Genomic DNA, 110,758 nt, shown 5'->3' with positions numbered 1-110,758 from the left:
AACACGCCAGCTGCCGAAGCGACGATCGCGATGTTCTTGTTGGAGATATAGGGCGCCACATAGGGGAGCAGCGGCTTGTACAGATAGAAGGCTGCAGCCGCCGCGATCGCCCAGGAGGCGACGGACAGAACCTCGCGCACGAAGCCTCGCACCATGGCGAGCATCGCCGAAAGGAGCACGACGACCAGAACAACGCCGTCGAGTACGGTCACCGACATGTCTCCTGCGACCCCCAAAACGGCCCGGGCAGTTCCCGGTCCAGAACCGTAGCCAGCCGTCAGGAAAGCACGGCTTCATCCGCTTCGTCGATGCGCGGCTTGGCCGTCGCACCATCCGGTCGGCCTTTGCGCGGTCCCGAAGCCGCAATTGCGGCTACGAGTGACGCCAATTGGTCGACTCCCGTCTGTCCGGCGCCTGAGCCGGCTTCCTTGTCGAGCGAGGCCGCCGGCAGCATGGCGCGCCCAAAGCCCAGCTTTTGCGCCTCCTTGAGACGCTGCACCGCATGTGCAACCGGCCTCACGGCGCCCGAAAGGCTCACCTCGCCGAAATAGACGCAATCCGGCGGCAGAGCAATACCGGCGAGTGAGGAGACGAGCGCCGCCGCGACGGCGAGATCGGCCGCCGGCTCGACGATCTTCAGCCCGCCGGCGACGGCGAGATAGATGTCGTTCTGGCCGAGCTTCACGCCGCAATGCGATTCGAGCACGGCGAGCACCATGGCGAGCCGTCCACTATCCCATCCGACCACGGCCCGGCGGGGCGTCCCGAGCGGGGAGGGGGCGACGAGGGCCTGGATCTCGACCAGCACCGGCCGCGTTCCCTCCATGCCGGCGAAGACGGCGGCGCCAGGCGAGGCGGCATTGCGCTCGCCGAGGAAAAGCTCGGATGGGTTCGGCACTTCGCGCAGGCCCGAGCCCGTCATCTCGAAGACGCCGATCTCGTCCGTGGCGCCGAAGCGGTTTTTCACGGCCCGCAGGATGCGGAAATGATGTCCGCCTTCGCCCTCGAAATAGAGCACGGCATCGACCATATGCTCGACGACGCGCGGGCCGGCGATCTGGCCGTCCTTCGTCACATGGCCGACAAGAATCACCGTCGCGCCGGACTGCTTGGCGTAGCGGATCATCGCCTGCGCGGCGGCGCGGACCTGCGTGACCGTGCCGGGAGCGGAATCGACGGTGGCGGTCCAGAGAGTCTGGATCGAATCGAGGATCACGAGCGCCGGAGCCGGGCCGGATTCGAGCGTCGCCAGAATGTCCTCGACGCTGGTCTCGGCCGCGAGCGCGACCGGTGCATTGGCCACACCCATGCGGGTGGCACGCAGCCGCACCTGCGCGATGGCTTCTTCGCCGGAAATATAGACGACGCGCTTGCCGAGCCGCGCCAAGGCTGCGGAGGCTTGCAGGAGCAGCGTCGACTTGCCGATGCCCGGATCGCCGCCGACCAGGAGAGCCGAGCCGCGCACGAAGCCGCCGCCGGTGACGCGGTCGAGCTCGGCGATGCCGGAGGCAATGCGCGGCGCCTCGCCGCTTTCGCCGGACAAAGGCTGCAATTCGACGACGCGGCCCTTGCCGAGCCCGCGTCCTGGGCCGCCGCCGACGCCGCCCGCCGTGTTCTCCTCGACGATGGTGTTCCACTCGCCGCAGGCTTCGCAGCGACCCTGCCAACGCGCACTGACGGCTCCGCAATTCTGGCAGATGAACTGGACTCGGGCCTTCGCCATCAGGCGGCTCCGACATAGCGGCGCTCATAGCGCCCGCCGAGGCTGGTCAGGAGTTCATAGCCGATGGTGCCGGCGATACTGGCGACTTCGTCTACAGGGATGTTGGCACCCAGCAATTCGGCCCAGTCGCCGCGCTTCACATTCGGGACATCGGTCACGTCGACGGCCATCAGATCCATGGAGAGGCGGCCGGCGAGGGGGGCGCGGCGCCCGTTCAGGAAGACGCTGGCGCCCGGCTGCTCGTCGGTCGATCCGGCAATGCGCGGATAGCCGTCAGCATAGCCCGCCGAGAGGATCGCGATCCGGCTGTCGCGGCGCAGCGTCTGCGAGGCGCCATAGCCGATGCTCTCACCCGCCGGGACGTCGCGGACCTGGAGCACCAGCGCTTCGGCCTTGGCGACGACGTCGAGGGACGGCATCCCCGCCTGGAAGGCGCCGCCATAGAGCGCGATGCCCGGCCGCACGAGGTCGAAGCCATAATGGGCACCGAGATGGATCCCCGCCGAATTGGCGAGCGAGGCCGGCAGTCCCTCGAACAGGGCGGCGCCGGCGCGGAACCGCTTCAGCTGCGTCTCGTTCAGCGGATGGCCCGGTGTATCGGCGCAGGCGAGATGGCTGATGACCAGCGTCAAGCCCTGGCGGCGCCAATCGCCGGTGGAGACATCGCGTGCCTCGTCGAGGCTGAGCCCGAGGCGGTTCATGCCGGTATCGATATGGAGCGCTGCCTCGCCGCGCCCGCCACCGGCGCGATAGGCCGACCATTCGCGCCATTCCTCGATCGAGCCCAGCACGGGACGCAGCGACGCGGCGGCGAGGGCGGGCGCGTTGCCGGCCGTCAGCCCGCTCAGCACATAGATCGCCGCGCGCGGCAGGATGCGGCGCAGCCGCAGGCCTTCCGAGGGCAGGGCGACGAAGAACGAGCGGCATCCCGCCCGCTCCAGCGCGGTTCCCGTCGGCTCCAGCCCCATGCCATAGGCGTCGCCCTTCACGGCGGCCGCCGTCTCGGCCTGCCCGGCGAGGCGGGCGAGATGGCGCCAATTGCCGACCAACGCGCCGAGATCGATGGTCAGGCGACTGGAATCAGCGGGACCGGCGGCTTCGGCTTGAGCGATGGGATTCATGAACCTTTGATGCGGTGCGACCATGGCTGCGACACTAACCGATTCCTGCATGACATTGCTCGTGATCGACGATAGCTCTTCGCATGGAAGAAGGGCGATTGCGGGGCACCGCCGCCCTATTTCATGCACAGGGAACCCGCTGATGGCCGGCAGCCGCCTCGCACATGTGACCTTCCTCGTCGATGACTACGACCGGGCGATCACATTCTTCACAAACGTGCTCGATTTCGAGCTTCTTACCGACACGCCGCTCGGGCCCGGCAGGCGCTGGGTGCTGGTGGCGCCAAAGGGGACGGGTGGCGCGGCGCTGCTCCTGGCGAAGGCAGAGGGCGCCGAGCAGACGGCGCGGATCGGCGACCAGACTGGCGGGCGCGTTGGCTTCTTCCTGGAGACGGAGGATTTCGCTCGCGACTACGCGGCCTTCAGTGCGCGAGGGCTCGTTTTTCGCGAGACCCCGCGGCATGAATCCTACGCGACGGTCGCCGTATTCGAGGATCTCTACGGCAATCTGTGGGATCTGCTTCAGCCGGCGAATATCTGAGCTGCCCGGTCCGCAGCGAGAGCGACGCGATCGCGTCGGCTTGCGGCGACACGAACTGGCGTTTCCAAGGTCTTTTGAATTGCCCGTGGGGGGCTGATGCGTCTGGCTTTTTCGGGGCTGCGCGACCGTGTCATGCCGGCGCGGATCGCCAGGTGGCGGGAAATCATCGACGACACGCGTGCGCTATATCGCCGTGAGGAGGGTCGTGAACTCGCCCTGTTTCGCCCACGGCACTTCAGCGAGAAGATGCAATGGCGGAAGCTGTTCGACCTCAACCCCGACTTCGCCATCTTCAGCGACAAACACGCGACGCGGCGATTCGTGGCGGAGCGGCTCGGGGCTGGGTATCTGCCTGAGCTTCTGTGGTTCGGCCGGGACCCGGATCAGATCCCCTTCGACAGTCTGCCGACACCGTTCGTCCTCAAGAGCACGCACGGCTATGGTCACGTCGAGATCGTCGAGGCTGGAGCGGAGCCGGATACGGCGCGTATGCGTGCGTCAGCGCGGCAATGGCTGGCCTATAATCACGGAACGACGATGGGAGAGCCCGGCTATGAACATTTACAGCCCGGACTGATCGTCGAGAGACTGCTCTTCCACGATTCCGGTGAGCCGCCCCCCGAACGCAAGATCTTCGTCTTCAACGGCAAAGCGCGCGTCATAGAGACGATTTTGGTCGCGTCCGGCAACCGCGACCGCACGACGGGATTTCATACGCCCGACTGGACGCGCTTGCCCTGGCGCTCGTCGCGCGAACCGCATCCGGGAAACCTGCCGCGCCCCAAACGCCTGATCGAAATGCTGGCGGCGGCCGAGCGTCTTGCGGCCGGACTGGATCACCTCCGGGTCGATATCTATGACTGCGGCCAGACGTTCAGGATTGGCGAGCTTACCGTCTATTCGTGGTCCGGGCTGCCGCATTTCCAGCCGGACCGCGCCGACGAGATCATAGGCGACTACTGGCGCATTCCATTCCCGATGCTGCGCGCGATCATGACTGTCCTGTTCCGGCGGCACGAAATTCGTCCGCGGATGCAGAAGCCGCCGCAACGCGCCCCGGCCATGGTGGAGCCGGCCTCGGAGATTTCCTGAAGGGCGGGGTTTCCCGGCGAAGATGCCGGGCGCGACCTCACTCGTAGGAATCGGGCAGGTGGTCGCGCCGGACGAGGTTGGAGAAGCGCGTCACCTCGGCCTCGAACTGGAGCTGGACGGTTCCGGTCGGCCCGTGGCGCTGCTTGCCGATGATGACTTCGGCGACGCCGGCGACCTGCTCCATCTCGGCCTGCCATTTGAAAAACTCTTCGGTGCCTTCCTTGGGCATCTTGCCCTTCAGGTAATATTCGTCGCGATAGACGAACATCACCACGTCGGCGTCCTGCTCGATCGAACCGGATTCGCGCAGATCCGAGAGCTGCGGGCGCTTGTCGTCGCGCGATTCGACCTGACGCGACAGCTGCGACAGCGCGATGATCGGGACAGCGAGTTCCTTGCACAGCGCCTTGAGACCCGTGGTGATCTCGGTGATCTCCTGCACGCGGTTCTCGGAACGCTTGCCCGAGCCCGAAAGCAGCTGGAGATAGTCGATCACCAGAACGTCGAGGCCGCGCTGGCGCTTCAGCCGGCGGGCTCTGGCCGTGAGCTGGGCTATCGAGAGGCCGCCGGTTTGGTCGATATAGAGCGGAATGCGTGCCATTTCGCGCGACGCCGTGACGACACGGGCGAATTGGTTCTCGTCGATCGAGCCGCGGCGAATATGCGATGACGAGACGCCGGACTGCTCGGCGATGACGCGGGTCGCGAGCTGCTCGGCCGACATTTCCAGCGAGAAGAAGCCGACGATCCCGCCATTCACCGTCTTGATAGTGCCATCGGGCTGCAATTCGCCGCGATAGGCCTTGGCGATGTTGTAGGCGATGTTGGTGGCGAGCGAGGTCTTGCCCATGGCGGGGCGCCCGGCAAGGATGATCAGATCCGAGGGCTGCAACCCGCCCATCTTCTGGTCGAGATCATCGAGACCGGTGGCTATACCCGAGAGGCCTCCATCTCGCTGATAGGCGGCGCTCGCCATGTCGATGGCGGATTTGAGCGCTTCCTCGAACGCATGGAAACCGCCATCATAGCGCCCGGTCTCGGCAAGGGCGAAAAGCCGGCGCTCGGCGTCCTCGATCTGGGCCCGCGGCGGCATGTCGACCGGCGCATCATAGGCGATGTTGACCACATCCTCGCCGATGCCGATCAGCGAACGGCGGAGCGCGAGGTCGTAGATCGCCCGGCCATAATCCTCGGCATTGATGATCGTCGTCGCCTCGGCGGCCAGGCGGGCGAGATATTGCGCGAGATTGAGCTCTCCGATGGCGAGGTCGGCCGGGAGGAAGGTCTTCATCGTGACCGGAGTCGCGACCTTGTTCGAGCGGATGATCTGCGAGGTGATTTCGTAGATCTGCTGGTGCACCGGCTCGAAGAAGTGCGTCGGCTCCAGGAAGTCCGACACGCGGTAGAACGCTTCGTTGTTGACCAGCACCGCGCCGAGCAGCGCCTGCTCCGCTTCGATGTTGTGCGGCGCCTGGCGATAGAACTCGCTGGTCGGCACGTTCAGGCCAAGGGCAGGAAGGTTCATCGTCCTCGTTCTCGTGTTTTCCAAAGGTCGAAACGACACGGAGACACTCGGGCTCGCAACCCTGGGCCGCGTCCACGCCTCGTCACGCCGCTTCGGATGGCGAGCCTCCTCCGACGCTCACTTAGCCGCCAGCTTCCGTTCAAATCGAATCGATTGCCAGTCTAGTACCGCTATTAACAGCCATGTGAATTCTCCGCCTGCGAAGGGCCGAGACCGCATTTGAAGCTTGCAAGTTGCGGCGTTGAGACAATCCGATTCGCGATGCCGACAATTTAGCCCAGAGCCGCAATTTTCGCTTAACCGCGTAGGAGCCTGCCGCTCGAGCCGTCATGGCTATCGGCTGGGGCAAGCCGAAGGAGCGCATGCATGTCAGTGGAAGAGGCCGCCTTGGCCTTGAAACGATTCGGCCTCGGCCCGAGGCCTGGCGATATCGGCCGGATCGCCGCCGATCCGAAAGCCGCCGTCCTGGCGGAACTGGATGCGGCGGATATCGTCCGTCTCGACGATGCGGGGTTGCCGGGTGCCGAAGAGGCCTATCTCGCCATCCGCCGCGACCAGATCGCCCGCCAGACGACGCGGCGTGCCGCGCCCGAGGTGAAAGTGCCCGACATGGCGGCCGCCGAGTCGGCCGGTGGAATGGCCTCCACGGCAGCGGGCGACGCATCGAAGGCAGCGCCGGTTGCAGTACCGGTGGTCGGGGCGGCCATGATGGCGCCCGGCGGCAAGGCGCTCGACGATACGGCGCCGCGCCGCTCCATGGTGTTCTACCGGTCGGAGATCGCGGCCCGTGCGTCCCGCCGGCTCTCCGCCGATATTGGCTATGTCGAGCGCCTCGTCGATTTCTGGGCGAATCATTTCGCTCTGCAATCCGACAAGGACGAGCGGATCCGAGGTCTTGCCGGTGCCTTCGAGCGCGAGGCGATCCGTCCGCATGTGCTCGGCCGCTTCGAGGACATGCTGGTCGCCGCAACCCGCCACCCGGCCATGCTGCTCTCGCTGGACAATGTCGATTCCACCGGCCCCAATTCCCCGGCCGGCCTCAAGAGCGGCAATGGCCTCAACGAGAATCATGCGCGCGAAATCCTCGAACTGCATACGGTCGGCGTCGATGGCGGCTACAGCCAGCAGGATGTGACGGAATTCGCGCGCGTCCTGACCGGTTGGACCTTTGTCCGGGATGTACGGCGATCCGACATCGGCAGCTTTTTCTTCGCGGCCAACCGACATGAGCCAGGCGGCCATGTCGTGATGGGCAAGACCTATTCGGTCGATCCCGATCATCCCAAGGGCAATGAGCGGCAGGGGCTGGACGTGCTGCAGGACCTAGCCGCCCACCCCGCCACCGCCCATCACATAGCCACCAAGCTCGCCCGCCATTTCGTCGACGACCATCCGCCGGAGGAAATCGTTGCTGCGCTCGCCGGTACGTTCCGGAAGACCGACGGCGACCTGAAGGCCGTGTCGCGCGCTCTGATCGAAGCCCCCGCAGCCTGGGGCAAGGGGCAGAAATTCGCGACACCGCAGCAATTCGTCAACGCGTCGCTGCGGGCGACCGGCGTAACGTTGGACACGCCGCGTATGCAGGGCGTCCTCCGCTCGCTCGGTCAGATGACTTGGGCGCCAGTCTCGCCGGAGGGATTCCACGACGACGCCGCGACGTGGCTGTCACCCGACGGTATGACCACGCGACTTGATGTCGCCGACCGCATCGCTCAGCAGGCGACGCTGTCCCGCCCGCCGGAGCAACTCGCCGAAGACCTGCTCGGTCCGGACCTATCTGCCGATACAAGGCAAACCATCCGCCGTGCGGAGACCGGCCGCCAGGCCGTTGCGCTGCTGCTCATGAGCCCCGAATTCCAGTGGAGATGAAGATGACCAATCACGCTTCCGCCTCCGGCAGCTTCCGTCCGACCCGGCGTCTCTTCCTGGCTTCGGCCGGATCTTTCGTCGCCTGGGCCCAGATGCCGCGCTTCGCCTTTGCAGGCACCCGCGATCCGCGTTTCGTCCTCGTAATCCTGCGCGGGGCCGTTGACGGATTGGCTGTCGTCCCGCCGATCGGCGATCCGGCCTATACGGCGCTTCGCGGCGACATCGCCGTTGGCGCCAAGGGTGTCGGCGGCGCCAGCCCGCTGCATGGCATATTCGCGCTTAACGATGCCATGCCGAACTTCCGCCGCCGCTTCCAGTCGGGAGAGGCTCTCGTCGTGCATGCCGCGGCGACTCCCTATCGGGATCGTTCGCATTTCGACGGCCAGGATGTCCTGGAGAACGGCACCAACGGCCCCCGGCTTGCCGAGACAGGCTGGCTGAACCGCGCCGTGGCGGCGCTGCCGAAGGGCGATGCGGTGCGGCCCCTCCACGGCCTTGCCGTCAGCCCCGTCGTGCCGCTGGTGCTGCGCGGCGCGGCCCCGGTCTTCACCTGGATGCCTACCGATTTGCAGGCGACCGGCCCCGATACGGCGCAGCGGTTGATGGACCTCTATTCGCAGACGGATTCAAAACTGGCCCAAGCCTTTTCCGCTGGTCGCGAGATCGATCGCATGGCAGGCGGCGGCGGACGCCCGGGCGGCGACATCAACAACCAGTTCCGGACGATCGCCGTCGGCGCCGGCCGGCTGCTGGCCCAGGAGGACGGTCCGCGCATCGCGGCGCTCTCCTATGACGGCTGGGACACCCACGCCAAAGAAGGGCCGATGGATGGCAATCTCGACAAGCTTCTCGGTGCGCTGGACGGGGCGCTGGAGGGTCTCGCGGTGGAACTCGGCCCGGTCTGGAAGGATACGGTCGTTGCCGTGGTGACGGAGTTCGGCCGGACCGCCCATGTCAACGGTACGGACGGAACCGACCATGGCACGGCGACGATGGCGCTTCTGGCCGGCGGCGCGGTTCGTGGCGGGCGCGTTGTCGCCGACTGGCCCGGTCTTGCGCCGAACCAGCTCTACCAGGCGCGTGACCTGAGGCCGACCACCGATCTGCGCGCCGTGCTGAAGGGGGTGCTGCGCGACCATCTCGGCCTCAGCGAACGGGTGCTTTCCACCGAGGTCTTCCCCGGAAGTCTGCCTGTCCGTCCCCTGAACGGTCTGGTCGCCTGATCCTTATTCGCCCGCGATCTTGAGCGAGGGGCGCGAGCCGGCGTTATCGCGCCGTCGCAGCGCCTCCTCGGCCTGCCAGATATAGTCGCGCGTCAGCGGCAGCGCGTTCTGGTCGCGGACGATCTGGATCTGGAAGTTCATCATGTCCTGGAAGCGGAACGCCGTTTCCGAGGCCGCCAGGTAGAACTCCCACATCCGGCAGAAGCGTTCGTCATAGAGCGCCTTCGCCTCTTCGCGCCGGGCGAGGAAGCGCTCGCGCCAGGCCTTCAACGTCTCCGCGTAATGAAGGCGAAGGATCTCGACATCCGTTACCTTGAGCCCGGCCCGTTCGATCGCGGGCAACACCTCGGAAAGCGAGGGAATGTAGCCGCCGGGGAAGATGTATTTGTGGATCCAGGAATTCGTCTCGCCCGGCCCGTCGAACCGGCCGATCGAGTGCAGCACCATGACGCCGTCATCGGTCAGCAATTCGCGGACCTTTTGGAAGAACTGGTCATAGTGGCCGACGCCGACATGCTCGAACATGCCGACCGAGACGATACGGTCGAAGCGGCTCGTCAGCGAGCGGTAGTCCTGCAGCAGGAAACGGGCGCGATGGGCGAGGTCGCGTTCCTCGGCGCGCGAATTCGAAACCTTGTGCTGTTCTTGCGAGAGCGTCACGCCGGTGACGTCGACATCGGCGTGACCAGCGAGATAGAGGCCGAGCCCGCCCCAGCCGGAGCCGATATCCAGAACACGCTGGGTGGGAGCGAGCGCAAGCTTCGCCGCCAGATGCCGCTTCTTGGCATGCTGTGCGTCTTCCAGCGTCGTTTCGGGCGTCTCGAAATAAGCGCAGGAATATTGCTGGTCGCTGTCGAGGAACAGCGAATAGAGACGCCCGTCGAGATCGTAATGGTGCGCGACGTTGCGCCGGGCGCGGAATGGCGTGTTCCATTGCCGGAAGCGCCTTGTCCAAACCCTCAGGCGGTAAATGACGCGCGCCCACCAGGCGCGGCCCCCGCCGCCGATGTTCTGGAGCACGGTGGCCAGGAAATCGTAGATCGAGCCCTGCTCGACGACGAACCCCCCATTCATGAAGGTTTCGCCGAGCTTCAGTTCCGGATTGAGCATCACCGCGCGTTCGGCGGCGGCGGAGGTAAACCGCGCGCGGACGAGACTGCCGCTGCCATCGCCGAAGCGATGCGCGACGCCCTTCGCATCGACGATCTCCAGCGAGCCCTTCAACATGATTCGCGAGAGATACTTCACGAGCAACCGGTTCATGTGAACGCTGCCCCTTCCTCTGAAACCTCGTTTCACCGAGCGTAGGCTTCAATTTTCCGGTGTTACCCAGCTGTCATACAAATGTTAGTCCTGATTTCGCCATGATTTCAAGGGCCTCAGCGTGACCCGAAAGCCACGCCGGCCAAAATGAAAACGGAGCGCGCCGAGGGATCGGCGCGCTCCGTTGAAAAGTAAGGCGTCCTTTGGGTTTCGAGTGGGCTTACGCCTGCTCGGAAAGGTCCTCGTCTTCGCCCTCGAGGCCTTCTTCCTCATCTTCCAGAGGCTCAAGCTCGAAGACTTCGCGTACCGTCAGGTCTTCGCCGCGCGACTGGCGAGTCGCCTCATCGACGCTTCGCGCGACGTTGATGGTGACGGTCGATTCGACTTCGGGGTGAAGCGCGATCGCGACAGTGTGCAGGCCGATGGTCTTGATCGGATGATCGAGCACGACCTGGTTGCGCGCAACGGCGAAACCGCCTTCCGAGATGATGTCGGCGATGTCGCGGCTCGAGACGGAGCCATAGAGCTGGCCGGTCTCGCCCGCCTGGCGGATGACGATGAACTTCTGTCCGTCGAGCTTCTCGGCAACGGCGCTGGCTTCCTGCTTGCGCTCGAGGTTGCGCGCCTCGAGGTGGACCTTCTCGGTCTCGAAGCGCTTCTTGTTGCCTTCGGTCGCGCGCAGAGCCTTGCCCTGCGGAAGCAGGAAGTTGCGGGCGAAGCCGTCCTTGACGTGCACGATCTCGCCCATCTGGCCGAGCTTGGCGACGCGTTCCAGCAGAATGACGTCCATGATCTATCTCCTTGTTGGTGTCATTGGATGAAATTGAGAAATCACTTGGGTCCGTCCGCGCCGCCGAGGCGGCGCGAGCGCAAATCGAAAAGGCTGTCGGCAACGCCAACGACGCACATCACGACGAGCGTCGGGCTGAACAGAAAGGTCAGTACGTAGAGCAGCCACAACAGCACGCCCCGGGCGGGACGGCCCAGCAGGGATGCGTGGACGAGGCCGTAGCCGGTGAGCGCGAAAATGGCGGCGAAAGCGCCGGCAAAGGCTCCGCCGACTTCACCGATCGACCCGCCGATAAACGTCGCTGCCAGGGTCAGACCGAAGAAGAGGACGAGGATCCGCTGCGGGCGTACGCGCCAAAGCGGGGTCCAGGGGCGCTGCAATAGTCCCGACCTCTGGACGATGCGGGCGCCGACATAGACATTGAACACGACGATGACGAGCACGGAAAACGCGAAGAGGACCGGCATCAGCGTGACAATCGCGCCGACGATCGGCTCTAGCTGACCGCGCGCGACTTCGGATCCGCCGTCTGCCATGATCGTCGTCAGGGCATCGAGCAGGCCGGCGGCAAGAGTTGCAGAATCATACCCGCGCAGCGCCGTCCAGGCGACGACCGACAGCGCGGTTGCCAGGCCGGCCCGAAGCAATACGGTGTCGAGCGGAAACCATTCCTGCGCGTCCGGCGTGGCCTCCGAGGGGCGCGATAGCCCGACGAGATGGGCGACCCAGGCCACCGGCGCGGCATAGTTGATCAGATAGAGGACGCCGAGGACCGGATCGAGGGCGATAGCGATCAGCGCCGATGCCATCGCCGCGGCCAGTGCGCCCGAGAGCGTGCCGAAGCCCAGACCAGCGATCGCGATGGGGAGCGGGGAAATGAGGAAGAGCGGGACGGCGACGAGATTGCTCGTCAGCAGGCCGGCATAGAGCAGGGCCGCCGCGAGTCCGGCGCCGAGGCCGATGAGGACATTGCGTATCATCATGTGCTGTCCCGCTTGATCAGCGGTTAGAGGCGCGCGGCGACTGCCCGCACCCCAACCCGGATAGATCGGCGCTTGAAACGCCGAGGAGAACGCGCCGGCCGATCCGTGCGGCCGGCGCGATACGCCTTACTTGATGACGTAGGGCAAGAGGCCGAGGAAGCGCGAACGCTTGATGGCCTGGGCCAGCTCGCGCTGCTTCTTGGCCGAGACGGCCGTGATGCGCGAGGGAACGATCTTGCCGCGCTCGGAAATATAGCGCTGCAGCAGCCGCACGTCCTTGTAGTCGATCTTCGGCGCGTTGGGGCCGGAGAACGGGCAGGTCTTGCGACGACGGAAGAAGGGACGACGCTGGCCGCCCGAGCTGGTGGTGGTGGTGCTGGAAGTGCCGAACTCAGCCATTATTCTGCTCCACCTTCGCTCTCTTCGGACCGGGGACGACGCTCGCTGCGGAAGCCGCCGCCACCGCCATCACGATCGCCACCACGGAAGCCGCCGCTGCGCGGACGGTCGCCGCGATCACCGAAACGGCCGCCGCGATCATCGCGGTCTTCGCGGTCACGCTTCTGCAGCATGGCCGACTGGCCTTCCTCATGCGCCTCGACCTTGATCGTCAGGATGCGCAGAACGTCTTCGTTCATGCGCTGCTGACGCTCGAGCTCGGCGACGGCCGCGGACGGCGCGTCGATGTTCATGAGCGTGTAGTGCGCCTTGCGGTTCTTGCGGATCCGGAAAGCGACGGACTTGAGGCCCCACTGCTCGATCTTGGCGACGGAGCCGCCATTGGCTTCAAGGATGCCCTTGAAGGTCTCGGTCAGCGTCTCGACCTGCTGCGCCGACACATCCTGTCGGGACAGAAATACGTGTTCGTAAAGTGGCATAGTGCCCTTCCTTCATGCTGCCCGGCGCCAAGCCTCACCGAAGCCTTCGAGAAAGGCTTGATCGGTATAACTTCGAGAGCGGAGACACGGGAAGACGGGATCCTGCGATCCCTGCGGCAAGCCGCCTTCCGTTCAACCCCCGGCCGGGTGTCATTGCGACGGGCGGTGCATATCTGAAATGCCGTACGGAGGCAAGTATCGACGCCCCGGTCGCGACGTCAGCGCTTCCATGCGACGCGGAAGCCGACATCGAAGGCATTGCCGATGCCGATGCTCAGCGGCCTCACGATAGCTGAGCCAAGTAAGAGAAGAAACGGCGGACGGCACGCGTCTTCACCGCGCCTTGAAGGAATTCGACGCCGAGCCATTCGGTGATGTGGAGCAACTGGACCGTGAGGCCGGCGAACAGCTGAGGCGCGGCGGCGGACGATTTCTGCCTGGTCAACGCGCTCCGGCAATCATTATAAGAATTCGTGATCGAAGCATCGAATCGCTATGCTTCCCTTCCGGTTGGACCGGAGGCATATTGGCCTCCCCTCAAGATCAGCGGAAGCCGGCCCCGGCCTGCTCTTCCTCGGTCATTTCCCATTCGAGGACTTCGAAAAAAGTGAGCCAGAGCGCAGAAGCCCTGCCGGGCGCCGCGGGACGTAGCCTTGCCCAGAAGACCGCCTTCGGCATCCTCGTCGCCATCAGCATGTCGCATCTGCTGAACGACCTGATGCAGTCGGTGATTTCGGCGATCTACCCGATCCTCAAGAACGAATTCGCGCTCGATTTCGGCCAGATCGGCATCATCCAGCTCGTCTTCCAGCTCACCGCCTCGATCCTGCAGCCTCTTGTCGGCATCTATACCGACAAACGCCCGCTGCCATTCTCGCTGCCGGTCGGGATGGGCTTCACGCTCATCGGTCTACTGTTGCTGGCGACGGCCGGCAGCTATGTCATGATCCTCGTATCGGTAGCGATGATCGGGCTCGGTTCCTCGATCTTCCATCCTGAATCCTCGCGGGTCGCCCGCATGGCATCGGGCGGGCGCCATGGCCTCGCCCAGTCGCTGTTCCAGGTCGGCGGCAATTTCGGTTCGGCCATCGGGCCACTGCTCGCCGCGCTCATCATCCTGCCGCGCGGGCAGGGGGCTGTGGCCTGGTTCGCCCTTGCCGCCTTGATCGGCATCCTGCTCCTGTCGCGCGTCGGCCTCTGGTATCGCGCGCAGCACCGGGCAGCCGGCGGGAAGAAGGCGGTGCAAGCGGTCGTCTCGACCCTGCCGCGCAAGGTCGTCGTGCGTTCGCTGGTGATCCTGGCGCTGCTGATTTTCTCCAAGTTCTTCTATATGGCGGCGCTGACCAGCTACTACACGTTCTTCCTGATCGACGAATTCGGCGTCTCGGTCCGCGATTCCCAGCTCTATCTGTTCGTCTTCCTCGGCGCCGTGGCGGTCGGCACCGTCGCCGGCGGCCCCATTGGCGACCGCTTCGGGCGGAAGTTCGTCATCTGGTTCTCGATCCTGGGAGTGCTGCCCTTCACGCTGCTGCTGCCGCATGCCTCCCTGTTCTGGACGGTCGTGCTCTCGATCATCATCGGGCTTGTCCTTTCCTCGGCGTTCTCGGCGATCATCGTCTATGCGCAGGAACTGATGCCCGGGAAGGTCGGCATGGTCTCGGGGCTCTTCTTCGGCTTCGCATTCGGTATGGGCGGCATCGGTGCGGCGGCGCTGGGCGAACTCGCAGACATGACGTCGATCAAGTTCGTGTTCCAGGTCTGCGCCTTCCTGCCGGTGATCGGCCTTCTGACCGCCTTTCTTCCAAACCTCGCCCCGCCGCGCCGGCACTGAGGCGGATGGAGGCAACGCGGCCTTTCACCGCGTTGCCATGGAACCCGCTGCCTTGATGCCGCCGTCTTGGGGATGTGGAACGGCGCCATGATGAAACATGCCGCCCTGCTTGCCGCTTTTTTCCTGGTGCCGACGCTCGCGCTGGCCGACCCTCCCGCCGCCTGCTTTTCTCCGGGCGAACTCGCGGCGGTGGAAGGCGAGAACCTGTCGCGCCGTGCTACCGCCGCGGACCATTTGGTCGTTCCGACGGCGACGCCCGCGCTCTTGTCGGGTGCGGCCGAAGACGCTTCGGGCGTCGTGCGGCGCGTCAAGCTGCCGGCGGGTCAGAAGCTGGTGGCGTTGACCTTTGACCTTTGCGAGGCGGGCCGGGAAGTCGCCGGTTATGACGCGGCGGTGGTCGATGCGCTGCGTGCGCAAAAAGCGCCGGCGACGTTCTTCATGGGCGGACGCTGGGCGCAGAGCCACGAGGCGCGGGCGATGCAGCTTCTGGCCGATCCGCTGTTCGAGATAGGCAACCACACCTATGACCACGCCAATCTCGATCACGCCGATGCCGCCAAGGTCGCGGAAGAAATCGGCCGCACCGAAACGGTGTTGCAGGGGCTGCGCGAACGGATCGCGGCGGTCTGCCCGGCGGTCGGTGCGTTGCCGGCGAGCGGCGTCTTCCGCTTCCCCTACGGTTCCTGTTCACCGGAGAGCCTTGCCGCCGTCTCGGCCATGGGCGAGACGGCGATCCAGTGGGATGTCGTCTCCGGCGATCCGTCGGGCATCGGCGCCGCGCCGATGGCGAAGGCCGTTCTCGCCGAGGTGAAGCCCGGTTCGATCATCGTCATGCATGCCAATGGGCGCGGCAAGCACACCGGGGCAGCTCTAAAGACGATCATCCCGAAGCTGAGGGCTGCCGGCTATCGCTTCGTCACGGTGTCGGAACTGTTGAAGGCCGGCGCTCCTCAGCGGAGCGCCGCCTGCTATATCGAACGGCCCGGAGATACGGCGCGCTACGATCATCCCACCCACAAGATGGAACCGGCAACGGGGGGCGGTGCGAAACCGACCCCCGGCTGACGAGATCGGCTAGGGCGCGGGGCTCGAGGCGCTCTCGAACTGCGCCGGATCGTCGGTGAAGCCAACGGCCGTCTTGCCCTGATACGTCACGATCACCTGCTCGCCCGGCATGACGCCGAGAAGCTGCGACGGATGCTGCAGCGTATATTGGCGGCCATTGTCGAGCGTGACCGTCGCGGTCTGGGAATTGACGCCCGTCAGCTTGCCGGTGTCGACGTCCATGGCGAAGGCCGGGGCGGCGGCCATGAGGACGACAACCGGAGCGAGGATTGCGAGAGTTTTCATCGGATAACTCCAACTTTGAGATCGTCTCCCCTTCGATGTTGCATGGCACCGAAACGAGACAAATTGGACATGGAGCGCGTCCGTTGGCCGGCAACGTCCCGAGAGCGACATGAACGGAATTTAATAAGGCGGCCATGTTTTATCGCTGCCTGCCGGAACCAGGGAAGTCGGGTCCAAGGCCGCGCCGGGCTTGACTTCGGGCGGCGGAGAGGCGATTAGCCGCCGCCAATAGAGCCCATCTTTCCGGGCCAAAATTCAGATCAAGGGGCGCGATCGCATGACGGCGGCGCTGACATTTCCAGGGCAGGGCAGCCAGGCTGTCGGTATGGGCAAGGCAATCGCCGAGGCCTTTCCGGCGGCGGCTGCCGTCTTCGAGGAAGTAAACGATGCTCTCGGCGAAAATCTGTCGGGACTGATCTTCGAAGGGCCTCTCGACACCTTGACCCTGACCGCCAACGCCCAGCCGGCGCTGATGGCGGTGAGCCTTGCCGCGATGCGGGCGCTGGAGGCCGAAGGTCTCGTGCTCGATCGGGCGGCTGCCTATGTGGCCGGTCATTCGCTCGGCGAATATTCGGCGCTGGCTGCCGCCGGAAGCCTTTCCATTGCCGACGCGGCCCGCCTGCTGCGAATTCGCGGCAAGGCGATGCAGGCGGCGGTTCCCGTGGGCGAAGGGGCGATGGCGGCCCTGCTCGGGCTCGATTTCGAGACGGCGAAGGCCGTCGCGGCGGAAGCCGCTGGCGATGACGTATGCGAGGCCGCCAACGACAACGGACCGGGCCAGGTCGTGATTTCGGGCAGCCGCGCGGCGATCGAGCGCGCGCTGGAGATCGCCCGGACCAAAGGTGCCAAACGGGCGATCCTGCTGCCCGTCAGCGCTCCGTTCCATTGCCGCCTGATGCAGCCCGCCGCCGACGAGATGGCCGAGGCGCTCGCGGGTGTCACGATCGCCGTGCCTCGGGTGCCGATCGTGGCCAATGTACTGGCCGCTCCGATCCAGGATCCCGACGCGATCCGTGCCCGGCTTGTCGAGCAAGTGACGGGCATGGTGCGCTGGCGCGAATCGGTCGAATGGTTGGCGGCGAATGGCGTCGACCGCCTCGTCGAAGTCGGTGCCGGCAAGGTGCTGAGCGGGCTGGCGAAGCGCATAGCGCCCGGCGTGGCAACGCTTGCCGTCGGCCAACCAGAAGACGTGCCGGCCGCTATCGCGGCTCTCGCCTGATAGAGAAGAGGGGACTTCCATGTTCGATCTGACGGGCAAGCGCGCCCTCGTAACCGGCGCCAGCGGTGGCATCGGCAAGGCGATCGCGACGGCGCTGCACGGCCAGGGCGCAATCGTCGCGCTCTCCGGAACGCGGCGCGATGCGCTGGAAGCGCTCGCCGGCGAACTCGGCGCGAATGCTCATGTGCTGCCGGCCAATCTCGGGTCTCCGGAAGAAGTCGAAGGGCTAATGCCGCGGGTTGAAGAGGCGCTTGGCGGTCTCGATATCCTCGTCAACAATGCCGGCATTACGCGCGACATGCTGTTCGCCCGCCTCTCCGACGAGGCCTGGGCCGACGTGCTCGACGTCAATCTGACGGCGCCTTTCCGTCTCGCCCGCGCAGCGCTGCGCGGCATGATGCGCCAGCGCTACGGCCGCATCATCAACATCTCCTCCGTCGTCGCGGTCACGGGAAATCCGGGGCAGGGCAACTACACCGCCGCCAAGGCCGGCCTCATCGGCATGTCGAAATCGCTGGCGGGCGAAGTGGCGGGTCGCAACATCACCGTCAACTGCGTCGCACCCGGCTTCATCGAAACGGCGATGACCGACGTGCTCAACGAAAAGATCCGTGCCACGATCCTGGAACGCGTCCCGGCCAAGCGACTCGGCACAGGCGAAGAGATCGCCTCCGCCGTCGTCTATCTGGCGTCGGCGGAGGCCGCTTACGTGACGGGCCAGACGCTGCACGTCAATGGCGGTATGGCTATGATCTAAAAAGGGAATTTTCTTCTCTTGCGATCGGCGTGTTCCGCGCCTCGCATGGGGCTGCCGGTGCTGGTCAAGGTTTGGAAACTGTGTTAGGACCGCCCATCATTCCGGCTTCTCTTCGCCGCACAGTGCAGCGAAGAACAGACGGATTGACGATGACATCGGACTAGTGACGATATCGCGTGACGATTTCGGGAATTGCTGAAGCCGACGCTTTCCCGTGTGCGAAAGGTCGCACAGAGTTTTAGTGACACAATCAAGTCGAGGTTTGAGAAATGAGCGATATCGCTGACCGGGTTAAGAAGATCGTGATCGAACACCTCGGCGTCGAAGCCGACAAGGTGACCGAGGGCGCGAGCTTCATCGACGACCTCGGCGCGGACAGCCTCGACACGGTCGAGCTCGTCATGGCGTTCGAAGAAGAATTCGGCGTCGAGATTCCGGACGACGCTGCCGAGACGATCCTGACGGTCGGCGACGCCGTGAGCTTCCTCGAAAAGAACGCCGGCTGAGCTGGCCTAACGGCCGCCGGTTCAACGATAAAATCGGCAACCGGACCCGTCTCGGGGTCCGGTCCGGGAGAAACGCATGAGACGTGTCGTCGTCACCGGGATGGGAATGGTATCGCCGCTCGGTTGCGGTGTCGAACCTTCCTGGCAGAACCTGATCGCCGGCCGCAGCGGCGCGGCACGGATCACGGAATTCGAGGTCGACGACCTCCCTTGCCAGATTGCCTGCCTCATTCCGCGCGGATCGAAGGCGGATGGCAAGTACGACCCCGACGATTGGATGGAGCCGAAGGAACAGCGCAAGGTCGATGATTTTATCGCCTATGCAATGGCCGCGGCTGACCAGGCTGTTCACGATTCCGGCTGGCTGCCGACCGATTATGAAGATCAGATCCGGACCGGTGTCCTGATCGGTTCGGGTATCGGCGGCATTCAGGGGATCGTCGAGGCGGGCCATGTCCTGCGCGACAAGGGCCCGCGCCGCATCAGCCCGTTCTTCATTACGGGCCGTCTGATCAACCTCGCTTCCGGTCAGGTATCGATCCGTTTCGGCTTCAAGGGACCGAACCATTCGGTCGTTACCGCCTGCTCCACCGGCGCGCATGCGATCGGCGACGCCGCTCGGCTGATCGCGCTGGACGATGCGGATGTCATGGTCGCCGGCGGTACGGAAAGCCCGATCTCGCGTATCGCTATGGCCGGCTTCGCCGCGTGCAAGGCGTTGTCGACCGGCTATAACGACCGGCCGGAAAAGGCCTCCCGGCCCTATGACCGCGACCGTGACGGCTTCGTCATGGGCGAGGGCGCCGGCATCGTCGTGCTGGAAGAGCGGGAGCATGCTCTGGCCCGCGGCGCGAAGATCTATGGCGAGGTCATCGGCTACGGACTTTCCGGCGACGCCTATCACATCACGGCGCCTTCTCCGGATGGTGACGGTGCCTATCGCTGTGTCCAGGCCGCTCTGAAGCGCGCCGGCATCTCGGCCTCGGATGTCGACTACGTCAACGCGCACGGCACATCGACCATGGCTGACGGCATCGAGCTGGCGGCTGTCGAGCGTGTTCTGGGCAATGCGGCGTCGACGGTCTCGATGTCATCGACCAAATCATCGACGGGCCATCTTCTGGGTGCCGCCGGTGCGGTCGAGGCGATCTTCTCTCTGCTGGCGATTCGCGACCAGATCGCGCCGCCGACGATCAATCTCGACAATCCTGCGGTGGAGACGGCGGTGGATCTCGTTCCGAACGTCGCCCGGCCGCGCAAGATCGACGTTGCCGTGTCGAATTCCTTTGGTTTTGGAGGAACGAACGCTTCCCTGGTGCTCCGCCGCCATCAGGTCTGATCGCGGGTCTGGCGTCGGCAGCTTCGCGCTTTCGCCATAATCCTCCATACAGTCGCCAGACGGCTTCCGGCCGTAACGCCGGATGTAGCTGGGTCCGAAAAGTAGGGTGTGATGAACGATCCGAGCATGCCAGGCGGAGCTCAGGAGAAGACGGTCGTCGAGGACCTTCGGCTTCCCGACGTCGGACAGCGCATCAATCCGCGCAGTCCCGGCGATGCGCTCCGGCCCGAGCGTCCGCCGGCGCCTCCCGTGCGCTCGCAGCAAGCGCGCCACCCCCTCGTCATCGTCATGAATTTCGCCATGACCATTTTGGTCGTCGGCGTGCTTGGCGCGGCAGGTGTGTTCTTCTTCGGCAAGATGCGCTTCGAGGAGCGCAGCCATTTCGATCAGCCGCGCACCGTCACGGTCGACCGCGGCCTGGGCGTTGCCGGCATTGCCGATCAATTGGTCGATCGCGGCCTCATCTCTTCGAAATGGATCTTCGTCGCCGGCGTTCGCTTCTCGCATCTGCAGGATGAGCTGAAGGCCGGCGAGTATCTGATCCCCGCCCATGCCAGCATGCGCGAGATCATGAACGAACTGGTGAGCGGCAAGTCGATCGTCTATTCGGTTACGGTTCCCGAGGGCCTCACGAGCCAGCAGATCGTCGACAGGCTCAATGCCGATCCCATTCTCGTCGGCCCGATAGAAACGGTGCCGCCGGAAGGAGCGCTTCTCCCGGACACCTATCGCTATACGCGTGGCGATTCGCGCCAGAACATCATCGACCGTATGATCCGCGAGCGTGACCGCCTCCTTACGGCAGTCTGGAACAGCCGGGACAAGGACCTGCCGATCGCGTCGCAGGACCAATTGGTGACGCTTGCCTCGATCGTCGAGAAAGAGACCGGCATGGCGGATGAGCGCAGCCGCGTCGCCGCTGTCTTCATCAACCGGCTGAAGCAGAATATGCGCCTCCAGTCCGATCCAACGGTGATCTACGGCGTCTATGGCGGCGCCGGGCTGCCGAGCGGCGCATCGATCACGAAGTCGGATCTCGACGCGGAGAACGACTACAACACCTACAAGATCACAGGACTTCCCAAGGGGCCAATCGCCAATCCGGGCAAGGCGTCGCTCGCTGCCGTCGCCAACCCCTCGCGCACCAAGGATGTATATTTCGTCGCCGACGGCACGGGCGGCCACGCTTTTGCCGATACCTACCAGGAACACCGGAAGAATGTCGCGCGCTACCGCCAGATGATCGCCAAACAGAAGGCGGACGGGACGGCAGCGGTCGCCGCTTCGGCCGGCCCTGGCGATGCGCTCGACGATACACCGGATGCCGACGCCGATGCGGCACCCGGCGCGGCGGCTCCAGCTCCGGCTGCCGATGCCACTTCCGATGCCGACACCTCCGGCTACGATATCCCCGCCAAGCCCGAGCCGACGCCGGGTATGCCGGCCCCCAAGCGCAAGCCCGCCACCTGACAGCCAGCGCCTTGAGCCGGGCGGAGCGGCGGACTACTGTCGCTTTTCTTTCGGCGGAGCCGGGAACCATTGATGACGCTGATGAGCATGACGGGCTTCGCCCGTGCCGCCGGAGCCGGATTCGGCTATCGCTGGACCTGGGAGCTGCGCAGCGTCAACGGTAAGGGCCTCGACGTTCGGCTGCGGCTGCCACCTGGACACGATCACCTCGACCAGCCGGCGCGCGAGCGCATCGCTAGCCGTCTGCATCGTGGCAGCCTCCAGGCGGGATTGTCGCTGCAGCGCGAGGCGAGCGCGACCACCCTCAAGGTCAATGAGGAACTGCTCGCGTCGCTGCTCGATCTGATGCGCCGCGTCGGTAGCGAGATCGCCGCCGCGCCGCCGACGCTGGACGGCATCCTCAGTATCCGCGGCGTCATCGAGACCGTCGAGGCAGAAGACGACCCGGCGACGGCCTCCGCTCTCGCGACGCGCATCCTGGACGACCTCGACACAGCGCTCGCGGAACTTGCCGTGGCGCGGGCCCGTGAAGGGGCGGCGCTTGGGGCGATCCTGACGGCGCGCATGGACGAGATCGAGCGGCTTCGGCTCGCGGCCGAAACCGCGCCGGCCCGCACGCCCGAAGCCATCCGCGCGCGGCTCACCGAGCAGGTTGCCGCGCTTCTCGGCGCGTCCCCCGCGCTGGATCCGGGCCGATTGCACCAGGAGGCCGTCCTGCTAGCGACCCGGGCCGACATCCGCGAGGAACTCGACCGCCTCGAGGCGCATGTCGCGGCAGCGCGCGATATCTTGGCCGAAGGCGGTGCGGTCGGGCGCAAGCTCGATTTCCTCGCCCAGGAATTCAACCGCGAGACCAACACGCTGTGCTCGAAGGCGAACGACCGTTCGCTGACGTCGATCGGCCTCGAACTCAAGGCCGCCGTCGACCAGCTTCGAGAGCAGGTTCAGAACCTCGAATAGGAAGCGCTTCTCTGATGATGACGAGTGAGATGTCGAGCGGTCCGCCAGGGGAAAAATCGCCGCGTCGCGGTCTGATGCTGGTTCTTTCCTCACCATCGGGCGCCGGCAAGTCGACCATCGCTCGTCACCTGATGGAGCAGGACAAGGACATCGTCCTGTCCGTCTCGGTGACGACCCGAGGCCGCCGGCCAAGCGAGATCGACGGGGTGCACTATCACTTCATCGACCAGCCGGCCTATGACCGGATGCGCGAGCATGGTGACCTGCTGGAGTGGGCGGAGGTGCATGGCAACTGCTACGGGACACCCAAGGCGCCCGTCGAGAAGGCGCTCGCCGAGGGTCTTGATGTCCTGTTCGACATCGACTGGCAGGGTGCCGACCAGGTGGCGAAAGCGATGCCGCAGGATCTGGTGCGCATCTTCGTGCTGCCGCCGACGATGAAGGAACTCGCCGCCCGGCTGGAGCGCCGTGCCGAGGACAGACCGGACGTCATCGCCCGCCGTCTCGCCAATGCCCGGGCCGAGATCCTGCATTGGCGCGATTATGACTACGTCCTCATCAACAAGGACCTGCAAACCTCGCTCGAGAAGGCGCAGGCGATCCTCTATGCCGAGCGGATGAAGCGCGCCCGCACCACTTGGCTGGAGAGTTTCGTCGAAGAGCTCCTGACGGAAGCCTGATCCCTCATTCGGGCCGTTTCGCCAATGCATTGGCGAGGCGCACGAAGCCGGCGACATCGATTTCTTCCGCCCGCGCCGTCTCCGCCAGCCCGGCTTCGCCCAGCAGAGGAAGCGGGTCCACGCCAAGGCTCTTCAGGCTCTGGCGCAGCATCTTGCGCCGCTGGCCGAAGGCAGCGGCCGTGACCCGCTCTAGCAGCGCCCGGTCGCAGGGCAGGGGAGATTGCCGTGGCACGAGCTCAATGACGGACGACACGACCTTCGGGGGCGGCGTGAAGGCGCGAGGCGAGATGTCGAACAGGATCCGCGCCTCGCAGCGCCAGCCCGCGAGCACGGCGAGACGGCCATAGGCGTCGTCGACGGGTGTCGCGACGATTCGCTCAGCCACCTCGCGCTGAAACATCAGCGTCATCGATTCATAAAAGGGCGGCCATGGCTCGCTCTGCAGCCAGCCGATCAGCAACGGTGTCGCGATATTGTAGGGCAGGTTGGCGATGATCCGCGTGCGTCCCGACGCGAGAGCCGCATAATCCGCCTTCAGCGCGTCGCCTTCGATCACCTCAAGCTGGCCGGGATAATGCGCCGAAATCTCGGCGAGCGCATCCAGGCAGCGAGCATCGCGTTCGATCGCCACGACACGGGCTGCGCCCGCACTGAGCAAGGCCCGCGTCAGCCCGCCGGGGCCGGGGCCAACCTCGATGACGGTGACGCCGTCCAGCGGTCCGGTTGCACGCGCGATCCGGCCGGTCAGGTTCAGATCCAGCAGAAAGTTCTGGCCGAGCGCCTTCACGGCACGAAGGCCGTGCTGCTCGATGACATCGCGCAGCGGCGGCAGCCCGTCGATAGCGGTCACGCCATATGCCTGGCAGCGGCGTGCTCGGCGACATAGCCCGCTTCGTTGCGGGCCAATTCGTCCGCAAGGCGGAGCGCGGCGGCGAGGCTGGAGAAATCGGCCTGACCGGTTCCGGCGATATCGAAGGCCGTGCCATGGTCCGGCGATGTGCGGACGAAGGGCAGGCCAAGCGTCACATTGACGGTCTCGGCGAAAGCGATGGTCTTGGCCGGGATCAGAGCCTGGTCGTGATACATGCAGAGCGCCACGTCGTAGCGCGCCCGGGCGACGGGATGGAACATAGTGTCCGGCGCGAGCGGCCCGACCGCATCGATACCTTCCTGCCGCAGCCGCGCCACGGCGGGACGCAGGACGGCATCGTCCTCCGTTCCCATGACGCCGCCCTCGCCGGCATGCGGATTGAGGCCAGCGACAGCGATCCGCGGATTGGCGATTCCGAAGCGCCGGCGCATCTCCTGATCGACGGTGCGCGCTGTATGCAGGATCAATTGCTCGGTCAGCAGGCCCGGAACTGCGGCGATCGGAACGTGGATCGTCGCCGGAACGGCGCGCAATCCGGGTCCCGCCAGCATCATGATGGGCCGCGCCGCCGTGCCGCTCCAGGCTGCCGAGAGCATGCCGAGGAATTCGGTGTGGCCCGGATGCTGAAAGCCCGCGTCTACCAGCACCTTTTTGTTGATCGGGTTAGTGACGATGGCCGAGGCGAGGCCGGCCCGGACGTCACCGACAGACCGCGCGATCGCCTCTATCACGCCGATCGCCGCCGACCGCTCCGGCTGGCCCGGCTCGGCAAAAGCCTTCGATTCGAGCGGAACGACCGGCAGAGCATGCGCGAATACGCGGGTGGCGTCAGCCGCCGACACGATCTCGATGGGCACGGCAAGGCCCAGCCGAGCGGCACGCGCTTTCAACAGATTCGGGTCGGCCAGACAATAGAAGGCAGGGAGGGATCGATCGTATCGAGCCATCCAGGCCGACAGGGTCACGTCGGGCCCGATGCCAGCTGGCTCGCCCATGGTGAGGACGAGAGGGAGAGGGGATTCGGAGTACGCCATCGTCTGTCAATTATAGACGATGTTGGCGTCCTTTCGAAGCTCGGCTTTCACCGTCTTGTCGAGATCCTTGGTCTGTTCGGCGCTGAGCTTCTTCTCGACCTCGGCGCGGATGCCAGCCGTGCTCTGGATCTCCTTGACGTCGCAAACCGCGATGACCTCGACGCCGCGGCCCGTGACTTCCGGCTTCATCGTGCTACCGGCTGACGTCTTGGCCAGCGCTTCCGCGAAATCGCCATCGATCTGGCTCGTATCACGGCGGCCGGCATCCACGACGACGACGCCCTTCATCGACTGGGCTAGCGCAAGGCTGCCATCGCAGCCGTTGAAGCGCTTGCGAAAGGACTCCGCATCCCGCTGGCGCTGCGGCACGAGACCCGGCGACGAGCCTCTCGGAATGACGAAGACGATCTGCTGGAGCCTGTATTCCCGCATGGTCGCCGACGACGGATTGAGGCCTTCCTTGGCAAGTTCCGCCTGGATGTCGGCTTCCGTGACATCGGCCTGCAGAGAGCGTGCCTTCGCGCGCATCACAAGGCCGAACATGATCTGCGCACGAAGCAGTTTGCGCAGCGTATCGGGCTCCACACCAGCCTTCTTCAGCGCCGAAGAAAACGCATCCGGCGTGAGCTTGACCTGCTTGGCGAGGCCGTTGAAGCGTTCCTGGACCTGCGCGTCCGGCACCGTCAGATTGCGCTTGGCAGCGGCTTGGGCCACGACGGTCTCGTCAACCAGATCGTCCAGCGCGAGCTTCGGGCTTGTCTTCTGATGGAAGAGTTCGAGCAGGCGCACGCGCTGGCTGACATCATAGCTGGTGATGGGCTGGCCGTCGACAGTTGCCTTGACCGTCGATTGCGCTGCGGCCGGCAATTGCGCCAGCGGGGCTGCGGCGAGTAGGAGGGCCGCCAGGAAGGCCGCCTTTCGAAGTGCACTATGCATGGCCGAAATCTTCGGTTCCGTTCATCGCGAGCCTGCCCTCGGACAAGGAAAATAGCAGGAACTGGGTTCTAGACAGGAGAAATCCGGCAAAACGATGAAGGACGCAAACCGTTTTCCATGGATCGTTGGCAAAGGTCAGTGCACCCACGAACCGACGCCAAATTAGACGGACCGCCCGCCTCAGCCTAGTGTTGGAGGGTCAACCCATTTCGCGTCAGAGGTGGCAACCATATCCACTGACGCGAAGCGGGAAGTGTTCGCACGGTCTTCAGACGCCGCCGATCAGTTGCTGCTGCTGCTGCCGAGCTGCGTCGAGAATCCGGTGGCACCGAGCGTCCGCAATTGCAGGCTGACCATCAGCGTCTTCGACGTCTCCAGGTCCGTATAGTTGCTCGTCGTCTCGCTATAGGAGATCGAGAAGGTCGTGCACTCGTCGTCATAGGCGAAGCCGAAGCTGTTGCCGGCCATTTCCTTTTGGTAGAGGTCCCAGGCGAGCGAACCGAAAACGCGCCACGATTCCGTGAACTGCCAAGAGGCCTTGCCGCTGATCGTGTCCGACTCTTCGCCGGCATCGGTGCTGGCAATCGCCGGCGTCTCGCGGAGGTAAAGATAGGAAGCCGACGCAGTGACGTCGCCGGCCTTTCCAGTCGCCGTGACTTGCGCCTGATTCACGTCCAGGGTGTCTGCATCGAAGCGTGCGTTCGCGGTCAGGAAATAGCCGGCGCCGCCGTCTACGGTGACGCTGCCGACATAGTCCGAGACGTTCGATTCGAGGCCGGATACGGCGCCGGTCTGGGTCGGATTGGTTACGCTGAAGGAATTAAGCCCGGCGAGCTGGTAGGACTGCCCAAGAACGCCGCGAAGGGTGGCAATCTCCCCGAGCTCGGCGACATAGCGGAACCCGACATTGGCGCGGGTGCCGCCTTCGACGCGGTCATATCCCGAGAACTTGTCCCAGGCGAACAGGGTCGAATCGTCAAAAACGAGGCTCTGGGCGTCTTCGTTCGGCAACCGGCCGGCAAGCTGCTCATCCGGTCTGGCGATGATCTGCGCGATCGGCTCAACCACCAGGCTACTGGATCCAGCGGCCATCAGGATCGGCCAGCTCCACTCACCGCCGAGCGCCGGCATGATGCGGGTATAGGTGCCCTGATCGTCCAGCCCGGAGAGGATCTGCTGCTGGTCCAGATAGAACGCATCGGCTTTCAGATAGGCGAAGGGCTTGAATACCATGCCGAGCGGCAGGATCTGGCTGCTCTGCCAGGTCCAGTCCGTGCTGGCGCGGTTGAAATTGCCCTCAAGTCCCAGAATCGCATCGCCAGGCACATAGTGGCCGACGCCGTTCTTGTCGACATAGTCCGTTTCGCCGCGGGTCAGGCTGACGACATTGTTCTTCATAGATAGCTGGCCGCCCAGGATCGGATCCTGGAAGATGTAGCTCTGGTCGGCAACGGGCGCGACGATCGGTTGGCGATCTTGGTCATATTGCGCGCCGGTATCGTTGTTAAGTACGCGGAAATAATAGCCGCGAATGTCGAAATAGTTCGTCGCACTCTGTCCGGTGAGATGCAGATTGGAAACTGCGACGTCGTTGGCGCCGGTCAGAACGCTGTAGTCGCGGCTGAAGGTCCGGTCGCTGAGCCAGATGCCGTCCCAGCCGACGGTCCACTGCTTGTTCAGATAAAACTCGCCCGTTGTGCGCACGCCGCCGCGCAGATCCGTGTCGCCCGAATTACGCGTACCGCTCGATATGAATGCACTTGGATCGAGTTGGTCGATACCCGCAGCCTGGATCGTGTACTGGCCATAGTCGAGGCGATGGCGCCACTCGAAATCGAGCAACACGCCTTGGCGCGTATAGGCCGATGGAGTGAAGGTCAGGTCGTAATTCGGGCCAAGCGCGAAGAAATAGGGAACCTTCACGAAGGCACCGAGCGCCGACTTATAGCCGGCCGCCGGGAACAGAAAGCCGCTCTTGCGCTTGACTGTCGGGTCTGGCGCCGAGAAGGCCGGGAAATAGGCGACCGGGATCCCTAGGAATTCGAGGCTCGCCGACCGGAAATAGATCATGTGCTCGTTGTGGTCGGCGATGATGCGCGCGGCCTTCACCTGCCACACCGGGGCTTTCTTCGGGTTTTCCCGGCAAGGTTCGCAGGCAGTATAGACGCCGCGATAGAACGTTGTCGTCTTGCCCTGATCTCGAAGAGCTTTCTCGGCCGCGAAGTGCGTCTGCGACGGCGTGTCGAGCCGCAAAGCCGTGATGAAGCCAGTTGCAAAGTCGTCGGTGATATCGATCGTATCCGCCTGGATGATCGCACCCGTACGATCGACGATCTTCACGCCGCCCTCGGCGATCATCTTCTTGTTCTTCTGGTCGTAGGTGACCTTCTGCGCCTCTAATGTGTAGCCATCGTAATAAATCTTGACTGCACCGAGCGCCGATACTGTGGAATGATCGTAATCATAGACGATCTGGTCCGACTCCAGCATCATCTGCGCGCCGGGAGTGCCCTTCGGCATTGTGTCGGTGGCGAAACCAAGGGATCCGGCGGGAGCTTGCGCGGCAGCCGGCGAAACCGTCAGGCACAGGGAAGCGGCAGCCAGCATAGCTCCACCACAAAGCGCACGACGCATCGCGCGCACGAGGCAAACTCCGCCTGCCGACAGAACGGAAACGCGTATCATCCGTCCTCCCGATGCAACAATACGGTGACGCTCGCCAAGGTCGCGACGATAGGTGGAGCCCAGGCTGCAATCGCCGGATTCACGACGCCGCTTCTCCCCAAGCCTATTGCCAGTTCCGAGACAACATAAAGCACGAAGCCCACGATCACGCCAGTCAGAATCACCTGCCCGAGATCGCGCGAACGGGAGAAGCGGAGCGAGACGGTGGCGGCTACCAGCACCATGGCGAGGAAGAGCAGCGGCTGGGCGAGAAGCGACTGGTAGCGCATCTCGTAGCCGGTGCTGGGAACGCCGGATCGCGACGATATTTCAATGAATTGCGGCAGAGACCAGAACGAGATTGTCTCCGGATTGGCGAGCTGCTGGCTGACCTGGTCGGCCCTCAGATCGGTCGGCAGCACGACCTCGTCGACATGCACGGGACGCTCCGCCTGGCGCGCAACCATGGTGTCACGGAGCAGCCATTTGCCGTCCTGGTATTCGGCCGTGCGAGCGTCGATTCGGCGGGAGAGTCCGTTGTTCAGATCGAAGACGAAGGCGGTCACCCCGGTCAGGGACAGGCCGCGATTGAAGCTGTTCTTCGCTCCCATGATGGAGCTGCCTTCGAGTCCGGACTGGCGGATCCAGATCGGCTTGTTCTGCTGATTCTCACCCTGGCCGACGGCATCCGCCGTGAGGCTGTTGAGGATGCGGATCGATTCTTCCTTGAGCGCCGTCGCACCTGGATTGAACACGGTCGTTGCAAATATGCCGAAGGCGAGTGCCACCGTGCCGGCGGGAAGGATGAACTGCCATGCCGAGAGCCCTGAAGCGCGGGCCACGACCAGCTCGAGCTGCCGGTTGGCCATCACGAAGCTGGCCATCGAGGCGAACAGCACCGTGAAGGGCAGGGCGCGCTCGATCACCGTCGGAACGCGGGTCAGCGATATGACGAGGTACCAGAATGCGTCGAAGTTCTCCCGCTGCACCGAACGCCGGGCGAGCTCGAGATAGTCGACGAAGGCGATCAGCACGAACACGACGAGGAAGATCACAAACGTCATGCGGGCGAACCGCCTGGCGAAATAGAAGCTGATGGTCGGGTGGCGCAGCATGGATCAGGCTCCGCCCGCCGCGCCGCGCCGCGGCATGAGCCGCTGAACTGCCTCCAGCACCATCGAACCGATGCCTTCGGAGCTTGAGAACCGATAGCCGCGAAGAATGGCAATGAGGGAGACGATGATGAAGGCCAGCGGCAGGCCGTAAAGGGCAGGAATGAGGATCGGATTGTTCGCGGCGAGACCGGCAAGGATCAGTCCGGCGACGCGAAGTCCCGTCGCGGCCAGCACCGTGCCGAGGATAACGACGCCGCGGCCGTGCCGCGTGGTCTGGGCTTGGCCGAGCGCCAGCACCGGCAGGATGGCGAAGAGCATCGTGTAGAGCGGGTTCGAGAGGCGATCATGCAGTTCCGCCGGAAACGAAGCGGGACGTTTCTGAAATTCGGTGTCGTTCGGATCGGGTGCCAGAAGATAGGTCGTGTCGCGCTCCGCCGGCTTCATCGATGGCAGCGAGGCCGCACTGGTGAACGTCGAGAGATCGAACGCATAAGACTCGAACTGGATCACCGACATCGAGTCCTTCGCCACCGAGCGCTGCTGGATCGTTCCGTCCTGCATCACCAGAAAGGTGCCGAGTGGGTTCTTCAGCACGATGCCCTTGTTGGCGATGTAGACGTTGCTCTGCCCGGCTTCGCGCTCGTCCTGAATGAAGATGCCCTCCATCGTGCCATCAGGCTTGCGCTCGCGAATATGGAAAACCAGCTGGTCGCCGATCGGCGTGAACGAGCCCTCGTCGACGAAGGTCGAGATCAAGTCAGCGTTCACATTGGTGATCAGATCGCGGAACGATTGCAGCGAGCGCGGCACGAGATAGAGCGACATCGCTGCGACGACGACCATGCCAAGCGTGCCCAGCAGGAGAGCTGGCTTCAGCAGCGTGGTCGGCGGGGCGCCGCTCGCATTAATGATGACGAGTTCCGAATCGGCGTTCAGCTGGTTCAGCGTGTAGATGACGCCGATCAGGATGGCGACCGGGCAGACGATGAGCAGGAGTCCCGGAAAGATCAGGCCGGAAACGTGCAAGAAGGTGAAGAGGCTCTGCCCCTTGGATGTGATGAGGTTCAGTTCGCGCAGCGCCTGGCTGAGCCAGACGGTGCCCGAAAGGCCGCCAAGGCTGAGCAGGCAGGCACCCAGCATGCGCTTGAAGACGTACCATCCGATCAGCTTCATGCGTTGGTCCGTAGATCGCGCATGCCGCTTTGGCAAGCCGGGCCGTCGATGTGCCCAGCCGGCCGATGGCGACTGCTGTTCGTCGGACGTGCCCCGCGTCCGCAGTGTCCTGATGGGTGAACCATTTAGGTGAACGAGCCGCCAACAAACATGATGAACGATCGGTAAATTTCTAGCCTGATATGCCGGGCCTTGCCAGAGGCGGCCTCGCGGCGTCACTCTGGTTGTCCACGGCCTCCACCCCGTAGCCGCCTTCCTGCCGAAAGCTCCCTATGACTGAAATCTCCACCGTCTCCTTCCGCAAGTCGGCCACTGCCGAAAAAGGATCCGCAGTCTTCCTGGTCGACGATAGCCTGAAGATGCCGCCGGCGGCAGAGGTGATCGGCATCGCAGCGCTGCTTTCGCGCGCCGCCGCCACCGCCGCTTTCAAGGCGGGTAAATTCTCTGTGCTCGACGTTCTGGTTCCGGCCGGAACGGAGTACGATCGCGCGATACTTGTCGGTATTGGCAAGCCGGCCGAGCTGGTCGAGGCGGATTGGGCCCGAATCGGCGGCTCGCTGCTGGGCGCGCTCCGCAAGGGCGATGCGGCCGTTCTCTACGCCGAACGCGCCGATGGCGAGGCCATCTCGCCGGATCAACTCGCGGAGATCGGGCTTGGCGCCGTGCTGCGCTCTTATTCCTTCGACCGCTACAAGAGCCGAGGGAAGGGCAATGGCGAGGACAGCAAGAAGTCGGCCGCCTCGCTGGAGATCGTCCATCCCGAGGCCGGCAAGGCCAAGAAGGCGTGGGTGAGCCGGCAGGCGGTCGCGGAAGGTGCAATTCTGGCGCGCGAACTTGTGAACGAGCCGGCCAATGTGCTCGGCACTGTCGAGTTCGCCGAGAAGGCGGAGAGCCTGGAGCGGCTCGGCGTCACGATCGAGGTGCTGACCGAGAAGCAGATGAAGAAGCTCGGCATGCGTGCCCTGCTCGGCGTCAACCAGGGCTCCGTCCGTCCGCCGCGACTTGTCGCCATGCACTGGAACGGCAGCGATACCAAGGAGCGGCCGATCGCCTTCGTCGGCAAGGGCGTGGTGTTCGATACCGGCGGCATCTCGATCAAGCCGGCCGGCGGCATGGAAGACATGAAGGGCGACATGGGCGGCGCCGCCGCCGTGGTCGGGCTGATCCACGCGCTGGCCTCCCGTAAGGCGAAGACCAATGTCGTCGGCATCATCGGCCTCGTCGAGAACATGCCGGACGGCAACGCCCAACGGCCCGGCGATATCGTCGAAGCGGCATCGGGAACGACGATCGAGATCATCAATACCGACGCGGAAGGGCGTCTCGTACTCGCCGATGCGCTCTGGTACGTGCAGAAGGAGTTCGATCCGCGGATGATCGTCGACCTGGCGACGCTCACCGGCGCCATCATCGTCGCGCTCGGCCACGACCATGCCGGGCTTTTCTCGACCGACGACGCGCTCGCCGCCGCCCTGTCGAAGGCGGGCGAGGCGACCGGCGAGAAGGTCTGGCGCATGCCGCTCGGCCAAGCCTATGACAAGCAGATCGAATCGAAATTCGCCGACATCAAGAACACGGGCGGCCGCGATGCCGGCTCGATCACGGCGGCGCAGTTCCTGAAGCGTTTCGTCAAGGACGGCACGCCCTGGGCGCATCTCGACATCGCCGGCACGGCCATGTCGTCGCCGCAGTCGGAGACGAACCGCTCCTGGGCCTCGGGCTGGGGCGTCAGGTTGCTCGATCGTCTCGTCGCCGACAATTACGAGACCTGAGCGCGTCAGGGGCGGGGAAGGCGGGCGGCCCAGCCGAACCGCAATTCCTTGCCGCTGGTGCCCGGCACCCTCTCCGTCACGACACCCTCGGCCGCGAAGGGGCCGAGGGTGCGATATTGCGCCGGCATGCCGTTTGGGCTCTCCGGCCAGACGACGAGCAGGCCCTCGCGGTCGATGCGCGCCCCGTCGATCCATGGGTTGAGCAGGGTCGCCCCGCCGACGAAGACGGACGGCCGGTCCGGCGAATAGGCCGATACAAGCCCGCTCTCCCACGTATCGCCGGCGACGATGCGCAGCGGCGCGGGGGTTGTCGACCGCCAAGCGGCCATGAGCCCGTCCGCGAGTTCGGGTCCGGGCAGGCTGGTGCGCTGGGGTTGGATCCCGACATGGGGTCCACCGGCGCTGATCGCCGCCGCGATGACGGGGGCACCGACAAATATCGCGAGCCACGCGGCGAGCATCCAGGAAAGTCGCCGCCGCTCATAGACCGGCTTTAAGGTCAGCACGGTGGCGAGCGGCAGCCAGATCAGCATCGGCCCGCCCCACATATCCTTGATGCCGGAGCCCGCCAGCAGCGGGATCGCCGCGGTGATCGCGAGCGGGGCCAAGGCGATGGCAAGGCCATAGCGCAGCCCGGTCGGCGAGGCGGCGAAATCGACGCCTTCGCCGTTCGATCGCCAATGCCGCAGTCCAAGCCCGGCCCAGATCATCAGCAGCGCTCCGGCGCAATCGGCGAGTTGCGTCAGCAGGAATCCCGCCGGGTTGCTGATCCGTCCAAGAAGCGTCAGCGCCTCCGACCGGCCCGCCGCATAGCGCAGTGGCAGATAGTCGACATCCCGCAACCAGAGGAGGTTCGGCAGTGCCAGGGCAAGCGCGATCAGCGCGCCGAGATAGGGTCCGGGCCGGCGAAGAGCCTGGCGGCCTTCCGGCAGGACGAGCGCGGCGACGATCAGCGAGGCCACAAGGACGATGCTCGAATATTTCGCATAGACGCCGAGCGCCAGCAGAATGCCGAGAGCGGCCCAGGCGATGAGGCCTGGTCGCGTCAGCCCGCGCCATAGCGCGTAGGCAGCAAAGGCCCAGATCGGCAGCTGCACGACATTGGCGTTGAATTCGGTGACGGCGAAATTGGCGTAGAAGACGAGGCTGAACAGCAGCGCCGCCAGCAGCCCGGCGTGGCGGTCGGCGATCTCGCAGCCGAGCTTGTAGATTGCAACAAAAGTCAGCGCGCTCGCGATCGGACCCAAAAGATAGAGCGGCCAGATCGCATGGCCGGGAAGCGCCAGCGCGGCAGCACTGGCCCATACCTGCAGGGGAGGGTGCTTGTAGTAGCCCCATTGCAGGTCGCGGCTCCAGCCGACGTTCTCCAGAACGTCGAGCGGCAGCGAATGAAAGAACAGGGCCGGCAGCGCGGTCCAGAGCAGCATCTGGCCGAAGATCAGCAGCATCAGAAACAGCGCAGGCCGCTCCTCGAACAGGCGGGCGAGAGCGCCTCCGGGCCGAGCAAATTCCGCGTCTTCCGCTGCGCGGCGGCCGGGCGCGTCCGTCACGACGGCGATCCGGCGGTTGCCAAGCCGCCTCCAGCGCCATTGCGCCTCTTCGCGTCGGCGGGCGCCGATGCTAGCTTCCCGCCATGACCGAAGTCCTGTTCTACCACCTCCAGCAGCAGCCGCTCGAATCCGTGCTGCCGCCTCTGCTTGAGAAGTGCCTCGAACGTGGCTGGCGCGTCGTCGTCGAGGCAGGCTCGCCCGAGCGTTGCGATTCGCTCGATGCGCTGCTGTGGACCTTTCGCGAGGAATCCTTCCTGCCGCACGGGACCTGGCGCGACCCGAATGCCGCGATCCAGCCGATCGTGTTGACGGCCGATGCCGCCAATCCAAATGGAGCCCGCGTTCGCTTCGCGGTCGACGGCGCCGATATCGGCAGCGCCGAAGGCTATGACCGCCTCGTGCTGCTCTTCAACGGCAATGATCCGGAATCGCTGGATACGGCAAGGGCCGCCTGGCGGCGGGTCAAAGGCGAGGGTCATGACGCGACCTACTGGCAGCAATCCGGAAATGGCCGCTGGGAGAAGAGGGCCTGACGGTCGCGCCGTCAAGGGCGTGGGATCGGCAGTCAGGGAACGGCGATCAGCAGCAGATAGGCGACGAAGATGACGAGGTGAACCCCGCCGGTCATCGCGTTGGTTCGGCCGGTGCCAAAGCTGACGAGGCTGACGGTCAAAGCGAGCATGAGCAGCACGATATCGCCGGACGCCAGACCGAGTGTCAGTTCCCGTCCTGTGATGAGGCTTGCCACTGCCACCACCGGAATGGTTAGGCCGATGGTCGCGCAGGCGGAACCGAGCGCGATGTTGAGGCTGCGCTGCAACTCGTTGTGGTAGGATGCCTTGATAGCCGAGATCGCCTCCGGCAGCAGCACGAGCGTCGCGATGAAGGCGCCGACGATCGCATCGGACTGCGGCACCTGGAGGTCGGCGAGGCCCTGCTCAATACCGGATGCGACATATTCGGCCAGGAGCACGATACCGACCAGCCCGACAACGAGCAGAATGAGGCGCATCGGCAGGCCGCCCGCCGACGCTCCACCCGCCTCGTGACCCGCCGGCGCTTCGGCGTCGAGAAAATCCTCGCGATGGCGCGTGACCTGGGCGAGCAGGAAGCTGCCATAGAGCAGGATGCAGAGCAGGCTCACGAAGACCAGTTGGACCGGGTTAAAGTTCCCGGGGCCCGCGGTGAGCGTGAAATCGGGCAGGACGAGCGTCAAACCGGTCAGGGCGATCACGACGGCGAGTAGCGCGCTCGTGCCCTGCCGCTTCAAATTCTGTTCCCGGTGTCGCAATCCGCCCAAGGTGAGGCAGATCCCGACCACGCCGGCACAGACGATCATCACCGTCGAAAATACAGACTCCCGCGCCAGCGTCGGATTGTTCGAGCCGTGCAGCATCATCGAAACGATCACCGATGCTTCGATCGCCGTCACTGCGATCGTGAGCACCAGCGTTCCGTAGGGTTCGCCGACCCGGTGCGCGACCGCTTCGGCATGGCGAAGCACAACGAAGACGGTGACGACCATGATGGCGACGACCACGGCCGACACGGCCAGTTCGGCCACCAGCGGCAAATTATCCATCACCGTGTGGGTAAGGTGCAGCGCCAGGGCCAGAACAAGCGCCAGGACCGGGAATATCTTGGAGGCGAGCGACGCCCGGGCAGGGGTGGAGGATCGGACAGGCTGCCGGACGGCTTCGTCGGCCATATCCCCATGCTGCGACATCGTTTTCCCCTGTATCGTTCCGGAGGCATGGTAGGCGAGGCCTCAGCGTACCCGCCATCCTTCTGTCTATTCGTTGATTGGCGCGGGCGAAAGCTCTGCGCTCACCCGGCGCCGCGAGGACCGCTGAAGGAGAGCGTCCAGGGGTGTTAGCCCCGATGGAAGACGGCGACGTCGTCAGCCGTCGCGCCAGAGCGTCTCGTATTGCGCCGAGATTTCCAGCCAGTTCTCTTCCGTGGCGGCCAGCGACGCCGAGGTGTCCGATCGCAATTTGGCCAGTGCCGTCGCCTTTGCCGGATCGTTGACATAGAGCGCGCTGTCGGCGAGCGCCGCGTCGAGCTTCTGAATCTCTTTCTGAAGCTTTTCGACCAAGGATTCGGCTTCCTTGATCTTTTTGCGCAAGGGGGCGAGCTCCGTGCGTCGCTGCGCCTGCTCGCGGCGCCGATCCTGCGCCGATGCGGGCTTGACCGTTTCGCCACCCCGCGCCGGTTCCTGGCTCTCGGGACCCTGCATGATCAGGCGACGATAATCGTCCATGTCGCCCTCGAACGGCGTCACGCCGCCGCCCGCGACCAGCAACAGGCGGTCGACCGACGTCTCGACCAGATGGCGGTCATGGCTGATCAGGATGACGGCGCCGGGAAATTCGTTCAGCGCCTGCACCAGCGCCTCGCGGCTGTCGATGTCGAGATGGTTGGTCGGCTCGTCTAGGATGAGAAGATTGGCGCCGCGGAAGGTGGCAAGGCCGAGCAGAAGGCGCGCCCGCTCGCCGCCGGAAAGCTCGCGCGCCGGTGTGTCCATCTTTGCGGTCCGGAAGCCCATGGCTCCGACCCGGGCCCGAACCTGCGCCTCGCTCACATCCGGCATCAGCATGCGCACATGCTGGACCGGCGATTCGGCAGGGCGCAGATCGTCGAGCTGGTGTTGGGCGAAAAAGGCGATCTCCATTCTCTCGGCGCGGCGCATCGAGCCGGACATGGCTTCCAGGCGCCCGGCGATAAGCTTGGCCAGCGTCGACTTGCCGTTGCCGTTCGCGCCCAGCAGGCCGATGCGGTCGTCGATGTCGATCCTAAGGTCGAGGCGCTTCAGGATCGGCTTGTCGGCCTCGTACCCGACCGAGACGCCATCGAGCGAGATGATCGGCGGCGCCAGACGGCGGGTGGCCGGCGGGAAGATGAACGGCGTCACCTCCTCGTCGACGATGCCGGTGATCGGCTGCATCCGCTCCAGCGCCTTCATGCGCGATTGCGCCTGCCGCGCCTTCGAGGCCTTGGCCTTGAAGCGGTCGACGAAGGCCTGAAGGTGCTTGCGCTGATCGTCCTGCTTCTTCTGCTGCTTCTGGGTCAGCGCCTGCTTCTCGCGCCGTTGCCGGTCGAACGAGTCATATCCACCGCGATAAGCGATGAGCTTGCCACCATCCAGATGCACTATCATCTCGACGGCTCGGTTCAGGAGGTCGCGGTCGTGGCTGATCAGGAATACCGTGTGGGGATATTTCGCCACATAGGTTTCGAGCCACATCGTCCCTTCGAGGTCGAGATAGTTGGTGGGCTCGTCGAGCAGCAGCAGATCGGGTTCGGAGAAAAGGACGGCTGCCAGCGCGACACGCATCCGCCAGCCGCCGGAAAAGGCCGAGCAAGGGCGCTGCTGCGCCTCGGCATCGAAGCCGAGTCCGGCGAGGATCGCGCCCGCGCGCGCCTCGGCGGCATGGGCACCGATATCGGCAAGGCGGATCTGGATCTCGGCGATCCGATGCGGGTCGCTGGCCGTCTCCGCTTCCGCCAGCAGCGCGCGCCGTTCCTTATCGGCGTCGAGCACGAAGTCGATCAGCGATTGCTCCGTGCCCGGCGCCTCCTGCGCGACCTGGCCGATCCGCACGCCGCGCGGCAGGCCGATCGATCCGCTCTCGGGCGAAATATCGCCGGTGACGAGCTTGAACAACGTCGTTTTTCCGGCGCCGTTGCGCCCGACGAATCCGGCCTTGACCCCGTCGGGCAGAGCGATGCTCGCGCCTTCGAGGAGCGTTCGGCCGGCGATGCGATAGGTGACGTCATTGACATGCAGCATGGGCGGCTATGTGCCGTGCCCGGCGCGGCGGCGCAAGGCCGGATGGCGCTTTTGTCGACGCGCGTTCAGCCGCGGCTCTCTATGTCCCGCAGGATCAGCTGGCCGTGACGGGCGGACAGCTCGTAGCAGAGCACCAGTTCGTTGCGGATCGCATCGAAGCGCGAGGTCGCCTCGCCGCAATGCATCGCCCTGACCGTCGGCGGCGAGGCGAAGTCGTAGGTGGCCCCCAGCTTGGCGGCGACTTCCTCCAGCACGTGATTATCCTGCAGGATCGTGGCCTCGGCGACGTCCTGGTCGACCGGCGGATCATAGGCGACCGGCAGTGCCGATCCCGGCGCGCTGTCCGCGCGGCGGATTGCCCGCAGCGAATCGCGCCACGCGGCGAGGTCGGCGCGCCAGCTCGCCTGGCAGGCGGATCGCTTGTCGCGCGAAAGCGCCATGGCTTCGGCGACATCGGCGAAACCGACGGGATCCGCGCCGATCATGTCGCAGGCGATCGCCTCCGCGCGGGCGGCGTCGAGCGCATGGCCGTCGGGGGCGGGCATCGGCAGGCCGCTATCTCCATCCTGCTGGTGGGCGGCCAGGCGGTAGCTGTCGATCGCGTCGACCAATGTCTGGTCGCCGGCGCCCGAGCGCGGCTCCAGCAGGGTGATGGCCGCGAATCGGTCGGCATGGCGCTCATCGTCCGGCCCGTCGCCATAGCGCACCGCCATCATGTGGCCGGCTTGATGATAGAGCGTGAAAACGGCATTGCCGACGACGAAGTCGACAATCTCCGCCAGTTCGTCGTCGGAAAGCGAACTCGGCATTTCAGGCTCGACGGCCGGGACCGCGCCATAAGCGGCGATTGGCAGGAATGCGGTCATAAAGACCGACAAAAGGCACAAAAAACGCAACATGAAACCGGCAATCCATGGGAGAAGCCGCCATGCTGCGCCGACGAAGCAGCTGAATCAAGCAATCGCTTCGACGCTCCCAAGATTTAATTCGGATACGGAAGAAGCCGCCGCGGTGCGGGTCGAGTCAGCCTCATGCGTCCGGGCGGACGGGTATCGGCGCTGCTCTCCGTCCAAGATCGGCTAAGCCGCGATCCTTGCCCTGAAATCCGGAGCCGCCCGGCGGCGGCCGGCGCCGGGCTCGCCTTGGCGGCCCGTCCGGATCGCGCGGATCGCTGCATAAGCGACCTCCGAGCGAAAGCCGCTGTCGTCGTCGAAGGCAACGCTTTCATCGCCGCATTCGACGTCGCCGCCTACCAGCAGCGTGGCGCCGCCCGCCGCTTCGAACTCCAGCCAGCCGTCGCGCCGTTCCGCCTCGGCGGCAATCGTGGCGATCCAGTCCCGAATCCGATCGTTCATGGCACCTTTCCCTCTCTCCGCGACAGCCGCGCCCTCGTCACGATGCGGCCGCGCAAATAGCCAAACGACAAGCTGTCCACGACGCCGTCCCCATAGAGAAGCAGCGTCTCGATCGCCGAGCGGGCGTCGCCGCCATGGGCTGCGAGCACATCGTCGATGCGCTCCTGCATCGGATCCCGTTCCTCGATCGAGCCGGCGGCTTCGGAACCCATTTCTGCCTCGTCCTGTCGTTTGTTCCTATTTTGTTCTCACATGATCCCATGTCAAGACATCTTCGGCACGAACCCGAAGCCGCATGCATTCGAGACAGGAAACATGAAAGGGGGAATTGCGCGGCAAAAGGCACCGGCTCCAGCCGGTGCCGGCCGTCAAGCGATGAGATCAGCGGATGAGGATCTCATCGTCGCGGTGTGGCTGCCAGTAACCGCTATCCTCGGCTGTCGATGAAGCGATCGTAACCGCTTCCAGGCTGGGCGAACGGCGCAGGCGCATGCCCGGACGCTCCGGCAGCGCAACCGTCTCCGGCATCTTGCTCGGCAGTCCCTCGTGCCATGTCCGCATGATTTCCTCCCCTCCGCGCAACCGACCTCACACAATAATACACGCGGAAACGTTTCGTTCCATGCCTGACTTGCGCACGTTTTCTTGAATCGACCGGGCCGGGCCGCATCGCCGCGGTCCCGGCCCCGCAAATCCTGCCTACATCGCGACTTTCGCGTGTTCGCCGACCGCCGGCTTGGCGCCGGTCGCGGCCGCCGTCAGCATGAGGACCGAGGCGACGAGGGCATTACCGCTATCCCAATATTCGGCCTCGGTCGGGATGACCGTCAGCAGGCGGATCGCCGGATCCTCGGGGGAATCCCACCACGCCTTGGCGAAAGGCGACCACAATTCCCGGATCTTGGCCCTGTCGTCGCTCAAGGCCGCATCGCCGCGGATCACGACATATTTCGGGTGATCGGCAAAGCCGAGCGTCACCGTCGGGGATGCGCCGAGATGGCTGTAGCGAACGCCGTCGTCCTCGACGAGGAACTGGATCACCCGGGCATCGGCGTCGACATTGGCCGTAAGCGGCCATTGCACGATCCGCTTGCCGTCCCACGACGTGAACAGGGTAAACTGAATCTTCTTCGCAAGCTTCCAGACATGCTCTTCGAGTTCGGCCGGCGTCTTGCCGGTGTCTTCCTCATTCGCCATCGGCGTTCTCCTTGGGTTGCAGGGGAGAACGCGGCGTCGCGCCGATGGTTGCGAGCCTTCAGGAGGGCGAGGCGCTCCGTTACCCCATCCCGATCCCGGTCGCCCGCTGGAACAGCAGCAGATCGAGGCTCTCCACCGCCGCCCGCCCGCCGATCCGCGTGAACAGCGCCGTTGCCTGGCCCCGATGGTGGGTCTGGTGGTTGAAGAAATGGGCCAGTCCCGTGGCCAGCGGCTGGCGAATTTCGGAGGGGGCCGTGATCGTCCGGTAGGTGACCACGCCGGCGAGGTCGGCCTCGGTCAGCGCGTCAACATAGGTGATGATCCGCTCGTCCTCCTGCCGGCGCAGGGCCGTCAGCTCGGCGATGTCGAGGGACAGGATCTCGTCAAGCCGGGTCTGCACGGGCCCATCGCCGGTGAAGCGGCGCATCCAGATCCGGTCGGTGACCAGCAGATGGTTGAGCGTGCCAGCGAGCGAGCCGAAGAAGGCGCCGTGGTCGGCGGTGAAATCGGCCGGCGACAGTGCGGCCGACGCGCCGTATATCCGCTCATTCGCCCAGCGATTGTAGCCGGCAAACATCGAAAAATGAGCCTTCACGGACTGCTCCCTGTGGTTCCCTCACGTGGCCCTGCGGATCGGATCCGTCTTGGGGCGACGCTAGGGCGTCCCGGCCGGCACGGCAAGCGGCTCCAGGCGGCGGATCGCTTGCCGCATCAAGGCGGCCCAGCTATACAGCGGCCGACTTTTCCCTCTCCAATGACAGGATCCGACATGGCGATCGAACGTACCTTCTCGATGATCAAGCCCGACGCGACCAAGCGCAACCTGACCGGCAAGATCATCGCCAAGCTCGAGGACGCCGGCCTTCGCGTCGTCGGCTCCAAGCGGGTCTGGATGTCGCGCGCCCAGGCGGAAGGCTTCTACGCCGTCCACAAGGAGCGGCCCTTCTTCGGTGAACTGGTCGAGACGATGACCGCCGGCCCGACCGTCGTTCAGGTTCTGGAAGGCGAAGGCGCCATCCTGAAGAACCGCGAGATCATGGGCGCCACCAACCCGGCCAATGCCGCCGAGGGCACGATCCGCAAGGAATTCGCGCTGTCGATCGGCGAGAACTCGGTGCATGGCTCCGACGCGCCGGAGACGGCGGCGCAGGAGATCGCCTATTGGTTCTCGGGCGTCGAGCTCGTCGGCTAAGCCCAAAATAGCCGCGCGGGGCCGGTTCGCCGGCCTCGCGCCTCTCCGGCCCCGCGGCCGGATGTCATTGGCCGGAAATCATTTCCGCCCGGCGTCGCGATAGCTCTCGCGATTGACCCAGCGATCGACCAGCCCGAAGGTCAGATTGCTCAGATCGTTGCCGATGCGCTTGGCCCGGGCATCGACGAGCTTCAGTCGCCGCTTCATCGCCGTCGACATTTTCGGGCGTTCCGGTACTGGCGCCTCGGGCGCAGCCATGCGGCTCGCCTGCTGCGCGCGCGTCTCGGCGCGATATTCCTCATAGGCCGTGCTCAGGAACGCGACGACGACACCGAGCGCGCCCGCCAGGAAGCCGGCGAGAACGGTCCGGAACTGATAATCGTTCAAATCCGGCCGGTCGGCATAGACCAGCCAGTTGAGTATGGCCGAAGCGTAGCTGACAGCGAGGCCCGCCATAAAAGCGAGCCAATAATTTCGCAAAAGCCAGCCAATCGCGACGGCGGCTATCGCTGAAAAAATCATAAGTGAACCCATCAGCCGCCCGCTTAGCCAGCATGGATCATGCCGGCCCCTTCGGCAAGATGCGATGAAGAAGGTTGATGAAAAGTAACCGCCAAGCGCGACATCGGCGCCAATCGGCGCCGATGTCGTTCAAACTCGGAAAGCTGCGCTAGATCAATCGGATCAAGGGCATGCTCCCTGAATGCCTTGTCAGGTGAGCGGAAGGGCCACCGCCTTGCGATAGGCTGGCCTTTCTTTCAGGCGGCCATACCAGGCGCTGAGCGCCGGCAGGTCGGGCCGTTCGATCGGCATCGCGTACCAGGAATGGATGAAGGTGCCGAGGGGGAAATCGCCCATGCCGAGCCGGTCGCCGGAGAGGAAGGGATATTCCGCCAGCGCCGTATCGGCGGCGGCGAGCAGCTTCGCGCACTCCTTCCGCCCCGCCTCGACGGCTACCATGTCGCGCTTACCCTCCGGTGTGCGCACGATATTCCAGAAAACGTCGCGGAACGGGCGCGCGAACGAGCTCGTCGTCCAGTCCATCCAGCGGTCTCCCAGCGCCCGCCGGGCCGGATCGGTGTCATAGAGCGCGCCATCCGAATAGCGGGCGCACAGATAGCGTACGATGGCGTTCGATTCCCACAGCACAAGGCCGTCATCCTCGATCGTCGGAACGAGGCCGTTCGGATTGAGCGCGCGATAGTCGGCGCTGTCGACGATGCCGAAGGCACCGCCCGCGGGGACATGCTCATAGGCGAGGCCGATCTCCTCGGCGCACCAGAGCACCTTTTTGACGTTGTTGGAATTATCGCGTCCCCAGATCCTGAGCACGGCCGGCCTCCTTCGTGATTGGGCCGGCACAGTGTCAGATTCCGCCGAGGATTGCAGCAGGGTAGGGAGGGATGCCTCAGTCGGCGACCCAGCGCGCCTCGGCGTCGTCATCGGCAATTTTCGCGGCGACCCAGCCGAGCGGGGTGCCGTCGCTCGCATGTTCCTTCTTCCAAAAGGGGGCATGCGTCTTCAGGAAATCCATGATGAACTCGGCCGCCTCGAAGGCGGCATGGCGATGGACGGAAGCGGCGACGACGAGCACGATCGTCTCGCCGGGGCGGATCTTGCCGTGGCGGTGGATCACCGTGAGCGCCGTGACGTCCCAACGCTCCGCCGCCTGTCGCGCGATCCGTCCGACCTCGCGCTCGGCCATGCCGGGATAATGCTCCAGCTCCAGCGCATCGAGCCGCCCGGCCTCGTCGCGGCACAGGCCCGTGAACGAGACAACGGCGCCGATATCGGTCCGCCCCCGATGGATCGCCTCGATCTCGCCGGCAATGTCCAGCGGCTCGGCAGTAATCGCGGTGCGGATCGTGGCCATGGCCTATCCTCCGGTCATCGGCGGGAACAGCGCCACCTCGCGCACACCAGCGATTGGAGCATCATGCTCTGCGTGGTCGTGGTCGAGCGCGACGCGGATGGCGTTCGGTTCGGCCAGCGCCCGCTCATAGTCTTCGCCCCGCCCGCGCAGCCAGGAGATCAGGTCGCCCACGGTCTCGACCGCGGCCGGCGGCTCCAGCGTTTCCTCCGCGGCGCCGATGCGCTCGCGGACCCAGGCGAAATAGCGAAGCTTCACGGCTTCTCCTCAAGGATGTGTCCGAGGCCGGCGCGGAAATAATCATAGCCGGTGTAGAGCGTCACCAGCGCCGCGATCCAGAGCAGGACCAGCCCGATCCATGTCGTATAGGGGAAATGGACATCGCCGGCCGGTCCGGCAAGGAGGAAGCCAAGCGCGATCATCTGCAACGCCGTCTTCCACTTGGCAAGCCTTGTCACCGGCACGCTGACGCGGAGTTCGGCAAGATATTCCCGGAGGCCCGAGACGAGGATTTCGCGCGAGAGGATGATGAGCGCAGCCCAGATCGAATAATTGTCGATCGTGCGCTCGAAGACGAGGGCGAGGATGCAGGCCGAGACCAGCAGCTTGTCGGCAATTGGATCGAGCATGCGTCCAAGCGAGGATTGCTGCTTCCAGATGCGCGCCAGATAGCCGTCGAAATAGTCGGTTATGCTGGCAAGAACGAAGAGCGCGAGCGCGATCCAGCGCCAGGCATCCTGCCCGCCGACAACGCAGAACACGACCAGCGGCACCGCGACGATGCGGGCATAGGTCAGAATGTTGGGCAGGGACAGCAGCAGCGAGCGCTGCGGTCGTCTGGCTTCAAATCCGCCAAGCTGGCTCATCACGTCTCCCGGAGCATGTCGCTCCTGATATCGTATCGCCGTCGCCAGCCACAAGGAAATGCGAACTGGCGCCGATTGGTTAAGGCCCGAATCGCTGGAAGGCTGACATAGAGATCACATCTTACTCGTCTAGGGCATGACGGAATCGTCAGCCGTCTCAACGCCGGAGAACCGATGCGCGCTTGGATCGACCATTTTCGGCAGGCCTACGGCTGTGCGCTCTCAGGCCTTCAAATTCTCGTTTCAAGCGAAGTCGCTGCCCGCATGGAACTCGCGGGAGCGGTGGCCGGGCTGGTCTGGATCGCCTGGCTCGGACGGTCGTGGCAGGAAATCGGCGGTTTTGTGATCCTCTGCCTGTTGACGCTGGCTGTCGAGGCTTTGAACACCGCCATCGAGGCGATTGTCGACGAAGTCTCGCCGCAGCGCTCGGAATTCGCCGGCCGCGCCAAGGATCTTGGCTCGGCCGCCGTCTTTCTCATGCTCGCAGCGTGCGGCCTTTATCTCGTTGGCCTCACGGTCGCGAGCTATCTCTAGCCGCGGGTCGGCTTCAAGGCCGTCGCCCAGACGGCGAGCTCGTCAAGCATCGACTTGGCGCTGGTCAGGATCAACTCGTTCGGCTGGAACACCTTTTCGGCATCGATCAGCGAGGCGAACATCGGTATGGCGACGCCCTGCGGTACGGGCATCATGTTGAGCGTGGTCAGCACCATCTTCAGCGACTGCGCGGCGCGCAGCCCGGCCGAGACGCCGCCATAGCTGACGAGGCCGGCCGGCTTGCGGCCCCATTCGGAATAGACGAAGTCGAGCGCGTTCACGAGCGCCGGCGGCGCGAAGTAGTTATATTCCGGCGTGACGAAGGCATAGGCATCAGCCGAGGCAACGGAGGCGCTCCAGGCCTTGGTGTGCGCATGCTCGTAATGCTGGAGGCGCGGGTGTTTAGGCTCGTCATAGACCGGCAGGTTGAAGTCGGCCAGATCGACGAGCTTCGGCTCGAATGCGCCATGTTCGCGGGCATAGCCCTCGAACCATTTGGCGATCGAGGGACCGTGCCGGCCCGGCCGTGTGCTGCCGATGATGACGTTGAGGGTGAGCGCCATGAATATGACTTTCCAAAGGGTACCAAATGGTAACTCCTAGCTAGTCGGCCTGACCGCCAAGAGCAATCGCGGCAACGCGCAATCCTGCTGAACAGTCTGTCGCAGGAGCAGGTAGCGGAGGCTGCGGGTTGGCATGGCCGCGTGGTGCCGCTATGAGGGACGCCGCCCCAGCGGCCTCCAAGAGGATATGCAATGAGCACCGAACTTCCCGATCGCCTGTCGAGCGATCCGCGCAGCCCCTTTTACAATGCCGAATTGCTCGAACGCGGCGTCGGCATCCGCTTCAAGGGCGTCGAGAAGACCAATGTCGAGGAATATTGCGTCAGCGAGGGCTGGGTGCGCGTTGCCGCCGGCAAGGCGCGCGACCGCTTCGGCAATCCGCTGACCATCAAGCTGACGGGAACGGTCGAGGCCTATCTGCGCGAAGAGCCGGAAGCACCAGAGGCCGTCTGATCCTTGGCCGGCGGCCGGCGCTCCTCCAGACCATGACCGAGGGCGATGCGCTCGTCGAAGACAAAGCAGTCGCCGTGCCACCGACTGGACTCGGCCGGAACCGTCTCCAGATAGCGCAATATGCCGCCTTTAAGGTGGTAGACCTCGTCAAAGCCTTCGGCTTTCAGATAGGCGCTGGCCTTTTCGCAGCGTATCCCGCCAGTGCAGAACATGGCGATGCGCCGGTCGCGGACCGGATCAAGCTTACGGCGTACGAACTCCGGAAAATCCGCGAAGGAGCGCGTTTCCGGGTCGAGCGCTCTGTCGAAGCTGCCCATCTCGAATTCGAAATGGTTGCGGGTGTCGACCACCAGCACATCCGGATCGGCGATCAGCGCGTTCCAGTCCGCCGGCTCGACATAGGTGCCGACGATCCGGGTCGGGTCGATTTCTGGCAGGCCGAGCGCCACGATCTCGGCCTTCAGCTTCACCTTGAGACGGCGGAACGGCATCTCGGCCGCGCGCGAGAATTTAAGCTCCATCGAGCCGAGCCGTCCGCCGAACAGCGGGCCGCCGCGCAACGCCGTGACAAGGGCGTCGATGGCTTCATCCGTGCCGGCAACTGTGCCGTTGATGCCCTCGCTCGCCAGCAGCAGCGTCCCGCGGATCTCGAGCGAGGTGCAAAGCTCGAGCAAGGGCTCGCGCAGCGCCTCGAAATCGGGCAGGGCGGCAAACTGATAGAGGGCGGCGACGCAGAGGCTCATCGGCGAATGACTACGGCACGGAGGAACATTTCGGGGCTATTAGCATGGCGTTGGGGCCGATCAAACCGCCCGATTTCGCTTCCACCCCTTCGAATCCGGGTCGACGATCCCCATATGACGAGCGTCCGCCCGCAAACGGGCCCACATCGAGGGAGACCCATGAGCCGCCTGAAACGCTTCACCGCACCGCTTGCCATCCTCGCCATCGCGTTGATCGCGAGCCTTTCGGTCGTCGACAGCGCGGATGCGCGGCGCGGCGGCAGCTTCGGCAGCCGTGGCGCACGGACCTTCCAGGCGCCGGCCGCGACCCCCACGGCACCCGCGTCGACGAGCCCGATCCAGCGCTCGATGACGCAGCCGAGTGCGGCTGCCCCTGCGCCGGGCGTCGCGCCGCAGCGTGGCGGTTTCTTCGGCGGGTTCGGCGGATCGCTGCTCGGCGGCCTCGCGCTCGGCGGCCTCATCGGCATGCTGATGGGCAATGGCTTTGGCGGTCTGGCCGGCGGCCTCGGCTTCATCCTTCAGATCGCTCTGATCGGCTTTGGCCTCATGCTGCTGATGCGCTTTCTGGCCTCGCGTCGGCAGCCGACCGCTGCCGGCGGCGCTCCCCTGCCGCAGGAGCCCGTGACGAAGCAGGCTTTCGGCGGCCTTGGCGGCTTCGGTCTTGGCAACAGCGGTCTCGGCGGTTCATCCGCGGCACCGGCTCGGCCGGCCAATGCGCGAAATGCAAACGATGAGGTTGGCATTCTCGATTCCGACCTCGACGTTTTCGAGCGTCGTCTTGCCGAGGTGCAGGCGGCCTTCGCCAAGGAAGATTATGCCGCGCTGCGGGCCGTGACGACGCCGGAAATGATGTCCTACCTGTCCGAGGAGCTCGGCCAGAACGCCACGAATGGCCTTCGTAACGACGTCACGGACGTGAAATTGCTCAAAGGCGACCTCGCAGAAGCGTGGCGTGAAGGCAATATCGACTACGCAACTGTTGCAATGTGCTATGAGAGCTGCGACGTCATGCGGAATCGCACGACTGGCGAGATCGTTTCCGGCGAGCCTGGACGGGCGAGCGAGACGACGGAAGTCTGGACCTTCACGAGAAGATCCGGTGAAGAATGGAAGCTCTCCGCCATCCAGGAGGTTTGAGCTTCGCTTTTTTATGGGCGCGCTTTGGCGCTCACAGACTGATGGAGCCCGGAAAAATGGATCCCGGGCCGGAAAGGACAAGGCAAGGTTTTGCAGGTACTCGTTCGCGACAATAACGTCGATCAGGCCCTCCGGGTGCTGAAGAAGAAGATGCAGCGCGAAGGCATCTTCCGTGAAATCAAGATGCGCAGCGCCTATGAGAAGCCCTCGGAGAAGCGCGTCCGGGAGAAGGCTGAAGCAATTCGCCGTGCCCGCAAGCTCGCCCGCAAGCAGGCGATCCGCGAAGGGCTGATTGCCGGCCCGAAGCCGAAGCCGCGTCCCGAAGGTGGCCCCGGCGCCGCCCGCCGCAGCGGCCCTTGATTGCCAGCCGACGGCCGGGCCAGCAGGTCCGGCCGAACCGCGCCGTCACACCCTCGGGAGTCGTGACGGCGGCGCGAAAGGAACGACATGGCTAGCTCCATGACGAGAGAGCAGGCGGACGCGAAGTTCGAGAAGACGCAGCGCGCCGCCCGCGAAGCAGCGAAAGCCGCATCGGATTACGAAGCCGAGAACCGCGCCATGCGCGATCGCACGGCGAAGCTGCGCGAACTGCGCATGGCCCGCGATGTTGCCGAGGAATCGGCCGCTGCTGAAAAGAAGGCTGCCGCCAAGGCAGCACCCAAGCCGGCCCGCAAGCGCGTCGCCGCCAAGGCTTGAGAAAGCCTTACGAAGCCAGATCGAAGCGCTCGACGTCCAGCGCCTGGTAAACGGCAAACCGGCCCGCCTTGGGGCGGTGCGGTGGACCCGGTTGAGCGAAGTCCCATAATGTCTTGCCGTCGAGCCGTCCGAGCAACGGATCGCTGCGGCTGTTTTGTTGCGGGTCCGCGATTCCGTTGGGTCAACCGGTCGCCGCAGCGTGCCGTCTTGGGGTTCGTGAGCCAGATTCGCCAGGACGCAGCGTCAGCACCGACACGCCGGATGCCGTGACGGCCACGGTGTGCTCGAACTGGGCCGAAAGCGACCCGTCCGCGGTTACGACCGTCCAACCGTCGGCCTCGGTTTTCACGCTCCGCCGGCCCCGATTGAGCATCGGCTCGATCGTGAAGACCATGCCCTCGCGGAGCGTCAGTCCCGTCCCCGGCTTACCGAAATGCAGGATCTGCGGCTCCTCATGCATTTCCCGGCCGATGCCGTGACCGCAATATTCATGCACCACCGAATACCCATTTCTCTTGGCATACCGTTCGATCGCCCAGCCGATGTCGCCGAGCCGCGCGCCGGGGCGAACCGCCCGGATGCCCATCCACATGGCGTCGTAAGCGGTATCGACTAACCTCCTGGCAGCCGGATTGACCTCGCCAACGAGGTAGGTCTTGCTGGAATCCGCGATATAGCCGTTCTTCTCGAGCGTGATGTCGAAATTGACGATATCGCCGTCCCGCAGCACGTCCGACGCGGAAGGGACGCCGTGGCAGACCACATCGTTCACCGACGAATTCAACACAAAGCCATAGCCATACTGGCCCTTGCTCGCGGGTCGGGCCTGGAGATCCTGGACGATGAATCGCTCGACCATTTCATCGACTTGAAGCGTCGACAGGCCGGCAAGCGGCGTTCGATCCAGCAGGGAGAATACGGATGCCAGGAGCCGTCCGGATTCGGCCAGCAACGCCAGTTCCCGAGGCTGCTTGGTCATGCTTCGCTCAAAGCCAGCGATGGGGCCGAAACGCCTGCGGCGCGTAGCTCGCGCTCGATGATCGCCGTGAAGCCGAGCGTTGGATTGGCCTCGCACAGCATGCCGATCTTGATCCAGTAGGCAGCCTGCGCATTGATCGAACGACAGGATACCTTGCTGGCTCGGCGTAGCTGATCGTGCAGATCATCCTCTATGCTCACAATGCCCATGAGGATCTCCCTATATGATTCGTATATGGATCATATATGGAGACCACAGGCGAGGAAACCAAGGGGAACCTCGGCGAGGGCCCCTATTCGACAGCGCCGCCAGCATGGGGGCCGAGAAAGGGTGAGTCGTCCAAGCGCCCGATTGCCGAGATCGGTGTGCTGAATGCGGGGCCACCCGATCACCCGTCGTCACAGTCCCTGCGAGACGACCCAGGTCTCGGGCCAGCGCCAGGCTACTGCGAAGCCAGATCCGATTCTCTGGCCCGAGGCTGCGCGCGATACGGGCGAGGGGACGTTCGGTCCGACGCCGGTTGCGCTAGCGATGAAAACAGCAAGCAATAAAAAAGGGCGCCTGAAGGCGCCCTTTCGATTCCGAATCGACCTTTCGGCCGAGGCCAATTAGGCCGCGCGGATGTTGACCGCGTTCGGCTTGCCCTTCTTCGGGTCCATCTTGCTCTCGAACGAGACCTTCTGGCCTTCGCGGAGCGAGCTCATGCCCGAACGCTCGACTTCCGAGATGTGAACGAAGACGTCAGCGCCGCCGCCCTCGACCTCGATGAAGCCAAAGCCCTTGTCGTTGTTGAAGAACTTAACCGTACCGTTTGCCATGACTGGCTCCTATCACGCCGAAGCGCATATCGGCCGTGCGACCTCGCACGGCTCCCATCCGAATTCAGCGATGTCCCGTGAGTTGCCAATTATGGCAGAATTCATGGCGATGCCTGTGTCGAACATATGTCTATATAGCTGCTTCGCGCGGCGGGATCAATCAAGCCGGCATGAAAATCAGCATAGGGTTCCACAAGACAGTGGATCGATCGTCTGTCCCCGCGGCGATCATGGCGCGGGGAAGGGGACGTTTAAGCCGATCTTGCCGCAGCCGCCGCACTGCGTTGGCCGTTTCCCCACGCTTCGAAACACCCTAAGAAAGGGCGACGCACTCTATGGAACGAGCCTGGACCATGGCGAAGCTCTCTGCGATCGGCTTCGACGCCGACGACACGCTCTGGCAGAACGAGCAGTTCTATCGCCTGACCGAGACGCGCTTTCTGGATCTGCTCTCAGAACACGGCGAGAAGAAGGTGCTGGCCGACCGCCTTCTGGATGCGGAGCGACGCAACCTCGCCTTCTACGGCTTCGGCATCAAGGGCTTCACGCTTTCGATGATCGAGACGGCGATCGAGGTCACCGAGGGGCGGGTCGGTACCGATGTGATCGCCAAGATCCTCGACGCCGGCCGCGAACTGCTTGTCCATCCGGTCGAGACGCTGCCCTTTGCGCGCGACGCGCTGGAGCGGCTCGCCGGGACCTACCGCATCATCCTGATCACCAAGGGCGACCTTTTCGACCAGGAGCGCAAGCTCGCCCAATCCGGCCTTGGCGATCTGTTCGATGCGGTCGAGGTCGTGAGCGACAAGGCGCGCGTCACCTATGAGCGGATCTTCACGCGCCACGCCGATGGACCCGAGCACGCGATGATGGTCGGCAACTCGCTGAAATCCGACATCGTCCCGGCAATCGACGCGGGCGGATGGGGCGTCTATGTCCCCCATGAATTGACCTGGAGCTTCGAACACGCCGAACTCCCGGCTGCCGCGCCGCGCTTCCGCCAGATCGCTGATCTCGGCGAACTACCGCGCCTGATTGAGGAGATCGCGGGGCAGGCATAGGCCCGTCCCGCTTTTCCGACGAATCGCAGCGCCGCTAGGGCGCCGCCGGCGAAGCTTTTGCGGCGGCTTCGGCCTTTTCCATCGCCATCAGCTTGTCCCGGATCGGCTGGAACGGCCCGTATTTGTGCTGAAGCTCCGGAAAGCCGTCCGCATAGGGGCCGTAGGCGGCATCCACCGGCTTTTGCAGGCGGTTTGGAAAGTCCTTGTCGAGGCCCGCCAGTTGCGGCCGGGCCATCGATTCGAGATAGGCCGCGACATCCCAGGCCTGTTCGCTCGTCAGCGTAGGCTGCTCGTAGGTCGCACCGTTCGGCATGTTGGCATAGATGAAGTTCGCCGCATCGGTGAGCCGCGCCATGCCGGCGCCGTCATTGAAGCTGTCCGGTCCCCAGAGCGGCGGGAATTCGTAGCCCTGGCCGTCGCCGACGCTGCCGACGCGCCGCCCGAGACCGTTTGCGCCATGGCAGGCGGCGCAACTCGCCGCGAAGACCTTGGCTCCGGCCGCCGGGTCGGCGGCGCGAGTCAGCTCGGGAAGGCTGCCGGCGCCGCGCCCAAGCGTTGGCTCGCCGATCGGGCGGCCCTGCGAGAGAAACTTGAAATAGGAAATGAAGGCGACCATCGCCTCTGAATCGACGGGAAGCGGCTTGCCGTTCAGGCTGCGCGTCATGCAACTGTTGACGCGGTCCTCCATCGTCGCGACCGCGCCGTGGCGGGCACTATATTCGGGATAAGAGGCGAAGACGCCGATGAAGGGCAGCCCGAACTTCTTGGTGCCCGCCTTCAGATGGCAGTTCTGACAGGTAAGATTGCTGCCGGCAAAGCGCATCGTCGGATCGGTCGCCTCCGGCCCGAGCAGCGACGGCGTGCGCACCGTTTGGTCTCGGCCCTTGCGAACCATGCGGCCCCAGGCGTCATCGGGCAGCTTGTCGATGTCGGGAACGAACCAGCCGCCCGCGCTGTCATCGGCAAGGGCGGGGTCCTTGTGAGCGGCTGTTCGGGGCTGCATGCCGGTCACCTTGGCAACCAACCTGTCGATGGGCGCCAGACCCTCGTCACCGAGATAGGCCAGCCCTCCCACGAACACGATCACGGCTCCCGCGCCGAACGCCATTGCGGCCAAAGTCCGCCACTTCATCGCGCGATCCCCCTTCGCGTTTCGCCCCGGTGCCAAGGCCGGCGGTCGTAGTGGTCCTACCGCTAGCCTGCAATGCACCGTGGACGAGCGTTCATATCACGCGTCGCGCCGCTCCGGCAGGCAGTCGACCAATGGAATCGGTAGCCTCGCCAGACTACTCGGCCGCGTCCGGAACCGGCGCGAAGGTGGAAGGACCGCGTGGATCGGCGGCGGCCGTCTCGACGCCGAGATCGGGCAGATTGGCAGCCCGGTTGCCGCGAATGTCGGTACGCAGCACGACGTGGCCGCTCTTTTCGAGATGATTGACGCGGCTCCGCGCCCGGCCGGCCGAATGGGTGCCGGCGCGGTGGGCGAGTTCGAGATCCGAAGGGCAGGGCCCGCCGGCCAGAGCCGCCGCGGCGAAGGCGAGATAGACGAGCTGCTGCTCTTCCGGCAAGTCGCGGGCGATGCGCTCCGCCGTCTCCCAGCGCTCGATATCCGGCTCGCCGCGACCGATGCGGGCGCGCGCCGTCGCCTGCAGGAAGCGGAATTCGGCCAGCGAAAGCGGCGCGCCGCCGATCCGCTCGATCCGGCAGCGGACGAGGAAATCCTGATAGAGCACCGCCTCGGAGCGAAACAGCGCCTCGCCTTCCGCCAGCATGGTGGCGACGATGGCGCGGAAGGCGGCTGCGCGCTCTTCCGGCGGCAAGCCCGGCGCCGCCGCCTCGTCTTCGGCTGCCGATACGGCGCGCTCGCGCACCAGCCGTTCGAGAATCTCATTCGTCGTCGGTTGCGGCGCGGCGCTCGGCCGTCGCTCGGCGAGGGGGCGTTGCGCCTCGACCGGCACCGGCGCCAGCACCATCTCGCGGGTCTCGTCGGTTCCCTGCTCGGGCAGGGGCATCAGCTTCGGCGTGCCGGCGCGCGGCTGCGTCTCGACCGTGCCGACGGCGATCGGCAAAGGCCGCCGCGACAGCGCCGGACCGAGGGCGACGAAATGGCCGCGCGCAAGCTCCCGGAACGTCTCGGCCTGCCGGCGCTCCAATCCGAGCAGATCGGCGGCGCGCACCATATCGATGTCGAGAAAAGTGCGGCCCATGAGGAAGTTGGAGGCTTCCGCCGCGACGTTCTTGGCGAGCTTGGCGAGACGCTGCGTCGCGATGATGCCGGCGAGCCCGCGCTTGCGGCCGCGGCACATCAGGTTCGTCATCGCGCCGAGCGAAAGCTTGCGCGCTTCCTCCGATACCTCGCCGGCGACGGCCGGGGCGAAAAGCTGCGCCTCGTCGACGACGACGAGGGCGGGAAACCAGAAATCGCGCTCGCACTCGAACAGCGCGTTCAGGAAGGTGCCCGCCGCGCGCATCTGCATCTCGGCGTCGAGGCTTTCGAGATTGAGCACGGCCGAGACGCGGTGCTGGCGCACGCGCCGGGCGATCGCGTCGAGATCGGCGAGCCCGCGCTCGGCATCGAGCACGACATGGCCAAACTTCTCGGACAGGCTGGCGAAATCACCCTCGGGATCGATCACCACCTGCTGCACGTAAGGCGCGCTCTGTTCCAGGATGCGGCGCAGCAGATGCGACTTTCCCGAGCCGGAATTGCCCTGGACGAGCAGGCGCGTCGCCAGCAATTCCTCGACATCCATCATCGCCGGCCCGCCGCCGGGCACGCTGGAATTCTGGCCGAGTTCGATCTGCATGCGTCGCCTTATCTCCCGCGCGAGACGGGTGACGTTTCCTAGCACGATCGCGCCAGTGAGCCGGACCATCGAAGCGCGCTCGTCCACAGGAACGGCGCCGCACCGCGGATTATGCCGCAGGCGGTGGCGGTTCGGCGACAGTTCCGGCGGCTATGGCGCGGACCGCGGATCGGATCGATCGGTGCCTCGCTTTGATCCCGGCGCGCCGCGGTGCCAGGGGCGAGAAGCTGTGGGAAGATGAGCGAGGACAGTGTAACCGGGGATGGAAGTTTTTGACCGTATCTTATTCTTGAGATTTCGGTATCCAATCCTGCAAATTGAAGCAATAACTTCACGCCGCTTCAAGGAAAGCTGGGCTATATCTCGCTATGCAGGCCCCGCCAGCCGGTGCGGGCGGCGTGCCAAAGAGGAAAACACACATGAATCAAGCGCGAACCGCGAACTGGAAGATATGTCTCGCCTTCGCGGGCCTCGGCCTGATCGCAATTCCAGAGACCGCCTCGGCGGTGGTCTATTGCAAGACGGTCGGCGTCCCGAAGGGCTGCGTCGCGCGGCCGACGGGCGCCGTGCGCTACTGCACCCGTCCGGGATACCCCGCAGGCTGCGTTGCGGGCGCCGGGGCGCCTGGCGTCGGTGTCGGCGCGCCTGGGGTCGGCGTCCAGCCGGCGAATCGCGGCGGCCCGGTCAATCGCGTCGGCGTCCGCTGATACGCTCCAACCAGATAGCGGCTGCTGCAACAGACGGCGGCCGAAGGATTGAGAAGGAAATGAAAATGAAGAAGACCTTGATCGCAGCGGCCGGTGTGCTGCTCTGTGCCTTTGCAGGCCCCGCCTTGGCCGACGCGGCGGGCGCGGCCACCTGCGCCGCCGGTCTCAGCGCCGACGCCAAGACGATCTATGACGCAACCGCGCCGAACGTGACGGCCGGTGCCGATCTCCGCGCCCTGATCACAACCCAGACGAAGAGCCTCGTCATGAACGGCACGATCGGCCGCGGCGGCGCCAAGGCGGCCGCCGAGGCCGCTGGCGCCTGCCTCGCCATGCTGCCCTGATCGGCAGGCTATTTTCATGAGAAGGCCCGGCGGAGCGATCCGCCGGGCTTTTTTGTTGTCTCGCCACCGTGCGGTCGAAGCGGAACAGCTCCTTCCGCATCGCCTCCAGCCCCTGACCGTCCGACGCATGGCGATCGACGCGGCCGATCGTCTCGACCAGCCTCTCCAGCGCCCCGAGCTCCTTCAGCGTCAGGAGGCGGATTGTCCTCGATCAACTTCGCCGTGTTGAGCAGCCAATGCGCGGCGGCCGTCTCCTCCTGGCGGCGGATCCGGTTCGCCTTGGCGACATTCAGGGCACGCGCTTCGTGCCAGAGCAGACCTTGCCAAGTGCGTATCTGAACTTCCGGTATCAGGCCGTGAGCGGACTGTCCGGTTCCCGGCGCCAAGGCCCAATTCGCTGCCGTCAACGAACGAGGACCTGGGCGACCGCTTCCGAACCCATAGCGGACGTTGCCAATGCCTATGCGAACTGGGATTGTTCCTCGTTGGAAGAGCAGAAACCACGTGGCCAAGCAGTACAAGGACGGCGACCTATTTTCGGTTGAGCTGTCTGACGGATCGTTTGCATTAGGCCAAGTGATATCGGTGGGTCCCTTCGCTCTTGGTAGCGTCGCAATCGGCCCATTCAACTCGCGCGCTGAGGAGCCTTGGACGCAATCTACGTTGAAGGCGGCACCTATGAGGTCGCCCGTGGCGGCCCAACTCGCCTTGCCAAAGCCGTTGAACAAGCGAGTTTGGCCAATCGTGGGAAGCGACCAGCTACCCCAAAATTGGCAGCGCACCATCGGCTTGGATGATTTGATCGAAGCTGATTACGTTGGCGCACGTGTTCTGGACAGATAAACCATCCAACTCTTCATAGAGGCGCTACACGATCTATTTTTGTGGAATGGCGCTTAACGGGCAGATTTCTTTGACGGTCTTCTCGTTTTTCCCGGGGCTCGGGTGGATCAGTACGCCGGGCGCAGGCGAAGCCGGCGGCGGTTCACCCAGCCCCGCATCGGCTGGTCGCTATGATAGTCGAACGCCTCGACCTGCACCCATTCGCCGCGTGCGTCGACGACGCGCAGGACCTGGTCAGGGTAGAGCGTGCGCAAGACTAACCCGTGCGCTTGGGGCTCGGCCCGCAGCGGGGTGCTCTGGTGGACGTAGCGGGTCCGATCGTGGACTTTCTCGTCGCCGCGCATCGTCGCCTCGATGTCATGGCGCATCGCGTGGGTCTCGTCGGTGAGGGCCTTGACGTCGGCGTGGGTCGGCCCAGCCTCGGCGACGGCGAGGCTGCGCTGGCCGATTACCACGGCCTCATAGGTGAGGAACGTGGTGAGGACCACCAGGACGAAGTTCAGAACGCCGATCAGCCCGAGTTGGCGGATGACGTCCTTCTCGTTCCTGATTGCCGCGAGGAGCCAGCCTCCGACCCGCCGCAGGAAGCTGATGGCTTCGGCTTCGGTCAGCGCACCGGCGTCGACGATGGCGGTGCTGGTCAGAGCTTCGGCGAAGGCCGGCGCCTCGGGGGCGTACTCGTCGTAATGGTGCAGGACGTCGGCCACAAGGCCTTTGGCGACGGCACCTTGTTGGCCAAGCGCCGCCGCCATCTGAAACCCGGGCGGGAACAACGATGAGCGGTTCAGCTGGTCGAGGATCGCCGTGTTGGCGCTCAGCGCCGTGATCGCCGCCAAGGTCGCGGCCGGCAGGCGCAGGCTGTACTCGCGGCTGATCATCCGGGCGAAGGCCGACTGCTCGATGAGCGGCGTGATCGCCAGCGACTTCGCCAGGTTGTAGGTCGGCATGGCGGCGGCGAGAGCCTTCGCCGTGCTCGAGGCCTGGGTCGCCAAGCCGATCTGGCGGGCGAAGTCGCTGCCGAGATTGGGGTAGAGCTGCAGGCCCTTGAGGATTTCCGTCGAGGGCGTCGTCAGGCGGGCCATGTCCAGGATCCGCGAGCGCTCCTCGTTGAGCTGGGAGACGATCTTGGAAATCGGCGACTGCGCGAGGCGGGTGATGTGCTCGGCCATGAGGCCCGACGGCCGCAAAGCTTCAGTCATCGCCTTGTAGGTCGGGGAATTGATCGTCTGCAGCGCCGTCCGCAGCGCGGGCGATGGCTGGAAGAGCGTCGCCGTGCGCCGCTGCTCGTCAAGCACCGTGGTCAAGTGGGCGAGCGCGCCCGTCCGCTGCGCGAGCTCGCCAACGCTGAGGCCGATGCGGCTCATCATCAGCGTGTTGAAGTCGTCGCGATCCTGGCGCCACGCCGTCAGGATACGCAGCAGGCGCTCGGTGCCGCCTTCTCCCTCGCGGGGCGACAGGTCGTAGGCCTCGTCCTCCCGCCGTTTGCGCGCCTTGCGCGCCGACCCTTCGCCTTCCGAAATATATCTGGGGCGGAAGCCTTGGCCCGTCGCGGCAACGAACGCGGTCGAGATCGTGTCGAGGTCGTGCGGTTCAAGTTCGGCCGCGCGTGTTTCGCCGAATACGTCGGCGTCCTGGGCCGGGCGGGTCTGGTGGGCGACGAGGTCCCGCGCTAGGGCCTGACCGTCTGGCCAGCGGCCGGCTTTCAGCCCGTCGCGGACCCAGTCGGCGAAGGTTCCTCCAAAGGCTTCGACCCAAACCACCCCCAGCGGCGAGGCGTCGAACGAGACCCAGGCATGGTGGGCGAAGTCGGCGAGATCGATCATGCAATCAATATACCGTCACCGAGCCGCTTTTGGGGGCGGTGGAGACAAAAAAGCGGCACCTACTCCTGTGAGGGACCGGTCACTGTCGACCCGGCCTAAGCGTCCGGTTCCCACCCCGAAGCGGCCATTCGCAACGGCGTTCCGAGAGGGCCGCTTTGGGCGGTTGCCGACGTCAGTGCTGAGCCTTGTTCCGTGGTGGTGGCGACTTGATGCACCCGACCAGACTCGAACCGGCGCGCTTCCGCTTCATGGGCGGATGCTCTCACCCCTGTGCTACGGACACGCCGGGCCGGTCTGGAACACGAAACCGCAGGGCGGCCCGCGCCCGGGAGGTCTCGAAGAGCTGCCGAGACGCCGATCAGCAGGCGGGCATTTGGGCGGCGGCCCGGGCGCCGGCAAGGCACAAAGGCAACGACGCGCAACGCAGGATAGCTCGTTGTCGATATGCAACAAAAAGGCGAGCCGTGCGGTACGGAACGTTCACGCCGCCACGCGATTGCAGGGGTGAAAGGTCGGGCGAAAAATTGGCTGCTATTCGTCGATTCTGCCCTGCCTCGTTCGTCGTAAGATAGATGGCCAAGCCGACCGAACGAACCCGGAGGAGAAGCCGATGCCCAAGATGATCTTTGTGAACCTGCCCGTCCATGATCTCGCCGTCGCGACGCGCTTTTATGAAGCAATCGGCTTCAGCAAGAACCCGCAGTTCAGCGACGCGAATGCCAGTTGCTTGGTCTGGTCGGAGGAAATCTTCTTCATGCTGCTGACGCGGGAGTTCTATTCCACCTTTACGCAGAAGCCGATCGCCGACGCCCATGCGGCAAGCGGCCATCTGATCGCGCTCGCCTTCGACGGACGCGAGGCCGTGGACGACGTCGTTGTCCGCGCCGCCGCCGCCGGCGGTGTGGCCGATGTCCGTCCGCCAAACGATATGGGCTTCATGTATCAGCGCACCTTCGAGGATCCGGACGGCAACATGTTCGAGCCGTTCTGGATGGATCCGGCAGCGGTCGCCGCCGGGGATTGAGCGCGTCGCGATGGCGGCCGGGGTCCCGAACTTGCATGATGGCAGCCCCATGCCACGCAGCGACAGGACCCCGCCGTGACCGATCATCGCCTCGCCGCCACCCCCGACACCGTCCTGTGGGGCCGCTTCGCCGCCGCAACGAAGCCAGTTCTCACCGTTCAGTCCGGTGACCGCGTCGTGATCGAGACATTGACGGGGCCGCCGGGATTGCTTCCGCCGGAAGGGCAGGGGATGCATGTGTCGCCAGCCCTGCTCGAAATCCATGCAGCGAACCTGCCGATGCGCTTCGGCCATCTCCTCACCGGCCCCGTCGCGATCGAAGGGGCCGAGCCGGGCGACATGCTCGAGGTCCGGATCGAAAAGGTAGAACTCGGCGCCGATTGGGGCTTCAACGCGCTGGTGCCGTTCGAGGGCACGCTGCCGGAGGATTTCATCCTGCCGGCGCTCGATCTGATCCATATCCCGATCGACCGCGAGCGGAAGACCTGCCGGCTGCCCTTCGGCCCGGAGCTGGCGCTTGCGCCGTTCTTCGGCGTCATGGGCGTCGCGCCGCCACCCAACTATGGTGAATTGTCGTCGCGCGAACCGCGCCTCCATGGCGGCAATCTCGACAACAAGGATCTCGGCGCCGGCTCGACGTTGTTCCTGCCCGTTTGGAGCGAGGGCGCGAACTTTCTCTGCGGCGACGGCCACGGCGTGCAGGGCCATGGCGAGGTCTGCATCACGGCGCTCGAAACGGCGCTCACCGGCACCTTCACCTTCATCCTGCACAAGAAGCCCGGCGCAGAACCGCTCCTTCGCCTACCGCGCGGCGAAACGCCGACGCACTACATGACGATGGGTTTCTCCTCCGACCTCGACGAGGCGATGCGCATCGCGCTGCGCGAAATGATCGCCTTCATCACCTCCCGAACCGACATGACCCCCGCCGACGCCTACCGCCTCTGTTCTCTGGCCGCCGATTTCCACGTCACGCAGACGGTGAACGGCGAAAAGGGCGTGCATGGCCTGTTGGGGAAGGGGGTGCTGGGGTAGGGGAATTGAGTGATATGAAACGCTGCATCGAATGGATGCAGCGTAGGTTTGCTGATATCCTTCGTCTATGAAAGTCATGCTGCCAAACAAGAACTTGGCTGGGGTACTGCCCAGGGCGGCTGTCGAGCGGCTCCAAGCGTTTCGACGGGAGGCGGAGCGTGCCCTTCCGGGGCGCATCAATGACGTTGTGCTGTTTGGTTCGAGAGCCCGGGGCGATGCTCGTCGCGATTCCGACTACGATGTTGCAGTCTTTGTTCGCAACCTGACGAACCGACAGGCTACGAACCGGATGCTTTCAGATATCGCTTATCCTCATCTGTTAGCCGGCATTCATATCGTCCCCTTGTCGGTATCTGACGACTTTCTCGATCGTGACAGCGTGGGGGATCTAGCTGCCGCGATCCGGCGGGATGGGATCATTGTCCGATGAAGGCGATGAAGGATCCACCCAAGAAGAAGCACGCAAACAGACCTCGTAAAGAACCCCTCTCTCCCCTCTCGGACGCAGAGCGGCTGGTGCGTGCCCGTCAGGAATTTGGCAAGGCAACGGTTTTCGTGACCGAAGCTGAAAAGCTGGCGGTTCGGCGGGATACGCCGAACGCATGCGCGCACGCCGCCTACTATGCGATGAATCACTGCGCCTTGGCCGCGGTCCTGGCGTCTGGCGGAATCGGAAGGATCAATTCCGCGCCTCAAAATCATCGAGACACCATTTTTCATTTTGCGGCACTCGTGGAAGGTGAGTCTGAGGAACTCCGCGAGTGCGGGAAGGCGCTCAATGGCGCGTTTAGCGCGCGAGAGATCGCAGACTATGGAATGGACGCCAGCATAAGTGCAGACGATGCTGCGCAGGTCGCCAGCGATGCGACGCGTTTCATTCGCGCCTGCCGGGAGCGCTGGAGCCTCGACAAGCTCTGAAATCTTCCTTCGGCTGCTGCCTCTCGCTCTCGCTCACCAAGCCAACACGCCGCACCCCACCCCCTTGCATTCCCTCCAGCTTTGGCGTTTCCTGTGAATGTTACGTTATAACATTACATGAGGAACGCATGTCGCGTCTGTCCGTCTCTGATCGGCGCCTGCCGGTCACGGTGCTCTCCGGTTTTCTCGGCGCCGGCAAGACGACCCTGCTCAACCATGTCCTGAACAATCGCGAAGGACGCAAGGTCGCCGTCATCGTCAACGACATGTCGGAAGTGAACATCGACGCCGATCTCGTTCGCGAGGGTGGGGCGGATCTGTCGCGCACCGACGAGAAGCTGGTCGAGATGACCAATGGCTGCATCTGCTGCACGCTGCGCGACGATCTGCTGGCCGAGGTGCGGCGCCTCGCCGACGACGGACGGTTCGATTGCCTGCTGATCGAGGGCACCGGTATCGCCGAGCCGCTGCCGGTCGCCGCGACCTTCGATTTTCGCGACGAGAAGGGACAGTCGCTCTCCGACATCGCCGCGCTCGACGCGATGGTGACGGTGGTCGACGCGGTCAACCTGCTCAAGGATTATACTTCGCAGGATCTGCTGGCCGAGCGCGGCGAGACGGCGGGCGAGGGCGATTTCCGCACGCTGGCCGACCTGCTGGCCGAGCAGATCGAGTTTGCCGACATCGTCGTCATCAACAAGGTGCGCGACGTCGAGCCGGAGCGGCTGGCGGATGTGCGCCGCGTCGTGCGCGGCCTCAATGCCGATGCCCGCATCATCGAGACAGATTTCGGCCAGGCGCCGCTCGATCTGATCCTCGATACCGGCCTCTATGACGAGGAGCGCTCGCGCGAGCATCCGCTCTGGATGAAGGAACTCTATCACTATGACAGCCATGTCCCGGAGACGGAGGAATACGGCATAAGTTCCTTCGTCTATCGCGCGCGCCGCCCGTTCCATCCCGCCCGGCTTTACGAGGCGCTCGGCCGCGGTTTTCCTGGAGTCATCCGTGCCAAAGGTCATTTCTGGATCGCGACGCGGCCGGAATGGCTCGCCGAACTCTCCATCGCCGGTTCGATCCTGCGCACGGAGGGGCTGGGCCGCTGGTGGGCGGCGGTGCCGCGCGAGCGCTGGCCGCAGGACGAAGAGAGCGTTTCCATGGTTCGCCGTCACTGGAACGCCACCTGGGGCGACCGCCGGCAGGAACTCGTCTTCATCGGCGGGCCCGAAATGGATGAAGCGGCGATCCGCAGTGCCCTTGACGTCTGCCTGTATGGCAGCGTCACGACCGGCCTCACCCAGGCAGCGGCGCAGCTGGAAGATCCGTTCCCGCGCTGGGGGCGGGCGGCCTGAGCGGAAACAGCGATGGCGGGGAGCCTACTCCCCGCCCTCATGAAAAAAGTCATAGATCGTCTGCGCCATTTGCGCGGACACGCCGGGGGCGCTCATCAGGTCGGGGATCGACGCCCGCGCGACCGATTTCGCCGTGCCGAAATGGGCAAGCAAAGCGCGCTTCCTCGTCGGGCCGATGCCGTCGATCTCGTCGAGCGGGCTCTTCGACAGCGAGGCCTTGCGCTTGGCGCGGTGCGTTCCGATGGCGAAGCGGTGCGCCTCGTCGCGCAGGCGCTGCACAAAATAGAGCACGGGGTCGCGCGGCTGCAGCATGAAGGCCTCGCGGCCGGGGATGAAGAATTTCTCGCGCCCCGCATCGCGGTCGGGACCCTTGGCGATGCCGACCAGCGGTACGTCCTCGGTAAGGCCCAGCTCTTCCAAAATGCCGCGCGCGGCGGAAAGCTGGCCGGCGCCGCCATCGATGAAGACGAGATCCGGCCAGGGGCCGAAGCCATCCTCGTCGCGCGGCGCGGCCTCACGCGAGCCATGCTCCTTGACGAGGCGGGAGAAGCGCCGCGTCAGCACCTCGCGCATCATGCCGAAATCATCGCCCGGCGTGATCTCCTCCGAGCGGATGTTGAACTTGCGATACTGGTTCTTCACGAAGCCGAGCGGCCCGGCGACGATCATGCCGCCGACGGCGTTGGTGCCCATGATGTGGCTGTTGTCATAGACCTCGATGCGCCGCGGTGATGCGTCGAGGCCGAAGGCAGCGGCGACGCCGTCCAGAAGCCGCGCCTGACTGGATGTCTCGGCAAGATTGCGGCCGAGCGCCTCCTTGGCGTTAGCGAGCGCGTGGTCGACGAGGTCCTTCTTCTCGCCCCGCTTCGGCACCGCGATCTCGACCCTGTGGCCAGCATGCTCGGAAAGCGCGTCGGTGAGGAGATCCATCTCCTCGACCTCGTGGCTGATCAGGATCAGGCGCGGGCAGGGCTTGTCCTCGTAGAACTGCGCGAGGAACGCGCCGAGCACTTCCGCCGCGTCGAGGCTCTTGTCGGCGCGTGGATAGAAGGCATGGTTGCCCCAGTTCTGGCCAGTGCGGAAGAAGAACACCTGCACGCAGCTCTGCCCGCCCTCCTGGGCGACGGCGATGACATCCGCTTCGTCGACGCTTTGCGGGTTGATACCCTGATGCGCCTGAACATGGCTGAGCGCCGATATGCGGTCGCGATAGATCGCGGCGCGTTCGAAATCGAGTTCGGCGCTGGCCGCCTCCATGGCGCGGGCAAGGTCGGTGCGGATGGCGTTTGACTTGCCGGAGAGGAAGCCCTTCGCCTCCTTGACCAGTTCGGCATAATCGGGAAGCGAGATCTCCCGCGTGCAGGGCGCCGAGCAGCGCTTGATCTGGAACAGGAGGCACGGCCGCGTGCGGCTCTCATAAACGCTGTCGGTGCAGGTGCGGATCAGGAAGGCGCGCTGCATGGCGTTCACAGTGCGCCCGACCGCGCCGGCCGAGGCGAAGGGGCCGTAGTAGTCGCCCTTGCGCGCCCGCCCGCCGCGATGCTTGACGAGCTGCGGCGCCTCGTGATCGCCGGTGATCAGGATGTAGGGAAACGACTTGTCGTCCCGAAGCAGAACATTAAAGCGCGGCCGCAGGCGCTTGATGAGATTCGCTTCCAGCAGCAGCGCTTCCGTCTCGGTCCGTGTCGTGACGAACTCCATCGTCGCCGTCTGCTGGATCATGCGGATGATCCGGTTCGACTGCAGTCCGATGCGGGTATAGCTGGTGACGCGCTTCTTGAGGTTCCGCGCCTTGCCGACATAGAGAACGGTGCCGTTCTTGTCGAACATGCGGTAGACGCCGGGCGCGTTGGGCAGCCGCGTGACGAAATCGGCGATCACCGCCGCGCCCTGGCCGCGCGGCGTCAGCTCGCCGCCCGCCTCGAACGGGGTCTCTTCGGCGGCCGCCTCGATCGCCTCGGGTTCGGCAGCGTCGCCGGGAATGGGAGCTTGAGTCGGATCGTCGTTCACTCTTTGATCCCTACGACGTCGGGCGTCTCCCAGGCAAGATGCTGGCCGCCGTCGAGTGCGATCATCTGCCCGGTGATCGAGCGTGTCTCATAGAGATAGCGGATCGTCCGCCCGAATTCGTCGAGTTCCGGCCCATGGCCGAGCAGGACGGCTTCCGCCTGCTTGCGAAACTCGGCCGGGTCCTGGCGCGGCGAGGGCAGGGTGGGGCCGGGGCCGATGGCATTGACGCGGATGCGCGGCGCCAACCCCTGCGCCAGCGTTCGCGTCGCGGTCAGCAGGGCCGATTTCGATAGCTGGTAGGAGACGTAATTTGGCGTCGTCTTCCAGGCGCGCTGATCGACCATGTTGACGACGAGCCCCTCGCGCGGGACGGGAAGCGCACTCGCAAAGGCATCGGCGAGCAGCACCGGCGCCGTCAGATTGACGGCCAATTGGCGCTGGAACCTAGCCGGATCGAGATTGCCGATGCCGTCATCTTCGAAGATCGAGGCGTTGTTGACGAGGAGTGTAGCAGGACCCAATCGCGCCGCGACCTCGGCGGGAAGGGCGCGGGCCGCTTCGAGATCGGCAAGGTCTGCCGTGACGACGATCGCCTCGCCGCCGCTGGCGCGGATATCTGCCGCGAGCCCCTCGGCCTCCGTCACGGAATGATAGCAATGGATGGCAACGGCGAAACCGTTCGCGGCAAGATCCTGCGCGATGGCGCGCCCGATCCGCCGCGCCCCGCCGGTCACCAATGCCGCCTTCTTCGCATCCGCCATGAACGTCCCCTCATTGCCGCGTTCGTAGATAGGGCGGCGCTGCGGATTCGGTAAGCTCCATCGCCGGCGATGCGCTGCAAACCGGTCTCCCCCCGGAGCCTCCCTCAGGGGCGCAGAAGAGCTCGCGCCTCGGTCATCGCAAGCGCGGGTTTGGCGACATGCTTAATGAAATCGGACTCTGCGGCGCCTCGGCTTAACCTCCGTAAACCGGAGGAAAGGCCTGTGCCGGAAATGAGGCCAGCCACGCCAGTGAAGCGCGTGCGAAATCGAGAAAGACGAATTCCTCCAATATCCTAAGCGGGCGATGCGACCCTCTCGCAACAATCGCGAATGTCCCGATATCGCCCCATTTTCCGTCCCGTTTCGCCGCATTGCGGCAGTTGATTCAGCTCCAGCGACGGGGCTTGTCGCGCCTCGTTTTCGTCTCGCATGCTGGAGAAAAAGATGCTGCGTATCCGCACCCTCTCCCTCGCCGCCGCGGCGCTCGCCATCGGCTCCGCCTCGGCTTTCGCCGCCGACCTGACCTATGAGCCCGCTGCTGCGGCGCCTCTGGCGGTCACTCCGGCCTTCACCTGGACCGGCCCCTATCTCGGCGCGATCCTTGGCTATGGCTGGGGCAATTTCAATGTCGACAACGGCTTCTCCGCCGCCTCGCCGAATGTCGACGGCGCCAAGCTCGGCGGCTTTGGCGGCTACAATTTCGACCTCGGCAACAACATCGTTCTCGGCGCCGAAGCCGATCTGAACTGGGACAATCTCAGCGGCAATTACGGCGCCAATGGCAGCGTCAAGCAGAACTGGGATTCGACCGCCCGATTGCGCGCCGGCTATTCCTTCGGTCGGGTCCTCGCCTATGGCACGGGCGGCGCGGCGGTCACGGGCGCCACGGTCGACAGCGGTGCCATGTCGACGGACAGCACCCATTGGGGCTGGACGCTCGGCGCCGGCGTCGAGGCGGCAGTTACCGACCACATCATCGCCCGCGTCGAATATCAGTACGCCGATTTCGGCAAGGAGTTCTACCAGACCGGCCTCGGCACGGGCGCCAATGCCGATCTCAACACCAACACGATCCGGGCCGGCGTCGGCTACAAGTTCTGAGGCGAACTGTCGGATCAGCCGCTCTTGCTTGAGCCCTCCCTCAAGGGGAGGGTTCAAAGAGGCCGGGGAACGCTCACCCCGGCCTGTAAACCTGCGCGATCGCGCCGCTGCCGAAGACCGTGGCGCTGATGAGCTTCAGATCGGTCGGCTTGGGCAGGTCGGTGAAGATCGACTTGCCTGTGCCGAGCAGCACCGGATGCACCAGCAGGCGAAGCTCGTCGACGAGGCCCTCGGCGATCAGGCTGCGCGCGAAGCCGGCGCCGCCATGGGCGAGGATGGGCTTGCCGTCCTCCGCCTTCAGCCGCGCAATCTCGCCGGCGAGATCATCCGAGACGGGCGGTTCTGCCCATTCCGCCTCGAAGCGGGAGAGCGGCCGTTCGGGATCAGCGACGGCCTCGCCGGGCGACGCCTGTCCATCCGATTGCTGCACGGCGAGGCGCGCGCGGGGCGGCTCGATCAGCCCCTTGCGGCTGAAAATGACCTTCGGAATTTCGTTCATGGGCGGAGCATAGATTTCGGCCGAATAGGGCCAGTAGCTCGCCATGTCGTAATAGGTGCGGCTGCCCATGATGTGGACGCCGACATTCCAGAGCAGGTCCATCGTCCAGCCATTGGCGCCTTCATCCATGCTGGAGAAGACCCACTCGACCTCGTTGTTCGGCCCGCAGACGAAGCCATCCGCCGACATCGACATCTTCAGAATCAGCGGCCGCATGGACATCCTCCGAATTTAACCGAGAGGATAAGTAAGAGGCATGGATCGAGTCAAGCTCGCTTGCGGATGCGAAGAAAAGGCCCTCAGCCCAGCCCTCACCCGCAGGCGGGAGAGAGGGGACTCATTCCCGGCGGCGAGCTCTATGAAGGCCGCCGCCCAATTCCCTCGCCCGATTGCGGGCGAGGGGCGGGGGGCCGGCCTTGCTTGCCTTGGAGAACAGCTCGCGGAACTCAGCCCGCGTATTCCGTTCCCTGGAACAGAGCCGCATGCAGATCATGCCAGGCTGCCTCGCTGGGCGCGAACAGAAGGCCGCCGTCGCGGTGGCCCGGCAGATAGGCGCTGCCGTCGAAGCGTGCGGAATAGCCGCCGGCCTCGCGATGCAGCAGCCAGCCGGCCGCGTGGTCCCAGACATTGATCTTGGAGAACAACGCGAAATGGCTGCTGCCGGCGGCGATCATCCGGTATTCGTGCGCGGCGCAGCGGTAGTTCGCGGCCGAGCGTGTATGGGCGAGATTCGCGCAAAGCTGCGAGCGCAACGGCTCCGGCAGGGTCGACCAGGACGCGGTGCCGGTCATCTTCGCGGCCGGCAGGGCCTTGGCGACTTCGAGCGGCGTGCACGTGCCCTCTTTCGTGACGGTGAAGGCACCTTCGCCCGCGACGCCGATCGACCAGTCGCCGCCGATCGGATCAAGGATGACACCGCCGACGATCTCACCCTTGGCGACCACCGCGGCCATGACGCCGAAGAGCGGCAGGCCGGAGGCGAAGTTCTTGGTGCCATCGACCGGGTCGACCACGAAAGCGAGTTCGGCGCCGTCCAACTCGTCGAGCAGCGCCGGCCGGGCGGAAACGCCTTCCTCGCCGACGACGATCGCGCCCGGAAATGCCTTTACCAGCGCGGCTGCAATGTGCTTCTCGGCGGCGACATCGGCGTCGGTGACGAGGTCCTCGGCCGAGGTCTTCTCGCGAATGGCGCCGGTGCCTAAATGCCGGAAGCGTGGGATGATCTCCACCTCCGCCGCCTCATGCAGGATCTCGGCGAGCCGGTCGGCGTCGCGCATCGAAAATGCCATGGAAAACTCCGTTCGGTCGATGAGGCGGCCGCGAGCGCTTGGCGCGGTAACTTCAGCCCTTGGGCCGCGTCGTGGCAAAGGAAGGGGTCCGCTCGGCGAAATCGTCGAGCCAGGCGACGAGGCTCGGATAGTCGGCCCGCCATGCTCCGGCGAACCGCAGGTCGAGATAGCCGAGCATGCAGGCGACGGTGATATGGCCGACATGCGTCTCACCGGAGAGATCGGTTTCGGCCAGCGCCGCTAGCCCGCGCGCCACCTTGCCGGCCTGGTGCTCGGTCCAGCGCTCGCTATGCAGCGGCGCCTCGCGCCAGCGCTTCTCATAGACCTGCAGCAATGCCGCATCGAGAATGCCGTCGGCCAGCGCCTGCATCACCAGCGCCGGATAGCGGCGGGCCGCTTCGATCGGTACGATCCGGCCGGCCCCGGCGAGATGGTCGAGATAGTCGACGATGACGCGGGAATCATAGAGCACCGTCCCATCCTCGAGGATCAGCGCCGGGATCTTGCCGAGCGGGTTCTGCTGGCGGATGGCGTCCGACGGATCGGCCGTATCGGTGGCGACGATCTGCAGACGATCAAACAGACCCAGAATATGCGCCGCGATCTTGACCTTGCGGCCGAAGGGAGAGGCGTCGGAACTGCGCAGGACCAGCATGGGAAGCTTTCAGCGGACGGGAGGCATGACAAGCCGGTCGCGGCGGCACGCGGCGCGGTCGACCTCGGGGCAGGAGCGGAAGGAAAGGTCGCGCGTCAGGCAGATGCGCACTTCCTTGAGGCGGCGGGAATCGCAGGCGACGCCGATCCCGTCGCCCGGCAGGCCGGGATTGGCGGCGCGGAAGGCTGCCTCGACTTCGCGCGGCGAGACGGTCACGGCTTCCTGATTGTCGGTGAAGCGCTCGGGAATGCGAACGATCTCGCTGGCGCGGCGGATGAGATCGAAATAGGCCCGCTGCGGCAGCCCCGAGCAGGTTCCATGCGTGCGCCACTCATGGCGGATGAGGCCGGGGCTTGGCATGATGTCGAGCATGGCATCAATGATGCTGCCCGAGACGCCCATCGGTCCCGCGCTTGGACAATCGCTCGGATAGCCGCGCTCATATTGCGGCCAGAGACCGTGCACGACGAAGGAGAAGGGCCGCCCGCCGCACTGGATGCGATCGCTGCGCCCCTGGCTGCTCTCGCAATAGGTCGGCGACCAGGACAGCGACAGGACATAGAAGGCGAAGTCGCCAGGATTATCGGCGCGAGCCCAATCGGGCGCCAGGCCGAAAAGCAGAATCAATGTGGCGAGAAGGGCGGTTGGGTGAAACCGACCGCGCATCGGACTTACGGACGCAGAGTCCGGCAGCCGCCGTCATAAACGCGCCAAGGATCCTGTCCCGGTACGCAGAACTCGACGCCCCAGCCGATCGAGGCGAAGCCCTGGCGCTCTTCGATCAGATAAAACACATCCGCCGGCCGGCCATTCGAAAGCTCGACCTTGGCATGGCAGAAGCGGCGATCGAGCAGTTCGCCCGGCTCGAACGCGGTTTCGTTGATACGGCCGACAGAGGCAATGGCGAGCCCAGTCTGCCAGAGATCGGCCTGAACGGAGCGATAGCGGCTGGCGACATTGCCGAGCACCGAGTTCTGGTCGCAGAGCGGAACGCTGCCGCGGCTGAGGCGCCCGACGCCGACGGTCGGATCGTCGAGATCCCTCGATCCGGCCGCGGCGACGCCACCGAGAAGGGCAAGCATCAGCATGGCAATAAGCGCGCGGATCATGATCGCGATTCCCCGAAAGTTGGAGCCCAGTGGACGATGCGTCGCCGGGCGGCTTCGGTCAAGCGTCGGGGCGAAGCGGTGAACGGTTTGTCGCCGCGCGTGCCTCTGGTGTCACGCCGTGCGAACCGCACATGATGGGCAGCAAGAGATGGAGTGACGAAATGGGCCTGTTGATCGACGGTGTCTGGCACGACCAATGGTATGACACCGGCAATACCGGCGGGCGCTTCGAGCGCCAGGCCGCCGGTTTCCGCAACTGGGTAACGGCGGATGGCAGCCCCGGCCCGAGCGGCGAGGGCGGCTTCCCGGCCGAGGCCGGGCGCTACCACCTCTATATTTCGCGGGCCTGCCCCTGGGCGCACCGGACGATGATCTTCCGTGCGCTCAAGGGCCTGGAGGGGATGATCGACTATTCGGTCGTCAACTGGCTGATGCTGGAAAATGGCTGGACCTTCGACGAGGGCCCCGGCGTCACGCCCGACAAGGTCAACGGCAAGCGCTTCCTGCACGAGGTCTATACGCTGGCCGATCCGGCCTACACCGGCCGCGTCACCGTGCCGGTGCTCTGGGACAAGAAGCGGAAGACGATCGTCTCGAACGAATCGTCCGAAATCATCCGCATGCTGAATTCGGCCTTCGACGGTGTCGGCGCGAAGCCAGGGGACTATTATCCGGAAGAACTGCGGCCCGAGATCGACGCGCTCAACGCCCGGATCTATCCGACCATCAACAATGGCGTCTACCGCGCCGGCTTCGCGACGACGCAGGCCGCGTATGAGGAGGCCGTCGCTCCGCTGTTCGAAAGCCTCGACTGGCTGGAAGGCATCCTGTCGAAGCAGCGCTACCTGGCCGGCAGCGAGCCGACCGAGGCCGATTGGCGGCTCTGGTCGACGCTGATCCGCTTTGACCCGGTCTATGTCGGCCATTTCAAATGCAACATCCGCCGCATCGCCGACTATCCCGCACTCTCTTCCTATACGCGCGAACTCTACCAGGTGCCGGGTATCGCCGAGACGGTCGATATGGACCACATCAAGAAGCACTATTACAAGAGCCACCGCACCATCAACCCGACCGGCATCGTCCCGGTCGGCCCGGCGCTCGATCTCGAAGCGCGGGGAACGCGGGGTTATTGAAGGGGAGGGCGAGCGGGTCCGTCGCCCCCACTGCTTTCCCGCTCCGGATCGTCCGCGCGGCGATCAGGCGGCGGCGCGCTCCCCGGCAGGGCGCCGCCGCAGGCTTGGCTGCGTCACCGCCGGCGGACGATAGGCCGCCTCGTTCAGCCCTGCGTCGGTTCCCGGCGGGACGATCTGGTCGATCCGGTCCATGATTTCATCGGTAAGACGAATCTCGGCTCCGGCGAGCAGGTCGTCCAGATGGGCCATGGTTCGCGGGCCGAGGATGGCCGAGGTGACGCCCGGATGGGCCATGACGAACGCCATCGCCATGTGGGTGAGCGACATTCCGGCTTCGGCGGCGAGCGGAAGGAGTTGCTCGACTGCGTCGAGGCTGCGCTCATCCGACATCTGCCGGCTGAAGATTCGGGCGCGCGTGCCGCCCTCCGGCAGCGGCTGGCCCTTGCGATAGCGGCCGGTCAGCATGCCCTTCGACAGCGGGCTCCACACCATCACGCCCATGCCGTAGCGCTGGCAGGTCGGCAGCATGTCGCTCTCGATGCCGCGATCGAGAATGGAATAAGGCGGCTGCTCGGTACGGAAACGAGCAAGCCCGCGCCGCTCGGCGACCCATTGCGCCTCGACGATCTCGGAGACCGGGAAGGTCGAGGAGCCGATGGCGCGCACCTTGCCGGCCCGCATGAGATCGGTCAGGGCCGACAGCGTCTCCTCGATGTCGGTGTCCGGCATCGGCCGATGGATCTGGTAGAGATCGATATGGTCGGTCTGCAGGCGCCGGAGCGAATCATCCACCGCCTGCATGATCCAGCGCCGCGAAGCGCCCTGCCGGTTGGGATCCTCGCCCATTGGTCCCGAGAACTTGGTCGCGAGCACGACCTTGTCGCGCCGCCCCTTGAGCGCCTTGCCGACGATCTCCTCGGATTCGCCCGCGCTGTAGCGGTCGGCCGTGTCGATGAAGTTGATGCCGAAATCGAGCGCCTTGTGGATGATCCGGATGCCGTCATCGTGGTCGGCATTGGCGATCCCTCCGAACATCATCGCCCCTAATGCATAGGGGCTGACTTTGATGCCGGTCTTGCCGAGCGTGCGGTAATGCATGGCGTGTTCCTAAAGTGAATGGGCGGGTGGACGACCGGATCACCAGGGGATCGTCGCGTTTTCCCAGCTCGTATAGGTGCCGGTGGGGCCGTCGGGGCCGAGCAGCGCGACGCGTACCACCTCGCGCGAGCCGTCTTCGAGCGATTCCGTGCCTTCGTAATTGTTGAGGTTCGTGCTGGTGAAGCCGGGCGAGACGAGGTTGATCTTGATGCCCGTACCTTCCAGTTCGATCATCATGGCGAGGGTCATTGCGTTGAGCGCGGTCTTGGAAGCGGCGTAGCCGGGGGCGAAGATCGAGCGATAGGGGAAGGCGGGATCGGCATTGGTGGCGAGCGAGCCGACGGTGCTGGAGACGTTGACAATGCGGGCGTCGGCGGACAGGCGCAGCAGCGGCAGCATCGCCTGATAGACCGCGAGCACGCCGAAGACATTGGTGTCCCAGATGGCGCGAACCTCATCGAGCGACACGTTGCTGGCGCGGCTGGTCTGGATGTAGTCCGCGATCGAGACGGCGCCTTCGCGCGTGTTCGATATGCCCGCATTGTTGACCAGCAGATCGAGGCGGCCGAATTCGTTGCGGATGCGCTCCGCCGCGGCGGCGATCGAGCCCAGATCCGTGACGTCGATCTGGATCGGGATGGCGCCGTCGCCGATCCGGCCGGCGGCAGCCTCGCCGCGCTCGAAATTGCGCGATCCAACGAGGACGGTAACGCCGTTGGCCACGAGTTCCTTGGCAAGCTGGAACCCGACGCCCTGATTGGCGCCGGTGACGAGGGCAATGCGGGTGGGAGACATGATAATGTCCTGTTTGAATAGGATGGGTGGTCAATGCGGCCGCACCGGTCTATAACCAGAAGCGGAACGTCATTCCGTTTTTATATGGAACATTGTTCCGTTTAGCAAGAGAAGTTTCGTGCGATGAGTCACGACTCCGTCGAACCAGGCGACGACGCCCTTCGCGAGATGGACGCATGCCGGCCCGTGCGCGCCGACGCGCAGCGCAATGTGGATGCGTTGCTGGAGGCGGCGCTGGCGGTTTTTGCGGCGTCCGGGGTTGATGCGCCCGTGCGGGAGATCGCCGCCAAGGCGGGCGTCGGCGTTGGAACGCTCTATCGCCATTTTCCGCAACGCGCCGATCTCGTCGGCGCCGTGTTTCGCCGAGAGGTCGATTCCTGTGCGGCGGCTGCGCGGACGCTCGCGGCGGCTTATCCGCCGGGGGAGGCGCTGGCGCGGTGGATGCAGCGTTACGCCGCCTTCATCGCCACCAAGCGCGGCCTCGCCTCAGCGCTGCATTCCGGCGACCCGACCTTCAGCTGTCTGCCGGCCTATTTCCAGTCACGGCTCGTGCCGGCGTTGCAGTCCCTGCTGGATGCTGCGATCGCATCGGGCGAGATCCGCGCCGATGTCGAGCCGGACGAACTCCTGAACGCAGCCGCCCGTCTCGGCATGCAGGCCCGCGAAGACCGCCCCGGCCATGCCGAACGCATGGTGGCGCTGCTCGTCGACGGAATGCGCTACGGCGCCGGATTGCCAGCGAACGGAGCTCCCTGATCTCCGACCCGTCGAGCGGGTCGGAATAGGCTGCCTTCTACGCTTCGCCCCGGATCCACCACACCCGCCGCCCGGCCTTGTCATCTTCGCCGAGGATCGGGGCGAGGCCGGTGAGCATGTCGTCCAGCGTCTTGTCGAGCTGGTAGGGCGGGTTGCACAGGATGAGGCCGGTGCCGTTGAAGCGGCCTTCGGTGGCGCGTTCGCGCACCCAGAGTTCGGCGCCCAGCAGGCGGGGAATGCCGCTGTCGGAGAGATGCTTGACGAAGTTCTTGACCGCGCCGATCTCCTTGACCGGATACCAGAGCGCGTAGATGCCGGTCGGCCAGCGTCGATAGGCCTTCTCGAAGCCTTCGGCCAACGCCTTGAACTCGTCGCCCTGCTCATAGGGCGGATCGACGAGCACCAGGCCACGCCGCTCCTTGGGCGGCACGAAGGAGCCGAGCGCCAGCCAGCCGTCGAGCTCGATCGCCTTCACCTGGATATCGCCGGCGAAGCACTCGCCGAGCTGGCGATAATCATCCGGATGCAGCTCCGTCGCCGTGAGCCGGTCGCTCCCTCGCAGCAGCGTACGTGCGATCATCGGCGAGCCAGGATAGAAGCGCAGCCGCCCGTCCGGATTGGCCGCCCGGACCGCGAACAGATAGGGCGCCAACGCCTCGGACAGGCGGCGCGTCAGCGCGACCGGCTTCATATCCGGCCCGAGCAGCTTGCCGATGCCCTGGTGCCATTCGTCGGTCTTGGCCGCGAGCGGCCCGGCCAGATCGTAGAGGCCGATGCCTGCATGGGTGTCGATGACCCGGAACGGTTTCTCCTTCGCCTTCAGGCGGTCGATGAGAAGCGCCAGCGTCGCGTGCTTGACGACATCGGCGAAGTTTCCGGCGTGATAGGCGTGGCGGTAATTCATGAGAGCTTCCTACAGCCTCGCCGGGCCCGCCGGAAGGCGCAGGCGCAGATTTGTTAGGTACTCCCTACCATTCAGGGTTTACGCAGCGCCGCCCTTCCTGCAATTAGCATCGAATTTGGGGCAGGGACGTTTTGGCTGACAGCGCGTCGGAGGACGCGGGAAGGCAAGGCCACATGGCGCTGGACTTTACGACTCTTTACGTCGTCATCCTGTTGAACTCAGCCTTGCTGGCGATCGTCTGGGGCGTTTCCTACCACGCTTACGAGCGCCTGAGTGCCGCCGGCATCTGGTCGATAGCCAGCCTCACTCTGGTGGTAAGCGGCCTGACGCTGGCTGCGGCGTCGATTGTCGACGAGACGGTGGCGATCTTCGCGGGCAACCTCATGGTCGCGCTTGCCTTCTCGCTATATTGGGCCGGCATACGTCGCTTCGAGGAGCGGCCGGCTCCCTGGCTGGCCATCGCCGTGCTCCTCCTGGTGACGGCGGCTGTGCTTCTGCCGCTTTCCCCCGTCGACCCAGACTATACGCGGCGCAACATCGTCTATGCGCTGGCGCAGTCCATTCCGCTCGTCGCCTGCATCGTCGATCTGCGCCGCGCCCCCGGCCGCCGCGTGGTGGGCACGCGCCTTGCCACGGGCGCCCTGGCGATCGCGATTCTTGCCCATGTCGTCGAATTCGCCGGCAACGCGCTCGTTTTGATGGGCCTTCTGCCGCGAGACATCTATGGCCGGATCGAACCGGTGGCGATTCTTGTTGTCGTCTTCTCGGGTCTTGTCTGGAATTTCGGATTGATGCTGATGGTTGTCGACTGGCTCTATTCCCGCCTTGAGCGCCAGGCACTGCTCGATGAACTGACCGGCCTGCCCAATCGCCGGGCGCTGACCGAGCGGCTTGATGCCGAAATCGCCGCCGCGAGCGCAAGTGGACGGCCGCTGTCGCTGCTCGTCGTCGATCTGGACGACCTCAAGCGGCTGAACGACCGCCATGGCCATCAGGCGGGCGATGCCGGCATCGCCCATGTCGCGCGCACCTCTTCGGCCCGCCTGCGCCCCGGCGACATGATGGCGCGCACCGGCGGCGATGAATTCTGCGTCGTCCTGCCGGACGCCACCGCCGAAATTGCCGGCGCCATGGCCGCGGCGCTGGTCGGCGCCGTCCGCGCCGTCCCGCTCGTCGTCGCGGAGAAGAGCATCCCGCTCACCCTGTCGATCGGCGCGGCGCAGTGGCGGGAAGGCCAGTCGGGCGACGCGCTCAACGCCGCCGCCGACAGCGCGCTCTATGCGGCGAAGGCGAAGGGCCGCAACCGGCACGCCGTCGACGGACTGGAGGATGGCAGCGAACTGGCCTTCCGCACCGTGCCCGCCGAAATCCGAGCCTGAACCGCGCCCGCGACACCCCCTCCGCGCCGGACGGCTTCCAGCCGGAACGCATCTGCGCCATGGTGGCGCGACATCCGCCCCGAACCATTTTCCCGCCCATCTTGCCGATCTCAGGAGCCACGACATGACGCTTTCCGCCTTCCGCGCCGATCCGCTGACCTTCGGCCATGGGCCTCGCGTCTTCGAGATGTTCCTGGAGCCGACCTGCCCCTATTCCTGCCGCGCCTTCGCCAAGGTCGACGCACTGCTGGAGGCCGCCGGCGAGGACAAGATCACGGTGAAGCTGCGCTTCGTCTCGCAGCCCTGGCACATGCTCTCGGGCCTCTTGGTGCGCTGCGTCCTCGCCGCCTCGTCGCTCCCCGGCGGCAAGGAGACGGCCCGAACCGTGCTCGCCGCCATCGCCGCGCACCGCGAGGAATTCGAGTTCGACCACCATTTCGGCGGCGCCAATCTCGACGCCACCCCGCGCCAGATCATCGACCGCCTCATCGCCTATAGCGGCATCCCCCTCTGGGACGCCTATGCGGCCCGCGAACTCGAAAAAGAGATCAAGTGGCACGCCAAATACTCCCGCCAAAACGGCATCCACGTGTCGCCGACCTTCATGGTCGACGGGCTGGTGCAGGCGGATCTGGGCAGCGGGGATGAGGTGGGGAAGTGGGCGGAGCGGTTGCGCGGGTAGAACAAAACCGTCGTCCTCGCACCACTTTGCGGCCCTAGCCCCCGCGTCGTCCGCAAGTGATTCTGATCAAAATCGAGACCGGGTGCCTTACTGGACCTCGATTCCCGCCGATCGTATGCGGCTCAACAACGGTTCTAAGAATGTGCGTCGTTTAATTTCGCATTCCCAGACTTCGACGACGCACCATCCGGCAGCCTGTAGCTCCTTCCGGTTGGCTCGATCTCTTTCGACATTTCGGTCGAACTTCATCGACCAGAAGTCCGTCCTCGTTTTTGGCATGCCCGAATAACGACATCCCTCGTGACGATGCCAAAAACAGCCGTGAACGAATATGGCAGTTCGCCAACGCGCCAAGACGATGTCTGGGGTGCCTGGAAGGCTCCGGTCATGCAATCGGAACCGGAAGCCCGCTGCATGAAGCGCGCGACGAACGACGAGCTCCGGGCGGGTGTCGCGACTCCCCACTCGCTGCATTATCTTTCGCGTAAGGTCGGTAACAGGAGGATCGCAAGAGTCCAGCAGACGGACGGAAATGGCCATAGCGGTTCTACTCTGCTGCGATCGCAGCCTGCGGCATCTCCGTGCGAGAGGCCAGTAGTGAAAATATCGCCCTAGACATCGGAGGCGAAACGCTGTTTCCGATCATTCGAAATGAATGCCAAATGGTGGGGTGGAAGCGAAAATGATCCGGAAAGCCCTGAAGTCTAGCGGCTTCTCGAACCGAAATGACTCTAGGCTCGTCGGGATGAATGGGCCTCACTGATTGGAACGACCCTCGATCGCTTCCAGTTCCCGCTCGGAGCGTTGGGCACTGTCTATCCCAATGGAGTCGCGGATGGCGGCCAACGATGTCTACCTCGCCCTGCTCAACCTTGAGAAACCGCTCCACGACCGCCGAAGTGTGAATGGTTGGACGATGACCAGTAAATAGTCGATCTTTCGAGATTAGCGCAGAGCGATAGCCATTGGCTTCACTGCTTTCCAGACGCCATGTGTCGAAGCCATCGACGATCCCGACCTCAGTGGCATCGTGGAGGTCCCAAATTGCGTCTTTGACGGTCACCGCTGGCAATTCCGCCCGAGCCAGGTCCTCGGCCATCAAAGGGTCGCAGCGTGTGGGATCATACCCGATCACAAACAGTCGCCGTCGCCGCGTGGCGGCACCATAGTTGGCGGCGTCGAGCAACAGTGGCCCAACAAGCTCGTAACGTTCTGCAACTCGGTCGAGAGCCTTATCAAGTACGGGTTTAGAATCCGAATATCCTAGGCCTCTTACATTCTCCATGACAAAGAAGGCAGGCTCGATCTCGGCGACGAGTCGGAAGAAGACGTCGAGCAAGTCTCTGCGTGGATCGTCGAGCTTTCGATGCCCTATGTCGCTGAATGCTTGGCACGGCGGTCCGCCGAAGACACCTATAATTTCGCCGCCTGCCATGGCCTTAATGTCTCTGCCGTGGGCTTCGGCCAGATTTCCCAATTGCAACCTGGAGTCCGGAAAGTTGTGTTTGAAGGATGACGAGAGAATCGCGTCGATATCGAAAGCAAGTTCGGCGCCGAAGCCAGAGGCCCGCGCGCCGAGCGCGAGTCCGCCACAACCACAAAAAAGGTCGACCATGCGAGGTGGAGCTTGCACCGATGTAACCTTGGGTCGAATATGAATCGCAGGGCGGTGATACCCGATTTGTGGAATTCAGTCGACGCCCGATCCATGAGTCAAGCGCGGGGCGCACTGAATCTTGACCCAAGATACCCCAAAGATAGGAGATGCCTTCGCATCGCCCACGAAACAGTTCTTCGTGAGCATGCTCACTCGAGACATCGAACTGCGGGACGCGATTCTCGACCTTTTAGATAATTGCGTCGACGGAATCCTTAGGTCAGCGAGCCCGGATCAGACGGCTGCAAGACCATATGAGGGCTTCCATGCCACCGTCCTCTTGGCGTCGGACCATTTCCAGATCGTTGACAATTGTGGCGGCATCCCGATTGAGACGGCCAAGAGATATGCCTTCGCCATGGGTAAGCCTGAGGGTGCTGAGAGCGAGACGACATCGGCCACAGTCGGCATGTACGGGATCGGTATGAAGAGGGCCATCTTCAAGTTGGGCACCGATGCATTGGTCGAGTCATGGTCCGACACCGGCTTCACCGTCGAATTCACTTCTCAGTGGATGACGACTGAGGGGTGGACGGACTTGCCAGTCCACGAATTGCAGGAAGGGAGGCTGCCGAACAGAGGGACATCTATAACGGTGATGACGCTCAATCCTGAAGTGTCGGCATCGTTTAGCGAGCCCGAGTGGATCGACGATTTTTGCAGAACGATATCTCAGCACTATTCGATAATTTTAGAGAAGGGCTTCTCCGTGCTCGTCGGGAACGGTCGCGATCAGCCGCGGGCGATCGTTCCGGAACCATTCCGACTTCTGCAAACGGCGGAGGACGGAGGAAGGCGGATTGCGCCTTACGTCTACTTCGGCAAACTTGGAGAAGTAGACGTGGAGATCTACGCTGGCCTCTATCGTGAACTGTTGACGGCAGAAGAGGCTGACACCGAGGAGGAGACCCGCGGAACGACGGATGACGCCGGGTGGACGGTTGCCTGCAATGATCGAGTAGTGATTTGGAAGGACAAGACAAGACTCACCGGTTGGGGCGAGGCAACAGTTCCAAATTACCACGGGCAGTTCATTGCTATCACAGGTATCGTCCTGATGAAATGCGAAAACCCGAAACAACTTCCACTAACCACAACAAAGCGTGGTATCGATGCAGCCTCCAACGTCTATTCTGAAGCAAAGGATTTGATGAGGGAGGCGACGAAGAGCCTTACTTCGTTTACCAATCGCTGGAAAAAATTCCCCGATAAGCTGGAATCCATCTATCGAGCCAGCGAGTACGTTGATCTGCCGACGCTTCGATCGATGCCGTCTACCGTGGCTCTCACTCCAATCCGCAAATTGCCGACGATGAGACGGTATGAGCCGAACTACCCCGAACCTGTCGAAGAAAAGACGCACGTCGTAGTCAAGTATGAGGCGGCAAAAGCAGATGTTGCGCTACTTGCGAAGAAATACTTCGGTGAAGACCAGTCGCCCAAGCCCGGTGAGGTGGGGAAGGAGTCTTTCGATCGGGCGGTGAAGTCCGCGAAGGACGGTGTCCTTTGAGCGGCTCCGCGATCCCTTACCACCTTCGTCCACACAAAGCAGTCGATCGACGGATATTCATCGACCTACTTGGACGCTTTGAAAGGTGGACTCCACTAATGGATTATGCCTATCTCAGCATGGGCGCCTATCCACTTGAAGATCACAAGCTGATTCATAGAATCCTCGGCATCGTGCGCCTCATTTCGTTCGACACCGAAGACTCGATAGTAGCGAGAGCACGGTTCAACAAGCCTATCGGCAATTGCCGCTGCTTGGAGAAGACGTCTAGCGCCGTAGTTGATTCGATCGACCAAATACTGGAAGAGTGCGGATTCGCTGATGCAAAGGGAGTTATTGTATGGCTAGACTATACTGATCCGAAGAAAATCGGTGAGCAAATCCGGGAATTCCAGTCACTTTTGGACAAGTTGGCGCCCGGCGATATCGTACGTGTAACCGTCAACGCCCATCCGCACGAACTGATCGAAAAGCCTAGCGGTTCGATTATTTCAGTGGAAGAGAGGCGGAAAAAGCAATTCGATGTTCTCCGACAGAGAATCAGAGAGTATCTTCCGTCTAGAACAGTCGCCGATGAGATGACTGCAGAAGAATTGCCAAGAGTGCTATCGGCCTCGTTTGCGGCCGCCGCTTTGAAAGCATTTCCGCCGACGCACGAGAGCACCTTTAGGCCACTCTCAGTTGTTCGTTACGCCGATGGTGCTCAGATGCTGTCAATGACTGGAGTAGTGGTACGGCGATCGGAAGAGGATGAGCTGATCCAACGCTTGGACCTACAATCATGGCCGTTCGGATCAAGTCGCTGGGACCAAATTCATAAACTGGTTGTACCCGACTTGACCATTCGTGAGCGCCTGTTTCTCGAACGCGAGGTTGTTGCAAAAGACGTTGCGACGATTGTTGCCGGGCTTGGGTTTGACGCCGCGTCTGGCATTGCAATTGCCGAGTTTATCGATAGCTATAAGAATTACTATCGGTTTTATCCAACACTGCTTTCTGCAGAGTTTTAATACGTCTTCCAGCCTGACTAAGGACGCCCAATCTTCCAGACGACGAAATCCCGCCCTCGACACCCCTCCCGCATCGCGCCATAACTCTCTCGCACCACCAGCGAGCCCCACGCGCCCATGAACCAGCATGTTCCCCTTCGTATCGGCCATTCGGCCTGCCCGCATGATTGCCCGTCCACCTGCGCGCTCGATGTCGAGGTGCTGGACGGGAAAAGGATCGGGCGGGTTCGGGGGGCGAAGGACAATGATTATACGGCCGGCGTCATATGCGCCAAGGTCGCGCGCTATGCGGAGCGGATTCATAATCCGAACCGTTTGACGCAACCTCTTAGACGCAAAGGCGAAAAGGGCGCCGGCGAGTGGGCGCCGATCTCGTGGGACGATGCGCTGGACGAGATTGCGGAAGCCTTCGTGAAGGCGGAGGCGCGGCTCGGCGCCGAGACCGTGTGGCCCTATTATTATGCCGGGACGATGGGCCTCGTGCAGCGCGACGGCATCAACCGGCTGCGCCATGAGAAGCGCTATTCCGGCTTTTACGGCACGATCTGCGTCAATATGGCCTGGACCGGCTATATCGCCGGGGCCGGGCGGATCGCCGGCGTCGATCCGCGCGAAATGGCGAAATCCGATCTCGTCGTGCTCTGGGGCACCAATGCGGTGGCGACGCAGGTCAATGTCATGACCCACGCGATCCGCGCCCGCAAGGAACGCGGCGCGAAGATCGTCGCCATCGATATCTACCAGAACGAAACGATGAAGCAGGCCGACATCGCGCTCTGCCTGCGGCCGGGCACCGATGGCGCTCTGGCCTGCGCGATCATGCATGTTCTCTTCCGCGACGGCCTCGCCGACCGCGCCTATCTGGAGCGCTATGCCGACGCACCGGCCGAACTGGAAGCGCATCTCCAGACGAAGACGCCGCAATGGGCAGCCGCGATCACCGGGCTTTCGGTCGAGGAGATCGAGAGTTTCGCCCGGCTGATCGGCACGACGAAGCGGACCTTCTTCCGCATCGGTTATGGCTTCTCGCGCCAGCGCAACGGCGCGGTGGCGATGCATGCCGTGCTGTCGATCCCCACGGTCAGCGGTGCCTGGCAATATGAGGGCGGCGGCGCGTTTCATTCGAACAGTGGCATCTTCCATCTCGATGCCACGGCGATTGAGGGCAATGACAAGCTCGACCCGAATGTGCGCCAGCTCGACCAGTCGCGCACCGCCCATATCCTGACCGGCGATGCCGACGCGCTGAAGGGCGGGCCGCCGGTCACAGCGATGCTGATCCAGAACACCAACCCGGTGTCGATCTGCCCCGACCAGACCCTGGTCAAGCAGGGTTTCGCGCGCGAGGACCTGTTCGTCGCCGTGCATGAGCAGATCATGACCGATACCGCGAAGATGGCCGATATCGTCCTGCCGGCGACCATGTTCCTGGAGCATGACGACATCTACAAGGGCGGCGGACACCAATACATCATCTTCGGCGGCAAGCAGGTCGACCCTCCGGAAGGCTGCCGCACCAACCACCAGGTGATCACCGGCCTCGCCCGCCGGCTGGGGCTGACCCATCCCGGCTTCGAGATGAGCGAGCGCGAGCTGATCGACGACATGCTGCGCACCTCCGGCCGGGGCACGCTGGCTTCGCTGGAGGAAAATCGCTGGATCGATTGCCAGACGCCGTTCGAGCGCGCGCACTTCCTCGACGGCTTTGGCCATCCCGACGGCAAGTATCATTTCCGCGTCGACTGGACGGCGGTCCGTACCGAGAATTACGGCGCGGTCGGTCCGGTGGCGAGCATGCCGGAATTCCCGGACCATTGGGGCGCGATCGAATCGGCCGACGCGACGCATCCCTTCCGCCTCGCCACCTCGCCATCGCGTTCCTTCCTGAATTCGACCTTCAACGAGACGCCCGGATCGATCGCCAAGGAGGGTCGGCCGGAGCTGATGATCCATTCCGACGACGCCGCGAGCCTCGATATCGCCAATGGCGGCCTGGTGGCGATCGGCAATGAGCGCGGAACGGTGCGCCTGCATGCGCGCTATTTCGACGGGCTGAAGCGCGGCGTCGTCATTTCCGAAGGCATATGGGCCAATAGCGCCTTCGAAGACGGCAATGGAATCAATAGCTTGACCGGTGCCGACCCGGTCGCGCCGTTCGGCGGGGCGGCCGTGCATGACACCAAGGTCTGGATCCGCGCTCTTTAAGGCATTGAAATCATGGGTAAATTGACGGGGAAGACGGCGCTGGTCACCGGCGCCTCGCGCGGGATCGGCCGGGCGATCGCGCTGCGCCTGGCGAAGGACGGCGCGCGGCTGGTGCTGCACTATGCGCGCAGCCGGGATGCTGCCGAGGCGCTCGCAGAAGAGATCGCGGGCTTTGGCATCCGCCCGTTCCTCGTCTCCGGAGATCTGTCGGACATTGCAAACATCGACGCCATCGTTTCGCAGATCGAAGACCAGATCGGCGGCGGCGAGGTGCTGGATATCCTCGTCAACAATGCCGGCCATCTGCTCCCCGATGGGCCGGAGGCAGGCGAGTCAAGCTTCGATGGGCTGGTCGCCGTCAATCTGAGGGCGCCGTTCTTCCTGATCCAGAAATTGTCGGTCAGGATGAAATCGGGCGGGCGGATCGTGAACGTCTCGTCTGGTCTTTCGAAAATGGCGCTGCCCAGCGCCATGCTCTACGGCATGACGAAGGCGGGCCTCAACCACCTGACGCTTTCCTTTGCCAAGGAATTCGGCCCGCGCGGTATCACGGTCAACGCGGTTCTGCCGGGAATCATCCGCTCCGACATGAGCGCCTGGGTCGACAGCGAGGAGGGCGCCCGCATCGCTTCGGCGCGCTCGGTGTTCGCTCGCGTCGGCGAGCCGGCCGATGTCGCGGATATCGTTGCGTTTCTGGCTTCCGACGATGCCCGCTGGGTCACCGGCGAATGCATCGACGCGAGCGGCGGCCAGTTCCTGGTCTAGAATTCGAATGCCTTCGCAGCCGTTACATGCAGCTGGGTAGAGACCGATGAAGAACATAATGGTGATAGACGACGGACTAGACTGTCGGTTCCCTGTCTATCAGGTAACGGACAACGATTTTTCGGCTATATTTTCAGAAAAATTTGAAATCGAATTCATCGAGGATATTCTTAAAAGAGATGATATATCTGCTTTAGATGAGATCTTCGAAAGAATGTGGACCCAAGAAATTCCGAAAGCGAAAGCTCAGGGAATTCACGGAACATTATTTTATGATGAATATGATCGAAAGAAGTATTTCCCAGAAAAAATATGGAACGGAACGCCATCTGACCTTCGCGGTAAGTAGGCGGGCTGGAGCCAATCGTCGAGAAATTTAACCCTCGAACTCCGGCGCCGCGACCATGCCGGAAAGGTCAACCGGCAGGGCGCCGTCGATCACGGCCCGTTCACCCTCGACGCGCAGCAGATTGCCGGCGAGCAGGGCCAGCGCCAGCGGGTAGATCCGGTGCTCGGCGCTCAGTATCCGTTTAGACAGGGTTTCTTCGGTGTCGTTCGGCGCGATCGGTACCGCCGCCTGGGCAATGATCGGGCCGGTGTCCATCTCGGGCCGCACGAAATGCACCGTGCAGCCGGCAAGCCGCATCCCCGCGTCGATGGCCCGCTGATGGGTGTGGAGACCGGGGAAAAGCGGCAGCAGCGACGGGTGGATGTTGATCATCCGGTTGCGCCAGCCTTCGACGAATCCCGGCGTCAGCAGGCGCATGAAGCCGGCCAGACAGACGATCTCGACCCCGGCCTCGCGCAGCCGCGCATCGACGGCCGCGTCGAAGCTGGCGCGGTCGGGATAGGCCTTGTGGTCGACAACGGCGGTCTGCAGCCCCGCCTCGCGGGCGCGATCGAGCCCGCCGGCATCGGGACGGTTGGAGAGAACCAGAGCGATGTCAGCGGGATAGTCCGGGTCGGCCGCGGCCTCGATCAGCGCCGACATGTTGCTGCCGCGCCCCGAGATGAGAATGCCGACCTTGCGTTTCACAGCGCCAGCGTCCCGGAGAAGACGACGCCCTCGCCCTCGCGGCGCACGAGGCTGCCGAGCCGCATCACACTCTCGCCCTCGGCGCTGAGGATCTCAGCCACAGCATCGGCGGCATCGGGCTCAACCACGACGATCATGCCGACGCCGCAATTGAACGTGCGCAGCATCTCGCGCGTTTCGACCCCGCCTTCGCGGGCCAGCCAGCCGAATACCGGCGGCGGCGTGACGGCGTCGAGATCGACGGCTGCGGCGAGGTGATCGGGCAGGACGCGCGGAATATTGTCGATGAAGCCGCCGCCGGTGATATGCGCCATCGCCTTGATCGCGCTCGTCTTTCGGATCGCGGCGAGCAGCGGCCTCACATAGATCCGCGTCGGCGCCAGCAAGGCGCGGCCGAGCGAGCGTTCCGCGTCGAACGGTGCCGGCGCCGCATAATCCGCTCCGGAGAGCTCGACGATACGGCGCACCAGCGAGAAGCCGTTGGAATGGACGCCCGACGAGCCGAGACCGAGCAGCACGTCACCCTCGGCAACATCGCCGCGCGGCAACAGCCCGGCGCGCTCGACGGCGCCGACGGCAAAGCCGGCGAGGTCATAGTCGCCTTCCTTGTAGAGCCCGGGCATTTCCGCGGTCTCGCCGCCGATCAGCGCGGCGCCCGCGAGGCGGCAGCCTTCCGCGATGCCGGCGACGACGATTGCCGCCTCGGCCGGGTCCAGCTTGCCGGTCGCGAAATAATCGAGGAAAAACAAGGGCTCGGCGCCCTGGACGATGAGGTCATTGACGCACATGGCGACCAGGTCGATGCCGACTGTATCGTGGATGCCGGTGTCGATCGCCACTTTCAGCTTGGTGCCGACCCCGTCATTGGCGGCGACGAGCAGCGGGTCGGTATAGCCAGCGGCCTTCAGGTCGAACAATCCGCCGAAGCCGCCGATCTCCGCATCGGCGCCCGGCCGGCGCGTTGCCTTCACCAGCGGCTTGATCATGTCCACGAGCCGGTTGCCAGCGTCGATGTCGACACCCGCATCGGCATAACGGAGGGCGTTCGGGGCGGGCGTCCTGTCGGTCATCGGGGCGTTCCGGTTTCGCTGGGGAGGGAGGATCATGCCGGGAGGGCCGGCGTCAACCGGAAATCGCCCTTGAGGCCGGAACCGGACCGGATTCCGCGACTTGACCGCCATCCGGCGCTGGTCCTATCTGAAAACAGGCCCGATGGGGGCCGCCGATTGAGACGCCAAGGAAAGCCGCGCCGTGAATTTGCAGCGACAGATCGGCTTCTGGCTCGGCACCGCGCTGATCTTTCTCCTTTTTCTCTTCGTTTTCCGGACGATTCTGCTGCCGTTCATCGCGGGCATGGCGGCTGCCTATGCGCTGGATCCGATCGCCGACTGGTTCGAGCGCCGCGGTCTCAGCCGCATGGCCGCCTCGCTGGTCATCCTCGTGATTTTCGTCCTGGTGCTGGTGGTCGGCTTCGTGGTGCTGGTGCCGATTCTCGCCAATCAGCTGGCGGCCTTCATCGAGAAGATCCCGACCTATGCCCAGCAACTGCAGCATTTCTTCACGTCGTTCCTGAACAATACGCGCTTCGGACAGCTGTTCAGCATCGATCAGGAGCAGCTGAAGGCCTCCATGGGCCAGATCATGAGCCAGGGCGCGAGCTGGCTCACGACGCTGCTACAATCGATCTGGAGCGGCGGTTCGGCCCTTATCGACATTATCTCGCTGCTGGTCGTGACGCCGGTCGTCGCCTTCTACCTGCTGGTCGACTGGGACCGGATGATCGCCCGCATCGATAGCTGGCTGCCGCGCGATCATGTCGAGACTGTCCGGATGATCGCCCGCGATATCGATTCGGCAGTCGCCGGCTTTGTTCGCGGTCAGGGCCTGCTTTGCATCATACTCGGCACCTTTTATGGCCTGTCCCTCGCCATACTCGGGCTGAATTTCGGGCTGCTGATCGGCTTTGGCGCCGGCATGCTCAGTTTTATTCCTTATGTCGGCTCGACGGTCGGGTTCGTCGTCGCGGTCGGCGTGGCCATCGTGCAGTTCTGGCCGGAATGGCCCTGGGTTGCGGTTACCGTTGGCATCTTCGTCACCGGGCAGTTCTTCGAGGGCAATATCTTGCAGCCGCGCCTCGTCGGGCGCAGCGTCGGCCTGCATCCGGTCTGGTTGATGTTCGGTCTCTTCGCCTTCGGCGTGTTGTTCGGCTTCATCGGCCTCCTGATCGCCGTCCCGGCGACCGCGGCGATCGCCGTCCTTATGCGGTTCATGTTGGCGCGCTACCTGACGAGCCCCATCTATCGTGGCAGGACCGCCATAGAAGACGATGAATAGCGCCACGCACCAGCTTGCCCTGAGCCTGCCGCATAGTCCTCAGATGACACGCGCCGACTTCCTGACCGGCGCTGCCAACGAGGCCGCGGCGACCCTGATCGACCGCTTTCCCCAGTGGCCGAACCACGTCGTGCTGCTCGTCGGACCGGCGGGGTCCGGCAAGACGCATCTCGCCCGGATATGGAAGGAAGCCAGCGCCGCGGCGGAGATCGAGGCGTCGACGCTGCATGAGGTGGACATTGACAGGCTTCTGGCGACGGGCCGCGTGCTCGTCGAGGGCCTCGACCGGGGCGGCGTCGATGAAGCGGCGCTGTTTCACCTGATCAACCGCGTCCGGGAACGGAGCGCCTTCCTGCTGATCACCAGCCGCGAGGCGCCATCGAGTCTTGGTCTGAAACTGCCCGACCTCGCCTCGCGCCTCCGCGCTGTCCTGCCCGTGGAGCTCAGCGCCCCCGACGACGATCTGTTGCAGCGCGTGCTGGTGAAACTGTTTTCCGACCGCCAGCTCGGCATCGATCCCAGCCTCGTACCCTATATTTCCCGGCGCATGGAGCGTTCCTTCGATGCGGCCAACCGCCTTGTGGCGGCGCTCGACGAGGCGGCGTTGGCGGCTGGCAGGCCGATCACGCGGCAGCTCGCCTCTCAGATTCTCGATCGCGACTTCGGGCTGGAACCCGAACTTCCACTCTAAACCGAGGTCCCTTCGCTTCGCCTTTGCCGAGCCATGACGAAACCGTCATATTGGCACGCTATAGGATGCCGGATTAGCGAGGAAAGAGAATGATGGACCAGACCAATCCGGACGCCAAAGCGGCTATCGCGGCTGTCAACGCCGCGCATGCTGAAGCCGAGCATCTGCGACACAGCCCGGAACGGTTCGTCAATCGGGAGATATCCTGGCTGCAATTCAATCGCCGCGTTCTGGAGGAATCCGGCAATGCGAACCACCCGTTGCTGGAGCGTCTCCGCTTCCTGTCGATCTCCGCCAATAATCTGGACGAGTTCTTCATGGTCCGCGTCGCCGGCTTGCGCGGCCAGCAGCTGGAGGGCGTCGGCCCGACCAGCGACGACGGCCTGACGCCGAGCGAGCAGCTGATCAAGATTTCCGAGGCGGTTTCCGTGCTCGCCAGCGACCAGCAGTCGCGCTGGGCCGAGCTTCGCGTCGAACTCGCCGGTGTCGGCATCGTTGCCTCGCACCTTGCCGATCTGACCGAGGCCGACAAGAGCTTCCTCGAAGCCTATTTCCTCGACTCGATTTTCCCGATCCTGACGCCGCTCGCCATCGATCCGGCGCATCCCTTTCCCTTCATCCCCAATCTCGGCTTCTCGCTCGCCCTCCAGCTCGTCCGGCCGGCGACGGGCGCCCGGATGACGGCGCTGCTGCGCATCCCGATGACGGTCGATCGCTTCATTCGCCTGCCGGATTCGGCTCCGGGCGTGGATCGTTTCATCAGCCTCGAGCATGTCGTCGCGCTGTTCACCCCGCGCCTCTTCCCCGGTTATTCGGTCGAGGGGCAGGGCGCCTTCCGAGTCATCCGCGACTCCGAGCTTGAAGTCGAGGAAGAGGCAGAGGACCTGGTCCGCTTCTTCGAGACCGCGCTGAAGCGTCGGCGTCGCGGCTCCGTGATCCGCCTTGAGATCGACAAGAACACGCCGGAATCGCTGCGCGGCTTTGTTGCCGGGGCCTTGGCGGTGCTGCCTGACGAGATCTTCCTCGTCGAGGGCATGCTGGCGCTGAACGATCTGTCGCAGCTCGTCGGCATTGATCGCCCCCACCTGAAATTCCCGGCCTATCAGGCCCGATTTCCCGAGCGCATTCGGGAGCATGGCGGCGATTGCTTCGCGGCGATCCGCCAGAAGGACCTGATCGTCCATCATCCGTATGAATCGTTCGATGCCGTCGTGCAGTATCTGCGCCAGGCGGCGCTTGATCCCGACGTCGTCGCTATCAAGCAGACGCTGTACCGCACCTCCAAGAACTCGCCGATCGTGCAGGCGCTTGCCGAGGCCGCTGAGGCCGGCAAATCCGTCACGGCGCTTGTCGAGCTCAAGGCGCGCTTCGACGAAGAGGCCAACATAAAATGGGCTCGCGATCTGGAGCGCGCCGGCGTGCAGGTCGTCTACGGCTTCATCGAGCTGAAGACCCATGCCAAGCTCTCGCTGGTCGTGCGCCGCGAGGGCGGGGCGCTCCGGAGCTACGTCCATATCGGCACGGGCAACTATCATCCGATCACGGCCCGGATCTATACCGATCTATCCTTCTTCTCGGATGATCCGATGATCGCCCGCGATGTGGCCCGCGTCTTCAACTACATCACCGGCTATGCCGAGCCGGTGGAAATGGAGACGCTGTCCACCTCGCCGCACTTCCTTCGGAAGCGAATCCTCGACTGCATCTATGCCGAGATCGAGCATGTGAAGGCAGGACGCCCCGGCGCCATCTGGATGAAGATGAATTCGCTGGTCGATCCGCAGATCATCGATGCGCTTTATGACGCCAGCCGGGCCGGCGTCGAAATTGACATCGTTGTGCGCGGTATCTGCTGTCTGCGCCCGGGCGTGCCAGGGCTTTCGGATCGGATCCGGGCCAAGTCGATCGTCGGCCGTTTCCTGGAGCACGCCCGTATTCTGTGTTTCGGCAACGGCCACGGCTTGCCCTCGCCGGAGGCGATTGTCTATATCGGCTCTGCGGACATGATGCCGCGCAATCTGGATCGCCGTGTCGAGGCGATGATCCCGATGCAGAATCCGACGGTGCACGAGCAGGTTCTGGACCAGATCATGGTCGCCAATCTGAAGGACAACCAGCAGAGCTGGGAAATCCTGCAAGACGGCTCTTCGCGGCGAATCGTGCCGCGGAAGGGAGAGCAGCCTTTCAACGCGCATCAGTACTTCATGACGAACCCGAGTCTTTCCGGACGTGGAAAATCTCTTAAGAACAGCTCGCCGCGCTCAATCGGGAACCGCGGCAAATCCTGACGCCGCCGCCTCTCCGGAACATGCGCCAGGCCGCATGAACGGCAGCGGCCCGGTTGCGATTATCGACATCGGGTCCAATTCGGTGCGGCTCGTCGTCTATGAGCGGCTCAGCCGTTCGCCGATGCCGTTGTTCAACGAGAAGGAACTCGCCGGTCTTGGTCGCGGCATCGCGACCACCGGCAGGCTGAACGACGACGCGGTGGCGGCCTCGCTCGCCGCGATCCGCCGTTTCATGGGCCTTTGCGAGCAGATGGGCGTGACGTCGCTGCATGTGCTCGCCACCGCCGCTTCGCGTGAGGCATCCAACGGTCCCGCGTTCCTGGAAGAGGTGGAGCGCATCACCGGAGTCGATGTTTCACTCCTCTCCGGGCGTGAGGAGGCCCGGCTTTCGGCGATGGGGGTGCTTTCCGGCATCCACAATCCTGACGGGATCGCCGGAGACCTAGGCGGCGGCAGTCTCGAGGTCGTCGACGTCGATGGCGATGAGATCGGCACCGGCGAGACCTTCCCGCTCGGCGGTCTGCGCCTGGAAGAGTCATCCGAGAAGACGTTGCGGAAGGCCGAGAAGATCGCCGCCGAGGCGCTCTCCTCGTCCAAGGTTCTTCCAAGCGGGCAGGGGCGACCCTTCTATGCCATCGGCGGCACATGGCGTTCGCTGGCGCGACTGCATATGCGCCAGAAGGCCTATCCGCTGCATATCATGCATCAATATGCGATCCCCGCCGACGAAGCGCTGGAGTTCTGCCGCATGGTGGCGCGGCGCGACGCCGAATCGCTCGATTCGATCGAGGCCGTCTCAAAGAGCCGGCGCGGCCTGCTGCCCTATGGTGCGATCGTGCTGGAGCAGGTGATCCGCGCCATGCGCCCGTCCGAGATCGTGCTCTCGGCGCTCGGCGTGCGCGAAGGTCTGCTCTACGACCTGCTGGACGCCGATGAGCGCGCCAGCGACCCGCTGATCGCCGCCTCGGCCGAACTCGCCTTGCTGCGTTCCCGCTCGCCCGGCCATGCCTATGAACTGGGAGCCTGGACGGCAGAGGCCATGGCGGCGCTCGGCCTAGACGAGACGGAGGAGGAGGTGCGCCTGCGCGTCGCCGCCTGCCTGCTCGCCGACATTGGCTGGCGGGGCCATCCGGATTACCGGGGCGAGCAGAGCCTCAATCTGATCGCGCACGGGGCTTTCGTCGGCATCGACCATCCCGGCCGCGCCTATCTCGCTCTGGCGAATTATTATCGCCACGAGGGGCTGGTCGACGAGCATCTGTCGTCGCGCATCCGCGAACTCGCCTCGACCCGGCTGATGGAGCGGGCGAGGGCGCTGGGTGCAGCACTGCGCGTTGCCTATCTGGTTTCCGGTGCCATGGCCGGCGTCATCCCGCGCACGCGCATCGAAGCACGCGGCGACCAGTTGACCCTGGTCTTGCCCCAGGACCGCGCCATGCTGGCCGGAACCCGCCTCGGCCGCCGCGTCGCGCAAATGGCCAAGCTCGGCGCCATGCGACCGGCCATCGTGGTGGAATAGACCCTCGGCCCGCGGCAAGGCCGCGAGCTTGATGGTGGAGGTTCAGGCCTCGCTGGTCGGCTCGCCGACCAGTACCACGCGCCGTCCGTCGAGCCGCATGGCGAGCTCGCCACGCTTCAACTTCAGCGCATTCTCGCCGAACAGTTCGCGGCGCCAGCCAGCGAGCGGCGCGACGTCGGCCTTGTCGTCATTGGCGATCGCCTCGAGTTCGTCGACCGTCGCGATGACCTTTGCCGCGACGCCGTGTTCCTCGCTCGTCATCTTGAGCAGGACCTTGAGCAGGTCAACGGCGGCGCCGTTGCCCTCGGAGGCGGGGCGGGTCTTCGGGACCTTTGGCAGCTTGTCCTTCGGCAGGCTGGACGCTCTCTGCACGATGGCGAGGATCTCCTCGCCGACGCGGGAGCGCTCGAAACCCTTCGGGATGCTGCGCAGGCGACCCAGCGCCTCGGCCGTCGCCGGGTGTTGCTCGGCGATCTCGTAGATCGCGTCGTCCTTGATCACCCGGCCGCGCGGCACGTCGCGGGCCTGCGCCTCGCGCTCGCGCCAGGCGGCCAGCTCCTGCAGGACGGCGAGTTGCAGCGGCTTCTTGATTCGAAGCTTGAGCCGCTTCCACACCTGCTCCGGGTCTACCTGATAGGTGTCGACTGATGTCAGCACCTTCATCTCTTCGCTGACCCAATCGGAACGGCTCTGCCGCTCGAGCTGGTCGCGCAACGCCTTGTAGACGTCGCGCAGATGCGTGACATCGGCGAGCGCATAGTCGATCTGGTGCTGCGTCAGCGGACGGTGGCTCCAATCGGTGAACCGCGACGTCTTGTCGATCGAGTGACCGGTAATGCGGCCGACCAGCTGATCGTAGCTGATCGAATCGCCGAAGCCGCAGACCATGGCGGCGACCTGGCTATCGAAGATCGGGTGCGGAAGGATGCCACCGAGGTGCCAGACGATCTCGATGTCCTGCCGGGCGGCATGGAACACCTTCAACACCGTCTCATCGGCCATCAATTGGAAGAACGGCGCCAGGTCGAGGCCCGGCGCTTCGGCGTCGACGATGACGGCCTCTTCCTCGCTGGCGATCTGGATGATGCACAGCTTCGGCCAGTAAGTCGTCTCTCGCATGAATTCGGTATCAACCGTGACGAACTCATGGCGGGCGAAGCGGGCGCAGGCGGCGGCGAGAGCTTCAGTGGAAGCAATAATATCGGACATATCGTTCTATTAGCGCAGCGCAAAACACTTGTCGCGGGTATCGCCATAAAAAGGAAAGCCCAGGCTCCGGCAAAGACGCGCAGAATTTCTCCTGAACGGTCTTCGGCTACGGGCCTGGGCAATCGGTATCCAGGCAAGGGGGGTGCGTCCGGACGCATCCGCCTGAGCCCGCCGGTCCGGAGTACATCCGTCCTGAACCAACGTTGGAGCGCTATCCTTTGTGTCGGAGCGCATCCTGCTCGTGCTTGGATAAGACCTAGATGGGGTGCCCCGGCGGCATTGCAAGGGGTCCGCGTCCGGGAATGCGCTGTGACGGTCATCATAGAGCGGTGGATCGCTTTCAGGCATTGGGACGGCCGCGAGGCGCCAAGGGGACAGGCCTCGATCACTTTCCACTTCTGCGGTATCCGACCATGTCTACCTTCGACCTCGTGGCGAACAGCCTCGTCCACGTCGCGGCGCTGCTTTCCGTCGCCGCCATGTTCTTCAAGAGCCAGTTGCTGCTGCGCGCCTTTCTCCTGGCCGGCACGCTGCTCAACGCCGTCTATTTCTTCGTCGTCCCGCCGGAGGTCCTCTGGGGTCCGGTGTTCTGGAGCATCGTCATGTTCGTCGTGAACGGCGCCATGATCGGCTTGCTCGTGCTCGACCGGACCATGTTCGGTCTCTCGGAAGACGAAGTCGGACTGTTCCGTACCTTCGGCATCTTCACGCCCGGCGAGTATCGCCGCCTGATGCGCCTCGCGAACTGGCGAGAAGCGGGGGAGGTCGAGAACCTCACGGTCAGGGGCGCCCCGGTCGAGCGGCTCTATTATGTGCTCTCGGGCGATGTCCGCGTTGCCAAGGCCCATTCCGTGTTTCCGGTTGCCGCCGGCACGTTCATCGGCGAGGTCGCCTTCCTGCGCGGGACCGCGGCTTCGGCGAGCGTGACCGTTTCGTCCGGTTCACGCTTCGTCGCGTGGGATAGGAAGGCGCTGATGGCACTGGTCGAGAAGCGTCCCGCGATCGGTATCGCGCTTGGTTCGCTGCTGAACGCCGATCTCGCCGGCAAGGTCGCCGCCGATTCGGGCCAGCCCGCGACAGGGGCTCTCGCGCTCGCCTGAGGCCTTCAGAGCGATTGCGGATGGCGGAAGAGATTGGTCGGGTCGACAGCCGCCTTGATCGCCATCAACCGGTCGAGATTGGCGCCGAAATAGCGCGTGCGCCAGTCGACCAGCGAGGCGTCCGCGAAGTTCTGGAACGCTCCCTGTCCGCCATACTCACCGACCATCGCGTAGAAATCGTCCTGCCAAGCCACGGCACGCCGGGTGATATCCGGCCTCGCATTGTCATCCTCGCTCCAGTTGGCCCCCACCACGGCGAGCCAGTGACTGGAGCGATGGACAAAGGCGGTCTCGTCGGGAGCGATCTCATTGATCCGCCCGCCCGTCTGGAAGAAGAACAAATCGCCGTGCGCGCCGGTGCCCGGCCAATGGCGCAGCCGGTCGAAGGCCGCTTCCAGGAAGGCGTCGTCTGGTGATGCCGGCAGGAAAGTCGAGCGCTCGCGGAACCAGGCCGGCGCTCCCGGCTCCATCAGGAACTCCTGCGCCTCCCAATAGCCGCCCTCCCGGATGTCACTGAAGTCCGGGGGGCCGGCATCGAGCACGGGCTTCAGAATCGCCATCAGCCCGTCACGGTCGCCGATGAACTGGCCGATCATCGTCACCGAAACCTGCCGGCCCTTGCCCGATTGAGCTGGCGTCACGCCGCCGAGGGATATCCGCGAGGCAAACCCGTTCGGGGCCATCTCCGCCGCGTGGAACAGTGCCTTCGCTACCTCCAGCGTCTTGTCTCGCCAGACCATACGGAAGGCGGTCAATTGTTCGTCGACCGGCTGTGTGCGGAGAGTGAACGACGTGCTGACCCCGAAATTTCCGCCGCCGCCGCCACGCACCGCCCAGAACAGATCGGCGTCCTGCTCCGCCGAGAGGCGTCGAAGGGCGCCGTCTGCGGTGACGATCTCCGCCTCGGTCATCAGATCGCTGCAGACACCGAACCGACGCATATTGAACCCGACGCCGCCGCCCAACAGGAATCCGGCGATTCCGACTGTCGGACAGCGGCCATGCGTGACAATCCGGCCGACCTGGCGCTGCGCGGCGAAGAGCTCCCGGTTCGTCGCACCGGCCTCGACGCGCACCAGACCGCTTCGAGGATCATATTGTATGGCCCGCATCGGCGACATGTCGATCACGAGGCCATGGCTGGTCGAGAACCCGGAATAGGAGTGGCCGCCGCCGCGGACCACGAACGGCATGTCGTAGTCGCGGCACCAGCTCAGCACGTCGGCGACCATCTGCGCCGAGGAGCAGGGCGCGATGGCTTCGGGGCGGATGTGGCGGAAGCGCAGATTGTTGGGCAGAGCCGCCTGACTGTAGTCTGCGTCGCCTGGTCGAAGCAGCGCCCCCTTGGTGACGCGGCGCAAGCTCTCCCAACGGTCCGGCGGTGGCCCCAAGGGCGCCGACGCGGCCGATCCTTCGTCCTCCGCGAAGGTCGGGCGGATCACGCTGGCGCTCGCCAGGGCGGCACCCCCGACCAACAGCCCCCGGCGGCTGAGCTTCTTGAAACCAGACATGACTTCCCCCGAATCCCGGTGTCCTGCGATGGATGGATCGACGCTATCGTCTGGCCAAACCCATTCTCCAGGCAAGCCCGGAAAGGTGGAACGCGTATCGTTCGGCTGTCGATCGCAACGGGTGGCATGACCGCGACCGTTGCTTGACAAGAAAAGCCGTGCATGCGCTTCTCCGCGCGCGACGAAGCCCTTCGCCGCGGCCGAAACAAGCCTATTCCGCGGATTTAAGACCATGCATCGCTACCGGACGCACACCTGCGGAGCTCTCCGCGAGACCAATGCGGGCGAGACCGTCCGCCTGTCAGGATGGGTGCATCGCGTCCGAGATCATGGCGGCCTGCTCTTCGTCGATCTGCGTGACCATTACGGCATGACGCAGGTCGTCGCCGACCCCGATTCGCCGGCCTTCCGTTCGGCGGAACTGCTGCGCTCCGAATGGTGCATCAAGGTCGACGGCGTCGTGAAGAAGCGCACGCCCGAGACAATCAACGCCAACCTCGCCACCGGCGCGATCGAACTCTTCGCCGAGGGAATCGAGGTGCTGGGTGCCGCGCGGGAGCTCCCGCTGCCGGTCTTCGGCGAGCCGGATTATCCCGAGGATGTGCGCCTCAAATATCGCTTCCTCGATCTGCGCCGCGAGAGCCTGCACGCCAATATCGTCAAGCGCACCAAGATCATCCGCTCGATGCGCGAGCGCATGGAAGATATCGGCTTCACCGAATATACGACGCCGATCCTGACGGCCTCCTCGCCGGAAGGCGCACGCGACTTCCTGGTCCCGAGCCGCATCCACCCCGGCAAGTTCTACGCGCTGCCGCAGGCGCCCCAGCAGTTCAAGCAGCTGTTGATGGTGGCCGGCTTCGACCGCTATTTCCAGATCGCGCCCTGCTTCCGCGACGAGGATCCGCGCGCCGATCGCCTGCCAGGCGAATTCTACCAGCTAGATCTCGAAATGAGCTTCGTCACCCAGGAAGACGTCTGGGACACGATGGAGCCGGTCCTGCGCGGCATCTTCGAGGAATTCGCGAACGGCAAGCCGGTGACGCAGAAATTTCGCCGCATCCCCTATGATACCGCGATCCGCACCTATGGCTCCGACAAGCCGGACCTGCGCAACCCGATCGAAATGCAGGCGGTTACGACCCATTTCGCCGGCTCGGGCTTCAAGGTGTTCGCGCGCATGATCGAGGCCGATCCGAAGGCCGAAGTCTGGGCTATCCCGGCCAAGGGCGGCGGTTCGCGCGCCTTCTGCGACCGCATGAATAGCTGGGCGCAGCAGCAAGGCCAGCCGGGGCTCGGCTATATTTTCTGGCGTTCCGAGAACGACGTGCTCGAAGGCGCCGGCCCGGTCGCCAAGAACATCGGCGAAGAGCGCACGGATGCGATCCGGACCCAACTCGGTCTTGGCGAGGGCGACGCCGTCTTCTTCGTCGCCGGCGATCCGAAGAAGTTCTACAAATTCGCCGGCGAGGCGAGGACGCGCGTCGGCACCGATCTGAACCTCGTCGATACCGAGCGCTTCGAGCTGTGTTGGATCGTCGATTTCCCGTTCTATGAATGGGACGAGGAGACGAAGACGCTCGATTTCGCCCATAATCCCTTCTCCATGCCGCAGGGCGGCATCGAGGCGCTGGAGCATCAGGATCCGCTGACGATCAAGGCGTTCCAGTATGACGCCGTCTGCAACGGCTTCGAAATCGCCTCCGGCTCGATCCGCAACCAGTTGCCCGAGACCATGGTCAAGGCATTCGAGTTGGTCGGCCGCTCCAAGGAAGAGGTCGAGGAGAAGTTCGGCGGCCTCTATCGCGCCTTCCAATATGGCGCGCCGCCGCATGGCGGCATGGCGGCCGGCGTCGACCGCGTCGTGATGCTGCTCTGCGGGGCGGAAAATCTGCGCGAAATCACGCTGTTCCCGATGAACCAGCAGGCACAGGACCTCCTGATGGGCGCACCGAGCGACGCGACGGTGAAGCAACTGCGTGAACTGCATATCCGCCTGAACCTGCCGAACTGAGAGGCGGAGCCGGCAGTTTCCGGCTCCCCCTTCATCCAGCGCCGAGACGACCGGCGAGACAGCATGACGGTCGCGCGCGATCCGCCTGGCGGCATTCTTTTACCGGCTAATCGCGCGACGCCCTGTGGATGAAATGAAAATCTCTCCTTTAGGGCTTCTCAAACCGGGGTCGGGCCTCTATATCACCACTGCGCGACGACGACATCGCGCTTGCCGCGGGGTGGAGCAGCCCGGCAGCTCGTCAGGCTCATAACCTGAAGGTCACAGGTTCAAATCCTGTCCCCGCAACCAAAAAACCCTCGCAAGGCTTCGGCCTTTGCGGGGGTTTTTCTTTTTGTGGGTCGTGCGAGGATTGCCCGTAGCCCGAGCCCCCACATCGTCGGTGGCTGGTGCGGCGACGCAGCAATGGGGTTCGTTTCCGTGGAAGCGCTGGGTGGCAGTCAGGATGGCGACGTCGTCATCGTCGGGGCCGGCATTGTCGGGCTCGCCTCGGCGCTGCATCTGCAGGACCGCGGCTTTCGCGTCGTGGTCTTCGATCCAGGCGACCCGCGCGGCCGGGCCTCTTTTGGCAATGCCGGCGTCCTGAGCCGCAATTCGATCTTTCCGGTGGCGGGTCCGGGAATCCGCCGACGCCTCGCTCGGTACGGCCTTGGCCGCGATGTCGCGGTGCGTTTGCGGTTTGGTTCGCTGCCCCGTCTTCTCCCCTGGGTCCGGCGCTTCATCGCGGCGGCCGACGAGGCGCATTGGCGCGAGAGCGCCCATCTCCTTGATTCGCTGGTCGCGCGGGCCTTCGAGAGCCATGCCGAACTCGCCGGCCGGGTCGGCGCCCGCCATCTCATCCGCGCCAATGGCTGGCTGCGGCTCTACCGCGACAGGGCCTCGCTCGACGCCTCGGCGCTGGAGCGCTCGGTCCTCGCCGAGCACCATGTGCGGGCGGACGTCCTTTCCGCGGAGGAGATCCGGCAGTTGGAGCCGGGCCTCGCGCGGCGCTTCAGTCATGGGCTGTTCTTTGCCGATAGTGGCTCGGTCGAAAGCCCAGGTGAATTGGTCGATTTCTATGCCCGCGCCGTTGCCGAGCGTGGCGGCCGGTTCGTGACGGAGCCGGTCCAGCGCATTGAGGCAGGCGAGGGCGCCCTTTCGGTCCATGGCGCCGGCACGACGGTCCGTGCCCGCTTCGTCGTGTTGGCGGCTGGCGCAAGGGCGGCCGACTTGGCTCGGCCACTCGGCTATCGCTTCCCGCTCGCCGCCGAGCGCGGTTATCACCGTCATTTTGCGCTGGCCGATGGGGCCTCGCTGAACCGGCCGATCCACGATGCCGCAGGCGGCTATGTGTTGTCGCCGATGGCGGGGGCGGTTCGGCTGCTGACCGGGGTCGAACTGGCCTTGCCCGACGACCCGCCCGATCACCGCCAGATCGAGCGGGTGACGGCCGACGCCCGTCGCACGATTGCGTTGTCGGACCCGATCGAGCCGGAGCCGTGGATGGGCAGCAGGCCCTCGACGCCCGATGGCCGGCCGATCATCGGCCGGTCCAGCCGCCACCCCGGCCTGATCTTCGCCTTCGGTCACGGCCATATCGGATTCGCCAACGGCCCCTTCACGGGCCGCATCGTCGCCGATCTGATCGCCGGCTCGCCGCCGCCGATCGATATCGAAGGCTTCAGTCCACGACGTTTCGGCGGCTGACCGTCAGGGCAGGGTGAGGCCGCCATTGACGTGGAGGGTCTGGCCCGTGATCTGCCGGGCGCCGGGGGAAAGTAGGAAGGCGATCGTCGCCGCGATATCGGACGGGTCGGTCAGGCGGTCGGTCGGCGTGACCGAGACCGCCGTCTTCAGCGAATCAGGCGTCGCGGCGAGATGGCCGCCACCCTGCTTGCGCGTGAAGCCCGGAACGACGGCATTGGCCGTGGCGCCCGTCGGCGCCAATTGCCAGGCGAGCGCCTTGACCAGCGCTTCGAGCGCCGCCTTGGCGGCCGAGGTTGCCGGGAAGAGCAGCCCGGCCGTGCCGAAGATGTGAGCGACGAACGAGCTGACGGCGACGACGCGGCCCTGTGCCGAGGTCTCCAGATCTGGCAGGGCGGCGTTGACGAGGCGAAGGAACGCCACGGGCATCGTGTCGAATGCAGTGACCAGTTCTTCCGGCGTCAGATCGCCAAAGCGCGAGCGCTTGGCCTGTCCGGCATTCGAGACGATCTGGTCGACGCGCCCGAAGCGGCTACGGGCCGTGGCGACGAGGCCGGGTGGGACCTCGGGGTCGCCGAGATCACCCAGATGGGTCGCGACGCCGGCCCCGAGTTCGGTGCAGGCTGCCGCGACAGCAGCGAGCCCGGCCTCATTCTTGCGTGTGTGGAGGACCAGCGCCGTTCGGGACGCGGCCAGCCGCCTCGCGGTCTCCGCGCCGATGCCGCTTGCGGCGCCGGTGATGATCACGACACGATCGAAGGCCTCGGGCACGCGCATTTCTCCTCTGGATGGGTTGAATATGGCAATGCTAGCGCGAGATCAGCAAAACGGGATACAAAATTCCGTCAGTATACCCCCCTTTTTCTTGACAGGGTCGCCGGCCGGTCGGTTACTGTCCTCCTGAGCGAAGGAGCAGGTCATGGACGTCATCATTGTCGGCGCCGGAATCGGCGGTCTCACCCTTGCCTTGATGTTGCATCGGCGGGGGATTTCGGCCCGGGTCTATGAGAGCGCCTCCGAGATCCGTCCGATCGGGGTCGGCATCAGCGTCCTGCCGCATGCGAGCCGGGAATTGTGCGAACTCGGGCTGCGGGAGGCCTTGGCTGCGGTCGCCGTTACGGCGCAGGAATCCTGCTTCTTCAACCGTTTCGGGCAGTTCATCTACAAGGAGCCGGTCGGGACATTCGCCGGTTATGAATGGCCGCAGTTCCAGATCCATCGCGGCGATCTGCAGCAGATCCTCTATCGCACCTTCATCGCCGAGGCCGGCGCTGACCGCGTGATCACTGGCCGCCGCTGCGTCCGGGTCGATCAGGGCAACGGCGTGGCGAGCGCCGTCTTTGCGATCGGCGGACGCGATGACGATACCGAGACGGTCGAGGGTCTCGCCGTGATCGGGGCTGACGGCATTCATTCGCAGATCCGCCGGCAACTCCATCCAGGCGATGGCGGCCCGATCTATTCCGGCGTCAATATGTGGCGCGGCGTCACGCGCTGGAAGCCCTATCTGACGGGGGCAAGCTATGTCCGTGCCGGATGGCTGACGCATGGCAAGATGGTCATCTATCCGATCCGCAACAACATCGATTCAGATGGCGACCAGCTGATCAACTGGGTGGCCGAGGTCGAGACGCCGGATCACGACCGCCAGGATTGGAACAAGCAGGGGCGGCTCGAGGACTTCATCTCCTATTTCGACGACTGGCATTTCGATTTCCTCGATGTGCCGGCGATGATCCGCGCCGCGGATTCGATCCTCGAATATCCGATGGTCGACAAGGATCCGCTGGACCGCTGGAGCTTCTGCCGGATCACGCTGCTGGGAGATGCCGCGCATCCGATGTATCCGCGCGGCTCGAACGGTGCTGGCCAGGCGATCCTCGATGCGCGCGCGCTCGCCGATGCGCTCGCCGAGAATGCCGACGCGGAAACAGCGCTGAAGCTCTATGAGGACAAACGCCTCGCCGCCACGGCGCAAGTTGTGCGCACCAACCGCACGACGCCGCCGGACGCAATCCTGCGCGAGGTCTATCTGCGCAGCGGCGACAAGCCCTTCGACCGGATCGAGGAAATCATCTCGGCCGAGGAACTGGCGGCGATTACCAACAGCTACAAGAAGGTCGCCGGTTACGACAAGCAGAGCCTGGAGGCGAAGCGCGTCGCCTGACGTCAGGCGACGGAAGGGCGCTCAGAATGCGTCGGCCTGCGTCTGCGGCGCGACGGCCTGCACCGCCGGCAGCGCCGCAATGCGATCCGCGATCGCGATCGTCATGGGAAAGGCCGAGAGGTCGCAGTTGAAGCGGCGGGCATTGGCCACCTGCGGCACGAGGCAGATGTCGGCGATGCTGAGTCTATCGCCGAGGCAATAGATGCCGTGCCTCCCTTCGAAGGCCAAGGTAGCCTCGAACGAGCGGAAGCCCTCGTCGACCCAGTGCCGATACCATTCATTGGTGTCGTCTTCGCTGAAGTCCCAGCGCGACTTCAGCCATTTGAGCACACGGATATTGTTCAGCGGATGCATGTCGCAGCCGATGATCTGCGCGAGGCGTCGCACATAGGCACGCTCAGCCGGATCCCGAGGCACGATCGGCGGCTCGGGATAGATCTCATCGAGATATTCGAGAATGGTGAGGCTCTGCGCGATCACATGCTCGCCGTCGACGAGGGTCGGCACCAGCCCCTGCGGGTTGACGCCCATATAATCGGCGGAGCGATGCTCCATCTTGGGCAGGCTCACATAGCGCGGCTCCCAGTCGAGCCCCTTTACCGCGAGCGCTATGCGCACGCGGTAGGAGGTCGAGGACCGGAAGAATGTGTATAGCGCCCGCATCAGGCGGAGGCGGCTGCCGCGTTGAGGATCTCGTCGGGTGTCGAGGAGACGACCTCGACATATTTTGGGACGAATTTGCGCCCTTCGATCAGCCCGACGAAGGCCGGCTTGATCTCTTCCGCCAGGATCTTGCGGATCTTGGCATGCTCGACGATGTCGGACCATTCGGCGATCAGGAAGAAGCGCTGCGGATTTTCGGTGTCGCGGCAGAGCACGCCGTCCTTCACCTGCGCCGAGGATTTGTGCATCGGGTTGCCGTCCGAATAATCGAACTCTTCGAAAAGCTTGATGAATTCCTCTTCGCGGCCGGCCTCCACGATGAAATCGTAGATGTGGAGGAAGTTGCCTTTCGTGGCGAGAGGTTCCTGAGCCATGACGTTGCTCCTCGATCAGAACGGGCACAAAGCTGGGATGAACATGTCCGGAAGGTAGCGATGGGGAAGCCGGCCATCCGATAATCGTCAGTATACATCCTTTCTTATCGTCGACAATGCGCTGTGACGGAGGCTGGCTGATGAAATCGAGCGACGGCGTCAATCGTCCTGCTGTAGCGACGGACTTCTCGGTCTATCCTGCCATTCGGCTGAGATGGCCTTGCCGAACGCGGCTCGGCGGCGGGAGAGGAAAATCGATTGACGGGACCAAAATCCAAGACGGCACAGGATCGGGCGGCACAGGCGTCGCCGGCGCAAGGGGAGCCGAACCCTAACCCTGTCCTGAGGGCGCTCGCCGACCGGCTGCCGCTTTGGAGGCGGCCGGGCTATCTGCTGCGCCGGCTGCATCAGATCCACTATGCTCTGTTCTATGAGGAATGCGCCGAGTTCAGTATCACACCGGTGCAATATGGGCTGCTGACCATACTCTCGACCAATCCCGACACGGATCAGGTCACGCTCGCCAACGCCCTCGGCATCGACCGGACCAATGTTGCCGATGTCCTGGCCCGGCTTGAGCAGCGCGGTTTCGTCGAGCGGACTCGGAGCGAGGCCGACCGCCGCATGGTGCTGGCACGCCTTACCCGAAATGGCGAGGAACTTGTCGAGCGGATGCATCCGGCGATGGCGCGGGCACAGGAGCGCCTGCTTGAGACACTCGATGAGGAAGAACGGAAGGGTTTTGTCGCGACGGTGATCCGGCTTGTCGAAGCGAATAATCGCTACGGCAGAGCACAGCTTGGTGCTTCCAAGATGGACCACACGAGAGAATGATATCTCGGGCGACCGGCCGACCCGCGCGGTGGGGCAGTTCAACAGCAGCGGGACCGAAATCCCGATAGGGCAAGGGAACGTAGCCGGGGAATGCCGCGATCCATTGGGATTTAGAATGCAGTATACAATTGCCGTTGCACAGCCCCTTTTTTCATCATGAGCACGGGTCAGGCCTAGACGTTCCGTCTTGTCTTTAAAGCGCTATCCTGGCAGGTGCGGCTCCGTGTCCAGAAACGCGGCAGACGCTGCAAATATCTGCGCCAGCCCAAGCTCTTAGATGTTGCCCGGTTCGCGTCTTGCTGCATTGTTGCGGGATTGCGCCCGCCGGTTTCAACGCCGTCTCGGCCGGTTGCCGGCGTGCCGCGCCGGGCGGAACGCCTTGATCCAGATCAATGCGCTGTATACTGACGACTTGACTCGGATTTGGAGAATGTCCAATCTGCCGTTCCGGGGAATGCCGACGATCCGCCAATTGGTGCAGCGCAGGGCTGCGCTACAACCCTTGCCTTGGGGCAAAGGAGCGGATGATGACAATAAAAACATTGCTTTCCAGAGTGGCACTCGTGGCCATCATGGCGTGGCCCGCTGCGGGCGTTGTGCAGGCGTCCGAGATAACCGTCGCAGTCGGTTCCGAGGCCTCGACGCTCGATCCGCAAAAGCGCGATGACGGCGGCGAGCGTGCCATCAACGACAATATCTACGAGACGCTGATGGCGCGCAGCGCGTCCGGCGAGCTCGTGCCAGGTCTCGCCGCGGCGGCGCCGACCCAGGTCGATGCCACGACATGGGAGTTCAAGCTCCGTCCGGACATCAAGTTCACCAATGGCGAGCCCTTCAATTCCGACGCGGTCGTCGTCTCGGTGACGCGCATCATCGACCCGGCCTTCGCCTCCGAGCAGATGTCCTATTTCGGCACCATCACCGGCGCCGAGAAGGTCGATGACCTTACCGTCCGCATCAAGACCTCCGGCCCGGATCCCATCCTTCCGTCCCGCATGTACTGGATGAAGATGGTCCCGGCGAAATATTCCAGCGATCCGAAGTTCATCTCCGAGCCCGCCGGCACCGGACCGTACAAGCTCGCCGCCTGGACCCGCGGCCAGGAAGTCGTGCTCGAAAAGAATCCCGACTATTGGGGCGATGCGCCGTCGATCGACACTGTACATTTCCGGTTCATCGGTGAGTCCGGCACGCGCATGGCCGGCCTGATGGCAGGCGAACTCGACGTCATCACCAATCTCCTCCCGGAATTCGTCGCCGGCGTGCCGAAATCCGCCGCCGTGCAGGGCGTCGAGACCTCCGTCATCATCCTGTCGACGGAGAACGACGTCACGAAGGATGAGCGCGTCCGCAAGGCGATGAACATTGCCATCGATCGCAAGGCGCTCGCAGACAGCCTCTTCGGCGGCTACGCGATCCCGACCAAGGGACAGCTCGTCAATCCGCGGGCCTTCGGCTTCAACGAGACGCTCGAAGCCTACCCCTATGATCCGGAGCAGGCCAAGGCGCTGATCAAGGAAGCCGGCGCCGAGGGCAAGACCGTCGTGCTGGTCGGCGAGGCCGGCCGCTGGCTCAAGGACCGCGAGCTGATCGAGGCGGTCGGCTCCTACTGGGAGACGGCGGGGCTGAAGGTTGACTACCGGATCGAGGAGTTCGGCGAATATCTGAACCAGCTCTTCGACAAGAACCATCGGCCCGATGGCGTCTTCGTCGTGAACTCGAACGAGTTGCTCGACGCGGATCGCGAAACCAGCTTCGCCTATCAGGCTGGCGGAACCGCGACCTCCAATAAGGACGAGGAGATGGCGGAGTGGGTCAAGCAGGCACGCGTCGAGACGGACGTCGCCAAGCGCAAGGCGCTCTACGCTCAGATCACCAAGAAGGCGAATGAGCACTACTACCTGGTCCCACTCCTCAACATGCAGGACATCTATGGCTTCTCCCAGCGCCTGGAGTGGGCGCCCCGGGTCGATGCGAAGCTGCTCGTCAAGGAGATGAAGGTCACCGAGTAATCGGCGGCCTGTCTCTCAGGGAAAGGGTCCGGCATGGGCAAATTCATCTTGAGGCGGATCTTCCAGGGCTTTCTCGTCGTCCTGGGCGTGACGCTCGTCGTGTTCGTGGCGACGCGCCTCGTCGGAGATCCGGCCAAGGTCATGTTGCCCCTGTCGGCGACGGACCAGCAGCGGGCGGCCTTCGAGCAGAAGTTCGGGCTCGACAAGCCGCTCGCCGAGCAGTTCGTCACCTTCGTCGAGGGTCTGGCGACCCTCGACTTCGGCGAGAGCATGTGGCAACGCCGGCCCGCCCTCGATGTGGTGGCCGGCCGCCTGCCCAAGACGCTGCAACTGATCGCGGTTGGTCTTGGCCTCGCTTTGGTGCTGGCGCTGCCACTGGGAGCGCTCGCTGCCATACGCCCCGGAGGATTTGCCGATCGGCTTACCGTCTTTGGCGGGCTGTTCGGCTTGTCCCTGCCGCAATTCTGGCTCGGCCTGCTGCTGATCATGGTCTTTGCCGTGACCTTCCGGCTGCTGCCGACTTCCGGCTATGGCAGCTGGGCTCATTTCATCCTGCCTGCGGTCACGCTGGCCATCCCGGCCACGGCACGGCTGATGATGCTGGTCCGCTCGTCGGTGATCGACGAACTGAACCAGCAATATGTCCGCACCGCGCGGGCCAAGGGCCTGTCCTTCCGGCAGGTGCTGTTCGGCCATGCACTCCGCAACGCGATGGTGCCCTTCATCACGCTCGCCGGTTGGGAACTGATCAGCGCGCTCGCCGGCTACACCGTCGTCGTCGAGACGGTCTTCGCCTGGCCCGGGCTCGGCCTGACCGCGATGCAGGCGATCAAGCACAGTGATCTCTTCCTGCTTCAGGCGATCGTCTTCACCGTGGCGATCTGCATCGTCGTCGTGAACATCGTGCTCGACGTGGCCTACAAGCTCATCGACCCTCGTATCAAATTGGCCTGACAGAATGGCAACCCCTGCAATCGTTCCGGCTGCCCCCGCCGCCAGGCTTCGGTCCGGCACGCTTCGCGCGCTGGCGTCGGAGCTCTGGCATGACAAGTCCGGCCTTTTCGGCTTCGCGGTCATCGTGCTGCTGATCCTCATGGCCATTTTCGGGGCATGGATTGCCCCCTATGATCCGGCCGCGCAATCGGTCGCGGCGCGGCTGAAGCCGCCGGCCTGGCTGCCCAAGGGCAGCATGGAGCATCTTCTCGGAACGGATCATCTGGGCCGCGACGTCCTGTCCCGCGTCATCACCGGCGCTCGGACGTCGCTCCTCGTTGGTGTTTCCGTCGTGCTGCTGGCTGGATCTTTCGGCGTTCTCGTCGGACTCTTCGCCGGTTTCAGGGGAGGGCGGACTGACGCGCTCCTGATGCGGATCGTCGACATCCAGGTAGCGTTTCCCGGCCTTCTCATGATCCTGCTGATCGTCTCGGTGGTCGGCCCGGGCATGACAACCATGATCGTCGTCCTCGCCGTGACCAACTGGATGATCTATGCGCGGGTCGTGCGCAGCATCGTGCTCTCGGTCCGGCAGACGCCCTATGTCGAAGCGGCCGAAGTGATCGGATGCCGGCCGGGCCGCGTCATCTTCCGGCATATCCTGCCGAACCTGACCTCGCCGCTGCTGACCCTCGCCATCCTCGAATTCACCAATATCGTGCTGGCCGAGGCCGCCATGTCGTTTCTCGGCCTCGGCGTGCAGCCCCCGGCGACGAGCTGGGGCCTCGATGTCGCGAACGGCAAGGACTACATCTTCGTCGCCTGGTGGTTGATCACGTTTCCGGGGATGGCGATCTCGCTGACCGTCCTTTCGATCAACCTCTTCGCCAACTGGCTCCGCGTTACCACCGACCCGCAGGAGCGCGAGAAGCGCTTTGCCCGCGCCAAGGCGGCAGAGCGCCGCCGCGCCGGCCCGTCGGCGGTCGCGCCGGTGGAGGCATGACGGGCATGGATGTCATCAGCGAAATGCCGCTGCTCGAGGTCGAGCGGCTTCATGTGGAATTCGACACCCGTGCCGGTACGGTTCACGGCCTGCGCGGCGTGGACCTGTCGATCCGGCGGGGCGAGACGCTGGCGATCGTCGGCGAGTCGGGCTCGGGCAAGAGCGTCACGGCCCAGGCCGTGATGGGCCTTGTCGACGTTCCGGGCCGCATCGTCAGCGGCGACATAAGATGGAAGGGCCAGTCGCTGCTGTCGGGCGGCGGCCTGAAGCTCGCCCGGGAAATCCGCGGCAAGGATGTCTCGCTCATCTTCCAGGACCCGATGACGTCGCTGAACCCGTTGCTCACGGTCGGTGCCCAGATCGCCGAAGTGTTGCAGCGCCATCTTGGCATGACCAAGTCGCAGGCGCGCACCCGCGTGCTCGAACTCCTCGAGGCGGTCGGCATCCCGGCTCCGCCGCGCCGCGCCGACCAATATCCGCACGAACTCTCTGGCGGCATGCGCCAGCGCATCATGATCGCCATGGCGATCGCCTGCGAGCCGCAGCTCCTCATCGCCGACGAGCCGACCACGGCGCTGGACGTGACGATCCAGGCGCAGGTGCTGGAACTTCTCGCCGGCCTGCAGGAAACGCTGAACCTGTCGGTCATCCTGATCACGCATGACCTCGGCGTCGTCGCCGGGCTCTGCCGCCGCGTCGCGGTCATGTATGCCGGGCGGATCGTCGAGACGGGGCTTGCCGACGACCTCTTCGAACGTCCGGCGCATCCCTATACGCAGGGCCTGATCCGCTCGACGCCGCGGCTCGACGACCGGATGACGCGGCTGATCGCCATCGAGGGCGCTCCGCCAAGCCTGATCTCGCCGCCGGCCGGTTGCTCCTTCCGCCCGCGTTGCCCGATCGCCGATGCGCGCTGCGAAAAGTCGCCCCCGCTCGCGCCGGTCCATGCAGGAGCCTCGGCTGCCTGCTGGAAGCCTTCCGTCCCTGCCTGGCAGGATCGCGCCACACTTGAAGCCGTTCCCAGCTGAGGTCCGCATGTCAGCCGCACTTTCAAAGGCGCCGCTCGCGCGCCCCGACCTCGAGCCAATCCTCTCCGTGCGCAGCATGACGGTGGAATATGAGGCCAGCCGCAGCGGGCTCTGGTCGAAACCGCGCAAGGTTCAGGCGCTGCGCGATGTTTCCTTCGACATAAGGCCGGGGGAGACACTCGGGCTCGTTGGCGAATCCGGGTCCGGCAAGACGACGATCGGCCGTGCCGTCCTGCGCCGCATCGACCTCTCGGATGGGCGCATCTTCTTCAAGGGGCGCGACATCACCAATGTGCGCGGCGAGGAACTCAGAAAGCTGCGCCGCCATATGCAGTTGGTCTTCCAGGATCCCTTTGCGAGCCTCAATCCGCGCATGCGCGTGCTCGACATCGTCGCCGAGCCGTTGATCGTCTTTGGCCTTGTCCGGAATACCGACGAGGCGCGCGACCAGATCGGCGAATTGATGCGCCTGGTCGGCCTGCCGCGCGACGCCCAGGATCGTTTCCCGCACGCCTTCTCCGGCGGCCAGCGCCAGCGCATCGGCATCGCCCGGGCCCTCGCCCTCAAGCCGGACCTGATCGTGGCCGACGAACCCGTCTCGGCGCTGGACGTCTCGGTCCGAGCCCAGGTGGTCAACCTCCTGCAGGACCTGCAGAAGGAACTGGGCATCGCCTATCTCTTCATCGCGCACGACCTCTCCGTCGTCCGCCACATCTCGCACCGCGTGGCGATCCTGCATTCGGGCCGGCTGGTCGAGATTGCCGATCGCGACACCCTCTACGAGACGCCGCTGCATCCCTATACCGAGGCCCTCCTGTCCTCCGTGCCGGTGCCGGATCCCCGCACGCAGCGCCTGCGCAAGCGCCTCGTCTATCGCGGCGATATTCCCGACGTGGCGCATTGGCCAAGCGGCTGCCATTTCCACGCCCGCTGTCCGCTGGCGACGGAGCGCTGCTCGCTGCAGGTGCCGCTCCTGGTCAACAAGGGCGACGATCACAAGGTCGCCTGCTGGCACCGCTGAATGAGGTCATGCAAGGCGCGATGCCGGCCGCGCGGGCAGGGCAGGGCGGCACCAGGCCTCGCCAAACCACATCAGGCCCCGCGCGCAGTTCCGTCCTTGCGCTTGTCGGAAGCGCCGCGAAGCGAGCCGTCGCTCGCCCGGACGACGATCTGCGCGCCGCCGAAATCGCTGCGACCGGCGATCTCGCCCCCCGTCGGCTCGCGATAGCCCGCGTCCTGAAACGCCCGGACAAGCGCATCCGGGGTACCCGGTTCGATCGCGAGTTCGTCTTTCCCTTCCAGTCGCCAGCGCGGCGCGTCGAGTGCCGCCTGGAGCGGCTCGCCCCAGGCGGCAATCCGCAGCAGGAGCTGGACATGGCCCTGGGGCTGCATGGCGCCGCCGACCACCCCCAAGCCAGCGTGGAAGCGCCCGTCCTTCAGGGCCGCGGCTGGAATGACCGTGTGATAGGGCCGCTTTCCCGGTGCTGGGCCATTGATGTGGCCAGGTTCGGCAAAGCCGGAACCGCGATTTTGCAGGACGAAGCCGCAGCCGGGGACGCCGATCCCCGAGCCGAAGCGCTTGAAGATGCTGGACATCAGCGTCACCGCCAGCCCGTCTTGATCGACGACGACAGTGCAGACGGTGTTGCCAGCCGGATCGGCCACCGTCTTGCGGGCCGTCGCGAGGCCTTGGCCCATGGCCGCGACGGCCTCGATCATGGTTCGTGGGTCGCCGGGATCGAGCGCAAGCGGTTCCAGCGCGGCGAGGGCCTCGAGCACAGCCAGCCCGTGGGTGTTGGGCGGGCACTCCAGAATGTCGAGACCACGAAAGCGGGTGGAAAGCGGAATATCGAAATGACCCGCGTGCCCGTCGAAATCGGCGGCCTTGAGCGCGCCGCCATGGAGGATAGCCGCCTTTTCCGCCGCCTCTGCCGGCAGGCCACGATAATAGGCGTCTGGACCCTTCGTGGCGATCGCCGCCAGGAGATCGGCGAGTTCCGGGTTGGCGAAGATATCGCCGGCCTGCGGGACCTTGCCGGCCCGATAGAGCGCCGCCGCCACCGGGTCTCGGGCAATGACGCCTTCGAAGATCGTCCATTCGCGGGCGCAGATCGGAGCCACCGCGAAGCCACGGCGCGCAAGCGCTATCGCCGGCGCCAGCAACTGCGCCATGTCGAGGCGGCCGAAACGGGCATGGAGGTCGAACCAGCCGCGAACCGCGCCCGGCACCGTCAGCGACAACGGATGGCGGTCGGGAATGCGCCGGCCGGGCAGCGCCGCGACCCGTTCGGCGTCGAGGCCCCTCGGCGCGCGGCCGGTACCGTTATAGGTGAGCGCCGCGCCGTCCGGCGGAACGATCATGGCCAGCAGATCGCCGCCGATCCCGGTCGCCATCGGTTCGACGACGCCAAGAATCGCATCGGCGGCGATGGCCGCATCGATGGCGCTGCCGCCTTGCTGAAGGATCTGGAGCGCCGTCTCGGCGGCGAAAGGATGGCCGCTCGCCACCATGATCGCGTCGCCGCGCGCACCGTGAGGGGGAAGCAGGGTCATGATGTCATGGGATCCGTCAAGCGGTATGCAATTAGGAGGTTGTTACCGCATATTGTGGAGCGGCGGAAGCGCTTCGGGTTGTTGCAGCGGCTGATGTCTCGCGCGCTGTCGGCCGCGCTCGTTCAAGCCGTGCGCCGCACGGC

The 110,758-nt window shown here is 64.5% G+C and carries 112 protein-coding genes, 1 tRNA gene and 1 pseudogene (1 of these 114 cut by a window edge); 55 read left to right on the top strand and 59 right to left on the bottom strand.

Annotated elements, in window-relative coordinates; genetic code table 11:
* The 3 genes in view from OSH05_RS00565 to alr are tightly spaced (at most 59 nt apart) and all read right to left on the bottom strand, a layout consistent with a single transcriptional unit that may run on beyond the window.
* A protein-coding gene (locus tag OSH05_RS00565; protein ID WP_104218346.1) for a CvpA family protein crosses the window boundary here: on the bottom strand, positions 1-218 show its 5' portion. The gene continues 502 nt to the left of window position 1, outside the view; the window shows 218 of its 720 coding nt (coding positions 1-218); its start codon is at positions 216-218; its stop codon lies off the left edge, out of view.
* A gap of 59 nt (positions 219-277) precedes the next feature.
* Entirely contained in the window at positions 278-1,723 is a 1,446-nt protein-coding gene (radA, locus tag OSH05_RS00560) for a DNA repair protein RadA (protein ID WP_104218345.1), read from the bottom strand.
* Positions 1,723-2,844: an alanine racemase gene (alr, locus tag OSH05_RS00555; RefSeq protein ID WP_104218793.1), complete on the bottom strand. Its 1,122-nt coding sequence runs from the start codon at positions 2,842-2,844 to the stop codon at positions 1,723-1,725. The genes radA and alr overlap by 1 nt, the downstream gene beginning before the upstream one ends.
* 142 nt (positions 2,845-2,986) lie before the next feature.
* Here alr and OSH05_RS00550 point away from each other — a divergent pair, with 142 nt between their 5' ends.
* A complete protein-coding gene (locus tag OSH05_RS00550; protein WP_104218344.1) occupies positions 2,987-3,385 on the top strand; it encodes a VOC family protein in 399 nt (132 codons plus the stop codon).
* Positions 3,386-3,517: 132 nt separating this feature from the next.
* Positions 3,518-4,477 (top strand): ATP-grasp fold amidoligase family protein, encoded by a 960-nt coding sequence (locus OSH05_RS00545; protein WP_165801533.1) that lies wholly within the window; start codon positions 3,518-3,520, stop codon positions 4,475-4,477.
* Positions 4,478-4,514: 37 nt separating this feature from the next.
* Here OSH05_RS00545 and OSH05_RS00540 read toward each other — a convergent pair whose 3' ends face one another.
* The gene (locus tag OSH05_RS00540) at positions 4,515-6,002 is read right to left on the bottom strand and encodes a replicative DNA helicase (protein ID WP_104218342.1); all 1,488 of its coding nucleotides are present in this window, start codon (positions 6,000-6,002) and stop codon (positions 4,515-4,517) included.
* 366 nt (positions 6,003-6,368) lie between these two features.
* Here OSH05_RS00540 and OSH05_RS00535 point away from each other — a divergent pair, with 366 nt between their 5' ends.
* Complete coding sequence (locus tag OSH05_RS00535) at positions 6,369-7,871, top strand: DUF1800 domain-containing protein (RefSeq protein WP_104218341.1); 1,503 nt, start codon at positions 6,369-6,371, stop codon at positions 7,869-7,871.
* Between the two features lie 2 nt (positions 7,872-7,873).
* A complete protein-coding gene (locus OSH05_RS00530; protein WP_165801532.1) occupies positions 7,874-9,094 on the top strand; it encodes a DUF1501 domain-containing protein in 1,221 nt (406 codons plus the stop codon).
* Between the two features lie 3 nt (positions 9,095-9,097).
* Here the strand turns inward: OSH05_RS00530 and OSH05_RS00525 are convergent, their stop codons facing one another.
* From OSH05_RS00525 to rpsF, 5 genes are all read right to left on the bottom strand, one after another.
* Positions 9,098-10,357 (bottom strand): SAM-dependent methyltransferase, encoded by a 1,260-nt coding sequence (locus OSH05_RS00525; protein ID WP_104218339.1) that lies wholly within the window; start codon positions 10,355-10,357, stop codon positions 9,098-9,100.
* Between the two features lie 220 nt (positions 10,358-10,577).
* On the bottom strand, positions 10,578-11,147 hold the full coding sequence (rplI, locus tag OSH05_RS00520; protein WP_104218338.1) for a 50S ribosomal protein L9: 570 nt from the start codon (positions 11,145-11,147) through the stop codon (positions 10,578-10,580).
* 41 nt (positions 11,148-11,188) lie between these two features.
* Complete coding sequence (locus OSH05_RS00515; RefSeq protein ID WP_104218337.1) at positions 11,189-12,130, bottom strand: DUF2232 domain-containing protein; 942 nt, start codon at positions 12,128-12,130, stop codon at positions 11,189-11,191.
* Between the two features lie 126 nt (positions 12,131-12,256).
* Positions 12,257-12,529 carry a 30S ribosomal protein S18 gene (gene rpsR / locus OSH05_RS00510; RefSeq protein ID WP_104218336.1) on the bottom strand — a complete coding sequence of 91 codons (273 nt, stop codon included), beginning with the start codon at positions 12,527-12,529 and terminating at the stop codon, positions 12,257-12,259.
* Positions 12,529-13,008, bottom strand: coding sequence for a 30S ribosomal protein S6 (gene rpsF / locus OSH05_RS00505; protein ID WP_104218335.1), 480 nt, complete (start codon positions 13,006-13,008; stop codon positions 12,529-12,531). Before rpsF ends, rpsR begins: the two co-directional genes overlap by 1 nt.
* A 607-nt stretch (positions 13,009-13,615) precedes the next feature.
* Between rpsF and OSH05_RS00500 the strand changes: the two genes are divergently transcribed.
* Both OSH05_RS00500 and OSH05_RS00495 read left to right on the top strand, forming a co-directional pair.
* Complete coding sequence (locus tag OSH05_RS00500; protein ID WP_266352001.1) at positions 13,616-14,839, top strand: MFS transporter; 1,224 nt, start codon at positions 13,616-13,618, stop codon at positions 14,837-14,839.
* A gap of 87 nt (positions 14,840-14,926) precedes the next feature.
* Positions 14,927-15,904: a polysaccharide deacetylase family protein gene (locus tag OSH05_RS00495; protein WP_165801530.1), complete on the top strand. Its 978-nt coding sequence runs from the start codon at positions 14,927-14,929 to the stop codon at positions 15,902-15,904.
* Between the two features lie 9 nt (positions 15,905-15,913).
* Here the strand turns inward: OSH05_RS00495 and OSH05_RS00490 are convergent, their stop codons facing one another.
* Entirely contained in the window at positions 15,914-16,189 is a 276-nt protein-coding gene (locus OSH05_RS00490) for a DUF1344 domain-containing protein (RefSeq protein ID WP_165801529.1), read from the bottom strand.
* 277 nt (positions 16,190-16,466) lie between these two features.
* Between OSH05_RS00490 and fabD the strand changes: the two genes are divergently transcribed.
* From fabD to gmk, 7 genes are all read left to right on the top strand, one after another.
* A complete protein-coding gene (fabD, locus tag OSH05_RS00485; RefSeq protein WP_104218332.1) occupies positions 16,467-17,408 on the top strand; it encodes an ACP S-malonyltransferase in 942 nt (313 codons plus the stop codon).
* 19 nt (positions 17,409-17,427) lie between these two features.
* Positions 17,428-18,165 carry a 3-oxoacyl-[acyl-carrier-protein] reductase gene (fabG, locus tag OSH05_RS00480; RefSeq protein WP_104218331.1) on the top strand — a complete coding sequence of 246 codons (738 nt, stop codon included), beginning with the start codon at positions 17,428-17,430 and terminating at the stop codon, positions 18,163-18,165.
* A 269-nt stretch (positions 18,166-18,434) separates the two neighbouring features.
* Positions 18,435-18,671, top strand: a complete 237-nt coding sequence (locus tag OSH05_RS00475; RefSeq protein WP_104218330.1) for an acyl carrier protein — start codon at positions 18,435-18,437, stop codon at positions 18,669-18,671.
* Positions 18,672-18,747: 76 nt separating this feature from the next.
* Positions 18,748-20,010: a beta-ketoacyl-ACP synthase II gene (gene fabF / locus OSH05_RS00470; RefSeq protein ID WP_104218329.1), complete on the top strand. Its 1,263-nt coding sequence runs from the start codon at positions 18,748-18,750 to the stop codon at positions 20,008-20,010.
* A gap of 126 nt (positions 20,011-20,136) precedes the next feature.
* Positions 20,137-21,480, top strand: a complete 1,344-nt coding sequence (gene mltG, locus OSH05_RS00465; protein ID WP_266352000.1) for an endolytic transglycosylase MltG — start codon at positions 20,137-20,139, stop codon at positions 21,478-21,480.
* Between the two features lie 72 nt (positions 21,481-21,552).
* Positions 21,553-22,440 carry a YicC/YloC family endoribonuclease gene (locus tag OSH05_RS00460; RefSeq protein ID WP_104218327.1) on the top strand — a complete coding sequence of 296 codons (888 nt, stop codon included), beginning with the start codon at positions 21,553-21,555 and terminating at the stop codon, positions 22,438-22,440.
* A gap of 14 nt (positions 22,441-22,454) precedes the next feature.
* Positions 22,455-23,120, top strand: coding sequence for a guanylate kinase (gene gmk, locus OSH05_RS00455; protein WP_407660336.1), 666 nt, complete (start codon positions 22,455-22,457; stop codon positions 23,118-23,120).
* A 4-nt stretch (positions 23,121-23,124) separates the two neighbouring features.
* On the opposite strand, the gene rsmA is transcribed toward gmk, so the two are convergent.
* From rsmA to lptF, 6 genes are all read right to left on the bottom strand, one after another.
* Positions 23,125-23,970 carry a 16S rRNA (adenine(1518)-N(6)/adenine(1519)-N(6))-dimethyltransferase RsmA gene (rsmA, locus tag OSH05_RS00450; RefSeq protein ID WP_104218326.1) on the bottom strand — a complete coding sequence of 282 codons (846 nt, stop codon included), beginning with the start codon at positions 23,968-23,970 and terminating at the stop codon, positions 23,125-23,127.
* Positions 23,967-25,025: a 4-hydroxythreonine-4-phosphate dehydrogenase PdxA gene (gene pdxA / locus OSH05_RS00445; RefSeq protein WP_104218325.1), complete on the bottom strand. Its 1,059-nt coding sequence runs from the start codon at positions 25,023-25,025 to the stop codon at positions 23,967-23,969. Before pdxA ends, rsmA begins: the two co-directional genes overlap by 4 nt.
* 6 nt (positions 25,026-25,031) lie before the next feature.
* Positions 25,032-25,961, bottom strand: coding sequence for a SurA N-terminal domain-containing protein (locus OSH05_RS00440; protein ID WP_104218324.1), 930 nt, complete (start codon positions 25,959-25,961; stop codon positions 25,032-25,034).
* 282 nt (positions 25,962-26,243) lie between these two features.
* Entirely contained in the window at positions 26,244-28,454 is a 2,211-nt protein-coding gene (locus tag OSH05_RS00435; RefSeq protein ID WP_266351999.1) for an LPS-assembly protein LptD, read from the bottom strand.
* A gap of 188 nt (positions 28,455-28,642) precedes the next feature.
* Positions 28,643-29,740 carry an LPS export ABC transporter permease LptG gene (gene lptG / locus OSH05_RS00430; RefSeq protein ID WP_104218322.1) on the bottom strand — a complete coding sequence of 366 codons (1,098 nt, stop codon included), beginning with the start codon at positions 29,738-29,740 and terminating at the stop codon, positions 28,643-28,645.
* A gap of 3 nt (positions 29,741-29,743) precedes the next feature.
* Positions 29,744-30,913 carry an LPS export ABC transporter permease LptF gene (gene lptF, locus OSH05_RS00425; RefSeq protein ID WP_104218321.1) on the bottom strand — a complete coding sequence of 390 codons (1,170 nt, stop codon included), beginning with the start codon at positions 30,911-30,913 and terminating at the stop codon, positions 29,744-29,746.
* A gap of 272 nt (positions 30,914-31,185) precedes the next feature.
* Between lptF and OSH05_RS00420 the strand changes: the two genes are divergently transcribed.
* Entirely contained in the window at positions 31,186-32,685 is a 1,500-nt protein-coding gene (locus tag OSH05_RS00420) for a leucyl aminopeptidase (protein ID WP_104218320.1), read from the top strand.
* A 5-nt stretch (positions 32,686-32,690) separates the two neighbouring features.
* Here the strand turns inward: OSH05_RS00420 and OSH05_RS00415 are convergent, their stop codons facing one another.
* The gene (locus OSH05_RS00415; protein WP_104218319.1) at positions 32,691-34,235 is read right to left on the bottom strand and encodes a glycosyltransferase family 39 protein; all 1,545 of its coding nucleotides are present in this window, start codon (positions 34,233-34,235) and stop codon (positions 32,691-32,693) included.
* An 83-nt stretch (positions 34,236-34,318) separates the two neighbouring features.
* Between OSH05_RS00415 and OSH05_RS00410 the strand changes: the two genes are divergently transcribed.
* A complete protein-coding gene (locus tag OSH05_RS00410) occupies positions 34,319-34,768 on the top strand; it encodes a DNA polymerase III subunit chi (protein ID WP_104218318.1) in 450 nt (149 codons plus the stop codon).
* A 32-nt stretch (positions 34,769-34,800) separates the two neighbouring features.
* Here the strand turns inward: OSH05_RS00410 and OSH05_RS00405 are convergent, their stop codons facing one another.
* The 8 genes from OSH05_RS00405 to OSH05_RS00370 all read right to left on the bottom strand — a co-directional run bounded on the left by OSH05_RS00405 (position 34,801) and on the right by OSH05_RS00370 (position 41,172).
* A complete protein-coding gene (locus OSH05_RS00405) occupies positions 34,801-35,961 on the bottom strand; it encodes a calcium:proton antiporter (protein ID WP_266351998.1) in 1,161 nt (386 codons plus the stop codon).
* A 174-nt stretch (positions 35,962-36,135) separates the two neighbouring features.
* On the bottom strand, positions 36,136-38,025 hold the full coding sequence (locus OSH05_RS00400) for an ABC-F family ATP-binding cassette domain-containing protein (RefSeq protein WP_104218317.1): 1,890 nt from the start codon (positions 38,023-38,025) through the stop codon (positions 36,136-36,138).
* Positions 38,026-38,090: 65 nt separating this feature from the next.
* Positions 38,091-38,891 (bottom strand): DUF4344 domain-containing metallopeptidase, encoded by an 801-nt coding sequence (locus tag OSH05_RS00395; protein WP_165801528.1) that lies wholly within the window; start codon positions 38,889-38,891, stop codon positions 38,091-38,093.
* A gap of 213 nt (positions 38,892-39,104) precedes the next feature.
* Positions 39,105-39,380 (bottom strand): hypothetical protein, encoded by a 276-nt coding sequence (locus tag OSH05_RS00390; RefSeq protein WP_104218315.1) that lies wholly within the window; start codon positions 39,378-39,380, stop codon positions 39,105-39,107.
* On the bottom strand, positions 39,377-39,592 hold the full coding sequence (locus OSH05_RS00385) for a CUE domain-containing protein (RefSeq protein ID WP_104218314.1): 216 nt from the start codon (positions 39,590-39,592) through the stop codon (positions 39,377-39,379). Before OSH05_RS00385 ends, OSH05_RS00390 begins: the two co-directional genes overlap by 4 nt.
* A 169-nt stretch (positions 39,593-39,761) precedes the next feature.
* Complete coding sequence (locus tag OSH05_RS00380; RefSeq protein ID WP_104218313.1) at positions 39,762-39,941, bottom strand: hypothetical protein; 180 nt, start codon at positions 39,939-39,941, stop codon at positions 39,762-39,764.
* A 138-nt stretch (positions 39,942-40,079) separates the two neighbouring features.
* Positions 40,080-40,577, bottom strand: a complete 498-nt coding sequence (locus tag OSH05_RS00375) for a pyridoxamine 5'-phosphate oxidase family protein (protein WP_104218312.1) — start codon at positions 40,575-40,577, stop codon at positions 40,080-40,082.
* 79 nt (positions 40,578-40,656) lie between these two features.
* On the bottom strand, positions 40,657-41,172 hold the full coding sequence (locus tag OSH05_RS00370) for a DinB family protein (protein WP_104218311.1): 516 nt from the start codon (positions 41,170-41,172) through the stop codon (positions 40,657-40,659).
* A 174-nt stretch (positions 41,173-41,346) separates the two neighbouring features.
* Here OSH05_RS00370 and ndk point away from each other — a divergent pair, with 174 nt between their 5' ends.
* Positions 41,347-41,769, top strand: a complete 423-nt coding sequence (gene ndk / locus OSH05_RS00365; RefSeq protein WP_104218310.1) for a nucleoside-diphosphate kinase — start codon at positions 41,347-41,349, stop codon at positions 41,767-41,769.
* A 78-nt stretch (positions 41,770-41,847) separates the two neighbouring features.
* On the opposite strand, the gene OSH05_RS00360 is transcribed toward ndk, so the two are convergent.
* The 5 genes from OSH05_RS00360 to pgsA all read right to left on the bottom strand — a co-directional run bounded on the left by OSH05_RS00360 (position 41,848) and on the right by pgsA (position 44,505).
* Positions 41,848-42,225 (bottom strand): hypothetical protein, encoded by a 378-nt coding sequence (locus OSH05_RS00360; RefSeq protein ID WP_133163072.1) that lies wholly within the window; start codon positions 42,223-42,225, stop codon positions 41,848-41,850.
* Positions 42,226-42,480: 255 nt separating this feature from the next.
* The gene (locus tag OSH05_RS00355) at positions 42,481-43,101 is read right to left on the bottom strand and encodes a glutathione S-transferase family protein (RefSeq protein ID WP_104218308.1); all 621 of its coding nucleotides are present in this window, start codon (positions 43,099-43,101) and stop codon (positions 42,481-42,483) included.
* Positions 43,102-43,177: 76 nt separating this feature from the next.
* Complete coding sequence (locus tag OSH05_RS00350; protein WP_104218307.1) at positions 43,178-43,642, bottom strand: molybdenum cofactor biosynthesis protein MoaE; 465 nt, start codon at positions 43,640-43,642, stop codon at positions 43,178-43,180.
* A 3-nt stretch (positions 43,643-43,645) separates the two neighbouring features.
* A complete protein-coding gene (gene moaD, locus OSH05_RS00345) occupies positions 43,646-43,897 on the bottom strand; it encodes a molybdopterin converting factor subunit 1 (RefSeq protein ID WP_104218306.1) in 252 nt (83 codons plus the stop codon).
* Positions 43,894-44,505, bottom strand: a complete 612-nt coding sequence (pgsA, locus tag OSH05_RS00340) for a CDP-diacylglycerol--glycerol-3-phosphate 3-phosphatidyltransferase (RefSeq protein ID WP_104218305.1) — start codon at positions 44,503-44,505, stop codon at positions 43,894-43,896. The genes moaD and pgsA overlap by 4 nt, the downstream gene beginning before the upstream one ends.
* Before the next feature lie 174 nt (positions 44,506-44,679).
* Here pgsA and OSH05_RS00335 point away from each other — a divergent pair, with 174 nt between their 5' ends.
* Positions 44,680-45,039: a diacylglycerol kinase gene (locus OSH05_RS00335; protein ID WP_104218304.1), complete on the top strand. Its 360-nt coding sequence runs from the start codon at positions 44,680-44,682 to the stop codon at positions 45,037-45,039.
* Here OSH05_RS00335 and OSH05_RS00330 read toward each other — a convergent pair.
* The gene (locus tag OSH05_RS00330) at positions 45,036-45,602 is read right to left on the bottom strand and encodes an NADPH-dependent FMN reductase (RefSeq protein ID WP_104218303.1); all 567 of its coding nucleotides are present in this window, start codon (positions 45,600-45,602) and stop codon (positions 45,036-45,038) included. The two genes, OSH05_RS00335 and OSH05_RS00330, sit on opposite strands and share 4 nt — an antisense overlap.
* A 192-nt stretch (positions 45,603-45,794) precedes the next feature.
* On the opposite strand from OSH05_RS00330, the gene OSH05_RS00325 reads away from it, so the two are divergent.
* Positions 45,795-46,055 (top strand): DUF3297 family protein, encoded by a 261-nt coding sequence (locus OSH05_RS00325; RefSeq protein ID WP_104218302.1) that lies wholly within the window; start codon positions 45,795-45,797, stop codon positions 46,053-46,055.
* Here the strand turns inward: OSH05_RS00325 and trhO are convergent.
* The gene (trhO, locus tag OSH05_RS00320) at positions 46,016-46,798 is read right to left on the bottom strand and encodes an oxygen-dependent tRNA uridine(34) hydroxylase TrhO (protein WP_104218301.1); all 783 of its coding nucleotides are present in this window, start codon (positions 46,796-46,798) and stop codon (positions 46,016-46,018) included. The two genes, OSH05_RS00325 and trhO, sit on opposite strands and share 40 nt — an antisense overlap.
* A gap of 159 nt (positions 46,799-46,957) precedes the next feature.
* Between trhO and OSH05_RS00315 the strand changes: the two genes are divergently transcribed.
* The 3 genes from OSH05_RS00315 (at position 46,958) to OSH05_RS00305 (ending at position 48,631) form a co-directional block, all read left to right on the top strand.
* Positions 46,958-47,935, top strand: a complete 978-nt coding sequence (locus tag OSH05_RS00315; RefSeq protein WP_104218300.1) for a Tim44 domain-containing protein — start codon at positions 46,958-46,960, stop codon at positions 47,933-47,935.
* 90 nt (positions 47,936-48,025) lie between these two features.
* Entirely contained in the window at positions 48,026-48,295 is a 270-nt protein-coding gene (rpsU, locus tag OSH05_RS00310) for a 30S ribosomal protein S21 (protein ID WP_104218299.1), read from the top strand.
* 87 nt (positions 48,296-48,382) lie between these two features.
* Positions 48,383-48,631: a hypothetical protein gene (locus OSH05_RS00305; RefSeq protein ID WP_133163071.1), complete on the top strand. Its 249-nt coding sequence runs from the start codon at positions 48,383-48,385 to the stop codon at positions 48,629-48,631.
* Between the two features lie 181 nt (positions 48,632-48,812).
* Here OSH05_RS00305 and map read toward each other — a convergent pair whose 3' ends face one another.
* The 3 genes from map to OSH05_RS00290 form a co-directional block, all read right to left on the bottom strand.
* Positions 48,813-49,610 (bottom strand): type I methionyl aminopeptidase, encoded by a 798-nt coding sequence (gene map, locus OSH05_RS00300; RefSeq protein ID WP_104218297.1) that lies wholly within the window; start codon positions 49,608-49,610, stop codon positions 48,813-48,815.
* On the bottom strand, positions 49,607-49,819 hold the full coding sequence (locus tag OSH05_RS00295) for a ParD-like family protein (RefSeq protein ID WP_104218296.1): 213 nt from the start codon (positions 49,817-49,819) through the stop codon (positions 49,607-49,609). Before OSH05_RS00295 ends, map begins: the two co-directional genes overlap by 4 nt.
* 399 nt (positions 49,820-50,218) lie before the next feature.
* Positions 50,219-50,428, bottom strand: coding sequence for a cold-shock protein (locus OSH05_RS00290; protein WP_104218294.1), 210 nt, complete (start codon positions 50,426-50,428; stop codon positions 50,219-50,221).
* A 353-nt stretch (positions 50,429-50,781) separates the two neighbouring features.
* Between OSH05_RS00290 and OSH05_RS00285 the strand changes: the two genes are divergently transcribed.
* Positions 50,782-51,489: an HAD family hydrolase gene (locus OSH05_RS00285; protein WP_104218293.1), complete on the top strand. Its 708-nt coding sequence runs from the start codon at positions 50,782-50,784 to the stop codon at positions 51,487-51,489.
* Between the two features lie 34 nt (positions 51,490-51,523).
* On the opposite strand, the gene OSH05_RS00280 is transcribed toward OSH05_RS00285, so the two are convergent.
* Positions 51,524-52,621, bottom strand: a complete 1,098-nt coding sequence (locus OSH05_RS00280) for a c-type cytochrome (protein ID WP_104218292.1) — start codon at positions 52,619-52,621, stop codon at positions 51,524-51,526.
* Positions 52,622-52,775: 154 nt separating this feature from the next.
* Positions 52,776-54,296, bottom strand: coding sequence for an ATP-binding protein (locus OSH05_RS00275; RefSeq protein WP_104218291.1), 1,521 nt, complete (start codon positions 54,294-54,296; stop codon positions 52,776-52,778).
* A 419-nt stretch (positions 54,297-54,715) separates the two neighbouring features.
* On the opposite strand from OSH05_RS00275, the gene OSH05_RS00270 reads away from it, so the two are divergent.
* Positions 54,716-55,003, top strand: coding sequence for a hypothetical protein (locus OSH05_RS00270; RefSeq protein WP_104218290.1), 288 nt, complete (start codon positions 54,716-54,718; stop codon positions 55,001-55,003).
* Between the two features lie 65 nt (positions 55,004-55,068).
* Positions 55,069-55,347: a hypothetical protein gene (locus tag OSH05_RS00265; RefSeq protein WP_266351997.1), complete on the top strand. Its 279-nt coding sequence runs from the start codon at positions 55,069-55,071 to the stop codon at positions 55,345-55,347.
* Between the two features lie 79 nt (positions 55,348-55,426).
* Here OSH05_RS00265 and OSH05_RS00260 read toward each other — a convergent pair.
* A pseudogene (locus tag OSH05_RS00260) lies at positions 55,427-55,643 on the bottom strand (hypothetical protein); the annotation flags it as partial.
* Between the two features lie 160 nt (positions 55,644-55,803).
* Between OSH05_RS00260 and OSH05_RS25155 the strand changes: the two are divergent.
* Positions 55,804-56,190, top strand: a complete 387-nt coding sequence (locus tag OSH05_RS25155) for an Imm26 family immunity protein (protein ID WP_104218288.1) — start codon at positions 55,804-55,806, stop codon at positions 56,188-56,190.
* A gap of 107 nt (positions 56,191-56,297) precedes the next feature.
* Here OSH05_RS25155 and OSH05_RS00255 read toward each other — a convergent pair whose 3' ends face one another.
* On the bottom strand, positions 56,298-58,013 hold the full coding sequence (locus OSH05_RS00255) for an SH3 domain-containing protein (RefSeq protein WP_104218287.1): 1,716 nt from the start codon (positions 58,011-58,013) through the stop codon (positions 56,298-56,300).
* A 610-nt stretch (positions 58,014-58,623) separates the two neighbouring features.
* Here OSH05_RS00255 and OSH05_RS00250 point away from each other — a divergent pair.
* The 5 genes from OSH05_RS00250 to OSH05_RS00230 all read left to right on the top strand — a co-directional run bounded on the left by OSH05_RS00250 (position 58,624) and on the right by OSH05_RS00230 (position 62,342).
* Entirely contained in the window at positions 58,624-59,037 is a 414-nt protein-coding gene (locus tag OSH05_RS00250; protein WP_104218286.1) for a VOC family protein, read from the top strand.
* A 75-nt stretch (positions 59,038-59,112) separates the two neighbouring features.
* Entirely contained in the window at positions 59,113-60,072 is a 960-nt protein-coding gene (locus OSH05_RS00245) for an acetamidase/formamidase family protein (RefSeq protein ID WP_104218285.1), read from the top strand.
* Between the two features lie 67 nt (positions 60,073-60,139).
* A complete protein-coding gene (locus OSH05_RS00240) occupies positions 60,140-60,502 on the top strand; it encodes a nucleotidyltransferase domain-containing protein (RefSeq protein WP_266351996.1) in 363 nt (120 codons plus the stop codon).
* The gene (locus OSH05_RS00235) at positions 60,499-60,990 is read left to right on the top strand and encodes a HEPN domain-containing protein (protein ID WP_104218284.1); all 492 of its coding nucleotides are present in this window, start codon (positions 60,499-60,501) and stop codon (positions 60,988-60,990) included. Before OSH05_RS00240 ends, OSH05_RS00235 begins: the two co-directional genes overlap by 4 nt.
* A gap of 137 nt (positions 60,991-61,127) precedes the next feature.
* Complete coding sequence (locus OSH05_RS00230) at positions 61,128-62,342, top strand: GTP-binding protein (RefSeq protein ID WP_104218788.1); 1,215 nt, start codon at positions 61,128-61,130, stop codon at positions 62,340-62,342.
* A gap of 24 nt (positions 62,343-62,366) precedes the next feature.
* On the opposite strand, the gene uvrC is transcribed toward OSH05_RS00230, so the two are convergent.
* On the bottom strand, positions 62,367-64,385 hold the full coding sequence (gene uvrC, locus OSH05_RS00225; RefSeq protein WP_104218283.1) for an excinuclease ABC subunit UvrC: 2,019 nt from the start codon (positions 64,383-64,385) through the stop codon (positions 62,367-62,369).
* Positions 64,349-65,113 (bottom strand): SDR family oxidoreductase, encoded by a 765-nt coding sequence (locus tag OSH05_RS00220; protein WP_104218282.1) that lies wholly within the window; start codon positions 65,111-65,113, stop codon positions 64,349-64,351. The genes uvrC and OSH05_RS00220 overlap by 37 nt, the downstream gene beginning before the upstream one ends.
* A gap of 444 nt (positions 65,114-65,557) precedes the next feature.
* Here OSH05_RS00220 and OSH05_RS00215 point away from each other — a divergent pair, with 444 nt between their 5' ends.
* A complete protein-coding gene (locus OSH05_RS00215) occupies positions 65,558-66,214 on the top strand; it encodes an outer membrane protein (protein ID WP_104218281.1) in 657 nt (218 codons plus the stop codon).
* 73 nt (positions 66,215-66,287) lie between these two features.
* Here the strand turns inward: OSH05_RS00215 and OSH05_RS00210 are convergent, their stop codons facing one another.
* From OSH05_RS00210 to OSH05_RS00190, 5 genes are all read right to left on the bottom strand, one after another.
* On the bottom strand, positions 66,288-66,929 hold the full coding sequence (locus tag OSH05_RS00210; protein ID WP_104218280.1) for a dihydrofolate reductase family protein: 642 nt from the start codon (positions 66,927-66,929) through the stop codon (positions 66,288-66,290).
* 230 nt (positions 66,930-67,159) lie between these two features.
* A complete protein-coding gene (locus OSH05_RS00205; protein WP_104218279.1) occupies positions 67,160-68,002 on the bottom strand; it encodes an inositol monophosphatase family protein in 843 nt (280 codons plus the stop codon).
* A gap of 52 nt (positions 68,003-68,054) precedes the next feature.
* Complete coding sequence (locus OSH05_RS00200) at positions 68,055-68,657, bottom strand: glutathione S-transferase family protein (protein WP_207778720.1); 603 nt, start codon at positions 68,655-68,657, stop codon at positions 68,055-68,057.
* Between the two features lie 9 nt (positions 68,658-68,666).
* Positions 68,667-69,323 (bottom strand): ribonuclease T2 family protein, encoded by a 657-nt coding sequence (locus tag OSH05_RS00195; protein WP_104218278.1) that lies wholly within the window; start codon positions 69,321-69,323, stop codon positions 68,667-68,669.
* Between the two features lie 5 nt (positions 69,324-69,328).
* Complete coding sequence (locus OSH05_RS00190; protein ID WP_104218277.1) at positions 69,329-69,766, bottom strand: hypothetical protein; 438 nt, start codon at positions 69,764-69,766, stop codon at positions 69,329-69,331.
* Between the two features lie 161 nt (positions 69,767-69,927).
* On the opposite strand from OSH05_RS00190, the gene OSH05_RS00185 reads away from it, so the two are divergent.
* On the top strand, positions 69,928-70,902 hold the full coding sequence (locus tag OSH05_RS00185; RefSeq protein WP_104218276.1) for a glutathione S-transferase family protein: 975 nt from the start codon (positions 69,928-69,930) through the stop codon (positions 70,900-70,902).
* A 63-nt stretch (positions 70,903-70,965) separates the two neighbouring features.
* Here OSH05_RS00185 and OSH05_RS00180 read toward each other — a convergent pair whose 3' ends face one another.
* Together OSH05_RS00180 and OSH05_RS00175 are read right to left on the bottom strand one after the other, a co-directional pair.
* On the bottom strand, positions 70,966-72,000 hold the full coding sequence (locus OSH05_RS00180) for an aldo/keto reductase (protein ID WP_104218275.1): 1,035 nt from the start codon (positions 71,998-72,000) through the stop codon (positions 70,966-70,968).
* Positions 72,001-72,039: 39 nt separating this feature from the next.
* Positions 72,040-72,795 carry an SDR family NAD(P)-dependent oxidoreductase gene (locus OSH05_RS00175; protein WP_104218274.1) on the bottom strand — a complete coding sequence of 252 codons (756 nt, stop codon included), beginning with the start codon at positions 72,793-72,795 and terminating at the stop codon, positions 72,040-72,042.
* 123 nt (positions 72,796-72,918) lie between these two features.
* On the opposite strand from OSH05_RS00175, the gene OSH05_RS00170 reads away from it, so the two are divergent.
* Positions 72,919-73,551 (top strand): TetR/AcrR family transcriptional regulator, encoded by a 633-nt coding sequence (locus OSH05_RS00170; protein ID WP_104218273.1) that lies wholly within the window; start codon positions 72,919-72,921, stop codon positions 73,549-73,551.
* A 37-nt stretch (positions 73,552-73,588) separates the two neighbouring features.
* On the opposite strand, the gene OSH05_RS00165 is transcribed toward OSH05_RS00170, so the two are convergent.
* Entirely contained in the window at positions 73,589-74,455 is an 867-nt protein-coding gene (locus OSH05_RS00165; RefSeq protein ID WP_104218272.1) for a 23S rRNA (adenine(2030)-N(6))-methyltransferase RlmJ, read from the bottom strand.
* A gap of 173 nt (positions 74,456-74,628) precedes the next feature.
* Between OSH05_RS00165 and OSH05_RS00160 the strand changes: the two genes are divergently transcribed.
* Complete coding sequence (locus OSH05_RS00160) at positions 74,629-75,834, top strand: GGDEF domain-containing protein (protein WP_104218271.1); 1,206 nt, start codon at positions 74,629-74,631, stop codon at positions 75,832-75,834.
* Positions 75,835-75,958: 124 nt separating this feature from the next.
* A complete protein-coding gene (locus OSH05_RS00155) occupies positions 75,959-76,516 on the top strand; it encodes a DsbA family protein (RefSeq protein WP_104218270.1) in 558 nt (185 codons plus the stop codon).
* 87 nt (positions 76,517-76,603) lie between these two features.
* Here OSH05_RS00155 and OSH05_RS00150 read toward each other — a convergent pair whose 3' ends face one another.
* Both OSH05_RS00150 and OSH05_RS00145 read right to left on the bottom strand, forming a co-directional pair.
* Entirely contained in the window at positions 76,604-76,990 is a 387-nt protein-coding gene (locus OSH05_RS00150; protein WP_104218786.1) for a very short patch repair endonuclease, read from the bottom strand.
* Between the two features lie 73 nt (positions 76,991-77,063).
* Complete coding sequence (locus OSH05_RS00145) at positions 77,064-78,131, bottom strand: DNA cytosine methyltransferase (RefSeq protein WP_104218269.1); 1,068 nt, start codon at positions 78,129-78,131, stop codon at positions 77,064-77,066.
* A gap of 121 nt (positions 78,132-78,252) precedes the next feature.
* Here OSH05_RS00145 and OSH05_RS00140 point away from each other — a divergent pair, with 121 nt between their 5' ends.
* From OSH05_RS00140 to OSH05_RS00120, 5 genes are all read left to right on the top strand, one after another.
* Positions 78,253-79,683, top strand: a complete 1,431-nt coding sequence (locus OSH05_RS00140) for an ATP-binding protein (RefSeq protein ID WP_133163070.1) — start codon at positions 78,253-78,255, stop codon at positions 79,681-79,683.
* The gene (locus tag OSH05_RS00135) at positions 79,680-80,693 is read left to right on the top strand and encodes an O-methyltransferase (RefSeq protein ID WP_323181306.1); all 1,014 of its coding nucleotides are present in this window, start codon (positions 79,680-79,682) and stop codon (positions 80,691-80,693) included. The genes OSH05_RS00140 and OSH05_RS00135 overlap by 4 nt, the downstream gene beginning before the upstream one ends.
* A 117-nt stretch (positions 80,694-80,810) precedes the next feature.
* A complete protein-coding gene (locus OSH05_RS00130) occupies positions 80,811-82,898 on the top strand; it encodes a molybdopterin oxidoreductase family protein (protein ID WP_104218266.1) in 2,088 nt (695 codons plus the stop codon).
* Between the two features lie 12 nt (positions 82,899-82,910).
* Positions 82,911-83,663, top strand: a complete 753-nt coding sequence (locus OSH05_RS00125; protein WP_104218265.1) for an SDR family NAD(P)-dependent oxidoreductase — start codon at positions 82,911-82,913, stop codon at positions 83,661-83,663.
* Positions 83,664-83,721: 58 nt separating this feature from the next.
* A complete protein-coding gene (locus OSH05_RS00120; RefSeq protein ID WP_104218264.1) occupies positions 83,722-84,012 on the top strand; it encodes a hypothetical protein in 291 nt (96 codons plus the stop codon).
* Positions 84,013-84,039: 27 nt separating this feature from the next.
* On the opposite strand, the gene purN is transcribed toward OSH05_RS00120, so the two are convergent.
* Both purN and purM read right to left on the bottom strand, forming a co-directional pair.
* Positions 84,040-84,699 (bottom strand): phosphoribosylglycinamide formyltransferase, encoded by a 660-nt coding sequence (gene purN, locus OSH05_RS00115; protein WP_266351994.1) that lies wholly within the window; start codon positions 84,697-84,699, stop codon positions 84,040-84,042.
* Positions 84,696-85,769, bottom strand: a complete 1,074-nt coding sequence (gene purM, locus OSH05_RS00110; protein ID WP_104218263.1) for a phosphoribosylformylglycinamidine cyclo-ligase — start codon at positions 85,767-85,769, stop codon at positions 84,696-84,698. Before purM ends, purN begins: the two co-directional genes overlap by 4 nt.
* A gap of 181 nt (positions 85,770-85,950) precedes the next feature.
* Between purM and OSH05_RS00105 the strand changes: the two genes are divergently transcribed.
* The 4 genes from OSH05_RS00105 (at position 85,951) to ppx (ending at position 91,531) form a co-directional block, all read left to right on the top strand.
* Positions 85,951-87,033, top strand: coding sequence for an AI-2E family transporter (locus OSH05_RS00105; protein ID WP_104218262.1), 1,083 nt, complete (start codon positions 85,951-85,953; stop codon positions 87,031-87,033).
* Positions 87,026-87,724 carry a P-loop NTPase family protein gene (locus tag OSH05_RS00100; protein ID WP_104218261.1) on the top strand — a complete coding sequence of 233 codons (699 nt, stop codon included), beginning with the start codon at positions 87,026-87,028 and terminating at the stop codon, positions 87,722-87,724. Before OSH05_RS00105 ends, OSH05_RS00100 begins: the two co-directional genes overlap by 8 nt.
* 92 nt (positions 87,725-87,816) lie before the next feature.
* A complete protein-coding gene (locus OSH05_RS00095; protein WP_104218784.1) occupies positions 87,817-90,012 on the top strand; it encodes an RNA degradosome polyphosphate kinase in 2,196 nt (731 codons plus the stop codon).
* Positions 90,013-90,046: 34 nt separating this feature from the next.
* The gene (gene ppx / locus OSH05_RS00090; RefSeq protein WP_104218260.1) at positions 90,047-91,531 is read left to right on the top strand and encodes an exopolyphosphatase; all 1,485 of its coding nucleotides are present in this window, start codon (positions 90,047-90,049) and stop codon (positions 91,529-91,531) included.
* A 42-nt stretch (positions 91,532-91,573) separates the two neighbouring features.
* Here ppx and rnd read toward each other — a convergent pair whose 3' ends face one another.
* Positions 91,574-92,740, bottom strand: coding sequence for a ribonuclease D (rnd, locus tag OSH05_RS00085; RefSeq protein WP_104218259.1), 1,167 nt, complete (start codon positions 92,738-92,740; stop codon positions 91,574-91,576).
* 413 nt (positions 92,741-93,153) lie between these two features.
* Here rnd and OSH05_RS00080 point away from each other — a divergent pair, with 413 nt between their 5' ends.
* Complete coding sequence (locus tag OSH05_RS00080; RefSeq protein WP_165801525.1) at positions 93,154-93,840, top strand: Crp/Fnr family transcriptional regulator; 687 nt, start codon at positions 93,154-93,156, stop codon at positions 93,838-93,840.
* A gap of 5 nt (positions 93,841-93,845) precedes the next feature.
* Here OSH05_RS00080 and OSH05_RS00075 read toward each other — a convergent pair whose 3' ends face one another.
* A complete protein-coding gene (locus OSH05_RS00075; RefSeq protein WP_104218257.1) occupies positions 93,846-95,351 on the bottom strand; it encodes an FAD-binding oxidoreductase in 1,506 nt (501 codons plus the stop codon).
* Between the two features lie 232 nt (positions 95,352-95,583).
* Here OSH05_RS00075 and aspS point away from each other — a divergent pair, with 232 nt between their 5' ends.
* The 3 genes from aspS (at position 95,584) to OSH05_RS00060 (ending at position 99,051) form a co-directional block, all read left to right on the top strand.
* Positions 95,584-97,365 (top strand): aspartate--tRNA ligase, encoded by a 1,782-nt coding sequence (aspS, locus tag OSH05_RS00070; RefSeq protein WP_104218256.1) that lies wholly within the window; start codon positions 95,584-95,586, stop codon positions 97,363-97,365.
* A 214-nt stretch (positions 97,366-97,579) separates the two neighbouring features.
* A tRNA-Met gene (locus tag OSH05_RS00065) sits at positions 97,580-97,656 on the top strand.
* 114 nt (positions 97,657-97,770) lie between these two features.
* Positions 97,771-99,051, top strand: coding sequence for an NAD(P)/FAD-dependent oxidoreductase (locus OSH05_RS00060; RefSeq protein WP_104218255.1), 1,281 nt, complete (start codon positions 97,771-97,773; stop codon positions 99,049-99,051).
* A gap of 3 nt (positions 99,052-99,054) precedes the next feature.
* Here the strand turns inward: OSH05_RS00060 and OSH05_RS00055 are convergent, their stop codons facing one another.
* Complete coding sequence (locus tag OSH05_RS00055) at positions 99,055-99,825, bottom strand: SDR family NAD(P)-dependent oxidoreductase (protein WP_104218254.1); 771 nt, start codon at positions 99,823-99,825, stop codon at positions 99,055-99,057.
* Between the two features lie 142 nt (positions 99,826-99,967).
* On the opposite strand from OSH05_RS00055, the gene OSH05_RS00050 reads away from it, so the two are divergent.
* Entirely contained in the window at positions 99,968-101,215 is a 1,248-nt protein-coding gene (locus tag OSH05_RS00050; protein ID WP_104218253.1) for a flavin-dependent oxidoreductase, read from the top strand.
* Positions 101,216-101,236: 21 nt separating this feature from the next.
* Here the strand turns inward: OSH05_RS00050 and maiA are convergent, their stop codons facing one another.
* Both maiA and OSH05_RS00040 read right to left on the bottom strand, forming a co-directional pair.
* Positions 101,237-101,878, bottom strand: coding sequence for a maleylacetoacetate isomerase (gene maiA, locus OSH05_RS00045; RefSeq protein WP_104218252.1), 642 nt, complete (start codon positions 101,876-101,878; stop codon positions 101,237-101,239).
* Positions 101,878-102,252: a hypothetical protein gene (locus OSH05_RS00040; RefSeq protein ID WP_104218251.1), complete on the bottom strand. Its 375-nt coding sequence runs from the start codon at positions 102,250-102,252 to the stop codon at positions 101,878-101,880. The genes maiA and OSH05_RS00040 overlap by 1 nt, the downstream gene beginning before the upstream one ends.
* 258 nt (positions 102,253-102,510) lie before the next feature.
* On the opposite strand from OSH05_RS00040, the gene OSH05_RS00035 reads away from it, so the two are divergent.
* From OSH05_RS00035 to OSH05_RS00010, 6 genes are all read left to right on the top strand, one after another.
* Positions 102,511-103,086, top strand: a complete 576-nt coding sequence (locus OSH05_RS00035) for a MarR family winged helix-turn-helix transcriptional regulator (RefSeq protein ID WP_207778719.1) — start codon at positions 102,511-102,513, stop codon at positions 103,084-103,086.
* A 524-nt stretch (positions 103,087-103,610) separates the two neighbouring features.
* Positions 103,611-105,098 carry an ABC transporter substrate-binding protein gene (locus OSH05_RS00030; RefSeq protein ID WP_104218250.1) on the top strand — a complete coding sequence of 496 codons (1,488 nt, stop codon included), beginning with the start codon at positions 103,611-103,613 and terminating at the stop codon, positions 105,096-105,098.
* A gap of 33 nt (positions 105,099-105,131) precedes the next feature.
* Positions 105,132-106,052, top strand: a complete 921-nt coding sequence (locus OSH05_RS00025) for an ABC transporter permease (RefSeq protein ID WP_104218249.1) — start codon at positions 105,132-105,134, stop codon at positions 106,050-106,052.
* A 4-nt stretch (positions 106,053-106,056) separates the two neighbouring features.
* Positions 106,057-107,034 carry an ABC transporter permease gene (locus tag OSH05_RS00020; protein ID WP_104218248.1) on the top strand — a complete coding sequence of 326 codons (978 nt, stop codon included), beginning with the start codon at positions 106,057-106,059 and terminating at the stop codon, positions 107,032-107,034.
* 5 nt (positions 107,035-107,039) lie between these two features.
* On the top strand, positions 107,040-108,062 hold the full coding sequence (locus tag OSH05_RS00015) for an ABC transporter ATP-binding protein (protein WP_165801524.1): 1,023 nt from the start codon (positions 107,040-107,042) through the stop codon (positions 108,060-108,062).
* Positions 108,063-108,069: 7 nt separating this feature from the next.
* Positions 108,070-109,083: an ABC transporter ATP-binding protein gene (locus OSH05_RS00010; protein WP_104218781.1), complete on the top strand. Its 1,014-nt coding sequence runs from the start codon at positions 108,070-108,072 to the stop codon at positions 109,081-109,083.
* A 71-nt stretch (positions 109,084-109,154) separates the two neighbouring features.
* Here the strand turns inward: OSH05_RS00010 and OSH05_RS00005 are convergent, their stop codons facing one another.
* A complete protein-coding gene (locus tag OSH05_RS00005) occupies positions 109,155-110,615 on the bottom strand; it encodes a gamma-glutamyltransferase family protein (RefSeq protein WP_104218247.1) in 1,461 nt (486 codons plus the stop codon).
* Between the last annotated feature and the right edge of the window lie 143 nt (positions 110,616-110,758).

It is taken from the genome of Kaistia algarum (assembly GCF_026343945.1).
In the GTDB taxonomy this organism is placed as follows: Bacteria; Pseudomonadota; Alphaproteobacteria; order Rhizobiales; family Kaistiaceae; genus Kaistia; species Kaistia algarum.
The sequence above is the reverse complement of the archived record's forward strand: the minus strand, read 5'-3'. Positions and strand labels throughout refer to the sequence as shown.

Bases quoted from the DNA above. Each gene is read 5' to 3' on its own strand.
- OSH05_RS00325 (WP_104218302.1), top strand. From the start codon at position 45,795: ATGAGCACCGAACTTCCCGATCGCCTGTCGAGCGATCCGCGCAGCCCC.
- OSH05_RS00280 (WP_104218292.1), bottom strand. From the start codon at position 52,621: ATGAAGTGGCGGACTTTGGCCGCAATGGCGTTCGGCGCGGGAGCCGTG.
- OSH05_RS00145 (WP_104218269.1), bottom strand. From the start codon at position 78,131: ATGGTCGACCTTTTTTGTGGTTGTGGCGGACTCGCGCTCGGCGCGCGG.
- OSH05_RS00010 (WP_104218781.1), top strand. From the start codon at position 108,070: ATGTCAGCCGCACTTTCAAAGGCGCCGCTCGCGCGCCCCGACCTCGAG.
- OSH05_RS00390 (WP_104218315.1), bottom strand. From the start codon at position 39,380: ATGAACGATCGGATTCGGGACTGGATCGCCACGATTGCCGCCGAGGCG.
- OSH05_RS00200 (WP_207778720.1), bottom strand. From the start codon at position 68,657: ATGCTGGTCCTGCGCAGTTCCGACGCCTCTCCCTTCGGCCGCAAGGTC.
- OSH05_RS00410 (WP_104218318.1), top strand. From the start codon at position 34,319: ATGACCGAAGTCCTGTTCTACCACCTCCAGCAGCAGCCGCTCGAATCC.
- OSH05_RS00240 (WP_266351996.1), top strand. From the start codon at position 60,140: ATGAAAGTCATGCTGCCAAACAAGAACTTGGCTGGGGTACTGCCCAGG.
- OSH05_RS00250 (WP_104218286.1), top strand. From the start codon at position 58,624: ATGCCCAAGATGATCTTTGTGAACCTGCCCGTCCATGATCTCGCCGTC.
- OSH05_RS00150 (WP_104218786.1), bottom strand. From the start codon at position 76,990: ATGCAGCGAGTGGGGAGTCGCGACACCCGCCCGGAGCTCGTCGTTCGT.
- OSH05_RS00380 (WP_104218313.1), bottom strand. From the start codon at position 39,941: ATGCGGACATGGCACGAGGGACTGCCGAGCAAGATGCCGGAGACGGTT.
- maiA (WP_104218252.1), bottom strand. From the start codon at position 101,878: ATGCGGGCGCTATACACATTCTTCCGGTCCTCGACCTCCTACCGCGTG.
- OSH05_RS00475 (WP_104218330.1), top strand. From the start codon at position 18,435: ATGAGCGATATCGCTGACCGGGTTAAGAAGATCGTGATCGAACACCTC.
- pdxA (WP_104218325.1), bottom strand. From the start codon at position 25,025: ATGGCGTACTCCGAATCCCCTCTCCCTCTCGTCCTCACCATGGGCGAG.
- rpsR (WP_104218336.1), bottom strand. From the start codon at position 12,529: ATGGCTGAGTTCGGCACTTCCAGCACCACCACCACCAGCTCGGGCGGC.
- lptF (WP_104218321.1), bottom strand. From the start codon at position 30,913: ATGAAGCTGATCGGATGGTACGTCTTCAAGCGCATGCTGGGTGCCTGC.
- OSH05_RS25155 (WP_104218288.1), top strand. From the start codon at position 55,804: ATGCCTATGCGAACTGGGATTGTTCCTCGTTGGAAGAGCAGAAACCAC.
- rpsF (WP_104218335.1), bottom strand. From the start codon at position 13,008: ATGCCACTTTACGAACACGTATTTCTGTCCCGACAGGATGTGTCGGCG.
- fabF (WP_104218329.1), top strand. From the start codon at position 18,748: ATGAGACGTGTCGTCGTCACCGGGATGGGAATGGTATCGCCGCTCGGT.
- OSH05_RS00100 (WP_104218261.1), top strand. From the start codon at position 87,026: ATGAATAGCGCCACGCACCAGCTTGCCCTGAGCCTGCCGCATAGTCCT.
- map (WP_104218297.1), bottom strand. From the start codon at position 49,610: ATGACCAAGCAGCCTCGGGAACTGGCGTTGCTGGCCGAATCCGGACGG.
- OSH05_RS00435 (WP_266351999.1), bottom strand. From the start codon at position 28,454: ATGATGCTGGAGTCGGACCAGATCGTCTATGATTACGATCATTCCACA.
- trhO (WP_104218301.1), bottom strand. From the start codon at position 46,798: ATGAGCCTCTGCGTCGCCGCCCTCTATCAGTTTGCCGCCCTGCCCGAT.
- ndk (WP_104218310.1), top strand. From the start codon at position 41,347: ATGGCGATCGAACGTACCTTCTCGATGATCAAGCCCGACGCGACCAAG.
- OSH05_RS00265 (WP_266351997.1), top strand. From the start codon at position 55,069: ATGAAGAAGACCTTGATCGCAGCGGCCGGTGTGCTGCTCTGTGCCTTT.
- OSH05_RS00530 (WP_165801532.1), top strand. From the start codon at position 7,874: ATGACCAATCACGCTTCCGCCTCCGGCAGCTTCCGTCCGACCCGGCGT.
- OSH05_RS00330 (WP_104218303.1), bottom strand. From the start codon at position 45,602: ATGGCGCTCACCCTCAACGTCATCATCGGCAGCACACGGCCGGGCCGG.
- OSH05_RS00315 (WP_104218300.1), top strand. From the start codon at position 46,958: ATGAGCCGCCTGAAACGCTTCACCGCACCGCTTGCCATCCTCGCCATC.
- OSH05_RS00525 (WP_104218339.1), bottom strand. From the start codon at position 10,357: ATGAACCGGTTGCTCGTGAAGTATCTCTCGCGAATCATGTTGAAGGGC.
- fabD (WP_104218332.1), top strand. From the start codon at position 16,467: ATGACGGCGGCGCTGACATTTCCAGGGCAGGGCAGCCAGGCTGTCGGT.
- OSH05_RS00490 (WP_165801529.1), bottom strand. From the start codon at position 16,189: ATGAAAACTCTCGCAATCCTCGCTCCGGTTGTCGTCCTCATGGCCGCC.
- OSH05_RS00335 (WP_104218304.1), top strand. From the start codon at position 44,680: ATGCGCGCTTGGATCGACCATTTTCGGCAGGCCTACGGCTGTGCGCTC.
- OSH05_RS00180 (WP_104218275.1), bottom strand. From the start codon at position 72,000: ATGCATTACCGCACGCTCGGCAAGACCGGCATCAAAGTCAGCCCCTAT.
- OSH05_RS00420 (WP_104218320.1), top strand. From the start codon at position 31,186: ATGACTGAAATCTCCACCGTCTCCTTCCGCAAGTCGGCCACTGCCGAA.
- OSH05_RS00120 (WP_104218264.1), top strand. From the start codon at position 83,722: ATGGTGATAGACGACGGACTAGACTGTCGGTTCCCTGTCTATCAGGTA.
- OSH05_RS00055 (WP_104218254.1), bottom strand. From the start codon at position 99,825: ATGCGCGTGCCCGAGGCCTTCGATCGTGTCGTGATCATCACCGGCGCC.
- radA (WP_104218345.1), bottom strand. From the start codon at position 1,723: ATGGCGAAGGCCCGAGTCCAGTTCATCTGCCAGAATTGCGGAGCCGTC.
- OSH05_RS00160 (WP_104218271.1), top strand. From the start codon at position 74,629: ATGGCGCTGGACTTTACGACTCTTTACGTCGTCATCCTGTTGAACTCA.
- OSH05_RS00350 (WP_104218307.1), bottom strand. From the start codon at position 43,642: ATGGCCACGATCCGCACCGCGATTACTGCCGAGCCGCTGGACATTGCC.
- OSH05_RS00030 (WP_104218250.1), top strand. From the start codon at position 103,611: ATGATGACAATAAAAACATTGCTTTCCAGAGTGGCACTCGTGGCCATC.
- OSH05_RS00080 (WP_165801525.1), top strand. From the start codon at position 93,154: ATGTCTACCTTCGACCTCGTGGCGAACAGCCTCGTCCACGTCGCGGCG.
- OSH05_RS00540 (WP_104218342.1), bottom strand. From the start codon at position 6,002: ATGAACCTTCCTGCCCTTGGCCTGAACGTGCCGACCAGCGAGTTCTAT.
- OSH05_RS00170 (WP_104218273.1), top strand. From the start codon at position 72,919: ATGAGTCACGACTCCGTCGAACCAGGCGACGACGCCCTTCGCGAGATG.
- OSH05_RS00040 (WP_104218251.1), bottom strand. From the start codon at position 102,252: ATGGCTCAGGAACCTCTCGCCACGAAAGGCAACTTCCTCCACATCTAC.
- OSH05_RS00025 (WP_104218249.1), top strand. From the start codon at position 105,132: ATGGGCAAATTCATCTTGAGGCGGATCTTCCAGGGCTTTCTCGTCGTC.
- OSH05_RS00405 (WP_266351998.1), bottom strand. From the start codon at position 35,961: ATGTCGCAGCATGGGGATATGGCCGACGAAGCCGTCCGGCAGCCTGTC.
- OSH05_RS00460 (WP_104218327.1), top strand. From the start codon at position 21,553: ATGACGCTGATGAGCATGACGGGCTTCGCCCGTGCCGCCGGAGCCGGA.
- OSH05_RS00235 (WP_104218284.1), top strand. From the start codon at position 60,499: ATGAAGGCGATGAAGGATCCACCCAAGAAGAAGCACGCAAACAGACCT.
- OSH05_RS00125 (WP_104218265.1), top strand. From the start codon at position 82,911: ATGGGTAAATTGACGGGGAAGACGGCGCTGGTCACCGGCGCCTCGCGC.
- OSH05_RS00270 (WP_104218290.1), top strand. From the start codon at position 54,716: ATGAATCAAGCGCGAACCGCGAACTGGAAGATATGTCTCGCCTTCGCG.
- OSH05_RS00515 (WP_104218337.1), bottom strand. From the start codon at position 12,130: ATGATGATACGCAATGTCCTCATCGGCCTCGGCGCCGGACTCGCGGCG.
- OSH05_RS00195 (WP_104218278.1), bottom strand. From the start codon at position 69,323: ATGCGCGGTCGGTTTCACCCAACCGCCCTTCTCGCCACATTGATTCTG.
- pgsA (WP_104218305.1), bottom strand. From the start codon at position 44,505: ATGAGCCAGCTTGGCGGATTTGAAGCCAGACGACCGCAGCGCTCGCTG.
- OSH05_RS00360 (WP_133163072.1), bottom strand. From the start codon at position 42,225: ATGGCGGGCCTCGCTGTCAGCTACGCTTCGGCCATACTCAACTGGCTG.
- OSH05_RS00175 (WP_104218274.1), bottom strand. From the start codon at position 72,795: ATGTCTCCCACCCGCATTGCCCTCGTCACCGGCGCCAATCAGGGCGTC.
- OSH05_RS00400 (WP_104218317.1), bottom strand. From the start codon at position 38,025: ATGCTGCATGTCAATGACGTCACCTATCGCATCGCCGGCCGAACGCTC.
- lptG (WP_104218322.1), bottom strand. From the start codon at position 29,740: ATGCTGCGCCACCCGACCATCAGCTTCTATTTCGCCAGGCGGTTCGCC.
- OSH05_RS00545 (WP_165801533.1), top strand. From the start codon at position 3,518: ATGCCGGCGCGGATCGCCAGGTGGCGGGAAATCATCGACGACACGCGT.
- OSH05_RS00210 (WP_104218280.1), bottom strand. From the start codon at position 66,929: ATGCGGCCGCTGATTCTGAAGATGTCGATGTCGGCGGATGGCTTCGTC.
- OSH05_RS00185 (WP_104218276.1), top strand. From the start codon at position 69,928: ATGGGCCTGTTGATCGACGGTGTCTGGCACGACCAATGGTATGACACC.
- OSH05_RS00165 (WP_104218272.1), bottom strand. From the start codon at position 74,455: ATGAATTACCGCCACGCCTATCACGCCGGAAACTTCGCCGATGTCGTC.
- ppx (WP_104218260.1), top strand. From the start codon at position 90,047: ATGAACGGCAGCGGCCCGGTTGCGATTATCGACATCGGGTCCAATTCG.
- OSH05_RS00275 (WP_104218291.1), bottom strand. From the start codon at position 54,296: ATGCAGATCGAACTCGGCCAGAATTCCAGCGTGCCCGGCGGCGGGCCG.
- OSH05_RS00095 (WP_104218784.1), top strand. From the start codon at position 87,817: ATGGACCAGACCAATCCGGACGCCAAAGCGGCTATCGCGGCTGTCAAC.
- OSH05_RS00155 (WP_104218270.1), top strand. From the start codon at position 75,959: ATGACGCTTTCCGCCTTCCGCGCCGATCCGCTGACCTTCGGCCATGGG.
- OSH05_RS00295 (WP_104218296.1), bottom strand. From the start codon at position 49,819: ATGGGCATTGTGAGCATAGAGGATGATCTGCACGATCAGCTACGCCGA.
- OSH05_RS00075 (WP_104218257.1), bottom strand. From the start codon at position 95,351: ATGTCTGGTTTCAAGAAGCTCAGCCGCCGGGGGCTGTTGGTCGGGGGT.
- OSH05_RS00005 (WP_104218247.1), bottom strand. From the start codon at position 110,615: ATGACCCTGCTTCCCCCTCACGGTGCGCGCGGCGACGCGATCATGGTG.
- OSH05_RS00395 (WP_165801528.1), bottom strand. From the start codon at position 38,891: ATGACCGCATTCCTGCCAATCGCCGCTTATGGCGCGGTCCCGGCCGTC.
- OSH05_RS00130 (WP_104218266.1), top strand. From the start codon at position 80,811: ATGAACCAGCATGTTCCCCTTCGTATCGGCCATTCGGCCTGCCCGCAT.
- OSH05_RS00305 (WP_133163071.1), top strand. From the start codon at position 48,383: ATGGCTAGCTCCATGACGAGAGAGCAGGCGGACGCGAAGTTCGAGAAG.
- OSH05_RS00215 (WP_104218281.1), top strand. From the start codon at position 65,558: ATGCTGCGTATCCGCACCCTCTCCCTCGCCGCCGCGGCGCTCGCCATC.
- OSH05_RS00190 (WP_104218277.1), bottom strand. From the start codon at position 69,766: ATGATCCGCGCGCTTATTGCCATGCTGATGCTTGCCCTTCTCGGTGGC.
- gmk (WP_407660336.1), top strand. From the start codon at position 22,455: ATGATGACGAGTGAGATGTCGAGCGGTCCGCCAGGGGAAAAATCGCCG.
- OSH05_RS00550 (WP_104218344.1), top strand. From the start codon at position 2,987: ATGGCCGGCAGCCGCCTCGCACATGTGACCTTCCTCGTCGATGACTAC.
- OSH05_RS00015 (WP_165801524.1), top strand. From the start codon at position 107,040: ATGGATGTCATCAGCGAAATGCCGCTGCTCGAGGTCGAGCGGCTTCAT.
- OSH05_RS00290 (WP_104218294.1), bottom strand. From the start codon at position 50,428: ATGGCAAACGGTACGGTTAAGTTCTTCAACAACGACAAGGGCTTTGGC.
- OSH05_RS00050 (WP_104218253.1), top strand. From the start codon at position 99,968: ATGGACGTCATCATTGTCGGCGCCGGAATCGGCGGTCTCACCCTTGCC.
- rnd (WP_104218259.1), bottom strand. From the start codon at position 92,740: ATGTCCGATATTATTGCTTCCACTGAAGCTCTCGCCGCCGCCTGCGCC.
- alr (WP_104218793.1), bottom strand. From the start codon at position 2,844: ATGAATCCCATCGCTCAAGCCGAAGCCGCCGGTCCCGCTGATTCCAGT.
- OSH05_RS00220 (WP_104218282.1), bottom strand. From the start codon at position 65,113: ATGGCGGATGCGAAGAAGGCGGCATTGGTGACCGGCGGGGCGCGGCGG.
- rplI (WP_104218338.1), bottom strand. From the start codon at position 11,147: ATGGACGTCATTCTGCTGGAACGCGTCGCCAAGCTCGGCCAGATGGGC.
- OSH05_RS00020 (WP_104218248.1), top strand. From the start codon at position 106,057: ATGGCAACCCCTGCAATCGTTCCGGCTGCCCCCGCCGCCAGGCTTCGG.
- OSH05_RS00255 (WP_104218287.1), bottom strand. From the start codon at position 58,013: ATGATCGATCTCGCCGACTTCGCCCACCATGCCTGGGTCTCGTTCGAC.
- OSH05_RS00535 (WP_104218341.1), top strand. From the start codon at position 6,369: ATGTCAGTGGAAGAGGCCGCCTTGGCCTTGAAACGATTCGGCCTCGGC.
- OSH05_RS00440 (WP_104218324.1), bottom strand. From the start codon at position 25,961: ATGCATAGTGCACTTCGAAAGGCGGCCTTCCTGGCGGCCCTCCTACTC.
- OSH05_RS00375 (WP_104218312.1), bottom strand. From the start codon at position 40,577: ATGGCGAATGAGGAAGACACCGGCAAGACGCCGGCCGAACTCGAAGAG.
- OSH05_RS00495 (WP_165801530.1), top strand. From the start codon at position 14,927: ATGATGAAACATGCCGCCCTGCTTGCCGCTTTTTTCCTGGTGCCGACG.
- OSH05_RS00285 (WP_104218293.1), top strand. From the start codon at position 50,782: ATGGCGAAGCTCTCTGCGATCGGCTTCGACGCCGACGACACGCTCTGG.
- OSH05_RS00385 (WP_104218314.1), bottom strand. From the start codon at position 39,592: ATGGGTTCCGAAGCCGCCGGCTCGATCGAGGAACGGGATCCGATGCAG.
- OSH05_RS00205 (WP_104218279.1), bottom strand. From the start codon at position 68,002: ATGGCATTTTCGATGCGCGACGCCGACCGGCTCGCCGAGATCCTGCAT.
- purM (WP_104218263.1), bottom strand. From the start codon at position 85,769: ATGACCGACAGGACGCCCGCCCCGAACGCCCTCCGTTATGCCGATGCG.
- fabG (WP_104218331.1), top strand. From the start codon at position 17,428: ATGTTCGATCTGACGGGCAAGCGCGCCCTCGTAACCGGCGCCAGCGGT.
- aspS (WP_104218256.1), top strand. From the start codon at position 95,584: ATGCATCGCTACCGGACGCACACCTGCGGAGCTCTCCGCGAGACCAAT.
- mltG (WP_266352000.1), top strand. From the start codon at position 20,137: ATGCCAGGCGGAGCTCAGGAGAAGACGGTCGTCGAGGACCTTCGGCTT.
- OSH05_RS00060 (WP_104218255.1), top strand. From the start codon at position 97,771: ATGGGGTTCGTTTCCGTGGAAGCGCTGGGTGGCAGTCAGGATGGCGAC.